The organism is Gammaproteobacteria bacterium (genome assembly GCA_041395445.1).
Lineage (GTDB): Bacteria > Pseudomonadota > Gammaproteobacteria > Xanthomonadales > Marinicellaceae > NORP309.
The window spans coordinates 1-115,343 of sequence record JAWLAO010000004.1 but is presented as its reverse complement, the minus strand read 5'-3'; the positions used below and the strand labels follow the sequence as shown (position 1 = coordinate 115,343).

99 protein-coding genes and 1 pseudogene (1 of these 100 running past the window's edge) are annotated in these 115,343 nt (G+C 38.2%); 55 read left to right on the top strand and 45 right to left on the bottom strand.

The genetic code is table 11. From position 1 onward, the window contains the following. Positions 1-834, top strand: partial view of a cytochrome-c peroxidase gene (locus tag R3F25_08510; protein MEZ5496859.1) — the 3' portion only. 147 nt of this gene lie to the left of the window's left edge; 834 of the gene's 981 nt are visible here — the last part of the coding sequence; its start codon lies beyond the left edge, outside the window; it ends in the stop codon at positions 832-834. Between the two features lie 48 nt (positions 835-882). Here the strand turns inward: R3F25_08510 and R3F25_08505 are convergent, their stop codons facing one another. Next, positions 883-1,575 carry an aspartate/glutamate racemase family protein gene (locus tag R3F25_08505; protein ID MEZ5496858.1) on the bottom strand — a complete coding sequence of 231 codons (693 nt, stop codon included), beginning with the start codon at positions 1,573-1,575 and terminating at the stop codon, positions 883-885. A gap of 8 nt (positions 1,576-1,583) precedes the next feature. Continuing rightward, the gene (locus tag R3F25_08500) at positions 1,584-2,843 is read right to left on the bottom strand and encodes a 6-phosphofructokinase (protein ID MEZ5496857.1); all 1,260 of its coding nucleotides are present in this window, start codon (positions 2,841-2,843) and stop codon (positions 1,584-1,586) included. Positions 2,844-2,978: 135 nt separating this feature from the next. Between R3F25_08500 and R3F25_08495 the strand changes: the two genes are divergently transcribed. Next, complete coding sequence (locus tag R3F25_08495) at positions 2,979-3,542, top strand: adenylate kinase (protein ID MEZ5496856.1); 564 nt, start codon at positions 2,979-2,981, stop codon at positions 3,540-3,542. An 18-nt stretch (positions 3,543-3,560) separates the two neighbouring features. On the opposite strand, the gene R3F25_08490 is transcribed toward R3F25_08495, so the two are convergent. Next, positions 3,561-5,855, bottom strand: coding sequence for a winged helix-turn-helix domain-containing protein (locus R3F25_08490; protein MEZ5496855.1), 2,295 nt, complete (start codon positions 5,853-5,855; stop codon positions 3,561-3,563). A gap of 162 nt (positions 5,856-6,017) precedes the next feature. On the opposite strand from R3F25_08490, the gene R3F25_08485 reads away from it, so the two are divergent. Next, positions 6,018-7,439: a hypothetical protein gene (locus R3F25_08485; protein MEZ5496854.1), complete on the top strand. Its 1,422-nt coding sequence runs from the start codon at positions 6,018-6,020 to the stop codon at positions 7,437-7,439. A gap of 128 nt (positions 7,440-7,567) precedes the next feature. Here R3F25_08485 and clpB read toward each other — a convergent pair whose 3' ends face one another. Next, positions 7,568-10,141, bottom strand: a complete 2,574-nt coding sequence (clpB, locus tag R3F25_08480) for an ATP-dependent chaperone ClpB (GenBank protein MEZ5496853.1) — start codon at positions 10,139-10,141, stop codon at positions 7,568-7,570. Positions 10,142-10,233: 92 nt separating this feature from the next. Further along, on the bottom strand, positions 10,234-10,920 hold the full coding sequence (gene pgeF, locus R3F25_08475; protein MEZ5496852.1) for a peptidoglycan editing factor PgeF: 687 nt from the start codon (positions 10,918-10,920) through the stop codon (positions 10,234-10,236). A gap of 146 nt (positions 10,921-11,066) precedes the next feature. On the opposite strand from pgeF, the gene R3F25_08470 reads away from it, so the two are divergent. Then, on the top strand, positions 11,067-12,152 hold the full coding sequence (locus R3F25_08470) for a hypothetical protein (GenBank protein MEZ5496851.1): 1,086 nt from the start codon (positions 11,067-11,069) through the stop codon (positions 12,150-12,152). 18 nt (positions 12,153-12,170) lie between these two features. On the opposite strand, the gene rluD is transcribed toward R3F25_08470, so the two are convergent. Next, entirely contained in the window at positions 12,171-13,181 is a 1,011-nt protein-coding gene (gene rluD / locus R3F25_08465) for a 23S rRNA pseudouridine(1911/1915/1917) synthase RluD (GenBank protein ID MEZ5496850.1), read from the bottom strand. A gap of 52 nt (positions 13,182-13,233) precedes the next feature. Between rluD and R3F25_08460 the strand changes: the two genes are divergently transcribed. Both R3F25_08460 and R3F25_08455 read left to right on the top strand, forming a co-directional pair. Next, positions 13,234-14,061 (top strand): outer membrane protein assembly factor BamD, encoded by an 828-nt coding sequence (locus R3F25_08460; protein ID MEZ5496849.1) that lies wholly within the window; start codon positions 13,234-13,236, stop codon positions 14,059-14,061. Between the two features lie 15 nt (positions 14,062-14,076). Further along, a complete protein-coding gene (locus tag R3F25_08455; GenBank protein MEZ5496848.1) occupies positions 14,077-14,667 on the top strand; it encodes a YhgN family NAAT transporter in 591 nt (196 codons plus the stop codon). On the opposite strand, the gene R3F25_08450 is transcribed toward R3F25_08455, so the two are convergent. Both R3F25_08450 and R3F25_08445 read right to left on the bottom strand, forming a co-directional pair. Next, positions 14,660-15,355, bottom strand: coding sequence for an HAD hydrolase-like protein (locus R3F25_08450; protein ID MEZ5496847.1), 696 nt, complete (start codon positions 15,353-15,355; stop codon positions 14,660-14,662). The genes R3F25_08455 and R3F25_08450 overlap by 8 nt on opposite strands. Positions 15,356-15,359: 4 nt before the next feature. Beyond that, positions 15,360-16,019, bottom strand: coding sequence for an SDR family oxidoreductase (locus R3F25_08445; protein MEZ5496846.1), 660 nt, complete (start codon positions 16,017-16,019; stop codon positions 15,360-15,362). Between the two features lie 79 nt (positions 16,020-16,098). Here R3F25_08445 and R3F25_08440 point away from each other — a divergent pair, with 79 nt between their 5' ends. From R3F25_08440 to R3F25_08430, 3 genes are read left to right on the top strand one after another with little or no spacing between them, the layout of a single operon-like run. Beyond that, a complete protein-coding gene (locus R3F25_08440; GenBank protein MEZ5496845.1) occupies positions 16,099-16,851 on the top strand; it encodes an SDR family oxidoreductase in 753 nt (250 codons plus the stop codon). Further along, positions 16,848-17,213: a cupin domain-containing protein gene (locus R3F25_08435; protein MEZ5496844.1), complete on the top strand. Its 366-nt coding sequence runs from the start codon at positions 16,848-16,850 to the stop codon at positions 17,211-17,213. The genes R3F25_08440 and R3F25_08435 overlap by 4 nt, the downstream gene beginning before the upstream one ends. Before the next feature lie 4 nt (positions 17,214-17,217). Beyond that, entirely contained in the window at positions 17,218-17,874 is a 657-nt protein-coding gene (locus R3F25_08430; protein ID MEZ5496843.1) for a CAP domain-containing protein, read from the top strand. Here R3F25_08430 and R3F25_08425 read toward each other — a convergent pair. Next, positions 17,862-18,638: a TatD family hydrolase gene (locus R3F25_08425; protein MEZ5496842.1), complete on the bottom strand. Its 777-nt coding sequence runs from the start codon at positions 18,636-18,638 to the stop codon at positions 17,862-17,864. The genes R3F25_08430 and R3F25_08425 overlap by 13 nt on opposite strands. Positions 18,639-18,703: 65 nt before the next feature. Between R3F25_08425 and R3F25_08420 the strand changes: the two genes are divergently transcribed. After that, entirely contained in the window at positions 18,704-19,690 is a 987-nt protein-coding gene (locus tag R3F25_08420; GenBank protein MEZ5496841.1) for a hypothetical protein, read from the top strand. Positions 19,691-19,722: 32 nt separating this feature from the next. Here the strand turns inward: R3F25_08420 and R3F25_08415 are convergent, their stop codons facing one another. Both R3F25_08415 and hemF read right to left on the bottom strand, forming a co-directional pair. Next, complete coding sequence (locus R3F25_08415; protein MEZ5496840.1) at positions 19,723-20,598, bottom strand: cation diffusion facilitator family transporter; 876 nt, start codon at positions 20,596-20,598, stop codon at positions 19,723-19,725. Next, the gene (hemF, locus tag R3F25_08410; GenBank protein MEZ5496839.1) at positions 20,591-21,496 is read right to left on the bottom strand and encodes an oxygen-dependent coproporphyrinogen oxidase; all 906 of its coding nucleotides are present in this window, start codon (positions 21,494-21,496) and stop codon (positions 20,591-20,593) included. The genes R3F25_08415 and hemF overlap by 8 nt, the downstream gene beginning before the upstream one ends. Positions 21,497-21,665: 169 nt before the next feature. On the opposite strand from hemF, the gene R3F25_08405 reads away from it, so the two are divergent. The 3 genes from R3F25_08405 (at position 21,666) to R3F25_08395 (ending at position 27,294) form a co-directional block, all read left to right on the top strand. Further along, positions 21,666-22,499 (top strand): S1-like domain-containing RNA-binding protein, encoded by an 834-nt coding sequence (locus R3F25_08405; GenBank protein ID MEZ5496838.1) that lies wholly within the window; start codon positions 21,666-21,668, stop codon positions 22,497-22,499. A gap of 52 nt (positions 22,500-22,551) precedes the next feature. Continuing rightward, the gene (locus R3F25_08400; protein MEZ5496837.1) at positions 22,552-24,687 is read left to right on the top strand and encodes a pilin; all 2,136 of its coding nucleotides are present in this window, start codon (positions 22,552-22,554) and stop codon (positions 24,685-24,687) included. A gap of 315 nt (positions 24,688-25,002) precedes the next feature. Beyond that, positions 25,003-27,294 (top strand): Tex family protein, encoded by a 2,292-nt coding sequence (locus tag R3F25_08395; protein MEZ5496836.1) that lies wholly within the window; start codon positions 25,003-25,005, stop codon positions 27,292-27,294. 133 nt (positions 27,295-27,427) lie between these two features. Here the strand turns inward: R3F25_08395 and R3F25_08390 are convergent, their stop codons facing one another. Next, positions 27,428-28,042 (bottom strand): energy transducer TonB, encoded by a 615-nt coding sequence (locus R3F25_08390; protein ID MEZ5496835.1) that lies wholly within the window; start codon positions 28,040-28,042, stop codon positions 27,428-27,430. Positions 28,043-28,470: 428 nt separating this feature from the next. On the opposite strand from R3F25_08390, the gene hemL reads away from it, so the two are divergent. The 3 genes from hemL to R3F25_08375 are packed head-to-tail and all read left to right on the top strand — an operon-like array spanning position 28,471 to position 32,787. Further along, positions 28,471-29,751, top strand: a complete 1,281-nt coding sequence (hemL, locus tag R3F25_08385; protein ID MEZ5496834.1) for a glutamate-1-semialdehyde 2,1-aminomutase — start codon at positions 28,471-28,473, stop codon at positions 29,749-29,751. Between the two features lie 6 nt (positions 29,752-29,757). Beyond that, on the top strand, positions 29,758-31,680 hold the full coding sequence (locus tag R3F25_08380; GenBank protein MEZ5496833.1) for a DedA family protein: 1,923 nt from the start codon (positions 29,758-29,760) through the stop codon (positions 31,678-31,680). A gap of 6 nt (positions 31,681-31,686) precedes the next feature. Next, a complete protein-coding gene (locus R3F25_08375; GenBank protein MEZ5496832.1) occupies positions 31,687-32,787 on the top strand; it encodes a mechanosensitive ion channel in 1,101 nt (366 codons plus the stop codon). Positions 32,788-32,805: 18 nt separating this feature from the next. Here R3F25_08375 and R3F25_08370 read toward each other — a convergent pair whose 3' ends face one another. From R3F25_08370 to R3F25_08320, 11 genes are all read right to left on the bottom strand, one after another. Beyond that, entirely contained in the window at positions 32,806-33,552 is a 747-nt protein-coding gene (locus tag R3F25_08370) for a glutamine amidotransferase (protein MEZ5496831.1), read from the bottom strand. A gap of 5 nt (positions 33,553-33,557) precedes the next feature. Continuing rightward, positions 33,558-35,327 (bottom strand): GspE/PulE family protein, encoded by a 1,770-nt coding sequence (locus R3F25_08365; GenBank protein ID MEZ5496830.1) that lies wholly within the window; start codon positions 35,325-35,327, stop codon positions 33,558-33,560. Further along, the gene (locus R3F25_08360) at positions 35,324-36,058 is read right to left on the bottom strand and encodes an ABC transporter ATP-binding protein (GenBank protein ID MEZ5496829.1); all 735 of its coding nucleotides are present in this window, start codon (positions 36,056-36,058) and stop codon (positions 35,324-35,326) included. Before R3F25_08360 ends, R3F25_08365 begins: the two co-directional genes overlap by 4 nt. Further along, positions 36,055-36,993: an iron ABC transporter permease gene (locus R3F25_08355; GenBank protein ID MEZ5496828.1), complete on the bottom strand. Its 939-nt coding sequence runs from the start codon at positions 36,991-36,993 to the stop codon at positions 36,055-36,057. The genes R3F25_08360 and R3F25_08355 overlap by 4 nt, the downstream gene beginning before the upstream one ends. A gap of 31 nt (positions 36,994-37,024) precedes the next feature. Next, complete coding sequence (locus R3F25_08350; protein ID MEZ5496827.1) at positions 37,025-38,353, bottom strand: hypothetical protein; 1,329 nt, start codon at positions 38,351-38,353, stop codon at positions 37,025-37,027. Between the two features lie 30 nt (positions 38,354-38,383). Further along, on the bottom strand, positions 38,384-40,123 hold the full coding sequence (locus tag R3F25_08345; protein ID MEZ5496826.1) for a phospholipase D family protein: 1,740 nt from the start codon (positions 40,121-40,123) through the stop codon (positions 38,384-38,386). Beyond that, positions 40,116-40,664 (bottom strand): 4'-phosphopantetheinyl transferase superfamily protein, encoded by a 549-nt coding sequence (locus R3F25_08340; GenBank protein MEZ5496825.1) that lies wholly within the window; start codon positions 40,662-40,664, stop codon positions 40,116-40,118. Before R3F25_08340 ends, R3F25_08345 begins: the two co-directional genes overlap by 8 nt. Next, on the bottom strand, positions 40,661-41,221 hold the full coding sequence (locus tag R3F25_08335; GenBank protein ID MEZ5496824.1) for a 1-acyl-sn-glycerol-3-phosphate acyltransferase: 561 nt from the start codon (positions 41,219-41,221) through the stop codon (positions 40,661-40,663). Before R3F25_08335 ends, R3F25_08340 begins: the two co-directional genes overlap by 4 nt. Beyond that, entirely contained in the window at positions 41,214-43,265 is a 2,052-nt protein-coding gene (paaZ, locus tag R3F25_08330; GenBank protein ID MEZ5496823.1) for a phenylacetic acid degradation bifunctional protein PaaZ, read from the bottom strand. Before paaZ ends, R3F25_08335 begins: the two co-directional genes overlap by 8 nt. 85 nt (positions 43,266-43,350) lie before the next feature. After that, positions 43,351-43,821: an AAA family ATPase gene (locus R3F25_08325; protein MEZ5496822.1), complete on the bottom strand. Its 471-nt coding sequence runs from the start codon at positions 43,819-43,821 to the stop codon at positions 43,351-43,353. A gap of 33 nt (positions 43,822-43,854) precedes the next feature. Beyond that, on the bottom strand, positions 43,855-44,769 hold the full coding sequence (locus R3F25_08320; protein ID MEZ5496821.1) for a glutaminase: 915 nt from the start codon (positions 44,767-44,769) through the stop codon (positions 43,855-43,857). Positions 44,770-44,898: 129 nt separating this feature from the next. Here R3F25_08320 and gloA point away from each other — a divergent pair, with 129 nt between their 5' ends. Continuing rightward, positions 44,899-45,333 (top strand): lactoylglutathione lyase, encoded by a 435-nt coding sequence (gene gloA / locus R3F25_08315; protein ID MEZ5496820.1) that lies wholly within the window; start codon positions 44,899-44,901, stop codon positions 45,331-45,333. 500 nt (positions 45,334-45,833) lie between these two features. Here the strand turns inward: gloA and rhlP are convergent, their stop codons facing one another. Both rhlP and R3F25_08305 read right to left on the bottom strand, forming a co-directional pair. Continuing rightward, on the bottom strand, positions 45,834-46,664 hold the full coding sequence (rhlP, locus tag R3F25_08310; GenBank protein MEZ5496819.1) for a rhombotarget lipoprotein: 831 nt from the start codon (positions 46,662-46,664) through the stop codon (positions 45,834-45,836). Positions 46,665-46,776: 112 nt separating this feature from the next. Further along, a complete protein-coding gene (locus tag R3F25_08305; protein ID MEZ5496818.1) occupies positions 46,777-47,382 on the bottom strand; it encodes a DJ-1/PfpI family protein in 606 nt (201 codons plus the stop codon). Positions 47,383-47,508: 126 nt separating this feature from the next. Here R3F25_08305 and R3F25_08300 point away from each other — a divergent pair, with 126 nt between their 5' ends. Continuing rightward, entirely contained in the window at positions 47,509-49,779 is a 2,271-nt protein-coding gene (locus R3F25_08300; GenBank protein MEZ5496817.1) for a winged helix-turn-helix domain-containing protein, read from the top strand. Here the strand turns inward: R3F25_08300 and R3F25_08295 are convergent. The 5 genes from R3F25_08295 to R3F25_08275 form a co-directional block, all read right to left on the bottom strand. Beyond that, positions 49,761-50,282 (bottom strand): DUF3592 domain-containing protein, encoded by a 522-nt coding sequence (locus tag R3F25_08295; protein ID MEZ5496816.1) that lies wholly within the window; start codon positions 50,280-50,282, stop codon positions 49,761-49,763. The genes R3F25_08300 and R3F25_08295 overlap by 19 nt on opposite strands. A gap of 87 nt (positions 50,283-50,369) precedes the next feature. Continuing rightward, positions 50,370-52,046, bottom strand: coding sequence for a glycosyltransferase family 39 protein (locus R3F25_08290; GenBank protein MEZ5496815.1), 1,677 nt, complete (start codon positions 52,044-52,046; stop codon positions 50,370-50,372). Between the two features lie 33 nt (positions 52,047-52,079). Further along, positions 52,080-53,285, bottom strand: coding sequence for an HlyD family efflux transporter periplasmic adaptor subunit (locus R3F25_08285; GenBank protein MEZ5496814.1), 1,206 nt, complete (start codon positions 53,283-53,285; stop codon positions 52,080-52,082). Continuing rightward, a complete protein-coding gene (locus R3F25_08280; protein MEZ5496813.1) occupies positions 53,285-55,642 on the bottom strand; it encodes an FtsX-like permease family protein in 2,358 nt (785 codons plus the stop codon). The genes R3F25_08285 and R3F25_08280 overlap by 1 nt, the downstream gene beginning before the upstream one ends. Then, positions 55,643-56,359, bottom strand: a complete 717-nt coding sequence (locus R3F25_08275) for an ABC transporter ATP-binding protein (protein MEZ5496812.1) — start codon at positions 56,357-56,359, stop codon at positions 55,643-55,645. It lies immediately after the preceding gene. A gap of 211 nt (positions 56,360-56,570) precedes the next feature. Here R3F25_08275 and R3F25_08270 point away from each other — a divergent pair, with 211 nt between their 5' ends. The 7 genes from R3F25_08270 (at position 56,571) to R3F25_08240 (ending at position 65,883) form a co-directional block, all read left to right on the top strand. Continuing rightward, positions 56,571-57,701, top strand: coding sequence for a DUF1611 domain-containing protein (locus R3F25_08270; GenBank protein MEZ5496811.1), 1,131 nt, complete (start codon positions 56,571-56,573; stop codon positions 57,699-57,701). 7 nt (positions 57,702-57,708) lie between these two features. Then, positions 57,709-59,358: an ABC transporter ATP-binding protein gene (locus tag R3F25_08265; protein ID MEZ5496810.1), complete on the top strand. Its 1,650-nt coding sequence runs from the start codon at positions 57,709-57,711 to the stop codon at positions 59,356-59,358. Beyond that, the gene (locus R3F25_08260) at positions 59,355-60,152 is read left to right on the top strand and encodes an alpha/beta hydrolase (protein ID MEZ5496809.1); all 798 of its coding nucleotides are present in this window, start codon (positions 59,355-59,357) and stop codon (positions 60,150-60,152) included. Before R3F25_08265 ends, R3F25_08260 begins: the two co-directional genes overlap by 4 nt. A 1-nt stretch (position 60,153) precedes the next feature. Next, a complete protein-coding gene (locus tag R3F25_08255; protein MEZ5496808.1) occupies positions 60,154-61,254 on the top strand; it encodes a porin in 1,101 nt (366 codons plus the stop codon). A gap of 9 nt (positions 61,255-61,263) precedes the next feature. Then, positions 61,264-63,486 carry a hypothetical protein gene (locus tag R3F25_08250; protein ID MEZ5496807.1) on the top strand — a complete coding sequence of 741 codons (2,223 nt, stop codon included), beginning with the start codon at positions 61,264-61,266 and terminating at the stop codon, positions 63,484-63,486. A 77-nt stretch (positions 63,487-63,563) separates the two neighbouring features. Further along, positions 63,564-64,373, top strand: a complete 810-nt coding sequence (locus tag R3F25_08245; protein MEZ5496806.1) for a DUF6502 family protein — start codon at positions 63,564-63,566, stop codon at positions 64,371-64,373. Between the two features lies 1 nt (position 64,374). Then, positions 64,375-65,883: a DUF5666 domain-containing protein gene (locus R3F25_08240; protein MEZ5496805.1), complete on the top strand. Its 1,509-nt coding sequence runs from the start codon at positions 64,375-64,377 to the stop codon at positions 65,881-65,883. A gap of 84 nt (positions 65,884-65,967) precedes the next feature. On the opposite strand, the gene R3F25_08235 is transcribed toward R3F25_08240, so the two are convergent. Next, a complete protein-coding gene (locus R3F25_08235) occupies positions 65,968-66,564 on the bottom strand; it encodes a hypothetical protein (GenBank protein ID MEZ5496804.1) in 597 nt (198 codons plus the stop codon). Between the two features lie 18 nt (positions 66,565-66,582). Then, positions 66,583-67,164 carry a hypothetical protein gene (locus R3F25_08230; GenBank protein ID MEZ5496803.1) on the bottom strand — a complete coding sequence of 194 codons (582 nt, stop codon included), beginning with the start codon at positions 67,162-67,164 and terminating at the stop codon, positions 66,583-66,585. A gap of 357 nt (positions 67,165-67,521) precedes the next feature. On the opposite strand from R3F25_08230, the gene upp reads away from it, so the two are divergent. After that, positions 67,522-68,148, top strand: coding sequence for a uracil phosphoribosyltransferase (gene upp / locus R3F25_08225; GenBank protein MEZ5496802.1), 627 nt, complete (start codon positions 67,522-67,524; stop codon positions 68,146-68,148). 155 nt (positions 68,149-68,303) lie between these two features. On the opposite strand, the gene R3F25_08220 is transcribed toward upp, so the two are convergent. From R3F25_08220 to cdd, 3 genes are all read right to left on the bottom strand, one after another. Next, entirely contained in the window at positions 68,304-70,496 is a 2,193-nt protein-coding gene (locus R3F25_08220) for a primosomal protein N' (protein MEZ5496801.1), read from the bottom strand. Between the two features lie 402 nt (positions 70,497-70,898). Then, positions 70,899-71,603 carry an SURF1 family protein gene (locus R3F25_08215; GenBank protein ID MEZ5496800.1) on the bottom strand — a complete coding sequence of 235 codons (705 nt, stop codon included), beginning with the start codon at positions 71,601-71,603 and terminating at the stop codon, positions 70,899-70,901. Beyond that, entirely contained in the window at positions 71,600-72,010 is a 411-nt protein-coding gene (gene cdd / locus R3F25_08210; protein MEZ5496799.1) for a cytidine deaminase, read from the bottom strand. The genes R3F25_08215 and cdd overlap by 4 nt, the downstream gene beginning before the upstream one ends. A gap of 228 nt (positions 72,011-72,238) precedes the next feature. Between cdd and rpsO the strand changes: the two genes are divergently transcribed. After that, positions 72,239-72,505 carry a 30S ribosomal protein S15 gene (gene rpsO, locus R3F25_08205; protein MEZ5496798.1) on the top strand — a complete coding sequence of 89 codons (267 nt, stop codon included), beginning with the start codon at positions 72,239-72,241 and terminating at the stop codon, positions 72,503-72,505. A 72-nt stretch (positions 72,506-72,577) separates the two neighbouring features. Next, positions 72,578-74,692: a polyribonucleotide nucleotidyltransferase gene (gene pnp / locus R3F25_08200; protein MEZ5496797.1), complete on the top strand. Its 2,115-nt coding sequence runs from the start codon at positions 72,578-72,580 to the stop codon at positions 74,690-74,692. A 74-nt stretch (positions 74,693-74,766) separates the two neighbouring features. On the opposite strand, the gene R3F25_08195 is transcribed toward pnp, so the two are convergent. Continuing rightward, positions 74,767-75,498 (bottom strand): glutathione peroxidase, encoded by a 732-nt coding sequence (locus tag R3F25_08195; GenBank protein ID MEZ5496796.1) that lies wholly within the window; start codon positions 75,496-75,498, stop codon positions 74,767-74,769. A 162-nt stretch (positions 75,499-75,660) separates the two neighbouring features. On the opposite strand from R3F25_08195, the pseudogene R3F25_08190 reads away from it, so the two are divergent. The 4 genes and pseudogenes from R3F25_08190 (at position 75,661) to rdgB (ending at position 81,528) form a co-directional block, all read left to right on the top strand. Next, positions 75,661-78,260 (top strand): annotated as a pseudogene (locus R3F25_08190) (phosphoenolpyruvate carboxylase). A gap of 12 nt (positions 78,261-78,272) precedes the next feature. Next, a complete protein-coding gene (locus R3F25_08185; protein MEZ5496795.1) occupies positions 78,273-80,108 on the top strand; it encodes a hypothetical protein in 1,836 nt (611 codons plus the stop codon). A gap of 77 nt (positions 80,109-80,185) precedes the next feature. Further along, positions 80,186-80,908 (top strand): ribonuclease PH, encoded by a 723-nt coding sequence (gene rph, locus R3F25_08180; GenBank protein ID MEZ5496794.1) that lies wholly within the window; start codon positions 80,186-80,188, stop codon positions 80,906-80,908. Next, on the top strand, positions 80,902-81,528 hold the full coding sequence (rdgB, locus tag R3F25_08175; protein MEZ5496793.1) for an RdgB/HAM1 family non-canonical purine NTP pyrophosphatase: 627 nt from the start codon (positions 80,902-80,904) through the stop codon (positions 81,526-81,528). The genes rph and rdgB overlap by 7 nt, the downstream gene beginning before the upstream one ends. Positions 81,529-82,070: 542 nt before the next feature. Here the strand turns inward: rdgB and R3F25_08170 are convergent. The 5 genes from R3F25_08170 to R3F25_08150 all read right to left on the bottom strand — a co-directional run bounded on the left by R3F25_08170 (position 82,071) and on the right by R3F25_08150 (position 84,659). Next, the gene (locus R3F25_08170; GenBank protein ID MEZ5496792.1) at positions 82,071-82,361 is read right to left on the bottom strand and encodes a type II toxin-antitoxin system RelE/ParE family toxin; all 291 of its coding nucleotides are present in this window, start codon (positions 82,359-82,361) and stop codon (positions 82,071-82,073) included. After that, positions 82,345-82,605 (bottom strand): type II toxin-antitoxin system prevent-host-death family antitoxin, encoded by a 261-nt coding sequence (locus R3F25_08165; protein MEZ5496791.1) that lies wholly within the window; start codon positions 82,603-82,605, stop codon positions 82,345-82,347. The genes R3F25_08170 and R3F25_08165 overlap by 17 nt, the downstream gene beginning before the upstream one ends. A gap of 124 nt (positions 82,606-82,729) precedes the next feature. Continuing rightward, entirely contained in the window at positions 82,730-83,938 is a 1,209-nt protein-coding gene (locus R3F25_08160; protein MEZ5496790.1) for an META domain-containing protein, read from the bottom strand. Between the two features lie 171 nt (positions 83,939-84,109). After that, positions 84,110-84,412, bottom strand: a complete 303-nt coding sequence (locus R3F25_08155) for a type II toxin-antitoxin system RelE/ParE family toxin (GenBank protein MEZ5496789.1) — start codon at positions 84,410-84,412, stop codon at positions 84,110-84,112. After that, entirely contained in the window at positions 84,396-84,659 is a 264-nt protein-coding gene (locus tag R3F25_08150) for a type II toxin-antitoxin system ParD family antitoxin (protein MEZ5496788.1), read from the bottom strand. The genes R3F25_08155 and R3F25_08150 overlap by 17 nt, the downstream gene beginning before the upstream one ends. Positions 84,660-84,791: 132 nt before the next feature. On the opposite strand from R3F25_08150, the gene hemW reads away from it, so the two are divergent. From hemW to R3F25_08100, 10 genes are all read left to right on the top strand, one after another. Next, the gene (gene hemW / locus R3F25_08145) at positions 84,792-85,940 is read left to right on the top strand and encodes a radical SAM family heme chaperone HemW (protein ID MEZ5496787.1); all 1,149 of its coding nucleotides are present in this window, start codon (positions 84,792-84,794) and stop codon (positions 85,938-85,940) included. A 294-nt stretch (positions 85,941-86,234) separates the two neighbouring features. After that, complete coding sequence (locus R3F25_08140; protein MEZ5496786.1) at positions 86,235-87,296, top strand: pilus assembly protein PilM; 1,062 nt, start codon at positions 86,235-86,237, stop codon at positions 87,294-87,296. Further along, entirely contained in the window at positions 87,296-87,877 is a 582-nt protein-coding gene (locus R3F25_08135; protein MEZ5496785.1) for a PilN domain-containing protein, read from the top strand. The genes R3F25_08140 and R3F25_08135 overlap by 1 nt, the downstream gene beginning before the upstream one ends. Further along, entirely contained in the window at positions 87,874-88,521 is a 648-nt protein-coding gene (pilO, locus tag R3F25_08130; protein ID MEZ5496784.1) for a type 4a pilus biogenesis protein PilO, read from the top strand. Before R3F25_08135 ends, pilO begins: the two co-directional genes overlap by 4 nt. A 5-nt stretch (positions 88,522-88,526) precedes the next feature. Next, positions 88,527-89,054 (top strand): pilus assembly protein PilP, encoded by a 528-nt coding sequence (locus R3F25_08125; protein MEZ5496783.1) that lies wholly within the window; start codon positions 88,527-88,529, stop codon positions 89,052-89,054. Continuing rightward, positions 89,051-91,273 carry a type IV pilus secretin PilQ gene (pilQ, locus tag R3F25_08120; GenBank protein MEZ5496782.1) on the top strand — a complete coding sequence of 741 codons (2,223 nt, stop codon included), beginning with the start codon at positions 89,051-89,053 and terminating at the stop codon, positions 91,271-91,273. Before R3F25_08125 ends, pilQ begins: the two co-directional genes overlap by 4 nt. Before the next feature lie 36 nt (positions 91,274-91,309). Next, complete coding sequence (locus R3F25_08115; protein MEZ5496781.1) at positions 91,310-94,279, top strand: hypothetical protein; 2,970 nt, start codon at positions 91,310-91,312, stop codon at positions 94,277-94,279. 126 nt (positions 94,280-94,405) lie between these two features. Then, positions 94,406-95,284, top strand: coding sequence for a hydrogen peroxide-inducible genes activator (locus R3F25_08110; GenBank protein ID MEZ5496780.1), 879 nt, complete (start codon positions 94,406-94,408; stop codon positions 95,282-95,284). A gap of 3 nt (positions 95,285-95,287) precedes the next feature. Then, positions 95,288-96,169 (top strand): DMT family transporter, encoded by an 882-nt coding sequence (locus R3F25_08105; protein MEZ5496779.1) that lies wholly within the window; start codon positions 95,288-95,290, stop codon positions 96,167-96,169. A 129-nt stretch (positions 96,170-96,298) separates the two neighbouring features. Beyond that, on the top strand, positions 96,299-96,970 hold the full coding sequence (locus R3F25_08100; protein ID MEZ5496778.1) for an OmpW family outer membrane protein: 672 nt from the start codon (positions 96,299-96,301) through the stop codon (positions 96,968-96,970). Between the two features lie 70 nt (positions 96,971-97,040). Here R3F25_08100 and R3F25_08095 read toward each other — a convergent pair whose 3' ends face one another. After that, a complete protein-coding gene (locus R3F25_08095; GenBank protein MEZ5496777.1) occupies positions 97,041-97,778 on the bottom strand; it encodes a helix-turn-helix domain-containing protein in 738 nt (245 codons plus the stop codon). Between the two features lie 166 nt (positions 97,779-97,944). Here R3F25_08095 and ccoN point away from each other — a divergent pair, with 166 nt between their 5' ends. The 10 genes from ccoN (at position 97,945) to groL (ending at position 107,482) form a co-directional block, all read left to right on the top strand. Continuing rightward, a complete protein-coding gene (ccoN, locus tag R3F25_08090) occupies positions 97,945-99,342 on the top strand; it encodes a cytochrome-c oxidase, cbb3-type subunit I (protein ID MEZ5496776.1) in 1,398 nt (465 codons plus the stop codon). Next, on the top strand, positions 99,339-99,953 hold the full coding sequence (gene ccoO, locus R3F25_08085) for a cytochrome-c oxidase, cbb3-type subunit II (GenBank protein ID MEZ5496775.1): 615 nt from the start codon (positions 99,339-99,341) through the stop codon (positions 99,951-99,953). Before ccoN ends, ccoO begins: the two co-directional genes overlap by 4 nt. Continuing rightward, positions 99,950-100,114: a cbb3-type cytochrome c oxidase subunit 3 gene (locus tag R3F25_08080; protein ID MEZ5496774.1), complete on the top strand. Its 165-nt coding sequence runs from the start codon at positions 99,950-99,952 to the stop codon at positions 100,112-100,114. Before ccoO ends, R3F25_08080 begins: the two co-directional genes overlap by 4 nt. Continuing rightward, a complete protein-coding gene (gene ccoP / locus R3F25_08075) occupies positions 100,107-100,997 on the top strand; it encodes a cytochrome-c oxidase, cbb3-type subunit III (GenBank protein MEZ5496773.1) in 891 nt (296 codons plus the stop codon). Before R3F25_08080 ends, ccoP begins: the two co-directional genes overlap by 8 nt. Continuing rightward, entirely contained in the window at positions 100,990-101,307 is a 318-nt protein-coding gene (locus tag R3F25_08070) for a hypothetical protein (GenBank protein ID MEZ5496772.1), read from the top strand. The genes ccoP and R3F25_08070 overlap by 8 nt, the downstream gene beginning before the upstream one ends. A gap of 100 nt (positions 101,308-101,407) precedes the next feature. Next, on the top strand, positions 101,408-102,799 hold the full coding sequence (gene ccoG, locus R3F25_08065; GenBank protein ID MEZ5496771.1) for a cytochrome c oxidase accessory protein CcoG: 1,392 nt from the start codon (positions 101,408-101,410) through the stop codon (positions 102,797-102,799). Continuing rightward, the gene (locus R3F25_08060) at positions 102,783-103,004 is read left to right on the top strand and encodes a hypothetical protein (protein ID MEZ5496770.1); all 222 of its coding nucleotides are present in this window, start codon (positions 102,783-102,785) and stop codon (positions 103,002-103,004) included. The genes ccoG and R3F25_08060 overlap by 17 nt, the downstream gene beginning before the upstream one ends. Positions 103,005-103,006: 2 nt before the next feature. Continuing rightward, positions 103,007-105,400 carry a heavy metal translocating P-type ATPase gene (locus R3F25_08055; GenBank protein MEZ5496769.1) on the top strand — a complete coding sequence of 798 codons (2,394 nt, stop codon included), beginning with the start codon at positions 103,007-103,009 and terminating at the stop codon, positions 105,398-105,400. A 118-nt stretch (positions 105,401-105,518) separates the two neighbouring features. Continuing rightward, positions 105,519-105,806, top strand: coding sequence for a co-chaperone GroES (gene groES, locus R3F25_08050; GenBank protein MEZ5496768.1), 288 nt, complete (start codon positions 105,519-105,521; stop codon positions 105,804-105,806). 23 nt (positions 105,807-105,829) lie between these two features. Continuing rightward, on the top strand, positions 105,830-107,482 hold the full coding sequence (gene groL, locus R3F25_08045) for a chaperonin GroEL (GenBank protein MEZ5496767.1): 1,653 nt from the start codon (positions 105,830-105,832) through the stop codon (positions 107,480-107,482). Positions 107,483-107,706: 224 nt separating this feature from the next. Here groL and R3F25_08040 read toward each other — a convergent pair whose 3' ends face one another. Both R3F25_08040 and R3F25_08035 read right to left on the bottom strand, forming a co-directional pair. After that, the gene (locus tag R3F25_08040; GenBank protein ID MEZ5496766.1) at positions 107,707-108,021 is read right to left on the bottom strand and encodes a hypothetical protein; all 315 of its coding nucleotides are present in this window, start codon (positions 108,019-108,021) and stop codon (positions 107,707-107,709) included. Between the two features lie 87 nt (positions 108,022-108,108). Next, positions 108,109-109,839 (bottom strand): M14 family metallopeptidase, encoded by a 1,731-nt coding sequence (locus R3F25_08035; GenBank protein MEZ5496765.1) that lies wholly within the window; start codon positions 109,837-109,839, stop codon positions 108,109-108,111. A gap of 142 nt (positions 109,840-109,981) precedes the next feature. Here R3F25_08035 and R3F25_08030 point away from each other — a divergent pair, with 142 nt between their 5' ends. Then, entirely contained in the window at positions 109,982-111,790 is a 1,809-nt protein-coding gene (locus tag R3F25_08030) for a DUF885 domain-containing protein (GenBank protein MEZ5496764.1), read from the top strand. Between the two features lie 1,401 nt (positions 111,791-113,191). Here R3F25_08030 and R3F25_08025 read toward each other — a convergent pair. Next, a complete protein-coding gene (locus R3F25_08025) occupies positions 113,192-113,416 on the bottom strand; it encodes a hypothetical protein (GenBank protein ID MEZ5496763.1) in 225 nt (74 codons plus the stop codon). 243 nt (positions 113,417-113,659) lie between these two features. On the opposite strand from R3F25_08025, the gene R3F25_08020 reads away from it, so the two are divergent. Then, a complete protein-coding gene (locus R3F25_08020) occupies positions 113,660-113,800 on the top strand; it encodes a hypothetical protein (GenBank protein MEZ5496762.1) in 141 nt (46 codons plus the stop codon). A 265-nt stretch (positions 113,801-114,065) separates the two neighbouring features. Next, on the top strand, positions 114,066-115,343 hold a 1,278-nt coding region (locus R3F25_08015; GenBank protein ID MEZ5496761.1), incomplete at its 3' end, for a hypothetical protein.

The window sequence follows — 115,343 nt, the reverse complement described above, 5'->3', positions numbered from 1 at the left end:
TCTAAATCTGGATTTATATCTTGTAACTCTTGTCACAACCTAAGTATGGGCGGAACAGATAATCTGCCGACTTCAATCGGTCATGCGTGGCATAAAGGTCCAATTAATGCACCAACGGTTTTAAATTCCAGTTTTAACATTGCTCAATTCTGGGATGGCAGAGCTAAAGATTTGAAAGAGCAAGCCGGAGGACCGATTGCAAATCCGGGTGAAATGGCATCAACTCATGAGCTGGCTATCAATGTTATCAGCAGTATTCCGGGCTATGTGAGTGAATTTAAGTTAGTTTTTGATAATGGTAACATCAACACAGAAAATATCACATCCGCTATTGCTGAATTTGAAAAAACACTTGTAACCCCTGGTTCTCGTTTTGATCAATGGTTGCTTGGTGATAAAAATGCAATTTCTGAAAAAGAATTGGCAGGTTATCAGCTTTTCAAAAACAGCGGATGCGTCGGTTGTCATAACGGAGAGGCCTTGGGTGGAACTTCATTCCAAAAAATGGGCTTGATTAAAAAATACCAAACATCGAATCCTGCCATTGGTCGGGCGGCTGTTTCCAATAATGACTCTGAAGAGTATTTTTTCAAAGTTCCGACATTGAGAAATATCGAACTAACCTATCCGTATTTCCATGATGGTGCTGTTGATTCCTTGGAAAAAGCGGTCAATGTCATGGGTGAAATCCAGCTCGGAAGAGAATTTAGTCAGGAACAAACTGAACAAATCGTTGCATTCCTTAAAACTCTGACTGGTGAGCAACCATCGTTTGATTTGCCACAGCTTCCTCCATCTGTGCCCTCAACGCCAAAACCGGAACCTTATAAATAGAATCTATGGATTGAATTGCCCGAATTGAATAATTCGGGCAATTTCTACTTAACTGATAGCCATCTCAACGGCTTTTTGGGCATGAATTGCTGTGGTATCAAGCAACTTAATTTCTGTATCAGATTGTTTCACTAATATGCCGATTTCAGTACAACCCAAAATCACAGCTTGTGCTCCTTGTTCTGATAAATCCTTGATGATTCTGAGATATTCGTTGCGAGAATCTGTTTGAACATTTCCAAGACACAATTCTTGATAAATCACTTTATGGACAATTTCTCGGTCAGCTTTTTCAGGAATAACCACATTCAGTCCGAATTTATCCTGTAAACGACCTTTATAAAAATCCTGTTCCATAGTGAAAACTGTCCCTAAAAGACCAACAGACTGCATATTGTTTTTTATTAACTCTTCCGCGGTTGCATCTGCAATGTGGATGAGCGGAATCTGAATAGCTGCTTCAATCTGCTGAGCAACTTTATGCATGGTGTTTGTGCAGATTAGCAGAAAATCAGCTCCTGCAGATTCAATTTTCTTTGCAGCATCCGCTAAAATTTCACCAGAGGATTCCCATTCACCGGACTTTTGTAGCTGTTCGATTGGTTCAAAATCAACACTATACATCGCAATTTGTGCTGAATGCAGGCCACCCAATTTACTCTTGATTCCTTCATTAATCAGGCGATAGTATTCTACTGTGCTCTCCCAACTCATTCCACCTAGTAATCCGATTGTTTTCATTACAGAGGTTAAATATCAAATTTCGGAAGTTTTTTATCAAGCATATTTTTCTGTAAACGGATGTATTTTGGCAAACCATTTTCATAAGGAGGGTAGGCTTCTCCTTCTATTAAAGGTTGTATGTAGGTTCTGCATTTTTCCGTAATCCCGAATCCGTCTTCGGTAATAAAATCTCTTGGCAACATTTTCTCAACATTTGCCATATCTGCCAGTCGTGCTGTAGCGATTTCCCACTGATAGGGTTTATCAGCAAGACGTTTTATAACTGGAGCAACGCCGTTTTGCCCTTCAATTGCTAATTTTACCGCAGCGGCACCCACGGCATAGGCTTGTTCAAAATCAGTTTGAGATGCTAAGTGTCTGGCGGACCTTTGCAGATAATCGGAAACCGCCCAATGGTATTTATAACCCAGATTTTCTCTCACCATATTGGCAATCACAGGCGCAACTCCACCCAATTGCGAATGTCCGAAAGCATCGACGGTTCCGGCATCAGCCAGAAACTTACCGTCAGCGTCCTGCACACCTTCAGAAACAACAATTGAACAATAACCATAGCTTTCAACCGAATATTTGACTCTCGCCAGAAAGGCTTCTTTATCGAATGGAATCTCAGGGAACAAAATGATTTGCGGTGGTTCATCGTGAGTTTTACCTGCCAGTCCTCCGGCTGCCGCAATCCAGCCGGCATGACGACCCATCACTTCCATGATGAATACCTTGGTGGAGCTTTCAGCCATCGATTCCACATCCAGCGACGCTTCCATGATTGATGTCGCGATGTATTTTGCTGTGGTTCCAAAGCCGGGACAGGTGTCGGTGATTGGTAAATCGTTATCGATGGTTTTGGGAACGCCGATACAATTGACTGGAAACCCCATTTCATCCGCCATTTTAGAAATTTTAAAAGCTGTGTCAGATGAATCGCCTCCACCATTATAAAAAAGATAACCAATATTATGGGCTCTCAAAACTTCAATCAGACGCTCGTATTCTGCTCTTTGTTCCTGCATATCCTTGAGTTTAAAACGACACGAACCAAAGGCTCCACCAGGAGTGTGTTTTAATGCTGCAATGTCTGCATCAGACTCAAATGAAGTGTCTATTAATTCTTCACGCAGAGCTCCGATGATACCGTTTTTGGCTCCGTAAACCGTGCCGATTTTGTCGCTGTATTTTCTTGCTGTCTCAATAACTCCGCAGGCAGTTGCATTGATAACAGCAGTCACTCCGCCGGACTGGCAGTAAAGGGCATTCTTTTTTGTCATTGTGTTTACTCATTTTTAGTTGTTAAAAACCTGGCAATTGTGGCTAAAAGGTTGACTTACTGAACCTCAGGCGTTACTTTATCACACCCGAATCGCTTTTATAAGCACTATCTAATATAACACAGGATTCTATAAATGAGATTGGTTTTATTGGGCGCGCCTGGCTCAGGAAAAGGCACACAAGCTAAAATATTAAAAGAAGAATTCAATATTCCGCATATATCTACCGGTGATTTATTAAGAGCAGCAGTTGCTGCAGGGACCGAATTGGGTAAAGCTGCAAAAGTTGTAATGGACAAAGGTCAGCTGGTTTCAGATGATATTGTACTTGGAATGTTGAAAGAAAGATTAGAAGAAGATGATGCCAAAAGCGGATTTATTCTGGATGGTTTCCCTAGAAATCTGGTACAGGCTGATATGCTGGACAATTTATTGCATGAAATCAACATGCCTGCTGAACACGCGATTTTAATTGAGGTCGACCCTGAGGAAGTAGTCGCCAGAATTGCCAAACGCGCTGAACTGGAAGGGCGTTCGGATGATACAGAAGAAGTGGTTCGTGACCGTATCAAGGTTTATGAAAACCAAACAGCTCCTGTGGTTAATCACTATAAAGAGCACGGAATTTTAAGTGAAATCCTCGGCCAAGGTGGGATTGAGCAGGTTCAACAAAGAATTCTTGCAGTATTAAGATTTTAGAAAAATTAAATGGGGTGATTATTGTTTTTTCACCTCATTCAAATAAGATTCCAGCAACAGTTGGTCTTCGATATTCCACCATTCATTAGAAGTGTTTCTTAGTTCCTGCATCAAACTGGCAGCTTGGAAATAATCTTCTTTGTGAGCTGCTAATTGAGCGTTAAATTTTGGGAATGGGTAGATCATTGGCTTGATGGGAGAAATCTGATTCAAAACTTTTTCAACCTCGGTGAAATCACTATTTTTCACTGCCAGCTCTAAAAGTTTTTCTGAATATTTAAGAGCATTTAAATGATGCTTTTTTCGTAAACAATCACTTAAAAGTGTTTGCAGAAGATTTTGGACTTCTTCGATGTTTTCTCTTTCCAGAAAAAATATTGCTTGTAAATATTGAGTTTCTTCTAACCAATTTGTCTGTTCCTCAGAAATGGTTTTTAATTCAGAAAAATAGCGATCTGTTAATTCCTTATCATCTGTCAACAAAGTTGAATCAATCAATTTGAAGAGCATTTGTGTTTGGATAATTGGTTGAGTGGTTTTTATTTTTTCTGCAAACTCATCAACAACCGGAATGAGCAGTTTTATTTTTTCAATATCAGACTTTCTTGTCGCCAACTCCAACTTAACTCCGTGTGCAAGTATTTGGGGCTCATCTGTTTTCAGTTCCAAGGAAAGTTTCTCTATTTCTGAAATCGTCTCTGACAGTTCTGTGTGTTTACCCATTTCGATTTGTAAATAGGCTTTGGTTTCAAAGAATGCCAGAGTTAATCTTTTGTTTTCTACGAGATCCAATAACCCCTCAGCTTTATTGATATAGAATTCTTCTTGTTCAAATTTGGCTTGTTGATACAGGGTTCCGGCTAATGTAATGTAACTGCTGAACATGCCGGAAATATGATTGTCTTTTTCAAAATCTGTTAAAGCTAAGCGGATGTACTTTTCAGCATTGATATAATCTTTTGCATAGTTGTAAAGATAGCCCAGATTATTGTCAACTCGCGAAATACGGCTCTTGTCATTGTTGTTTTTCTCAAGAAGTTTTCGTTGTTTCAATGTGCTGTCTATCGCTTTGTCAAACTCACTTTTTTGTAAGAAAATAGTTGCTTGCAGATACAACAGTTTTTCAGTGATTTTGGTGTTTTTCAATTTGTCAGCCAATATTAGAGCTGATTCAATCAGTGCTTCAGCTTCAGAAGATTGCTCGGAATAAACCAATACATTGGCTTTAAGGGATTGTATCCAAAGATTTAGTTCTTCATCCTGGACATTTTTAACTGAAAGAACATCTAAAATTGCTGATGCGGAGTTGTAATCAGAGGATAAAATCTGTGCTTCTGCCATGCGAATCCAGGCCAAATCAAAGGCTGAATCTTGGTTAATGGCCGTTTGAAAATAATCGATGGCTTTGCTGTAGTTTCTGTTTGTACTTTCTTTTAATCCCCGCAAAAAACTTTCCAAAGCAAAACTGTCATCAGATAAATTTCTATTGAAATCAGAGTTAGTGTCCTGCTTGTTTATTTTGAGTTGTTCTCTGACCCAGTTGTTAGTTTGAGAAAAAAGAGCCTTGTAATCACTGGTTGTTATTTCTTTCTTAATATCAATGTCTTTGTAATTTTTAAGTTGCAACTGGGTAATTTTTTTATCGTCTATTTCCGTCAAATCAACCAATAAAATATAGTCCAGTTGTTTGCTATCTTGTAATTCAATGGCCACCTTTTGCTTATCCGTTTGAGTGAACCATGTTGATTGAGGTGAGAGTGATAGAATCTGCGGGTTTTTATCCAGTAAATTTGATAAATAGGAAATACCCCCGATTTTGATAAATTCATCCCCCTGAGCTGATGGAATGACCGCCAAATTGAAAGGTTTACTTTGAATGCTGTGTTCCGGTTGTTGATTGGAACCAAAAGGGTAAAAATACAATAATACAATCAAAGGAATCAAACTGACTGAGGCAATGGTTTTTTTCCACTTTTTTAGTTCGTTTCGCCGGTCTTTAATTTCTGTGACTTTGGGGATGAATTTATAACCAATTCCTCGAACAGTTTCAATAAACACTTCATCCGGGTGATGATCGGATAATGCCTGCCTGATTCGTTCAATTTGTTTACTGAGAGTGCCGTCGGTGACAATTTGATTGTCCCAAGCTGATGCAATCAAATCATCTTTGGGTACTAATTTGTTATGGTTCTCAACTAAAGTTACAAGCAGTTTGTAGCCTTTTAAGCCGAGTTCTAAGCGATTATTTCTATGATACAAGCTTAATTCTTCCGGTTTCAGAATGAAATCAAAAAAAGTATAAGAATGTGTCATTGGCTTCTTCTCTCCCATCAAAAACTGAATCGTTTTGCAGTATATCACAGGTTTTTATCGCTTGTCGTTAAGTTGTCGAGATGAAATCGAGTAAATGTCGAGCAAGAATTTTTCATATTTTTCATAATTGAAAACAGTTTTTAAACTGATTGGAGAATAAACATGAAACATTTAATTTTTAGTTTGTCATTACTAAGTGCAACAATATCTTATGCTCAGCAAGGTGCAGGAACCATGGATCAAACTTTTGATAGTGATGGCAGGGTTCTGATAGAACAAAATCTTGGAACTATTCCACCCATGGGTGAAGGCAATGAGTTTGGTACAGCCATTTATTCCTATTCGGGGAGTGGCGACCCTGCTATGCTCGTTGGCGGTCATGCTTATCATACAAATGAAGACACTACCGATATATTCATTACTAAAATATTGCATAATGGAAACATTGATACCAGTTTTGGTTTTAGCGGAACAGAAATCATCGCTTTTAACAGAGGGACGGAAACACATAAAGACTTTCTTCATGATATTTCAGTCGATGATTCCGGCAATATATATGCAATTGGATATGCTCATTTCAACAATGATGATACTGATTTTGCTGTTGCTAAGCTGGATTCATCTGGTAATCCAGTTCTAAGTTTTGGCACAAATGGTCAAAAAACAATTGCTTTCGATAACGGAGGAACCGATGAGGATGTTGCTTTCTCAGCGATTTATACGGGTGGTTCTATCTATATTGCCGGTTATGCAGCCAACAGTTCCAGTGGTACCGACATTTCAGTAACAAAGATTCTTGCAAGTGATGGTTCATTAGATACAGGATTTGGCACTAACGGCAAGTTAATTATTGACATGGGGAATAGTTCCAGAGCTTATAAAATACTTCATGGGTTCTGGATATTAGGAAGTGTTGATGAGAACGATCATTCCGAATCACCTGTTATTATAAAAATGAACTTTAACGGAAGTCTAGATACCAGTTTTTCAAGTGATGGAAAATATGTTTACAATGACAGTAGGGATTCATTTGTTAATAATGCAATAAAAAAACCAGGCTCCGATGAGTTCATATTTGTAGGGTATGACAATCATATGGGGAGCCAAGATGATGACTGCGCAATTACCTATATCAATACAGAAGATACCAATGCCGGTGAACCGGTGGGGGATATTTTTAATTTTAATCTTAATCCAAACTTGAGCAAAAACTCTTCGTGTAGGGATGCAGTATTTACCGACCCTGATTTCAAACTTGTATTAACAGGTAATATTTATCCTGATGATGTGTCTTACATCAACATGGGAGTGATGCAGTTGAACTCGATTAGTGTAACAAACGGAACAAGCAGTTACTCCATAGACAACAACTTTGGTGTCTATGGAAATGGCAGATCAGATATTACCTTTAATGGAGTAGGAGCTCAGATTGTTAATTCTGCGTATGCTGTAACAATAGACCCAAATGATAATGTGCTATTGACAGGTACTGCTACTAACAATAACGCAGTCGAAAAAATTGCAGTAGCAAGACTCAAGGGTACAGGCAACAACGATATTATCTTCAAAAATAGTTTTGATTAACATCAAAGGCAACTCAACTCATATTGCAAAACTGTTTATTCTCCAAAATAACCAACAATATGAGTTGATTTTATGTTTATAACAAGGGACACAATAAGTGCCCCTTGTCATTTTAGTTTTGTAATTGACTATTCTTTAATAAAAATTATCTGACCATTTTCGAGAATAGCTTCGATGGAGTCACCGTTGTTAAATTGCCCGGATAACAGAGCTTTTGATAATGGATTCTCCAAAGCATCCTGGATGGCGCGTTTCAGTGGTCTGGCTCCGTAAACCGGGTCGTAACCGAGTTCGCCGATGTAATCTAACGCCTCTTTTGTGACATTAAGTTTAATGTCACGGGTGAACAGACGTTTTGCCAGAGATTTGATTTGTAAAGCGGCAATTTTACGAATATTATCTTTGCTTAATGGATGGAATACGACTATGTCATCCACACGGTTGATAAATTCGGGTCTGAAATGTCTGCCGACCACTTCCATCACCGAAGATTTTATATCCGCATAAGCGTGATTGATTTTTTCCTGAATGATATCCGAACCCAAATTGGAGGTCATGATAATCACAGTATTTTTAAAGTCAACAGTACGACCTTGTCCATCGGTTAATCGTCCGTCGTCCAATACTTGCAGCAAAATATTAAACACATCGTGATGAGCTTTTTCGACTTCATCCAGCAGAATCACAGAATAGGGTCTGCGACGAACTGCTTCTGTCAGATAACCGCCCTGCTCATAACCGACATAACCCGGAGGAGCTCCAATCAGGCGAGCCACAGAGTGTTTTTCCATAAATTCGGACATGTCGATTCGCACCATCGCATCGGTGGAATCAAACATGAAATCTGCCAGAGATTTACAAAGTTCGGTTTTACCGACACCGGTTGGACCAAGGAACAAGAACGAGCCAATCGGACGTTTGGGATCTGAAAGTCCGGCACGCGAACGTCGAATCGCATCCGAAACAGCAACCACCGCTTCATCCTGACCAATCAGACGTTTGTGAATATGTTTTTCCATATTCAATAACTTATCCTTATCACCTTGCATCATTTTATTGACCGGAATTCCTGTCCACTTGGCAACGACTTCAGCAATTTCAGCTTCTGTGACACGGAATCTGAGTAAGGTAAACTCCTTTTCTTCCGCTTTGCTTGCAGCTTCGATTTGTTTTTCCAGTTCAGGAATATCACCATACTGGATTTTTGAAATCTTGGCATAATCATTGCTACGCATGGCTGTTTCCAGTTCCGCTTTGGCATTTTCCAGAGCTTCTTTTAAGTGTGTTGTACCGGCAACGGCTGCTTTTTCGGCTTTCCAGACTTCACTTAAATCCGCGAATTCTTTTTCCATCACGTCAATTCGGTCGTTCAACTCTTGCAAACGCTTTTTGGTGGCATCATCTGTTTCTTTTCTGAGAGATTCACGCTCAATTTTAAGCTGAATCATTTTACGTTCTAAATGATCCAGTTTTTCAGGTTTGGAATCGATTTCCATGCGGATGCGACTGGCGGCTTCGTCCATCAAATCAATCGCTTTGTCCGGCAAATTTCTGTCGGTTATATAGCGATGAGATAATGTTGCAGCAGCAACAATTGCCGGATCGGTGATTTCAACTCCATGATGAACTTCATAACGCTCGTTGAGTCCGCGAAGAATCGCAATCGTGTCTTCAACCGATGGCTCATCGACTAGAATTTTTTGAAATCTACGGTCGATAGCCTTGTCTTTTTCGACATGTTCCCGATATTCATCCAGAGTGGTTGCACCAATACAATGCAATTCCCCACGAGCCAAAGCCGGTTTTAACATATTTCCGGCATCCATTGAGCCTTCAGCTTTTCCTGCACCAATTAATGTGTGCATTTCGTCAATAAACAAAATCACATTCCCTTCTTGTTTGGATAAATCTTTCAGTAATGCTTTTAAGCGCTCTTCAAACTCTCCGCGGTATTTTGCACCGGCAATCAACGAACCTAAATCCAGAGCCAAAACACGTTTGTTTCGCATTCCTTCGGGGACTTCGTTATTGACGATTCGTTGAGCCAAACCTTCAACAATCGCGGTCTTCCCGACACCGGGCGCTCCAATGAGAACCGGGTTGTTTTTGGTTCTTCGTGATAATATTTGAATCATTCGACGGATTTCCTGATCCCGACCTATCACCGGATCGAGATTGGTTTTCTCGGCTTTTGCCGTTAAATCTATGGTGTATTTATCCAACGCACCACGATTTTCTTCAGCATTTTGGTCGTTCACGGATTCACCTCCTCTGAGAGTGTCAATGGCTCGGCCAATTTCACCTTGAATCGCTCCGGCATCGTTCAATGCTTTGGCAGTTCGGTCTTTAGCTTGCAACACAGCAAGCACAAATAATTCACTTGAAATATAAGTGTCATTGCGTTGTTGTGCAAGTTTGTCACAGATATTTAACGTGCGAACCAAGTCGTTTGATAAGTTGACTTGACCTTCGTTACCGCTTACTTTTGGCAATTCATCAATGATTTTTTCCAAATCATTCTCTAACGCAGCGACATTGACGTTGGCTTTTGTGAGTAATGAGCGGGTACTCGAATTTTTTTGGTTCAATAGGGCAAAAAGCAGATGTGATGTTTCCACCATATTGTTGCCTTTTCCCACCGCTATGGACTGCGCTTCACTAATGGCTTGCTGAAAGTTGCTGGTAAATTTATCGATTTGCATTTCTTTCACCTAAAATTTTATAACTGAAAGAAATATGTGGATTTTCTGTTAAAAATCAACCGGCTGGAGTGTTGGTACGGTGAAATATTTTCCTAACTCAACCAAATCATACTCGCCATCCGACCGGTTTCACCATCACGACGATAAGAGTAGAATAGGCCTTTATTATCATAAGTGCAATATGGCGATTGAACAATCTCTTTTACACCGAGTTGCTGTAATTGATAAACAGCAATTTTTTTCAAATCCGCATGCCACTTGTTTTTGGCATCCAGATAGAAACAATGGGCGTATTCTTTATCTTTCGTGGTAAAATTTTGGCGAAAACCATCACTGACTTCATAAGGTTTATATGAAATACAAGGCCCAAGCCAACATTGTAATTGAGCGGGATTGACCTTCATTTTTGAAATTGTTTTTGGCAAAATTTCGGAAAATAGCCCTTTCCAACCACAATGAACTGCAGCAACAACAGTTGCGTTTTTGTCGGCAATCAAGACAGGTAAACAATCGGCTGTAAGAACTGCACAAATGATATTTTTCTGGCGAGTGAAGCAGGCGTCAGCTTGAAATTGACCGTGTTTTTGTGGGATGCTAGTGTATTCAACAATATTGTCTGTGTGAACTTGCTGCATAAAAACCGGAGAGTGAGGTAGTGAATTCTTATGTGTTAAAAACTCAATATTTTCTATCACTTTCGGGTCTTTACCAAAAACACCCAGATTCAAACTGTCATAAGGCTTGTCACTATAACCACCAACTCTTGTGGTTTGTAACATTTGTATGAGGTTTGCCTTGAAAATATCTGTTTTTATTAGCATAATTTGAAATTATAGAAGAAATTGCAATTTAACACTACCTTTATTCATTTTGCTCTATTATAATTTCATCAACTGTCTCTCAGATTTGTAATACCTTATTTAAAATGATTAAACTCAAACACAATATTGCTCTATTTGCCACAATGATGGCTTTTGGCGTGTGTTCGGTGTCTGCGGAAAAATCAGGTGTTCAAATTGAAACTGTATTATCAAAGTCTAGTGGCACAGAGGGGACAAACTCTACTCAATCGGTCAATAGTCAGCCTAACTCTTTTGTAACCTTTGATTTCTCGCAATATCATGTAGAGTCATGGGATGGCAAAGATAGTGCAAATAATGTCCAGGCACATTGCTTCAGTGGATCAATGATTACTGGCGTTGAATACAACAATGTCACTATTCAAACAGTTTCAGGAAGCTACCTCTCTGAGGCTGTGATTTATTTCAGCGACTCCAATGCCGGAGATGATGGTCTGAGATTGGTTTTAGGTGCCGGTAATGAATTTTCAGGAACAGAATCATTCAGTTCCAATGGAATTCTCGATATTACCGATAATGGTCTATCTGATGTAGCTTCTTTAGCTGATGGTGTGTTTTTGACACAGTTCTATGAAAAAATTGATGATTTGAATAACTCTGTTGATGCCAGATACACGTCTGGAACATTAAAAGTTCATGGAATAGATTTGGTAGCAAATAATAATTGCATGTTTGTTCAAGGTGCTGAAGCAGGTTCGGACTTGTCTGTTGACTTTTCGGTTGAGGACTATGGAGATGAGCTTAAGTTGCACGATGATTTGCAGTTCAATATCGTTGTGACAAATTTAGGTTCCGGAAATGCAACCAATGTAGTTTTGAATACTCAAATTGGTAGTAATTTGAAGCTACAAGAGTTTTCTTGTGATGATGGAACAAACACTTTGGAAAGGGATGCTATCAGTTCTCTGAGCGTACAGGACATAGCCTCAAGTGATTCTTTAAATTGTGTATTATCGACTAAAATTACTTCAGGCGGAAATATTAAACCTGAGATAACCGTAACCGCTGATAATGATATTGACAATTCAAATAACTACGGTATTCAAAGTATTGCCGGTGTATTGGTAGTTGTTCCGGTTAATAACTTGTTAGCATTAGCAGTACTACTCTTTGGTATTGTATTGGTTACCGGAAGAAAAAATCAGGTTTAGTAAAACCACTTCTTTATTTTATTCAGGATAAAAAACCTCCCAGTCTCCATCATCTTCATTTGTATTGAAACTGTCAAAGTCTCTTAATTCATCCAATAAATCCAAAATATCATTTGGTAGTTTGCTTTTAAAAGTTACTTGTTTGCCTGTTTTCGGATGAATAAAAGATAGTAATTTGGCGTGTAAAGCCTGTCTTGGAAAGCTCCTAACAACATCTTTAAGTCCTTCTTCCAAATCAGGAGCCACTCGTAAAGGGTTCCCATAAACCGGATCTCCTAAAAGAGGATAATCAACATAATGCATGTGAACGCGGATTTGATGTGTTCTGCCAGTTTCCAGGTTGATTTTAAGCGAAGTATAGTGCTTGAAGTTTTCAACAATATTAAAATGTGTGACTGCTTTTTTGCCATTGACTGTGACAGCCATTTTGGTTCGTTGGGTTTTATGTCTGCCAATGGGTAAGTCAATAACATTTGGTTTATTTAAGACACCTTTAACAATAGCGAAGTATTCTCTTGCAACAGTATGAGTTTTCAGTTGCCCAACAAGTGAATTATAGGCTTGAGTGGTTTTTGCAACAACCATCAAACCACTGGTCATTTTATCTAAACGATGAACAATTCCGGCTCGTGGTAAAAGTGACTGGCTATTGTTGTGTGCAAGTAGGCCATTTAACAATGTTCCGTCAGGATTTCCGGCTCCGGGGTGAACCAACATTCCTGCGGGTTTGTTAATAACCAGCAAAGAGTCATCTTCGAAAATGATGTTTAAGTCAATTTCCTGAGGTAAGTTCTCCACATTGGACTTTAGTTCTACATCTATATCAACCATCTCAAAGCCTTTGAGTTTGGTTTTCGCTTTTGAAATCTCAGAGTTGACTCGAACCTGACCATCAGATATCCACTTTTGAATGGCGGAGCGTGAATACTCAGGAAAGATTTCAACTAAAAAATGATCCAGTCTTGTCCCTGATTTCTCAATAGCCACCTGAATGTTTTGTCTGATAAATTGTATATTTTGTTGGTTCATTGCTGTATTTTACAGTATTATGTCGGAGTTTATATTTGTCGATAATGTATTAATGAAAAAAATTTATTCTTTATTAATTATTTTTGTTCTAATCGCTTCAGTTACCGGTTGTAAGAAAAATAAAAAAGACTCCACCTCTGTTGAGGTGACAAAATACAGTGCAGAAACCTTGTATAACAAAGCCAAAAAATATATGGACCTGGGTATGTGGGATGCTGCGATTTTTCAATATAAGCACTTAAGAAACCAATATCCTTTTGGTCGCCATGCCGAGCAAGGAACATTGGAGTTGGCTTACTCGTATTATAAAAATTATGATACTGAGCTAGCTATTTCGACATTGGATCGTTTTATTAAAAACTATCCTGCGCACGAACACATTGATTATGCTTATTATTTAAAAGGTTTGGTATATTTTGAAAGTGAAAAGTCACTTATGCAAAGAGTGAATCCTGATCCGAGCATGGATCGTAATATTGAAAATGGTCGGCAGGCATTTGTCGCATTGAAGACCTTTATCGAAAGATACCCCAAAAGCCGATATGCAGAAGATGCAGAGCAACGCTTAATCTATCTAAGAAATCACATGGCAGCCTATGAATTGCAAGTTGCTAAATATTATTTACGTCGTCAGGCTTATGTTGCAGCCATCAACAGGTGTAAGTTTGTGATTGAATCCTTCCAGGAATCTAACTCTGTTGCTGATGCTTTAGCGGTTTCTGCAGAAGCATATAAACAACTGGGTCAATCGGAATTGGCTGATGCAAATGTCGCTGTACTTGAAAAGAATTTTCCTAATCACAGTTATCTTCAAGGTGGAGAACTGGATTTAGAAACGAAGATTTTTTCGTTTAAAGATTTGTGGATTTTTGGCAAATAGAAACAGTCTGAAACCATTATGGATATCCTTTCAGCAACAATACTGCTGTTTCTGATTTTAGATCCGTTGGGAAATATCCCGATATTCCTCAGCTATTTAGAGAAAAGCAATAAACGCTACAGGACACTGGCTCGAGAATTGATAATTGCTCTGGTGATTCTCTATTTGTTTTTGTTTTTTGGACAAAAGATATTAGCAGCATTAAACCTCAAACAGGAGTCGGTCTCGATTTCCGGCGCAATTATTTTGTTTATTATTGCTTTACGGATGATTTTTCCAGCAAGCAAACAGTATGGTGATGAAGAAATCGAAGGTGATCCGCTCGTTGTACCACTCGCCATTCCTTTGGTTGCCGGACCCTCGATATTAGCAACATTGATATTACTGGTGAGTCAATATCCTGATAAACTGATGGATTTATCAATTGCTTTGTTCATTGCCTGGTTTTTATCGGCAATCATTCTTTTCTCTGCAACAGCCATGCAGAATTATCTGGGAAAACGCGGGATGATTGCCATCGAAAGATTGATGGGAATGGTTCTGATTGCGATTGCAGTGCAAATGTTTTTAGATGGAATCAAAACATTCTTACACAGTATTATTTGATAAATTTCAATATCTCTAAAATACCATTAACAGTCTGATAATTTTTTCCTTTAATCGTACTTGGACAAACTTGCTCATGTTGCCAGGTTGTATGAAAAGGAACATGAATCGCATGAGCTCCAATCTCAACGAGTGGAAGAATATCTGATTTCAACGAGTTTCCAACCATAAGAAACTGCTGTGGCTCAATGTCCAAGTGATTTAATAGTTTCTGATAATCACAAGACCTTTTATCGCTCATGACTTCGATATGATGAAAGTATTTTATCAGCCCGGATTTTTCCAACTTGCGTTCTTGATCCAGTAAGTCACCTTTTGTTGCCAGAATGAGACGGTGTGTTTTTGATAGTTGATTGAGGACTTCTTCCACACCATCCAATAATTCAACCGGTTTGTTTAACATTTCTTTGCCAATGTCCACAATGGATTGCATGGTTTGTGGAGTGACTTGATAGTTTGATAACTCCAGAGCTGCCTCCATCATTGACAAAATAAAGCCTTTAATTCCATAACCATAAATCGGTAAATTAGCTATCTCAATCTTAAACAATTCCTGATCGACTTGATTGATGGTTTCAAAACCTTGCATCAATTGTCCGAACTTTAATTCTGCTTCACGGAAAAAGGTTTCATTCACCCAAAGGGTGTCATCTGCATCAAAACCAATGACTTTTATATTTTTGTACATAGACTCACCATGGCAATTCAGTTCCATCCATATGCCAGAATGAACCTGAGTTTTTCAGATTTAGCTCTTCGATTCGAGCAATCAAGCCTCTGGCAGATTCATCGGCGTTAATAAACCCGCTTCCACCGGTCATTTCTGTTTTGACATATCCGGGATGGAGTAATCCGACAGCAATCCCTTTTCCTTTTAAATCGTGAGCTAAACAACTGCCAACCATATTTACAGCAGTTTTACTGATTCGGTAGCCATATTGTCCACCGGAACCATCAGTAATCGAGCCCATGCGGCTGGTTATAATGACTAGTTTTGAGTTATTTGCCATCAATGGAATAAAATTTTCTGCCACTCTTAAAGGCCCGAGTGTATTCACTTCAAATTGTTTTCTGATAGAGTCATAGTTCAAATCTTCCAGAGACATGCCTTGTAAGAGGCCGGCATTGTTGATGAGTAAGTCAATCTTTTGATTCGATAATTTATCTGCTAAATTCTTTATACTCGCTGCATTTGTGACGTCAAAGTTTTCTTCAATTTGGCATTTGAGTTGTTGTAACTGCTGTGATGTTTTTCTACAAGCGGCTATGATATGATAGCCTTTTTGTTGTAGTTGTTTTGCTAACTCAAAACCAATTCCGCGGTTGGCTCCTGTGATTAAAGCTGTTTTCATTTTTATTCCTGAGTTTATATTGAAGTCAATTTAACCATAATGTTATACAATATCGTGTATTCAAAATAAAGAGGACAAGATGTTTTCACTAAAAAATAAAGTGGCATTGGTGACGGGTTCATCGAGGGGAATCGGTGAAGAAGTGGCGAAACTATATGCGAAAGCGGGTGCGAATGTGATAGTTTCCAGCCGCAGGCAAGAGGGAATTGACCGCGTAGCTGAAGAAATAAATAGTCAGGGTGGAAATGCGATTGCGGTGGAATGCCATATTGGTGACCGAAGCTCGATTCAAAGCTTGTTTGAAACTATTGAAAGCAAATTTGGCAAGTTAGATATTCTGGTCAATAATGCAGCAGCCAATCCCTATTTCGGACACATTCTGGATACGCCCTATTCAGCAATGGAAAAGACTGTTGAAGTCAATATCGAAGGATACTTTTTAATGAGTCAGCTCGCCGGACAATCCATGCGTAAAAATGGCGGAGGTTGTATTATTAATACAGCATCAGTTAATGGAGTATCTCCCGCTCCTATGCAAGGGATTTACTCGATTTCTAAGGCTGCGATTATTTCCATGACGAAAGCCTTTGCGCGTGAATGTGCTCCTCAAAACATTCGTGTTAATGCTGTATTACCAGGATTAACTGATACGAAATTTGCATCCGCTTTAACTCAGAATGAGACAATGCTTAAACAAATTCTTCCACTAATTCCAATGCACAGGATGGCTCAACCCGAAGAAATTGCTCCAATTTTTCTATTCCTCGCTTCCGATGAAGCGGGATATATCACAGGTACGAATATTCCAGTTGACGGAGGATTGTTGATTTGATAAAAATATTAGTGCTGTTATTATGTCTTTTTAGACCTGACAGTTTATTTGCTGAAAGCCTAAAAGGTCCATTGGAAGCAGGTTGGAAAGGTAAGGATGTTTGTGAGATGTTATCAGAAGATGAGCAACAACAAATTCTTCGATGCACATTTCCTCCTGGCGTCGGCCATGAAAAGCATAAACACAACTCCAATTTTGGATATGCCATATCCGGTGGTCGGATGCAGATAGAAGACAGCAAAGGAACACGAATAGTAAATCTTGAAACCAATAGTTATTTTAACAGCTCGGGAACGGACTGGCATAAAGTGCTGAATGTTGGTGATACCACTGTTGTTTATCTCATAATTGAGTCCAAATGAGTTTATGAAATTAATTGTATTTTTCTATTTTCTTTTTTCTATAAGTATTGTTCAGGCAAACAAAGATTTTTCCGGCTGTGGAACAGATGAAAAGTCGAGAGAGCTTGCAAAACTAATCATTGAATACTTCGAACAGAGAAGAGAGTTTTTGGTATGTAATGAAAAACTAAGTGTTGTCGCTATGAAAAAAGCTGAACTTATGGCGGATGCGAATTTAGTTGCTCATACATTGAATAATATAACCCCCAACGAACTCCTTACAAAAGAAGGAATCAAACTTCCATACAGTTATAGTATTTTGGGGAATCAGGTTGAATCGTTACAAGGCGGTGCTGAGACAGCACAGAAAGCATTTGAGAATTTTTTAGCAAGTCTTCCTCATAAAAATCATCTGTTGGGAGAGAATCAATTTTTCCTGAATCAGGATCAAATTGGCGTGGGATATTTTTTTAATCAATCGACTTATCACGAAGATTATTGGGTGGTTTATATCACTTCACTGCAAGATGACAATGATAAGAAAAAAATCGGCTTTAGAATTGTTCCTAGAAATACACCTCTACCGGATGCGGAAGATATGAGAAAAATAAGAATACAGAAAAATATGGATGCTCATATCAATAAAGACTCAAAAATCAAACCAAAACATCAAGATAAATGAAAAAACTCCTTAGTGGTTTTTTCACACCTCTGGATAAAAACACTTAAGTCGTCACCTCGTAATGTGGCAACCACTTTAGCAATATGAGGTAAGTGCTGTGGTTCATTCCTTCGAGTTTTTAATTTTAAATCTCTGGGAATTAGATATGGAGAGTCGGTTTCAATCATCAGGCGGCTTGAAGGAATGTTTTTCACTAGTTCTCTTAAGTGTAATCCTCGTCTTTCATCACAAATCCAACCTGTGATGCCAATATGACAGTCTAAATCCAGATAATCAAAAAGAGCGTGTTTATTATCGGTAAAACAATGAACAACGACATTTTCGAGATTGTCTCTATGTTCTTTGAGTATAGGGTAAAAGTCTGGATGAGAATCTCTTTGATGCAAAAACATGGGTGATTGAGTTTCTATTGCCAGTTTGATATGTTGTTCAAAAGAGAAAATTTGTGCCGGACGTGGTGAAATATCTCGAAAATAATCCAAGCCGGTTTCACCGATGGCAACCACTTTTTTGTGTTTAATTAATTCTAGAATTAGATCTTCCGTTTCACCGGTATATTCATCGGCATGATGAGGATGGATGCCAACTGTTGAATATAAATAATCCGGAAATTCCTGAGTTAAAGCAAACGCATCTCTGGAGCATTGTTCATTCGAGCCAGTCACAATCATCGCTGTTACTCCGGCATCGACTGCGCTTTTTATGACATCTTCAATATCTTTTTTGAAACTTTCGTGTGTTAAATTCGCTCCAATGTCTATCATCTGTTCATTCTTGATTCAGAAAGTTTGGCATAATATACCAATATTGATACATACAGGAGCAAATAATGCGGATTTTTTATAAAACGTTATTAATCACAATGATGCTTTTATCACTTAATGCGAAGAGTTTCACTCCGGAATCGGGGTTTTGGATTAGCCCCGGAGTGCCAGGAACGGGTTATTCAATAGAAATACAGGATAACTTTATGTTCGTTGCATTGTATGTTTATGATGAGTTTGGAGTCCCTACTTGGTACACAGCCGGCAAGACGTTGGATGGTAACGCTTTATTTGATACAGAATTGAATTACACATATAACGGACCTTGCATTGACTGCGATTATTCCGAACCAATTACATTAATTGGTGAGGGTGGACCGATAACAATAGAATTTTTAACGGAAACAACCGGAAAAATCCAATTTCGTGGTGAGCAACGATTTATTAAGCGATTTAATTTTATTCTAGGGGATGAAGTGACAAAAATGCTGGGTGAATGGCAAGCTGTTATTGATTTCTCAAGTACGGGTGTGGATTTTCCTTTCAATGGTGATGTGCTGATATTTGATAATACCTTCTTTGAAGACGGAGACAAATATGTAGAAGGTTGTCGCCCGGATAATACCGTTGATGGATTTTGTTCAAGTTTTTCTTATAACTATCATGAAATGGCAGCATTGTTTGATACTGAAAGCAAGCAATTGTTAATAGTAGTTGATGATAGTGATAACTATTGGTTAGCCTATTATCTGGATGTAGGTCTCAATCAATTTGATGGAGTCGCAGAACTTTATCCCAAAAATGGCGGGCATAATAACATATTCTATCCGGTTAGAGGTTTCAGAACAGCCAGCCGCTCTTTTATTGAAACCGGAGTTGGTCCAAGCAGTTCAAATTTAAAAACATCGAAGGAAGCGAATCAAGGTTTGGCAGATAAAATTACAGTACCAACAAACACAAAATCTTTATCAGAGTTTAGCAAGTCAGAACAAGAAAAAATCATGCGTCGTCAGACAATTGTTCAGTCACTCATCAGCCAATTGAATAAATAGATAGAAATAACCGAGTTTGCGTGTATTCTCGGTTATTTTTTTACTGCATGGATTGGATCCTCATGAATGATAACTTCGGCATCGGGAATTAAAGCAGAGATTTTTTTTTCCAACACATCAGCAATAGCGTGGGCTTGTAGAAGACTTAACGAGTTATCAAGTTCCAGGTGAAACTGAATAAACTTATTTTTTCCCGATTGTCTGGTGCGAAAATCATGGTAGCCTAATGCGTCTTTGGTTTCTTCGATGGCTTTTATTATCAATGCCTCGGTTTCATCATCCAATTTTTTATCCATAAGTTGATGAAAAGCATCATTACCAATTTCATAAGCACTTTTAAAAATATAGACAGCAATTGCTAATGCAAACACAGCATCAGCCCATAAATAACCTTTCAGTGTGAGGAAAATTGCCAATAATATGCTGAGATTAGTTAATAAATCGCTCACATAATGTAATGAGTCCGCTTTAATTGCCAAATTATTGGTGATTTTTACAACGTGTCTTTGGTATAAAACCAATAACAAAGTAAGAACAATGGAGAAGACCATCACAATCATACTGATATTTCCATGAACAAGAGGTTGAGGGTTTTGTAATCTTCCAATAGCATTAAATATCAAAAAGAATGCTGAACCGGCAATAAAACTGGCTTGTGCCAGACCTGCAAGTGGCTCCGCCTTCCCATGACCAAAGTGATGATCATCATCTGCCGGTTGTAATGCATAGCGAACAGCAAATAAGTTAATCAATGAGGCAAACGAGTCCATTAATGAATCAATAAGTGAAGCCATAATTCCGACAGACCCTGACAAATACCATGCAATCGCTTTTGCAACAATAAGAATTAAAGCAACCGCAACGGATGCAGATGTGACTCTTCTAAGTAACTTGGCGTGTTCAGTCATATACTAACCAATCTTTTGGTGATAAATACTCATATAATTTGCCCTCTTCACTACCCTCATCAGGTTGGTAATTATATCTGAAAGAGACTTCGGGTGGCATTGACATCAGGATGGATTCTGTTCGACCACCGGATTGTAAACCAAATAAAGTACCTCGATCATATACGAGATTAAATTCCACATACCGACCACGACGATATTTTTGGAAGTTTTTATGCTTTTCTGAAAAGCTAGTGTTTTTCCTTTTTTCAACAATCGGCATATAAGCCTTTAAATAGGCATTACCAACAGCTTGCATAAATTCAAAGCATTTTTCAAAACCCCATTCATTCAAATCATCAAAAAACAGACCACCAACACCCCGAGTTTCCTTGCGGTGTTTCAAATAGAAATACTCATCACACCACTTTTTATATTTGCTATAAACATCTTTGCCGAATGGTTCACACGCCTGTTTAGCAACTTTATGCCAATGAATAATGTCTTCATCAAAAGGGTAAAAAGGTGTTAAATCAAAGCCACCACCAAACCACCATTTGCTTTCTTCGCTGCCTGTAGTACGAAAAACCCGAACATTGGCGTGGGAAGTCGGAATGAAAGGATTATCAGGATGAATTACCAGAGAGACACCGGATGCCTCAAAACCACAACCGGCTAATTCGGGTCTTTTTGCAGTTGCCGAAGCCGGTAATTTATCACCTTTAACGTGAGAAAAGTTCACACCGGCGGATTCAAAAATGTCACCACGGAGAACACGAGTGCGACCACCGCCACCATTGGCATGTTGCCATTGGTCTTGTTTAAAAGCACTCGTATCAATTTCTTCAAAAGCACTACAAATTTGATCTTGTAATTTCTTTAAATATTCAAGAACTTGTTGAAACTGTTGGTCGTTCATAAAATATTGCGTGTTCAAAAGGGCAATTATAACTTAAGGACAACATAGATTTTGTAAATGAAGGTGAATATCAAAGAAAACCAACCTAAATTCAGAATGAAAATAATATTTCAGCGATTTTTCGAGTAATCGCTATATAATTGAGGCTTCAAGTCATAACAAACTCATAATGATCACCCCAGGGAAATTAAACGCTTTAGAAATACTCGATGTTTCTGATAAAGAAATAATATTTGATGGAAAAGAGCACGGCCCACTTTCGTGTTTTGGAAAAAATTTGACTGAAAAATATAATGTGGGTGAGAAACTAAAAGTCTTTGTTTATCTGGATAATAACCATGCAGTTGCCACTTTGGCTAGTCCCAAGATTGAATTGCATCAATGTGCTTATTTAAAATGTGCCGATGTGAATAAATTTGGGGCTTTTTTTGACTGGGGAATGCCCAAAGAGTTACTTGTTCCTTATGCCGAGCAACCCTATAAAGTTTTTCCGGGATTGTATTATTCAATTTATTTATACAGTGATAAAGCATCCAAACGATTGGTCGGTTCTTTGCGATTGAGTAAATTCCTATCTGAAAAAAATACCGATTTCAAAGTCAATCAGGAAGTTGATTTGCTAATTTGTGGAAAGTCCAAACTTGGTTTTAAAGCAGTAATCAACCAAACACATTTGGGACTTATTCATCACTCTGAAGTTTTCAAACCAATCAAATTGGGGCAACAACTGAAAGGATTTATCAAACAAATTCGAGATGACGGTAAAATTAATATTGGATTTGTATTGCCGGACTCACAAAAACTGGATGATTTGGCACAAAGAATCCTTGATGATTTAAAAGAAAATCAAGGTGTTTCCCACATGACCGACAAAACTCCACCTCAAGAAATTTATAACAAGTGGAATGTATCTAAAGCCAGTTATAAGCGTGCCCTCGGCACTTTATACAAGAAAAAACTCATCGAGATAAGCAAAGAAACAATTCGTTTAGCTATAACTTGAACCAAAGTTTGGTTCAATTCATAATAAACTATCTACGAATGGTTGAACAATTATGAAAAGAACAATTTTGGCATCCTTTTTTGCACTAATGGTTTTTCTAACTGCGTGCGATAATTCAACGAGTTCTCAATCTGTTGAGAGTGCCGTTCCACCTAAAGGAATACAAAATGTTTCATGGCTGAGAAATAAATTGCCGGCAGAAACTTTTGCTTATTTGCGAATACCTACAATCTGGCAGATGTTTTTTGAAGAAAAAGCGGATGTTTTATACCCTGTACAATCAAATCAAAATCATGTGCAACAAATTGATAGTTTTAAAAAAGGATTGCAGGATTCTTATTTAAAACTCTTGCCAAGCGATATGCGTCCACTTGTTGAAACGATTATTCAAAATATGGTTTCTCCACTTGAAGTCGCGTTTGTTAAATCAGCTGATGGAAGGCCGGTTCCGAACACTTTGATTGCAACGACTCTTCGGAACACTTCTTTGTCACAACTCGATATTTTACTCAAGTTATGGAAAAACAAATCCGGTGGACAAATTCAAATTATTGATGATTTTGATAATGAAGGATTTGGCAAATTAGCCATTTCTATGACACCAACGTATATCTATTTTAATGAAAAAGATGGAAGACTTTTACTGTTCGCCGGTTTGTCTAGCAGCAAGGATGAACTGAAATCCATACTGTCACAACAGAAACATGCAGATGATTTAAAACCCATTTTTGAATTTGAAAATAGTGTTGATGCAGCCGGTAAAAATCTGGAACTATGGGTTAATTTCAAATCATTGATACATAACAATAAAAACTTTATACCTCCTCATGTGAAACCAATCGTTTCCAAATTTGCTTTGGAGCAGATGGAATATCTTTGGGTAGGAACTTCAGCGATTGGAGGCAAAAGTCGTTTTATTGTGAGATTGCAAATGCCAGATGAAGGCTTCAGACAGTTTCTTCCCAGGGTGGATTCCGAACTTGACATACACACAGCCGGAACACCAAGAAGTGTATGGCAAATTGCTGTCCCGAATGAAGAACAGCTCAAGCAAATTTATGAATTGATATTATCAATGAATGAAGCAGAAAGTGTTGAAATCCGAAAAGTTGTCGATGAAAAAATCCAGCAAGTGAATGAGTATCTGGGTGTCAGTTTGTCAGAAATCATGAATACTTATGGGCAGAAGTTACTTGTTATTACAGATGAATCGGGAACTTGGTTTGCCAGCAAAATCAACGATATGAATGCTCATAAGTTAATTGTTGAAAAGGTTTCAAAGGCATTCAAAACCGAGTCTGCTACCAAAGAACTGGCAGGAGTTCCAATCAATCAAACTCGATTCTCGATTGATGAATTCATCAATCATATCTTTCCTTCTGAAAAAGATAAAAGCGAAATTGAAAAACTATTGAACGTGAAACAATACGGTTATTATTTAACCGAAGGAGACTATTTCATTCAAGCATATAATCCTCAGGTTTTGGCAGATAGAGCCAACTATAGCAATCAATTAAAACTACAAGATTGGTTAAAAAATAAACAGCATACTGATTTTACAAACTCAATCATTGCATACAGCAAAGAAGTGAACGATGCTCCCCGGGATATTTATTATGGATATTTAAATGTTCTTCAATACCTTGCCAGTTACAGCCATACTGAGCTGGATTTGTTTGCTTTGCCAACGGCTCATCAACTGAATTTGCCCAAAAGCGGACGCTTTGGTTTTGCTTTGGACTCATCCAAAGAAGCATTGATGTTCAGTTTGAATTACGAATATAGTCCAATTGAGCAGCTTTCTTCCAATGGAGGTATGCTTATGATTGCCGGTGTAGGAATTTTGGCAGCCTATACTATACCATCCTATCGGGACTACACAGTTCGTGCTAAGGTTACTGATAAAATTTATTCCGTTAATGAAGAAAAATACCTGATTGAAGACAGCTATATTGAAAATGGAACATTCCCAAATACGGAATCCATATCCGACCGCTTCGATCAATCCGATGAACTGGTTTACAACCCCAAAAATGGTGAAATTACCATCTACATAGGCGACGATATTCCTGCTCTGTCTGGAAAATACATCAAAATAACTCCTCATGCGAGTGATGACGGATATATATACTGGGATTGTGACGGTTCAACTGTGGACAAGAGGTTTTACGAATACAGTTGTTTTTAGCTAAAACTCATATATTTCCTCTCTTTGAGAGACGAGTTCTTATCAATAATGAACAATGTGTAATTGATAATTAAGATGGTGATTTTCAGGGTGATTCTTGTTAGTAAAGTGATGTTTTTGTGCATATACAAGTGCTATCGTTCAGTATGAAATTGTTTTACTAGATTCCAGCCTATGTGGAAATGACGAATATTGCATATCGAAGCAATAGTCCCCAAAGAGCATCAGATTTATTTAAAAATATATTTTTATAAAACATTCTTAAATTTATTTCTTTATAATTCCCACTCTTTTGAAAATTACAAAACAAACGTTATGACACACGCAGAAATTATCGCAAACCTCATCAATGCTAAACCTAGTCAGGTTGAACATGCTGTCCAATTACTGGATTCTGGAGACACCGTTCCTTTTATTGCTCGTTATCGCAAAGAAGTGACCGGGGGGCTTGATGATACACAGTTGCGACAGTTAGAGGAGAAACTAATTTATTTGCGTGAGCTGGATGAAAGACGCTCATCAATTTTGGAGTTGATAAAAGAGCAAGGCAAACTGACGAGTGAACTGGAAAAGGAAATCCTTGCTGCTGATACCAAAACACGACTGGAAGATTTGTATTTGCCGTACAAAAAGAAACGCGAAACCAAGGCTCAGATTGCCCGAAAAGCCGGACTGGAACCATTACTCAAAGATCTCATAAATAATCCGAAATCTAATATTGAGAACCTAGCAGAAAAATATATTAATGCAGAAAAAGGCATTGAAACAGTTGAGCAAGCATTAGATGGTGCCAGACAAATTGCTTTGGAGGATATTGGCGAGAATGCCAATTTGATTCAGGAACTGCGTGACTGGATGTGGGAAAATGCTATCATTTCATCTTCGGTGGTTACTTCAAAAGAACAAGAAGCGATTAAATTTAAAGATTATTTCGACTTCAATGAAAAGCTGAATAAAATCCCATCACATCGCACTTTGGCATTATTGCGTGGCAGAAATGAAGGCTTTTTGAGTTTAAAGATTGATGCATTGGTAGCAGATAACCAGCAACATCCGGCAATCACAAAAATCATACAGCATTTAGGTTGGGATGTTCAAAGTTCCGAATGGCTGATGCGAACAGTCGAGTTGTCATGGGTTGCAAAACTTCATGTGAGACTTTCATTGCAATTGACCAATCAAATACGGGAGCTGGCAGACACTGAAGCGATTAAAGTTTTCAGTCGCAACATGAAAGATATTTTATTAGCAGCTCCGGCTGGAAGCAAAGCGACAATGGGTCTTGATCCAGGCTATCGAACCGGAGTTAAAGTGGTCATTGTTGATAAAACCGGAAAGTTACTGGATAAAGATGTCATATTTCCGCACCCACCACAGAAACAATGGGAACAAGCTAAAGTCAAAATCGTATCACTCATCAAAAAATACAATATTGAACTTGTTAGTATCGGCAATGGCACGGCTTCCAGAGAAACTGATCAAATGATGGCTGAAATATTGAAGCAGAATAAAGATCTTAAAGCCCAAAAAATCATGATTTCAGAAGCCGGAGCTTCTGTTTATTCCGCATCAGAAACAGCAGCTAAAGAATTTCCTGATTTGGACGTGAGTTATCGTGGCTCAGTTTCAATTGCACGTCGTTTGCAAGATCCGTTGGCAGAACTGGTGAAAATTGAGCCAAAAGCCATAGGAGTTGGACAATATCAACATGATGTGAACCAATCCCAACTGAGCAAAGCTCTGGGAGATACCGTTGAAGATTGCGTGAACTCAGTAGGTGTTGATGTCAATACCGCTTCAACTGAATTATTAAAGTATGTGGCAGGAATCAGTGATTCTGTTGCTCAGGAAATCGTCAATTATCGCGATGAAAATGGGCGCTTTGTCAATAGACAGCAACTTCTTAATGTTAAACGCTTGGGCGATAAAATGTTCACTCAATGTGCCGGATTTTTACGCATCAGAAACGGCGAGCAACCTTTGGATCAGTCAGCAGTTCATCCTGAATCCTACCCTCTAGTAGAGAAAATTGTAAATTCGCTCAACTGTAAAATAGAAGACGTTATCGGTAAATCGGATAAACTCAATAAACTGAATCCTCGTGATTTCATTAATGATGATTATGGTTTGGAAACAATTAAGGACGTCATTGCTGAGTTGAAGAAGCCTGGGCGAGACCCTCGTGGAGAGTTTAAAACAGCTGTTTTTGATGATGAGGTGCAGACGATTTCAGATTTAAAAGAGGGTATGAAACTTGAAGGTGTGGTTACCAATGTCACCGCATTTGGAGCTTTTGTAGATATTGGTGTGCATCAAGATGGTTTAGTTCATATTTCACAACTATCTGATAACTTTGTAAAAGATCCTTCAGAAGTTGTTAAAGCCGGCGAGATCCTTAAAGTGACAGTTCTAGAAGTGGATGTTCCACGCAAACGTATCTCTTTATCTGCTAAAAGTGGAGTGACTCCTCAAGCATCAGTGAAACCTAAGAACCATCCGGATAAAAAACGAGACAATCAATCATCAAACAAACGAAGTCATTTTTCTCAGCAAAATAATTCCTTGGGTAGTCTGGCTCAAGCGTTTTCCAAAGCTAAGAAAAAATAAGCATGAGAAGGAACGTTTGAAAATATTAGAAAGCGAAGAATTCATATAGTAACATTAGAGTTCTTCGCTTTAACGGAACAAACTATACTTTCAAACAAGATAAAAGATACTCTATGAGTTGAAAGTAAAAAGATTAGTTTTTGTCTTTTAAATTAAAAACAATTCTTACTTGAGTTGTTAATGGTTCTTCTATCCCATAGGATTTTGGGGGTTCATATTTCCACTTTTTGACAGCATTCAAAGCCGATCGGTTAAATAAACCTTGATTGTTGTAACTGGCAACTGCTTCAGTATTAATAACTTCTCCTTCTATGTTTATTGTCAGCCGAACATCGACCCAACCTTCTTTCTTACTCTTAAATGCACGTTGTGGGTAGAGTGGGGGCTCGTCTTTTATTTTTGTCCAACTATAATTATTCTGAGAATTATGAATAGCTGATGGCTCTGATACTTTCTCAATGGTTTTGTTCTCCAAAATCTCCGGTTTGTCAGATAATTCTAAATTTTCATCAATAGTTTCAACACTTTCAACTATTTCTTCATTTCTAACACTTTCTTCAGGAAATTGATCTTGTTCGGATCTTTCGATAAGATCTCCTTCCTGCATAGGTTTGTCTTCTATCAAAATGTTTGAGTTTTGTTCCGTATCTCCTGCATCAATCATTTCGCTCCTTTCAAAACCAAAATCAATGTTAGAATCAATATTGCTCTCAATTTTTAATTCCGGAGTGTCTAATTTTTCCGGCATTGGTTGAGACCAGGATGGTTTGTCTTGTTGTTGAGCTATTGTGTTGCTACAAAAGGAAATGAATATTATTAATGTTAGGACTCTCATAACTTTTGATATTGTTTGAATTTACTTACAATGAAAAATGTGCTCCTATTAAAAACGACCAGTTTAAACTTGCCACTGAATATTTTTATTGAATGCTGGGTTGATTTTATCAAGATTGATTTCTCAACTTAATGATACCTTTGATATATTATTCAAATATTTCTGGTTGAGACTCAATTGTCATACAAACGAAATTTTTTATTCGGTACTATCAAACACGGAACGGAAGTTTCAATACAGTGAAACAGATAATCAAAAAATAAAAAAGTTATTTTTCAGAAGTATGTTTTCCCAAAATAAAATTCAAACATTTATAATAGCGGTATTACAAAATCTATCACATTATGAAAAATCACGATTTATTCAATAAAGCACAACGTGTTATTCCCGGTGGAGTGAATTCACCTGTCAGAGCCTTCAAAGGGGTCGGTGGCGAACCGTTATTTATCAAAAAAGCCGATGGTCCTTATATTTACGATGTTGAGGATAATGAATACATTGACTATATCGGATCATGGGGACCCATGATTGCCGGGCATTGCAATAAAAAAGTTTTAAAAGCAGTGCACAAAGCAGTGGATAGAGGCATGAGCTTTGGAACTCCTGTGGAACAAGAGGTCACAGTCGCTGAAAAAATGTGCTCGTTGATTCCATCTTTGGATATGGTTCGCATGGTGAATTCGGGAACGGAAGCGACCATGAGTGCGATTCGTCTTGCCAGAGGTTATACCGGAAGAAATAAAATTATCAAATTTGAAGGTTGCTATCATGGCCACGCAGATTCATTTTTAGTAAAAGCAGGAAGCGGAGTGTTGACTTTGGGAATTCCGGGTTCACCGGGAGTTCCTGCTGCGGTTGCCGACTTGACTTTAACTGCTGCTTATAATGATTTGGATGCTTTGGAACAAATTATGAAAGCTCACGGCGATGATGTGGCTGCAATTATTATTGAGCCAATTGCGGGTAATATGAACATGATTTTGCCAAAAGATGGTTATTTGCAAGGTGTTCGTGACTTGTGTGATAAATATGGAACAGTGTTAATTTTTGACGAAGTAATGACCGGATTCAGAGTGGCTCTGGGTGGCGCTCAGGAAGTTTATGGAATCACTCCTGATTTATCGACTTTCGGGAAAGTCATTGGTGGCGGGCTTCCTGTTGGAGCTTTTGGCGGTAAAAAAGAAATTATGTCGCATATTGCTCCTTTAGGTCCGGTTTATCAAGCGGGAACCTTATCTGGAAACCCAGTGGCAATGACGGCGGGTTCAGTAATGTTGGATATTATTTCAAAACCCGGATTTTACGAAGATTTGAGCCATAAAACGCAAAAACTGGTCGATGGTTTGGAAAAAATTGCCAAGCAAAATAATATTCCTTTCCATACAGTTAATTTGGGCGGAATGTTTGGATTGTTCTTCACCGAGAAATCTGAAATTAATAATTTTGCCGACTTATCCAATTGCAATGAACAAAGTTTTAAAGACTTTTTCCATAAGATGCTTCAGAACGGTGTTTATTTAGGTCCATCTGCTTATGAAGCTGGTTTTGTCTCGTCAACACATGATGAAGTGACTTTGAGCAAAACTTTAAAAGCAGCAACAATTGCATTTTCAGAGCTGTAATAAACGATGGAATCATCCTCCTGGCTGCAAGCAACATTAGAATGGGTACAAGCTCATCCGCATGCAACCGGTTGGATGATTTTTATTGTCGCGTTAGGAGAATCCTTGTTATTGGTTGGGATTTTACTTCCAGGAGCTGCATTGCTTGTTGGTTTGGGAACGCTGATTGGACTGGGAGTTGTTGATTTTAAGCTGGCTTGGATTACTGCTTCATTAGGTGCTTTTGCAGGAGATGGAATCAGTTTCTGGATAGGTAGACATTATAAAAAAGGCTTGCTGAAAATGTGGCCGATTTATAAATTTCCCAAACTGATTGAGCAAGGGCAGTCGTTCTTTTCTAAGTGGGGAACACTTAGTGTTTTCATTGGACGATTTGTAGGTTTAGTTCGCCCAATCATTCCTGCTATTGCCGGTGTAATGGAAATGCCGCTAAAAAAATACCTGATAATCAGTACCGTTGCGGCTATATTATGGTCGCCATTTTATTTATTGCCCGGAATGTTGTTTGGAAACGCAATGGGAGCAATGTCAAAAGTTGCTGGTGCATTATCGCTACTGGTACTGGCTTTCGCAGTTGTTGTTTTTGTTGTTTACTGGGTGATTCATGCGGTTTACGGGTTCTTACTTCCCAGAGCTCATACAATCCTAAGTAAAACTCTTGTCTGGTCGCAAAAACATCCCCATTTCGGAAAAGTGACATCCGGTTTGATTGACCCGAGAAAACCGGAGACAGGTTCTTTGGCATTAATGGCTTCATTTATACTGGCATTGACGGTTACTTCGTTATTTGTGATTCTCAATAGCGATGCTATTCAAAATTGGTCACAACAAGTCAGTGCTTTCATGCAAGCCTTTCATACGGACTGGACGCAACCGGTATTGGCATTTTTTCTTGCAATAACCCATGATCTGACAGTTTTTGTTTCTTCACTGTTTGTATTACTTTGGCTGTTGCGTCGTCGTCGAATAACAGCATCCAAACATTGGGGTTTTATCGTTGTCAGCGGATATTTATTATCGGTACTGATTAACTACTTTTCAGCTGGTCATTCCAGTTGGTTTGGAATTTACCATCTGACATGGTTCGTCTGTGTCATATCGTTCTGGGCAGCATTAATATCCGGTGCATTGCCTCATAAAATGCGTGCCTGGCCCTATACTTTGGCAACATTATTGATTGCTTTAACTGCATTTACACAGCTATTTTTTATGCAAATGGGTTTAGGTGTGGTATTGATTTCAGTATTCAGTGCCGTATTTTGGGCAGCTATTGTTGCAATTGCTTACCGTATGCGTAACCGAAAACAGTTTTTGGGTTGGCCGGTTTCTGCAATTTACTTTAGCTTTCAAGGTGTCGTCACGGTTTTGGTTCTTATTTTTTTTAGTTTTCCAACTGCAAATTACCAAAAAGCAATTCCAAAACTAACAACTCAACAATGGTTAGAATCTAAGCAAGAAGAGCGACTCGATTGGTTAAGTCGTTCCAAGCAACCTTTTCAAATCCGCTATCTTGGTGATATTGATATATTCACTGAAAAATTTGAGTCCGAAGGCTGGCAATCCAAGCAGCCTCAAGCATGGAAAGATGTTTGGACGGCGTTGAGTTCTGATATTGAAGAAAGTGAAGAATTTGTAGTCATTCCATCAACAAATAATGGCAAAATCGAGACAGTAATTTTATCTAAGAAAGATAATGATAAACTGACCACCATGCATTTGTGGAAACAGCCTGCCGAGATTATTGATTCCTCTTATGATGTCTATAATGGATATGTAAGAATCAATAAAGTGTCAGAAGAGTGGGGTTTAACTTTCTGGAAAAGCATTGACCAACCTGTGGATTTGAAATTTCTGGTTGAAACCATTGAAAATTCTGATAATCTGTCCTATAAGTTTAGTAACAATCAATATTTCATTCGTGGCAATTAATTTTTAATGAAAGAATTTTTCGACTTTATCGTTTCTTATATCGACCATCTTTCCAGTTTTGGACAGATTGTGATTGCCCTGAATTTGTTATTTTTCATTCTCTCGGGAGTTATTTTCAGGTATATCATAAAACCCACTCATGATGAGGAAAGGAACAAGAAACGAATCCGCTGGATGCGATTTTTAAACTTCTTACTCTTGATGATTTATGTAATCGACGCCTTGGTTAATGGTAACAGTAAAGAAAATGAATGGTTGCTAAAGGTTTCTCAAACAGGGCTTGTTTTACTGGTTTCCTATCTTTTTATTCAATTCTCTCACGCATGGGCATTGCAACACTATGGTAAGATAAAAAATATCGAAGGTGAAGATGTAACCACAGGTACTTACAAATCAGAAATGATGTACATTTTGATTATCTTCATCACCTTAATTGCCACGGTTTTATTATTGGTGAATATTTGGAATGTCACCAATTGGTTGCAGGCAACAGGTGCGTTGGGTGGCTTGCTGGTTATATTGTTCGCAACCAAAGATGCCTGGGCGGTTGATAGTGCTCAGGGTTTGATACTGCTTTATAATCATGACTTGGAACCGGGTGTAGTTTGTCGGATTCCTGAATTTAATATTCTTGGAATTACACATAAAATTTCTTTGACACAAACAACATTCAGAGATTTGGTTCAAAAGCATAAAGTCGTCATTCCCAATTCAAAATTGCGACAAACAAAAATAGAAATTCTCAATCGAGCCGGACACTCTTCCTGGAATGATTTTATTGAATACAAAATTGGCTATTCAACTCCGGCAGAAGTTGTGGAAGATTATTTTGCAAAGGTTTGGGAAGAAGCATGCGAAAAGAACAACGCTCTTAAAGTTGATAAAAAGCCTAAAATTTCATTGATAGAAGCCGGGGATCATGCCATTTTATGGCGAATTCACTATCAACTGGAAAACATCTATCAACTAAAAGCCGCTCGCTATGCGATTAATCGTGCAGCATTTGACTTGCAGAAAGAATTTAATTTATCTCTGGCAACCCCAATTACTCATCAGGCAGTTTCATCAACTCCTGAATCCGAAATTATTTCTCACGAACAAGTTTAATTTTATGCTATTTTTTAATTAATAGCCCAGGCACAATTTTCTAAAGTTTTGTAAAATAATTGAGCCATTGTCGTTCTCAATAATATCTTCGATTAACTTTTCTGTATTTATGCCTTCGTTTTCAATATCCTCAGCTCTTGCCAGAATATAATCAATAATGATTTCTGAAGTGAATTCAGGGTGAAATTGCAATCCCCATACATTTTCTTTATAACGAAAACAATGATGCGGATCACGGTCTGTTGCTCCTAATAGTGTCACTTCGTCAGGTAATTGCACCACCGATTGCATATGTGTTGCCATTAGATGAACCTCGTTGTCAATTCGATTGCTTAATGATGCCAGTAATGGATCATCATAAATGTGCTCAGTGTGTTTGAGTTTTACACTGCCAATTTGTCGTCCATTGGGGTTCCAATCAACTTTTCCTCCCAAGGCGGTTGCCAGCAATTGGTGGCCATAACAAATCCCAATCACCGGAATATCAGTTCTTAAAAATTGTTTCAGCCACTCAACTGTTGCTTCAGACCAAGGGTGTTTTTCGGTAACCATCGCCGGTGATCCGGTAATAATTAATCCGGCAATTTTGTCAACATCCGGGAAAATTACATTGTCATCTTTGCTCTGATACACTCTGTATGTTTCGACTAATGCAGGTTCCACTTTCATTGCTCTGATGAAAAGTTCATCAAAATCACCATACTTCTCAAGTGCAGAAGCTATAGGTTCTCCGGTTTGAACAATGATAATTTTTTTATTGGACATGGTGTTTAGCTATATTCCGGTGGTGCCAGTTTAATGGCTTCCTCAACGGAGGTTTGCCCGGATTTAATTAATGCAGAGAGAGAAACTCTTAGTGGTTTCATGCCACTTTTATAGGCTTGTTCAGCTACCGCTTCCGAAGGAATGTTGTTTTTAATCATACCTCGTAAATCTGCATGAATTGGCATAATTTCAAAAACACCAATTCGTCCGTGATATCCGGTATTTCTGCATTCCAGGCAGCCATTCGTATCATAAATCGTTTCGGGCTTTGCAATATTCCAAGGGTGAGTCAAAGAAGTCCAGACTTCATCGGAAATGGTGGTTTCTTCTTTACAATGTTCACAGAGCAACTTGACTAACCGTTGTGCAATCACGCCGGTCAGTGTTGAACGTAATAAATAATCAGGCACTCCCAAATCCAGTAAACGGTTGATTGCAGAAGGCGCATCATTAGTATGCAGTGTGGATAAAACCAAATGTCCGGTTAATGATGCTTGCACAGCCATTTGAGCGGTTTCTAAATCCCTAATCTCACCAACCATGATAATATCGGGATCTTGTCTCATTAATGTACGAATACCACTGGAAAAATTCACGCCGATTTTGGAATTCACTTGCATTTGATTGAGAGCCGGAAACACCATCTCAATCGGATCTTCGACTGAAGAAACATTGACATCTTCTGTTGCAAGGTTCTTTAATGTTGAATAAAGAGTTGTGGTTTTACCGGAACCGGTCGGGCCGGTAACCAAAACAATGCCATTGGGACGAGAAATCATCTGTAACCATTGATCGATTTCAGATTCACTCATTCCCAAGTCCTGATATTTTTCAACTACGGCATCCGGATCAAAAATACGCATTACACATTTTTCGCCAAATGTCGTTGGCATGGTTGATACACGAAGTTCAACTTCTTTGCTTTCAGAGGTCAGTGTTTTAATTCGGCCATCTTGTGGTTTACGTTTTTCAGCGACATCCATGCGAGAAAGAATTTTGATACGGCTGACCACAGCAGCCATCACCATCGTCGGCAAAACATAGACATTATGCAAACGTCCGTCAATACGAAAACGCATGATGGAGTTTTCTCTTTTAGGTTCCAGATGAATATCACTGGCGCGTTGCTCAAATGCATAGTGCAACAACCAATCCACAATATTGATAATGTGTTGGTCATCGGCACTTAAATCATTTTTAGAGCCTAATTTAACCAGTTGTTCAAGATTGAGAATCGAGTCAATCGTTCGATTTTTATGCTGTTTATGTGCGTGTTTTATAGACTTATTGACACCATAGAACTCAAATAATAACCGTTGAATATCCAGTGGATTGGAGTGAACTCTTACGACTTTAAGACGTAAGATTCTTTGTAACTCTTCCACCCAGGAATCATCATAAGGATTAGCAACTGCAAATGTAACTGTTGTATCGGAAATATCAACCGGAAGAATCTTGTGTTTGGTGGCATAAGCCTGTGAAACCGCAGAGGTCACACTGCTGACATTCACTTTTGTCGGATCAATTTTCAAATAACCAAGGTTGTTTATCTTGGCTACAAAATGTGTAATAAACTCAATGGAAATCGGTTTGCCGGTTTTCAGACTTTTTAATTTATAGTCAGAAATATTAATGTAAGGATGTACGGAACTGACCTTAATCAATTTTGAATTTCTGATAATTTTATCCGCAGATTTTTTATCAATAATCCCCTCGTGAAAGAGGTGTTTGATGATGGGAATGACAATCTCGCTGAACGACAATTTGCTATTCATAATGATTCAAATATTTCACCAACAGGCTCAATCTCCAGTATGTTTTTAACATTTTCAGCAGTCATAATCTCAGAAACTTTGCCGGAAATCCCCTTTCCTTTGTTTGAAATCATAAGAACATGACTGCAATACTCTTTCACATATTGTATATCATGAGTCACCATTATGATTAATTTTTTTTGTGACAGATTTTTCAGCAGTTTCATTAAGTGATAACGAAAGGCAACATCCAGGTGATTGAGTGGTTCATCCAGAATCATAATCTCACTGTTCTGTGCCAAAATGGTCGCAATATCGACTTTTCTCAATTCACCACCGGAAAGTTTTTTTAGACTTCTATTCTGTAAATCTTGTAAATCCATGTCCATCAATGCCTTTTTAATCAGCTTTGTTTCGTCAGAGTTATCGAGTTTGAATTTATGCCAAGGATATCGTCCATAAGAAACAGCTTGTTTAACGGTGCAATCCAAACCTTCATCTTGTAATTGTGATAGATAAGAAATATTTTGAGCTCGTTCCAAAACAGAATATTCTGTGATATTTCTTCCTTTAATCTTTACACGCCAAGGCTCTGATGGAGTAAAGCCTGCAATTGTTTTCAGCAAGGTGGTTTTACCAATCCCATTGCGTGCAATAATTGCCCAAAACTCACCTTTATTCAATTGAAGGTTTAGGTTCTTAATCAGAGTTTTATTTTCAACTTTGAGGCTGAGTTGGTTTATTTTTATCATGAGTTTTTCCTTAGCAAATAAAGAAAAACAGGAACACCAAATAATGCCGTAAATATGCCAACAGGAAGTTGTGTAGGAGCAAAAAGCCAACGAGATAAGGTGTCGGCTAATAAAACCAATGTTGCTCCCAAAATTATGGATGCAGGAATCAGCTTTGCATGTTTATTGCCAAAAATCAATCGACTGATGTGCGGAATAACCAATCCAACAAAACCAATTGTTCCTGCTAAACTAACAGCTACTGCAGTAAAAAGCGAAGCGGAAACCAGTAAAACTAAATTGGTTTTCCTTACATTAACGCCGCATTTCAGAGCAAAAAATTCACCTCTTGCAAGCAAATCCAACTCTTTGTGATATCGAAAGATCCAAAGTGAACCAATGATTAGAGCAATAATCGGAAACATACTGAATGAACTGTAACCCAAATCACCCATCAACCAAAACAATATAGGCTTAGTTGTTGCCGTAGGGCTGAGAGTGAGAACTAAGCTGATAATTGCTGAATAAGCAAAAGCTAAAACTACACCGCTTAATAATAAATTGGTTGAGTTTAAACTTTTTTTGGATGAAATGAGCAATAACAAAAGTAATGCTAATAACGTAGCCATAAAACCTGTAAGCATGAAAAGGCTGAAAGGCAATACAATTCCAAAGGCAATGAGCAATAATTGAACCATTGCAGAAGCGCCTGAAACACCCAAAATATATGGGTCAGCCAGAGGATTTTTTACTAAGTTCTGAATCATTAAACCCGAAACAGAAAGTAAAGCTCCGACAGTTATTGCATTGGCCATTCGGGGAATTCTGATTTCAAATATGATGGTGTGATACTTTTCTGAAAATATCTCTGCAGGAGGAATAGAGATACTTCCTGTAGTCAATGAAAAAACAATTGTCACTAACAGCAACAAAAGTAGTGCAATATATTGTTTCATTTCGGATTAAGATTAAGTTAGTTTCTTTACGCTATGGGACAATTTCGACCGAAGAAACCTTGTCCAGAGGCACAGAGATTCTTGCTCGACCGGTTCGGAAAATTGATTCCAGCTCAACCAGATTGTTCTCAACCGATAACAAATAACCGATAACTGGTCTTCCTCTCCAAGTTTTAATACGAACTCTTTTACCAATCGCAGAGGAAATATTGTTCAGAGGAACTTTTGTTGATTTGGCTCCGCCGATTGTATGTACAACCGGTTTCATTTTGTTTTCCTCTTCAGCGAGTCTTTTCAACTCTTCTTGTCTTTTTTGTTCTTCTCTTTGTTCAAGTTCTTGTTTGAGTCTTTCTGTATCCACTTTGGTATAGTCAACCTCAGCTAACTCGACAAGCATATAGTCATTTTCTGTCGTTCCGATTTCAGTTTTAACCTGAGATAAAAAATCCACTTGTGTCATATCAAAAAATTTATTGAGATACTGACGCTCTGCAAATTCAAAAATAGCGTTGTACTCAACATCCGACTGAAGAGATTTGTGGAACCACAGCATAAATTCTTTTGGAAGCTCTTTGAGATAGCTGGTTCTCAAATACTCTTGAATGTTGTTTTCCGCCTTGGAACGGTAGGCTGCGTAAGAACCTTTATAGTTCGCTGCGCAAGCATCGTTCTTGACTTTGTTAAACCCATAATCAAGATAATAATAGTAGAGTTTATCAACCAGTAAATCCCGAATCACAATTTGTTTATCATTGAAACCGGATTTCAAGTTTCCGGACCAGGTTGAAGTGAACATATTTTCAGCATCAAGAGTGATGTCGGTATCAATACTTCCGTTATTCTGGCGTGAGTAATATAAATCAAAATTGTAAACCTGATTTGTGCTAATAATTTGATTCCAGCTCTTTTCATCAAATTCTGTGGTCGAGTCTTTGGAACAGCCAAAACTACCTGCAAAACCGACCTGAAGTTTCCATAATGCCGACTGTCTGAGTGAATGAAATAAATCATCGGAATTATCATTGAGTTGTATGCCGTTAATCGCAACGGTTAGGTTTTCAGGAAGCATATCTTGTAAATCGGATTTGCTGTTTTTGAGTAAAAACATAGGTTGAGCTGTGATAACCATACTCTCTGCCTGCATTCCCTGAGAGTATTCATTAGGAGTGAAGACGGGATTTCTGATAGTAATTTTGCCGTTTAAACTCGTACTAATACCACTGTTTGTCCATTGTCCAAGATTAGAAGCGTAATTGAGAACAGTATTAGCAAAGATTTTTGCATTCGAAAAATATCTCCATATCGGATAAATCGACAATAGAATAACTACGGCTATAAATATCAGTATGTATTTCTTCATTTTTGCTTATTTCTCATATCTTTATGACAATTACATTACCGGCTCAGCAAAACCTGCAAATGCACTTATAATTATCGTTTGGATTTGCTTGGATGACAAATTTACATCAGGAAAACTGCCAACATTTTCATAATTATTGTAAAAATCCGGATGATTGATGCCAACCGGGGGCATTCCTTCTTTCAATTCAAAACTGCTGGAATAACGGAAAGGCCAAATATCAAGCACCGGAAGCGAACGTGAAACAGTAGCAATAATTCCACTGAAAAAGCTGAGAACCGGTATTTTTTTATTCGGAGCAATCACCCAGGCATTCTCAGGCTTCATATCTTCTTCGATATATTTTCTGAGTTCTATAACCAATTCTTTTGAGTGAATAATGAGTCCGGATTCGGTATTTAAAACATCAGAGCGATGATCGAAATTATGCGTACCAATCATAGACACGTCATCGTCAATGATGATGGTCTTTGCATGCATTCCAAAACGAGTTTGAGGGTTTTCGGCAATATTCCCAAACATTTCAAGTTTATGTTTAGGATTTTGTTTATATTCAAAAATATTCAATCCTAGTTTTTTCAGATATTTCTTCTTGTGTTTAAAGGAAATCGCATAGACGTAAAAAGCATCCGTTGAAGAGAGGCTGTTTGTTGAAACTGTGATATTAATATCAGGATTCTTTTTTCTCAATGACTTCAATGAACGATAGGCTTTTTTACTTAGAACCAAATAGGGTGTTTGAAATAAAATCTTATCTTTGGCTGAAAGTATCAAATCCTTGATTTTATAACTCATCAACTTATAGTTTTCCCTTTTTGACTTATTCCTTGTGAACAAACTTTCCGGTGAATCACTAAAGTATTCAATACTATCGACTACAATTGCGCTATCGACAAAGAGGTTTTTAATAGTTGTATAATCAAAAGATTTGAGCACCATTTTTCTTGATTTTTTGCTCTCACCAATAACCCAATCAGTTTCATTTTTTTGATCATTCAAAATGCGATAGGCTACATCATCAAGATTTTCTATCGGTACTACCCAAGGTGACTCCCAGAATTCGTCAAAAGATGCCTGCATTTCTTGAGCAACATTTCCTATGGCTATGACATCGCGGTCTCGATAATTAAATGTTGCGTCCCAATCAAAGTAACGATCGTTATAATTTCTTCCGCCGGTAATGCCATATTTTCCGTCAACGAGGAATAATTTATTGTGCATTCTGCGATTGAGATTGTACATACAACAGGCAATGGCACTAAAAAAATCAAAGGGTGATAGGTGACCTTCATTAAATAAAGGATTGAACAATTTCATATTGAAGTTCATGTGCATCGTTGCAAGCTCTGATAGTAACCAAGTGTTTCCCATAGAAAACAGTTGGTCTGCAATAATATTGACTTCCACACCTCTTTTGGCGGCTTCAAGCAATTCAGCCAGCATTAAATGCCCGGATTCATCATTCACCCAAATAAATGTTTGAATATCAATTCGTTTTTGAGCGGACTTAATCATGTGCAAACGAAGAAGCAATGACTCATCGCCTTTTTCCAGTAAGGCCACATAGTCTTTATCTTGCTTGATTGCTGAATCAAATAATTCTGCAAGTGGAGTATCTATTGCACAGGTGACCGGATTTTCTTGTGGACAGGTTAAAGTTTTATCCTTTTGTTTATAGGTGATTTCATTGACTTTCCGTATCACTTCAGGACTTGGGTGGCATGCTGTGAACAGACCGAAAAGGCAAAAAATATAAATCAATTTACTCATCTTTGACAAAGACTATATCCTTAATTTGTGTTTCTGATGCTAAGGTCAAACAATAGTTTTCTTCGATAAAACTTTTTATGTGATAACCATAAATAGAATTTACCAGTAAATTTTTATTAGTCAAATATTTGTCCGCCAAAAAATACCATAATCGACCGCCTTTGGCTTTACAGACAGCTTCTTTGCATGTCCAAAGTTGAAAGAACAAATTTGCAGACTCCTCATGATTCAAACTTTTCAAGTGTTTATACTCGTCTTGATGAAAATATCTTTTTGCCAGTTGCAGATATTTTCTCTGTGAATTTATTTGTTCCAAATCAACACCAATTTCAGCTTCTTGAGAGAATACCTGAACCAGTTGACTTTGGCTGTGAGACTGCGAAAAATATAAACCATCTGTATATGGTTTGCCATTTTCGTTAAACTCAATTTTTATTTCATTGATGTCTCGATTCAGATATTTCGATAAATTCAGTTTAAGAATTTCTTTGGAATGAGATTTTATATGATCTGAAAACTGATATTTGTGAACAAAAATCATTGGGGTTTGATTTTAACCGGACTTTGTTTCTCCGGATATTTACCTTTAATGTCTTTGTAAAAGTTTTGGATGATTTTCATGTCAGCGTTGATATCTCCGGTTGGTATGAATGATTCCATAATCCCCAGTTCTCTTTTTCCATAATTTAAAGCTGCCATTGCAATTGGCACATTAGCTTCTAAAGCGATATAGTAAAAGCCGGTACGCCAATATTCGAGCTTGGAACGAGTACCCTCTGGAGCTAAAGCTAACGCAATTTTATCTTGTGAGTTAATAAAATTCGCCATGCGAGTAGTGAGCTTGGTTTTGTTATTACGATCGACAGGAAAGCCTCCAAACCATTTAAACAGATACTTTTGTGGCCATTTGAACAGCGAATCCTTGCCCATATACCGAAATGGAATTCCTGCTCCCAAAATATAGCAAAGACCTAAAGGAAAATCCCAATTACTGGTATGAGGAGCAGCAATAACCACATAGCGTTTCGCATCCGGCAAATTAATTACCACTTTCCAGCGGAAAATCTTTAAAACCCAAAGTAAGAATCTTCTAATCATCGTTAAACTCTTCGTATTTTGAAGCAACCATAGTCAAAATATCATATTGTGCAACAATCACATCGTCCTGATTGGTTATGGCAATATCCCAACGAACCTCGCCATAACCTTTACCACGACGATAGGATTTTTGTTTGCAAGTCAAACGAACAGTCAAATCATCTCCGGGATATACCGGCTCAGTAAATCGCAATTCATCAATTCCGTAATTAGCAAGAACAGGACCCGGTGCCGGTTCGACGAATAATCCGGCAGCCATGGAAACAATAAAATAACCATGAGCCACTCGTCCATCAAAAAACGGATTAGCAGCAGCTGACTCCTCATCCATGTGCGCATAGAACTTATCTCCGCTCAAATCGGCAAAATTCTCGATGTCTTCCAAAGTAATGGTGCGAGTTTCTGAAATCAAAGTATGACCGATTTCCAACTCTTCAAAATACAGTCGAAACGGGTGATTGGGTGGTTGGGTTTGTTTGGCATTGCCAATGTATTTGTTACAAATTTTGCTAATTGTTGACGGTGTGCCTTGCAAAGCCGTGCGTTGCATGTAATGCATAACACCCCGTTTACCGCCCATTTCTTCACCACCGCCGGCTCGTCCCGGACCACCATGAACCAAGTGTGGAAGAGGTGAACCATGTCCGGTTGATGCTTTGCCATTATCACGATTGATAAGCACCATGCGACCATGATAGCAAGCTGTTTGCATGACCAATTGACTGACATTATCGTCATCATTACCAAAAATAGACCCAACGAGTGAACCTTGACCTAAATTTGCAAGTTTTGCTGCGTCTTGGAGTGAGTCATAAGGCATTAGCGTACTCACAGGACCAAAAGCCTCAATGTCATGAACCTGAGTGTTTTCAAATGGATTTTCACAAGCTAATAAAATTGGAGAAATAAACGCACCATTTTCAGAGTCTGCATCAATGGTGTTGATTTGGTCAGGATTGCCATAAATCATCTGAGCATATTTTGATAACTCTGCGACTCTTTCACGAACTTCTTTTCGTTGGCTCTCGCTGGCAAGTGAACCCATACGCACATCTTCCGACTGAGGATTTCCGATAGCAATCTTTTGCAGTCGGGCTGAGACGGCATCAGCAACAGGAGCCATGAGTTCACGCGGAACAATAGCGCGACGAATCGCCGTACATTTTTGACCGCATTTGACGGTCATTTCCTTAACGATTTCTTTCACGTAGAACTCAAATTCAGGAGTGTCCGGTGTGGCATCAGGAGTCAGAATTGAACAGTTCAGCGAATCCGCTTCCATAGTGAATCGCACCGAATTTTGCATGATATTTTGGTTGGATTTTAAATATTGTCCGGTGCTGGCTGAACCTGTGAAAGCGACAGAGTCTTGACAGTCCAATAAATCCAGTAAATTTCCGGTCGAACCACAAACCAGTTGAATCGCTCCTTCGGGCAGAATTCCTGACTCAATTATGGCATGGAACATTTTTTCGGTTAGAAATGCGGTATTGGAAGCCGGCTTAACAATCGCCGGAACACCGGCTAGCAAAGTCGGAGCCAGTTTTTCCAACATTCCCCAACAAGGAAAGTTAAACGCATTGATATGAACGGCGACACCTTGCAAAGAAGTGCAAATGTGTTGCCCGATAAATTGGTCACTTGGCGATAAAACTTCATGATTCCCATCAACAAATACATTATGATCAGGAAACTCTCTGCGACCTTTTCCCGAATAAACAAATAACGTCCCAATTCCGCCTTCAATATCAATCCACGAGTCCAGTTTGGTCGCTCCGGTAAGATATGATAGCTGATAAAACTCCTTTTTACGGTTCAGAAGATAGAGTGCCAACTCTTTCAACATCAAGGCTCTTTCATGAAAAGTCATGTTTCGTAACGTTTTTCCACCTTTCTCTTTGGCGAAATCCAGCATTCCTGAGAAATCCAAACCTTGAGATGAAATTTGTGAAATTTCTTCGCCTGTGACCGCGTTGAAGCAAGAACCAAAACCATCAGATGCTGTATGCCATTGACCTTTGGCGTATGATTGAAGTTTGTACATAGTGTCCCGAATAAATACAAAGGCGATTATTGTATCATCAAAAAGTTATTTTGCTCCATGTTCTATTTTAATAAAACACCCATACCTAACTTCGAATGGTTTTCTTCCTTTTAAATTCATCAAACAATTTTTGGTGTGCCAATAATGAGAACTCATCTGTTCTAACCGGATATTTGCGAATCCAATCTATCAGCATTTCGAGATTCTTATCTTGTTCCTGTTTTGATTTATATTTGTGTGGTTCCCACGGTCTATATCGGCAATGCTCAATACACTTTTCAACGCTGAGATTGAGAAATATCATTTCATTCGCGAAAGGAGAAGCCAGCTTCAGCAAATCGCTGTAACAACCCTCGATTACCCATTTATCATTTTCTTGCACAAATTGCACAATTTTTCCTTTAGAAACGGACAGTGATTCTCGTTCTGGTGGGATGCTTGGTAACCAAGCTATTGTATCCAAATCCAAATGAGCCAATCCCTCATCAGTTGATAATTGTTTTGCAAGAGTCGATTTGCCAGAACCTGAGTTTCCAAAAATTAATATTTTTCTCATCTATCCCTCGGTGATGTTAGTTTTTGATACTATTTAAAAAATCGACAACTCGGTTTCAGTCGTAAACTCTTCCAGAAACCTCATGCCTTTGTACGAGTTGCCTTTGGGATTGAGTTTCGGACTCCAGACGGCGATTGCATATTGCTTTGGATGAACCGCGACGATGCCCCCGCCAACACCACTTTTGCCGGGAAGTCCGACTTTGAAAGCAAACTCACCGGATTCATCATAAAATCCGCAAGTTTGCATCAGTGCATTGATTCTTTTAGTTTGACTTCTGGTGAGTATTTGTGTGTTTTCTTTAAAAGTAAAACCATCATTGGCAAGAAACAAAAACAGATTGGAAAGCTCTTCACAGCTCATTTCCAACGAGCAAAGGTTAAAATAGAAATCCAAAACATCAGCCGGATCGTTTTCAATGTTTCCAAAGGATTTTATCAAATTACATAATGCGGCATTGCGATATCCGGCTTTTTTTTCCGATTCGGCAATATGGCTTGAGTAGCTTATTTCTCTGCTGTGAGAAAGGTTTTTAACAAAATCCAAAAAGTCTTTTTCGGGATTATCTAAGTGAGTAAGCAGAATATCAGCAATCACCAAAGCACCGGCATTGATAAAAGGGTTTCTGGGAATGCCATTTTCAACTTCCAGCTGAACCAACGAATTAAATGCTGTTCCTGACGGTTCTACTTTGACTCTTTTCCATAAATCTTCACCCAAAATTCGATACGCCATAATAAGAGAAAGCACTTTGACAATACTTTGAATTGAAAACTGATCAAAACAATTTCCAACACCGTAATTCAGTCCTTCAACTGTAGAAATATGAATTCCAAAACTTTCGGAATTGACTCTGGTTAGTTCCGGTATGTAATTGGCTAACTGACCATTGTCCTCAATGATCTTAATTTTATCGTAGAGATTTTCTATGATTACTTTGATATTCATATTTTCAAGTTTTCAGTTTTTGTTGAGTATTTTAACGGCTTTCAATTGAAACAGACATTTGTTTTTTTCATCTTTAGCAAACACAAGATTAAAACTGCTAAAATAGACTGATTTACAATTTGATAAGTTATGAAATATTTGCATACAATGGTTCGGGTAAAGGATTTGGAAAAGTCTTTAGATTTTTATTGCAAACATCTAGGTTTGGTTGAAATCAGTCGTAAAGACAGTGAGGTCGGTCGTTTTACATTGGTTTTTCTATCAGCTCCTGAAGATGTGGTTGAAAATCAAAACTCACCTTTGATTGAGTTGACTTATAACTGGGATACGGAAGATTATGGTGGAGGCAGAAATTTCGGGCATTTGGCATTTCAGGTCGAAAATATTTATGCAACATGTGAAAAACTGCAAAATGCCGGAGTTATCATCAATCGACCTCCCCGAGATGGTCGGATGGCTTTTGTTCGTTCGCCGGATGGAATCTCTGTTGAATTGCTACAAAAAGGTGAGGCTCTTGAGATAGTTGAACCGTGGAAATCAATGCCGAATACCGGGACGTGGTAAAAAAATGTGTCAATAAACCACTTAAAAAACCAATCAGATGAGCTGGCTTGTTGGGTTGCCAAGTGATATTTCCGGCGTGTGTTTGTGGTGAAATCAGAAAAATGTAAGTGAACAAAATTACTAACATTATGATGCTTTGCTGATATCTTTTTTGTTGTAGAAACCTGCCAAATGTAATTCCGGGAATGGTATAAACCAAGCCTGAAAAACCGGCATAGACTATGACATTTGAAAATATTAAATATCCGTTTATAGCTATCATTGCAAATGTAAGAGCTAAAATTTGTTGTTTAATTGTTGCCGGGAACAAGTAGATCATCAACCCATAGGCAAGCATATTTGATAGCATGTGAACGGAATCAAAATGCACAAAGTGAGATGTTATCAACCTCCACACTTGTAATGGGTGGTTCTTGTCATAGTAAAAACGATCCAACTGTTCAAATAGCATCAATGTCGTGATGAAGCTAATCACCACGACACCATAGAATAATCTGAAGTCAGTTGTTTTTTCTTGCATAAGATTTAACCAGTGAAAGCAATACAAGCAACAACAATAAACTTAAAGGAGTTGATCCGCCACTATAATCTTGGCGATGTTTGACTTGTATTTTTTCATCGGGTTTTCTTTCTCGGAGTCTTTGTTCAAATTTGCCAAGTTCCACTTGCAAATTATCCTGCATTTGTTGCATAGCCTGTTCAAATCCGCCGCTCTGCTTTTTACGAAAAGCTCGGTTTTTACCGACCAAGGTGGTTGCTCCTTTGCCGCCACTGGTTCCTGCTGCTCGAAATAATATACTATGTGATTCAATGTCAATGACTGCCAAATCAATCAGCGTATTGACCTCATAACTGGTTCCCGGGAAGATATAAGCACCGACAACGGTTAAATAACTCAGCGATAAAACATTATCATCCCGATGAGTGGTTTGGTCGTAGGAAACCAAAGCAATAACATCAAGAGTATAAAGTCTTTTTATCTGTTCCAAAGCGTTAAAACCGTTTTCTTTTCTGAGATAAATTTCCGGTATGATTGTAATTTCATCAATGTACCCTCTGGATTCAAATGCGGATTTAACATCTTCAAGCATTTGTGTTTTGTATGATTGAGAAAAAACCAAATCCCGTGAAGCCGGAACGAAAGCCAATCCCACTTTTAGAGGTAAATTTAATACGGGATTTGGTAAATCCTGCATCGGTAAGTCTCCATCAGGGTAGAGAAATTGCACCAAACTCGTTGAGCGAGAATGTTTACCCGTATAGCCACCAAAAATAGCACAGCTGCTGAGAAAAATAATTAGAAATGTTAATAGAGCTAATTTGAAACGCATAAAAAAACCTCTGTTGCAAATGCGATTAGATTATGTGTCTATTGAATGATTGTGGTAACTAAATTTTCAAGGTGAGCGTTATAGTGACTTTCAGTATTAATTTTTAATGCTTTCAGGAGGTTTTTATCCAATCATATTCCATTTGTTTTGCGGTTTTTTCTGCAATGTTGATTCCATAAATCTGACCTACTATGTACAAACTCATATCTATTCCTGCTGAAATCCCTGCGGAAGTGATGAATTTTTCTTGGTCAATCCATCTCTGATTCTCTAAAACGGTTAAATCTGGATAGTTTTCCCTAAGCTCGGGAATATCTTCCCAGTGTGTGGTGACTTTTTGGTTGGTTAAAACTTTTGCTTCTGCCAAAAGAAAGGCTCCGGTGCAAACAGAAGCTACTAAGCTCGCTTGTTCGGATTGTTCTTTTATCCAATCCAAAACATTTTGTTTTTTTATTTCCTCATTATGGATTCCGCCCGGAATGATAAGCACATCGACATCAGGGTGTTTTGATATACAGTAATTGGGATTAATTCCCAATCCACCGCGAGCGGAAACTGCAGTTTGTTGTTCAGCTACCAAGAATACACTCGGTTTCTTTTCAGTTTCGATGAATCGGCCGGCAGTGCTAAAGACTTCAAAGGGAGCGGCAAAATCGAGGACTTCTACATTTTCATAAATGTATATCGCAAAATTTAATTTCGTATTCGGATGTTCCATTTTTTAAATTTTTAAAGTGCATTCCCTGACTATAAAGGCATTCTCTATCAAGTTTAAAAGGAATGATGCTTTTGATTTGTAAAAATATAAGCTAAGATAATATTTAGCTTCTTAGAATTAAATTTTGTGTTTTATAAATTCTCAGGTTTTACTTTAAATGACGAACAAAAGACTCTGTCTTTTGAAAATAAGCTGGTCGCTTTAACTAAAAAAAGTTATCAGCTGTTGTTGTATTTGTTGGAAAATCCGAACAAACTGGTTTCCAGAGAGGATTTGGTTGAGTTTGTTTGGGAAGGAAGAGTAGTTACTGAAAACACCATTGATCAATGCATCTCAAAACTACGGAAATCGCTGAACAGCGTTCAAGAAGAGGAATATATCAAGTCGATTTACGGACACGGAATACAATTTGTGCCGGAGGTCAAGAAACTCAGTCTTCAGAATAGCGGTAATTCTAATAAAGCAGTGATATTAATTATTCTGGCAGTTATTGCCGTAATAGTTTTCATTGTGAGTCAATACAAAGCGATTGATAAAAATGATGACGAGACGGTAGTCTCTCAACCGCAAGCCAAAGTAAAAGTGGGAATTCTGTCAAGTAACAGAAGTAGCAATTCCAATGATGCCAATGTTTGGTTTTTTGATGGATCATCACTTTATTTGGCTGAACTTTTACAAAATAACATGAGAAATGCTGTAGTTGATTCCAAACCAGAGTGGTTAGAAAGTGAGGACAGACAGTTACTGGCAATAGACATTTTGAACAAGAAACAGGCTGACATTGTTGTACTCAATGATTTTTGGTTTGATGGTAAAAATTATCATGCAGATATTGTATTAAGAAATAATGATGGTGAAATAGCCAGCAACCACTTTCAATCAACCAAAATATATCCACTAATGAATTCGGTAATGAAGTGGTTTGAAAGTCAAGTTGAGGTGGATAACCATACAATCAAACAAACTGATTTATCTCGTGATTTAAGTACGGATGAGTATGCACTTGAAAGTTACTTGCGAGCCATGTCGGCTCAAGCTGTTGGTGACACCAAAAAAGCGATTACATATTTGCAGGTTGCTGTTGAGCAAGATCAAAATTTTAATCTGGCATGGTATGAACTGGCTGTTTCCTATCGAAAACAAGGTGATTACAAAAAATCATTAGCAATTTTAAGCAGTATTAAATCTCCTTCAGAATCCCTCTCTTTTAAAATAGCGCTCGTCAGAGGTCATACCTTTGATGCAATGAGGCAATTTGATGAAGCAATGCGAAATTATGACAAGGCATCTTCGCTGGCAGTTCAATTAAATGATGAGAAGAAAATTGCCAGCGTTCTGGTCAGCCAAGCTATTTCTGCTATCAATGTCGAGAAATTTGATATTGGACAATCAGCTCTGGACAAAGCTGTTCAATCTATTAATATTGAATCAGAACCACATTTGTATGGCGTGATTATGAACACCTATGCAAAGTTGGAAAAAGCCAGAAATCAAACTACAAAAGCGATAGATTATTCGCAAAAAAGCATCGATGCTTTTGCCCTTTCCGGAAATAAAAGAGCTGAAATGCAGGCAAAAACCCGGCTTGCCAGTTTATTGTTACGAGAGGGTGATTTTTCAAATGCTGAAGAGCTCTCTTTGGAGGCATTGAATTATTCCAAACAACAAAATCAGTTGCGATCTATCAGTAGCAATCATTTTAAGTTAGCTTTTATTTATCAGCAAACAGGGCGTTTCCAGCTTGCCAAACAGCAATGGAAAGAAGCATTGGAACTGAATGCGGTTTTAGGTATAGTCGACGAAAAGGCGGCGATTTATGAGTATTTAATTGACTTGCACATTGAGTTCAATGATTTGAAGACAGCGGAAAATTATTTGCAACGGTTACTTGAATTTGCTAAAAACAATTCATCGGAAACGATTAAAAATATAAGTGCCAGAGCTGAATTAAGATACGCTTTAGCCATGAAGAATATCGAAAAAGCAGAGCAATTGATTGCTGAATATGTGAATGTGGAGACAAACGGTTTGTTTGAAATGTTTAAGGGAGATTTGGCTTTGATGAAAAATAATTTATCTGAAGCTATTGTTAACTATGAGCAAGCATTGAATACTCTGGAAAATTCGGGTGAGAACATACAAATTTGCAAAATTATGAACAGACTCACCTCAATTTATCTGCAAACAGATATCAACAAGGCCGAATTTAACATTAATCGAACCGAACAATTTAAACCATTCGGTTATCCTTTTTTAAAATACAAAGCCATACTTTCATATAAACAAGGCAGGACGGTTCAGGCGCTGACCATGCTTGAGGAGCTCAAGTTGAAAGCCAATGACTACTGGCAACCTCAGGACCAGCTATTATTGGAAAGCTATAGGGAAGAAACCTGATTCTGCTTTTGTGGAAGTTTTACCAACTTTTTCCAAAGTAGAACCAATCCTATCATCAACGAACCCAAAATCATAGGCACAAAAGTTCCCCAGTTGAGTCCTGAACTGATAACTGTTTCTTCAGGTTGTCCTGGTTTAACATATACCGTGATTGCCTTGCCAATTTTGTATTCTGAGTTTTTGAGCCAATCTCTGGCTTGTTGCTTTTCATTGAAGCCACCTTCGATAGTACTTCCACTACCCAGAGAAAACCGGCTGTTTTGGTATTTGATGCCATTAACCTGATATTCATAGGTCATAGTAACATCATATTGATGCCGATAATTGGTTGAATTGCCCGAACGTGTGGAACGCATGGCAATTCGGGTATTGGTAATTTTTCCCTCAACCTGATTCCAGCTAGTGCTGGCTACTGCCTCGTAGATAAAATAAATCCCAAAACTGAGTAAAAATAATCCAAGCGCCATAAAAACTCCGATCGACCATTTAGCAGCTGTACTCATAATCCTCCCCAAATATGTAATGTATTCATTTTAACCAGAAAATTCATTTGAATCCTGTTCGGAATCTGACTTATCTCTGAATTCTGATTATTTGTTCACTTTTGCTGTAAAACTATCATAGTTTTTTCCATCGGTTAAACAATTTTTTGCTGATAAGCTCTCAACTGAGAACAATAACCATTTCTCACTATGGAAAGATTTATAAGGCAAACTGCTCTCTTTAGTGAAGCAGGAATTGAGAAACTGATAGTTTAATAATAAATATCTTTCAGGGTTTTGCATCATCCAATTCGTTGCCGCTTGCTGTTGATCGGCTTTTGGATGATGATGTCCGAAGTGAGTGGTTTGCCACTGAGAATGCAGCAGCAGTTTTTCTCTGAAACCGACAATTCCCAATTCAGCATCTTTGGGAACCACTTTGGCAATGGCATTCATCATTGGTTCGGTGCTCATGGCTTTATCAGCCAATGGCATCGCCCAAAAACTGTAACTCAGCCACAATCCGGCAATAAAAATGCTATAGACTTTTATCGCTGACTTTTTAAAAATGAATGCGGCAACTAAACCAAAAAATCCCAATGCTGACATCCAGTACCACGGATTGACATGAAATTTTTCAGTGAGGCGAGCAATCTTATCAACTTCAAAAATTCCGGCTAAACCAAGTATGGTAAATAATGCGGAAACAATCACCACCAGAGTGATTAACAGTTTTTTGAAAGCCGAATGTGCCACAATTTTTTCAAAATAAGGAGCAACCACAAGGACAAACATAGGAAGCATTGGCAACATGTATTCCGCTCTTTTCCCTTTGGAAAGACTGAAAAAGAATACTGCAAAGACCACCATTGTCAATGGGTATATGATTCGCAGTTCTTTTTCAGCAAATGCCTTTCTGATTGGTTTTATCAACCACGGAATGAATATAGTGAGTGGCAACCAAAATAATGGAATCACTTCCAGAATATAGTAGTAAAATGGTTGATGGTGCGCCCAGGAATCGGCATAACGATCAACAGTCTGCTTGAGTAAGATATTATCGCGGTAGGCGAGGACTTCGGGAGTTGGATTGTTGACAACTTGTATCAACATTGGAACCAACCAAACAGAAACTCCAAGCAAAAGAAACAGCACTCCGAAAAGTGATTTGCCCAGAGATTTGTTGGTTTTGTTTTTCCACTTCGGAGGAAATTTTATGAGTGCAATAAGCATTAAAACCGGTAAAAAACCAACACCTTTGGTGATAATTCCCATGCCCATTGCAAAAAAAGCCAGATAGTACCATTTCCATGCAGGGCCTAAAATCAAGTGTCGTAGCAAACCATAACAACCCAACATCACCCAGAAAGCAACCGGAGCATCCAGTTGTCCGCTTTTGGCTTGCAGGACAAAATGCAATGTAACTAACAGTAATAATCCGGCATAAAGCCCGATCTGTGGATTCCATAATCTTTTAGCAATATCGAAAGTCATCCACAATGTAGCCACTGATAATAAAGCAGAAGGTAACAGAAAAGCGACTTTCAAATTGCCAATAAGCGCATAAAAGAACAAAATCATCCACATCACCATTGGGGGTTTGTCCGGATAAATTTGCCCTCCGCGATGCGGAAAAAACCAGTTTCCGGTATCCCACATTTCTTTCGCCATCAGAGCAAAACGAGGTTCATCCGGTGGCCAAGGGTCACGCAATCCAATACCTGCGAAAATAATGACAAATGCAGAGAAAAATAATAAAAACAGATGCTTTGAATTAATGTTCATGAATTCTGAATTCTAATAAAGTCTTGATAAGGTTTATTTTCGGCTGATTTTGATATTATCGGAAATTTTATTTCCGGGATAAAGTACGATTTCATCATTTTCCTGCAAACCATTTTTGATTTCAGCATAACGATCATTTCTTTTTCCGATTTCAACTTTTTGAAGTTGTGTGACATCATCCACAATTTTATAAACCGACCATTGCTGGTTTTGGCGGAATAATGCCGAAAGCGGAACCACTAAAACATTTTCAGCACTATCAATAATGATTTCTGCTTCGATCCGGAAAGCATCACCCAATTGTTTCCACTTTTCAATCGGATCGGTTAGGTTTAGAATGATGTTGACTCTTTGTTGCTCAATTCCTAATGCCGATATTTTGGTAAAACCGGATGGCTCAATGGTACGGACAACGGCATTGATGTCATGGTCTCCGCCCCAGTTTTTCAGCAAAGCTTTATCGCCAACTTTTACTTTGACCGCATTGGTGGAAAGCATTTCAATTTTGGCTTCCAAGTCCTCTGGGTCGCCAATTTCAACCAATGGAGTGCCAACAGGAACAATGCTTTCGCTTTTATGCAAAATACGCAGAACCATTCCATCGACCGGAGATTTGATGCATATCTGGCAATCAGAGTTTTCAGAATCAATGGCTAAATCAGCATTATCGGGTTGCAATAAATTGGTTTTGGCTGCTTCTAAACGCGATTGCATCAACTTTTCGTTGGAAACCACCGTCTCCAGTTCAGCTTGTAATGTTTTGATATGTAAATCCGACTTTTCCATGTCAGTTTCTGAAATGAGTTTCTTTGCAAACAATTGCTTGATGCGTTTGTTATCAGCTAAATTGTATTCCAGTTCAGTATTCGCTTGTTTGACTCTTGCCGTTGCCAAGGCTAAAGCGGCTTTTGCTCCTTCGACATCAGCTTGTGCCTGAATTTCGGTTCTTCGATCCAAAAAAGCAGGATTGCTCGGATACATATTTGCGATGACCGATTCAGCTGCAAAGACGTAATCACCGGCTTCGATTTCAACTCGGGTCACTCGCCCATCAATTGGTGTTGAAACAGTATAAATATCATGAATTCGGGTTTGTCCTTCTCCTTCAACGGTAACAATAATATCACTTTTTTTGACAGAGTAACTGTCAATGGCAAGCGGTTGAGGAAGCATTGAATAGACAAAAAATGCTATCAATCCCAGAACAATTATCAGTTTTACGAGGTTTTTTATATTCATCAATCAATTGCTTTTTGAGCTTTTGCCAAATCGATGGTTTTTAATTTTTTCCATACCAGATACAGTGAAAAAACTGTACTCAGCATTACAATCAGCACCGAAAAAGCAAAAGTGCTACTGTTAACGTAATATGGAATTCGAAATAGCTCTGTTTCCAGAGATTCTACCATAGAGCGGGATAGAAAATCACCCAACACAATCCCCAAAGGAAAAGATATCAACGCAATCAGGCCGAGCTCACCAAATAAAACATAAGCAGTTTCTTTTTTGGTAAATCCCAAAATTCGCAATGTTGATAATTCTTTTCCACGTTCCGAAAGAGTGATTCTGGCGGTATTATAAATAACTCCAAAGCTAATAAAGCAAGAAAACAGAATGATAATGGTAACTGTTTGTAAAAGGTTTTCTGCCATTAATTCTTCAAATATTTCGCGCACAACCGAAATAATGTTCAATCCGGCAATCACCGGAATCTCTTTAATTTTTTCATACAAAATTGCTGAATGGTTCTCATCCACGCGCAAAGATGCTCCGGAAATCAACGGTGGGTCATCCAACATCTTATTCAGCGAATCGATATTCATAAAAGCACTCAGTCCTATAAATTCACTGGTGGTAGCAACAACGGGAATCGTTTTCACCTGTCTTTTATCTTGTAAGACATCCACAGTAATCAAATCGCCGGGTTTTATATGGAGAATTTTTGCAAGTTTTTCATTCATCACCAGACCGGTTTCCGGTGGAGAAACAGCTTGAATTTCGGCGTTGATGATTCGTCTCAATTCGGGATTCGGAACCAAGCCGGTAATACTTCCGGTTTTTTTATAATTTTGGTTTTTAAATTCAACCGATACATTTCTGAGAGGTTCAACCGATAACACTCCGGGTAATAATTTGAGTTCTTCAAGTGCATTTTCTGAACGCGAATCAACAAAGGCAATATTGACATCTTCTCTCTGAGATTCACCGTATTGGACATCCAGCATATATTGCATGGTGTCATACATAAAGAACCCGAAAATTAGCAAGGCTGTTGCTAATGACAACCCGAATGAAGATAAAAATGCCCGAATTGGTCGTCTTTCAATTTGTCGCAGGATTATTTTTTCGGGTAAACTCAGAAAACGATAAATGCCCAGTTTTTCCAACCAACCTTGTTTATAAACCGCAGGACTTTCGGGACGCATGGCTTCTGCCGGAGGAAGTTTGACAGATTTGCGAATTGCAAAAACAGCTCCGGAAACTGCTGCCAAAGTGCAGATGAGAATAGCTGAGGAAATAATTGTTGGAGAAAAAGAGTACTTTAGAATAGGAAACTGAAAAAACTCTGCATACATCTTTATGGCACCTCGTCCCATCCAGAATCCGAGCAATAATCCAATCAATGTGCCGGCTGATGCAATCACCAGAACCAATTTGAGAAAATGACCGGTGATTTCAAAATTGTTATATCCGAGAGCTTTGAGCATACCAATTTGTGTTCGTTGTGTAGAAATGAGCCGCGATAGAACGATATTAATCAGAAAAGCAGCAACAGTCAGAAAAACAAACGGAGCAGTAAACGCCATTGAACGCAATTGGGTAATTTCATTCTCAATAAAAAAGTTAGACAACTGCTGGTCTCTGCCATAAGAAATTAATCCGCCATAAGGTTTCAAAACTAAATCAATCTCGCTTTTAATACTATCAATGTTGGCACTTTTATCAACTTTGACGGATAGGTCATTAAAAGCACCTCGCATGTTTATTGCTGCTTCCAAAGGACGGCTGTTCATCCAGAATATTCCAAACCGTTTGGAATCGGGCATCAGCGAACCCGGTGCGATAGCATAAACATACTCAGGAGATAAAACCACTCCGACAATTTTCAATTGCCGTTGATGAGCATTCATTATGACCAAGACCGAATCTCCCAAATTGAGGTTGTGTGATTCAAAAAACTTCTTATCAACCAAAACAGCATCTTCTTCATCGGGAAACAGCCATCGTCCGGCATGAAGATAAAGATTATTTAGAAGTTGGTTTTCATCATAGGAAATGACTTTGCCGCTGGCGGGTTCATTCATGTTCGGCATTTGTAATGTCACTCCAAAGACCACACGAGTTTCAACTGCCGAAACTCCTTCAATCGTTTCGATTCTGTTACGAACAGAGTTCGGAGCTCGTTTCAATGAAGCAAATACATTGGCAAATTGGTAACGTTCATAATAGGTGCTTTTCGTCAGGTGCAAGCTGTCAATGACACCAAAAAGAATAATAAAAAAAGAAATCCCCGCTGCCATGACCAAAACAATCGCAAGGAGCTGAACTTTCAGTTCATGAATGTTTCGCAGGAGTTTTTTATTAAGTGGACTCATTTACCAATTGATATCCGCTGTTGTTTTTTTGTTTTTGTTAATAATGACATCAACAACACTCCCGTCAGCAAAATGAATCACACGGTCTGCCAAATCTGCAATCGAAGCATTGTGTGTGATTATGACGCAAGTGGTTTGGTATTTTTTATTCACATTGATGATTGCATCAAGGACTAAAATTCCTGTTTTACTATCCAAAGCGCCAGTTGGCTCATCGCAGAGCAGGACTTCGGGATTTTTTGCCAATGCTCTGGCAATAGCCACTCTTTGTTGTTCTCCTCCTGATATTTGTGAAGGAAAATGATTGGCACGATGACCCATGCTTACAGCTTCAAGTGCGTCCGATGGTGATAATGGATTTGATGATATCTCTGTTGCTAGTGAAACATTTTCCAAGCAGGTTAAGCTGGGAACCAGATTATAAGCCTGAAAAATAAAACCGACATTTTCACGTCTAAATAAAGTGAGTTCCGAATCGGAATAACTGGACAAATCTCGGGTTTTAAAGAAAACTTGCCCTGAACTGGGATGATCCAGACCACCGATAATATTTAAGAAAGTCGATTTTCCACTACCCGAAGGCCCTAACAGCACTACGATTTCACCAAATGGAATCTCAATATCAACTCCTCGCAAAGCCTCAACCGTCGTCTCGCCGGTGAGATAAGTTTTTCTCAGCTTTTCAGTTTTGAAACAGAAATGACCTTTGTTGTTCATAAATCAACCAGTAAAAATCTAACTATACTCTAATTCCTTCAACACTTCCAATATCAATTATTGAGTTTTTATTAAAGACAGTTTTGAGTGGTTTTTGCTGAAAAAGTGTAAAACATATGCGAATTCGTTAAAAAATTTGTAAAAATATTTACAAAAAAATTGATTTTTCCAACTATAAACAATATATTTTCACCATCACAGGAGAAAAATCATGAAAGAAATAATGAAACCAAACAATATCAAACTTCTGAAAAATGATGTGAATAAGAGCTCTGAACCGTTGCCTTTTCCATTTGATATTCAAGAATGTAAAAAATCATTTGTAACTCGAAATGTGAATCTGGACGACATTAAAACTCTGCTGACTGAAAATATTAAACCTCAAGCTGGTGACTTAGTGATTGCTGAAGTGACAAGGCTCAGGCAACATTGTCGGATTGAGTTTCCGAATGGTCGCAGAAGCAGAATGTTTGTTAAAGATAAAATTTTAGTGAGTTATGGTAACCGATATGCTCCTGATCAGTTTGAGGCAATAGTACCTGATGATTTGTCTCCTTGTCATTTAGTTGCAGGAGGTGGAATTGCTGCCAAAATGCGGTACAAAAGCCCAAGTGTGAGGCCGGCTACAGAAATTAAACCTTTAGGACTAGTCGGTGATAAAGATGGAAAAGTGATCAATCTTTCCAGATACAATCAACTTAAGAAATCTCAACATAGCGATGTAGGAATTCCTGTAATCGTTGTTGCGGGTTCATCAATGAACGCCGGAAAAACAACCACAGTAGCCAGTCTTGTCAAGGGTTTGAGTTCAGATGGTTATAAAGTCGCAGCTGCAAAAATTACAGGAACAGGTTCCGGTTGTGATTTATGGCATTTTCTTGACGCCGGTGCGAATGTTGCCATTGATTTTACTGATGCCGGTTATGCGACTACCTATAAAGTTCAGTCAGATGAAATTTGCAAAATATTTGAACAAACATTGCATCATCTTCAAACCAACAATCCGGACATGATTGTGATTGAAGTTGCTGATGGAATTTTACAAGAAGAAACTGCCGATTTTTTGAAATCTGAAACTGCAAAATCCATGACAACAGCAATGGTGTTCACAGCCGGTGACAGCTGCTCAGCTATTTATGGTTTGAAATGGTTGGAAGAACTTGAATATAACGTCATCGGAATTTCAGGTGTGGTATCTGGGAATCCACTAGGTTCACAAGAAGTTTCAAAATTAACCGATGTTCCTGTTATCACAAAGAAAGAAATGATTTCAGCCGGATTCGGACACAAGATTTATGAATCTATTTTAAATAGAGAATTGAAACAACTAACTGCTGAGTGATACTAACATGAATACTCCATACACCCCATTTTCACCACCGGCTCATTTTTGGAAGCAATCCGGCTGGTCATTGTTCCAACTAGTGATGAATGGTCTGATTAAATCGGCTTTAGTGATAGCAAGCTACTTTCTGATTAGGTCGGCTTCAGCCGGAATCAGAAGTGATAGTTTGGTTTATTCTGAGTCAGTATGGATATTGTCTTTAGTTGCATTCTCCTTCATTATTCTTCGTGTTCATGAGAGATATACTTCTGAAAAAATGTCACAAAAGTATATCAATCGTGTTCGCTCAGTTTTACTAAAAAGATTAATGAGAGCTTCAGTCAGATCGGTTCAGACAATGTCGGTTGGAGCGATGTCATCTCGACTTGGTGGTGATTTATCGGCGGTGAAAAAATGGTTGTCACTTGGAATTGCAAGATTGATTTCTCATGGGTTGCTTTTAAGTATTATTTCGCTATTGATAATCAATATTAACTTGTATTTGGGTTTAGTCATGCTGTTCTCCATGGCTTTACTGGTTGCAGTATCAATGATTATTGGCAAGCAGTTAAAAACTTCAATAAAAAGTGTTCGGAAAAATCGCATCAAAATACATAGTATGTTGGTCGAGCGGCTATCCTCCATAATAACAATCCGGGCAATGGGACAAGAACTCTCAGAAATAAAAAAAATAAACAGAAACGCTGACAAATTAAAACAAAGTGTATCAGAGAACGGTTTTTGGCTTGGACTGCTTAGAGGTTTGGGAGATGCATCTTCACTCATTCTGATTTGTATGGTTTTTGCTTTTCAAGCCACAGGAGGTCATCCTCTGAATGTGGATGAGATGATGGCATTGATCAGTATTATTCTTTTTATCAACTCTCCGATTCGCGAGCTTGCAAGAGTCCATGAATACTATCAAGGTGCAGAGGTTTCTTTGAAAAAACTAAAAGAAATATTTTCAATTCCAAGAATTGTTCGGGGAAGCAGTAAAACTCGTGAAGTTAAAGAAAACTTCGGTGAAGTGACATTGAGAAACGTCAAATTTTCAAAAGTTTTCAAAGGATTGTCTCTTCGAGCGAAGGCAGGGGAACATGTTGCAATAACCGGGAAGAATGGTTCAGGTAAAAGCACGCTTCTTCATTTGATTACAGGATTAGTTAAACAAGAAAGCGGTACTATCAAAGTGAACGGAGTTAATCCGAGATTAACTAACACAAGTGCAAAGTCAGCTCATATAGGTTTTTGTGGAGCTGATACAAACCTCATCAAATCAACATTATTTAGAAATTTGACATATAGAGGAGTGAATTATTCAAAGAATGAGTTCAATGAGTTGCTGACATTTTGTCAAATTGATGAAATTTCCTCTCAATTACCAAAAGGTTTAAACACTGTTGTCAGGGAAGGCGGAAGAAATTTTTCATCGGGAGAAAAGTGCAAAATTTCCCTGTTCCGAGCCTTGCTCGGAAGACCGGAAATACTGATATTGGATGAGCCTGAAAATTACTTGGATAACAGAGGTTTTGAAATTGTTAAGAAAATACTAAGAGACTATCAAGGCACTGTTCTCATTGCGACCCATAATAAAGAACTTATTTCCCTTTGCAACAAGAAATGGCAATTGGACAGAGAAAGACAGTCCAATATAAAAGTGATGAAAAGATTATGAGAAATACAGAAACAAAAACGATGAAACAATTGAATTTCAGATTGATTCCTGAAAATAGCAAAGTTGGTTATTACTGTTATCAACCAAAGAAAGTAGAGCATGTTTTAGTTGCTGTTCATGGCATATCACGGAATGCGGAAGAGATTATTCGATCATTTAAGGATTTAGCAGAACAACATAACGTATTGGTTATTGCACCTGTGTTTAGAAAAGACTTTGCCAAAGACTATCAACGATTGGGAAGAAAAGACAAAGGACCTCGATCGGACTATCAATTACTGGCTATGTTAAAAGATGCTAAGAAACACTTCTCGCTGCAATTTGATAAATTTCACATGTTTGGGTTTTCTGCCGGAGCTCAGTTTGTTCATCGATTTGCGTTTGCACATCCGAATTTGGTTAAGAAGTCTGTGTTGGTCGCAGCAGGTTGGTACACGTTTCCACGTGTTAAAGACGACTATCCATACGGATTAAAACTGAACGATGAATTTACAGATATTTCATTTTCACTTCAAAGAATTTTAAGGCTTCAATTTAAAGTTTTTGTCGGTGACAAAGATTTACAGCGAGACTCATCATTAAACACTGATGAAATCCTCGATAAAAAACAGGGTAAAACAAGAGTTGAAAGAGCTCAAAAATGGAGACAAGCCATGAATAATAAGATGAAAAAACATGGTATTGAAAATACGGTAGAAATTGAGAAGCTGGAAGGAATAAAGCATCAATTTATTGATGGAGTCGAAAATTCTGAGCTCCATACAAAGGTTTTTGATTGGATTTTAGAGAAGTAGGATGAAGCTCTTTTTATTAGTCTTTTTACTTCAAATTGGTTTTGTAGTTAGTGCAAAAACTGAGTTCGATTTTAGCTTTCGTATGGAGGTGGACTATAGTCATTATCATGATGATTTCACCTATTATAAAGAAGATGGTATTAATTTGAGACGATTTCGTGGAGATGTTTTTGCAAAGTTTAATGACAAGTTTTCACTGTATTATCAAACAGATATCTCCGATTATGAATCTCGCCCGATTGCTGCTACACAGGCAGCTTGGTTACGTTACAGAGTCAATAGACAAAATGAAATTTATCTTGGAAAAATGGAAATGCCTTTCAGTCTCGAAAGTGTCAGTAACTCTAAATATCACTTTTTTATGGAACGCTCGTTGGCAAGTGCATTAACAGACAGGTTTGGTATTGGAATTAACTATATTCACTATGGTGAAACCTGGAATTTACGTTTTGGTGTGTTTGGTAATGACCATTATCATCTAGGAAGTTCAAAAAATTATGGCCAGTCATTAACGACAAAAATAGGTAAAGAGCTTAATTTTGAAGGATCAAAACTTTATTTGGGAGCTTCTTATCAGTATCGCAAACCTGAAGACTTTATCAGAGTCAGAACCAAACCGGAATCACAAACTTATGGGACTCGGCTATTGGATACCGACGAGCTCTATTTTGTTTCAAAAATGCAAACTTTCGGAATAGAGGGGTTATGGCAAAAAAACAATTGGACACTGCAAACGGAATACATAGGAAACCAGGTTCAACGTGAGTTTGGTGGCAATTTAAGTTATCAGGGAGGGTATTTTATTGTCAGTAAAATTTTTAATGGAAAGCGCCGATTCAACTATAGAAAAGGAGAATGGCGCTCGACAAGAACAGAGAAATACAAAACTTGGGAAGTGAGTGCTCGGTACAGCTTTCTGGATTTAAACTCAGCTGATTTGAGTGCCGGTAAGGAAAAGAATTACTCACTGGGACTGAATTATTACATCAATAATAAAAGCAGAGTGATGTTTAATGCAATCCGAGCTAAAGCCACACCAAACAGTTCCGGAGTTTATGAAGACTTAGACATTTATCAACTCAGATTTCAATTTGAGTTATAGGAGAAAATTATGAAAAAAATAATATTAGGTTTAGTATTTGTAACTAGTTTGGGGCAATCAGGTGAGTGGGCGCAACCCAATCGTTTGACTTACGTTGGACTTGAAAAGAATCGAAATTATGATGCTACCGAGCCGGCTGTTGCCTTTAATACTAATCAAAATAAATATTTAATTGTCTGGGAAGGAAATGATCAGGCAGCAAACCTTGCTCCCGACGAAGTCGAAATATTTGGTAAGCTATTGAATGCAGAAAATGATGAAGTTGTCACCGATACATTTAGAGTCAGTTTTAATGGTGCAACTTTATCAAATAAATATCATGCCAGACAACCGGAAGTTGTTTATAACGCGGATGCCAATGAATTTGTTGTAGTTTGGTTCGGTGATGATAACAAAAATGGCATGGTTGAAGGTGAGTTTGAGATTTTTGCACAAAGAATCAATGCGGTCGATGGATCTTTGATTGGTAGCGCCAAGAGAGTGAGCGACATGGGGCCAACAGCCAATCGCTCTTATGACGCTTTAAATCCTCATGTTTCATATAATTCGCAAGACAATTTATATCTGGTGGTTTGGCATGGGGAGGAAGGCAGTGCAGCAAGTCCGTTGGGAAGTTTTGAAATTTACGGTCAGCTTTTGGATACCAACTTGAATGAAAAAGGCAATAAAGACTTTGTTATTTCAAACATGGGACCTGCTAATAGTGCTGAATATAATGCCTTTTCCCCGGTTGCATCCTATAACTCGAGGGATAATGAGTTCCTGGTTGTTTGGTATGGAGAAGATGACAGAGACGGAAGGGTTCCTGATGAGTATGAAATCTATGCCAGACGCATCAATGCTCAAACCGGTCAACTCTTGGGGAGTGATTCAACTTCTGTTTCGTATGTCGGGCTGAATGGAGATATCGCGCGAGCGGCAAAATATCCGGATGTGACATACAACAGCTTACTGAATGAGTACTTGGTTGTTTGGTCAGCAGATGACTCAAAAAATGGTCATGTTGGAAATGAATTTGAAATTTATGGCCAAGTATTGGATTCAAATGCCATAGAGAAAGGAAAGAATGATTTTTTAATCTCAGAAATGGGTCCGATTGGCTCGAACTCTTTTGATGCATTTCGTCCTAAAGTTGAGTATTCACCTCTTTCAAATCAATATGTTGTTGTTTGGAGGGGAGATGATGCGGTTGATGGCGAGTTCGAAATATTTACACAGAGACTAGATGCAGAGTCATATGTCAGATTAGGGAAAACCAGTGAGAGGCTCTCATTTGCCGGTGTCGAAGGAAGTTTATTATATGATGCACGCAGAGCTGATATTGCTTTTAATACTGAAAGTGGTCAATTCATAGCTGTTTGGGAGCAAGAGGATAGCACAGAAAACCAACTCGAAGGAGAGTTTGAGATATTTAGTTCGCAATGGTCAGATTCTGAATTTGTATTGAATAGCACAATGACGGGTTCTTGGTATGACTCCGGTAGAAGTGGTGAAGGTTACATTCTACAAATGCTGCCAAATGATAATGTTCTCATCGTTTGGTTTACTTATCTTCCTGATATTGCCGATCAAGCCTGGATTCTAGGAGTTGGAAAAAAATATCAAAATAGAGTTGTCTTTGATAATCTGAACATCACACATGGAGGGATTTTTGGTGAAGCATTTAACCCGGATGATGTTGAAGTTATCACTTGGGGTGATATTTCGGTTGAATTTGATGGGTGTAATAACGGAATAATTAATTATGAGTCGGAAATGTTTGATTATGGTTATGGTCATCATAGTTTCAATCGATTAACCTCAGTTAATGGTTTTGAGTGTGGGGTGACTCAGCAGTCTGATGACACTTACAATTGGTTGACGGGTTCATGGTATGATCCGAGTCACAGTGGCGAAGGCTGGATGATGGAATATCTTGGAAATAACCGCGTTTTAATGTATTGGTTTTCCTATGATGATGTGGGTAATCAGAAATGGTTTTTATCAGTTGGAAATATTGATGAGTTCGGACTTATTCAATTCAATGAGGTGTCAATCACAGATGGAACCTATTTCGGAGATGAGTTTAGTTCTGAGTCTGTAAACGTTTTACCTTGGGGGTCTGTCCAAATGCAGATTAATCATTGTAACTCAATTTCTGTTGCCTACAGTTCAGGGATATCAATCTTTGGTCAGGGCGAGCTTTTAGCAAAGAAATTGTCTGTAATTGACGGACAACAATGTAACTTGTGATTTAAATGTAAATATATTTACAAATATAATAATTTGTGTATAATCATATTTGCTAGAGAGAGTGAGGATAGAATTTAATGAGTATGGGAGAGTTAAACAGGTTGTTGAGTTATATGGCATTTAGGGTTTTTAAACCTCTTGTCGTACTATTTTTAAGAAATTCAATCCCCTATCAGACTGCTTCGGATTGGTTAAAGCGGATTTATGTGGATACTGCTTTTGATAAAAAAGAATTCAGAATCAACCCTGATAAAAAGCAAACTAAAACCCGTGTTGCAGTATTAACAGGATTGTCGAGAATGGAAATTGACAGAATTTTAAAAATTGAAAAGCCACTGGAAGTGACCGAACAAAAATGGAATCGTGCAACAAAAGTATTATCCGGATGGTGTAGTGATAAAGATTATTTAAATGGCGGAAATCCCAAAAAATTACCTGTTTATGGAGAAAAGTCTTTTAGTAGCTTGACGGAAAAATACAGCGGTGGTGCAACAATGCGGTCGATTCTTGATGAGCTAATTAATGTCGGATCGGTTATGCTAAAAGATGATGAGGTCACACTGGTCAGGCAAGATTATGCACAAACACCGGATAAACAAAAACTCATCAATCTGGAAGTTTCAGGTTTATCGACCGGAGCACTATTAAACACTTTGGTTTTCAATGAATCAGAAGAAGAAATGACAAGGAAAAGATATCAAAAAATTGTATTGAATAGAAAAATCCCACTTGACAAAAAAGAAGAAGCAATCCGGTTTATTTATTCTGAGACTGATAAGTTATTGGTTGCTATTGACAATAAATTGTCTGCTTTAACCGAAAATATTGATGAAAAGCAGGAAACACAAACGCTAGGCTTGGGGGCTTACTATTTTGAAGAGAAGTAAAATGAAAAAAATAAACATCCTTTTTATATTGGTATTATTTTTATTTAGCAGCATTCTTGTTGCTCAAACAATTAATGTCAATGGAATCCGAGACTTTACCATTACAGAAAGTACTGTGGTGACTGTCAATGGCAACTCAGGGGTTCAGTTTCCATTTGAAATTATTGGCACCGGTGGTTTTAAGGCGCGATTTATTGTTGATAGTGATGTTAATGCAACAATTTCGCAAGGAACAATCACTGAAATTATCATCCTTAGCGACATTAGCGGTCCTGTGACTTCATTATCACCTTTAAAAATTATGGACCAGAGTGTTTATGTAACCGGTGATACTGTTCTAGCTGGTATAGCATCAATGGATGATTTAAATCTGGGTGACTTAGTGACGGTTGCCGGTTCGATTAACGAAGCCGATAATTCCATGCAATTGAGTCGATTAGAACTGATGCCAACCTTGGATGAATGGTCATTACGAGGGTTTGCAAGAAACATTACAGCAACTGACTTCACTATCGGGGGACTCGCTCTGAATATTAATGCGGTTGTGCCTTTGAATTGTACAGATGGTTTCGTGGAAAACACTTTTGTATCAATTGATGCCGATCCGGATGCGGCATATATCAGCAATAATAATGGTTTGCTTTCTACTCTGACAGGAATAGAGTGTGAACCGCCGGATATAGAAATCATTCCCGGGAATGATTCGATTCCGATTGTTGTTGAAGGGTTCGTTTCTGAAATTATTGATTTATCGACGATTCGAATTAATGATTTTATCGTTTCATTTGATAGCAATACAGAATTTGATAACGGTGAGTTTGAACATCTGGATGTAGGTACAAAGGTTGAAATTCAAGGGTTGATTAATACGGACACTCAGTTGATCACTGCAACAACCATTCGCTTTTTACATATCAGAGTGAGAGCAGAACTACCACTCAATCCTGTTGACGTAACAATAAATCAAAGTTTATCTTTATTTGACCAAGAATTTTTGATTACACCTCAGACTAGAGATGAAGATGATATTCTTTCGTCGGGTATCATATCTCCTATACAAGTGGAGGTTAGAGGTTTCATTGATTCGCAAGGACAGATATTTTTACAACGTGTCAGAGAAAGAGGAAGTGCCGATTACAATGATGTGTCATTAAGAGGTGAACTGACAGCTGTAAGTATGCCACAATTGGCAATTAATAATGTGAATATTGATTCAACGAGTTCACAATTTATTATTGATGAAAATCCGGTCGATATGGCTACATTCTTTGCTCAACTTGAAGTTGGAATGCAAGTTGAAATTTCTGAGGCTACCTATGACGATATGTCCAATGAATTATCTGTAGGAATTATAGAATTAATTGAGGCAGAAATAGAGGACGACCCAGATGCTGCCGGTATCCTCGAGAAGTCAGGTCAACCTCATTTAAAAGAGATTATTGGTACAGGTGGAGTTGGTATTGGCACGATTTTTGGAACAGAAATAATTTTCAACAACGGATTTGAATAAATTCTGATACCACAAATGACGTCTCAGATAATGATGGTATTATCTGAGACGTTATCGTTTTTAAAAAACTAATATATTTATTAATTAACGAAAATACCACTTACCAAGGCTTGATGAATAAACAAGTTTCAAATTATTGGGTACAACGAATGAGTTGTAGTCAATCCCTCCAGCTCTGAATGGATGACCATTGCCATCAATGGTGTACTGGGCAGGACCATCTTCCAGTAAAATGATTTCTAACAATTGGCCATCAGCCGGAGTTGCAGGAAGAGTAATAGTGACATCTGCAGTAACTATAATAAATTGATTATCTGTACTTAAAGTTGTTGTAGCTCCGATAAAGGTTGCTGATAATCCCTCTCCGGCAGGCCCTTGTGGTCCAACAGGACCTTGAATGCCTTGCGGTCCCTGCGGCCCCGGATCGCCTTGGGGTCCTTGCGGACCAATAAAAGTATTTGCATCACAAACGCCAAGAACACCGGTTGCGCCATCAGTACAAATTGGATCTGTTTGTAAAGGAGCTGTTGGAACCGATCTGAAATATACACTTCCATCTTCATTGACACGCATATCTTCTTGTGTACCAGCTTGATTGGTAATGACCATACCATCTCCGGAATCGGGAGTAATGGTGACATCATCCGCCTGGATTTGAGCATAAGCACTCAATAGTGCCATAACTAATATTTTTTATTTTTATTCATGATTGAACCCCTTTATTTTATTTTTTGAAGCCAGAAGAATGAGTACAGTGGACAATATTAGTAAGCCAATTAGACTTAAAGATGGAATAGGAAATGCCAAAGGAGTACCGAACCAACCTCTGACGTTACTTCCCTGAATTGAATTGAAAGATTCAGGAGAACCCGGAGCAATGACTTGTGCCGTACCATAATTATCGGTAACATCAACATAGTCGATTAATTGAGAAGCACTTAGTGCAAGCGCAAGCATTGCTTCATCTCCTGGAGAATCACTAATTATTGTTAGTAAATTTCCATCAACTCCAGTCAATTGCAAGTGTTGCATAACAATTTGCTGGCTGGACGCTTGGAACTCTAATAATTTGTCAACTGTAGATGCTACAGTCAGAATGTTAAAACGAGTTTCTCCCGAAATTTTGCTTGTGTTAGAACCTCCATCAATAAAATTGACAGTCGAGTTTCCTGCATTAAATGTGCCGTTATTATCCCAATCTTCAACTATGCTTATGGTCGCTCCATTAGCTGATGACTGAGCATTATTGCTATTTGAAAAACTAAGCAGACTGGTCTGCAAAAATAGCCGTGCCCGAATTGGTTAAACTATGACTTGGGTTATTTACAATGGAATTCCCAAAGTTAACAGTACTGCCCTGACCGATGTCAATGGAAGAAGCTATGCTGAAATTACTCAACAAACATGCAAAAATAAAAATTGAGACTTGAAAAGGTTTATTATTCTTCATTATTCCCCCTTGATTTATTTGAATTATCCTCATGATACTAGCATATAAATTACCAACTTAAATCTTTAAAACAAGCTATTTCAGTAAATTTCTGACATTGAATAAAAAACCTGTATGATAAAATGCCAGCAGATGTTCAATATAAGAATATCTGCTAGAATATGGGCTTTCAATCAAGGGAAACATTTATGGCTGTTCATGAAATTAAACATCCGCTCATTCAACACAAACTCGGTTTGCTGAGAAAAAAAGACATCAGCATTAAAAGTTTTCGAGAAATTATTTCAGAAATCGGAGCGATGTTGACCTATGAGGCCTGTCGTAACCTTGAAATGGTTTCCAAAACCGTTGAAACATGGAATGGCACCACTGAAATTGAAGAAATTGCCGGCAAGAAAATGACCGTTGTTCCGATACTCAGAGCCGGAATGGGAATGCTGGACGGAGTTCTGCAAATTGTACCCAATGCCAGGGTTTCAGTTGTCGGTTTTGAACGTGATGAACAAACTCTGGAAGCCAGTTGCTATTACAAAAAACTGGTCAAAGACATCGAAAACCGCAAAGTGATTGTTATTGATCCCATGCTGGCTACCGGCGGTACACTCATTGCCACACTGGACGCATTAAAACAAGCCGGCTGTAAAGATGTTGTTGGTATATTTCTGGTAGCTGCACCCGAAGGAATTAAAAAAGTGCAGGAAAAACACCCCGATGTCGAAATCTATGTCGCAGCTATTGACAGTCATCTCAATGAGCAAGGATACATCATCCCGGGATTAGGAGATGCCGGTGATAAGATATTTGGAACGAGATAATTTTCGGACAAATAGATTTATGAAGGTTTTTTTAAGGAACGCAGAGAACGTAAGGGTTAAAATATAACTGCTTTATCCTTTGATTAATTTCAACCCACTTCATGCTCTTAAATTCCTTCATGGTAAACCTGTTATTTGTGTTTTTGAATGCAAAATTAGCTCAAATTCACCGGGTCAATATCCAGATTCCAGATAATTCCATTGTCAATTTTATCTTTGCGAATCATTATCAATGCATTTTTTAATGATTGATGCAGCGATTTGCGGTTATTGGCGTTAAATATCAGTTGCATTTGATATTGCCCCATTTTTTTGTAAATTGGCGCGGGAATTGGTCCTAACACGCTGACATTGGGGTCTTGAGGGGTGTTGTTGTTTACCGTTTCCAAAAAAAACTCTAGCTTTTTTTCATCTTTACAACGGGCTCTAATGATGGACATAAAACTCGCCGGTGGAAAACCGACTTGTTGACGAAGTTTGAGTTCATGAGTGGCGTATTCTTGATAATTTTTGCCAAGAAGCAACTCAAAAAATTCATTTTGCGGACATTGAGTCTGAATAATCACTTGACCTTTCTTGTGTTTTCTTCCGGCACGTCCGGAGACCTGAATCATCAGTTGAGAAAGATGTTCGGTAGCGCGAAAATCCAGCGAATAAAAGCTATTGTCAACATTAACAATGACAACCAAGGTCAGATTCGGAAAATCATGACCCTTGGAGAGCATCTGCGTGCCTACCAAAACACAAGGTTTGCCGGTTTTGATTTCATCAACAGTTTTTTGCCATTGATTGGATGTTTTAACAGTATCTCGGTCAACACGGATGATTTCGGCATTTGGTAAGTTTTCAGCTAATCCTTTGTGTAGTTTTTCAGTTCCGACTCCCATGGTTTCGATTTTTTGTGAACCACATTGTGGACAAAACTCAGGAATACCGTAAATTCTTTCACAATGATGACAACGCAGTCGATCCATGTATTTGTGATAAGTCAGATATGTGTCGCAATGATCACATTCTGCCACCCAACCACAGTCCTGACAGGTGATTTTGGGTGACCAGCCACGGCGATTGAGAAAAACCAATGCCTGATTGCCTTGTTGCAATTCTTGGTCAATTTGACCTAAAACGGCTTTCGAAAGACCCTTGAGCATCTTATGTTTTCTGACATCAAGAATTTTTATAGCCGGCAGGTTTTGTTTGTTGGTTCGCTCACGCAATTTCAACCAGTGATATTTGCCATTTTGTGCATTGTTAAAGGTTTCCAACGATGGAGTAGCAGAGCCTAAAATAACCGGTAAGTTTTCAAATTGTGCTCGCATCACCGCTAAGTCACGAGCAGAATAACGAAAACCGTCTTGCTGTTTAAAACTCAAATCGTGCTCTTCATCGACGATGATAATGGCAAGATTTGCAAACGGTGTAAAGATTCCCGAACGGGTGGCAACAATCACATCAATTTCACCGGATTTGGCTTTTTGCCACGCTCTGGCACGAGCGGCATCGGTTAAACCGGAGTGCAAAACAGCCACACAGCCATGAATACGTTTGGCAAACTCATGAAAAAGCTGAGGTGTCAGTCCGATTTCAGGGACTAAAACCAAGGCTTGTTGCTTGTTATTGACGAACTGTTTAACCAATCGAATATAAACTTCGGTTTTACCGGAACCGGTGATTCCATCCAGCAAGAAAGTTTGAAATCCTGAACTCTTGTTTATTGAATCAAATGCTTTTTGCTGGTCTGATGTTAATATGAAATCCGGGTCAGCAGGCGGATGGGCATCGACAAAGCACAGTTCCGATTGCACTAATAAGCCTTTTTTGAGTAGCGATTGGCATTGAGAAGACGGGCTGGAATCAACATGGGTCATGGAACGACTTTGTAACGGACCATTATCACGCAAGTAATAGAAGATATTTTTTTGCTTTTCGGACTTCAGTAATGTTTCGATTTCCTTATCAGAAATATTTTCTTTCACTTGCCACCAGATTTCTTTGGGAAGTTTAGGGTTGTTTTTATTCTTAAACCACTTGGGAATGCCGCTGAAAATCACTTCTCCAAAAGGTTGCAGATAATACTGATGAACTTTCTTCATGTACTCAATATTTTTCTGGGGAAGAAAAATATCTTTATCCAGTATTTCAATAATGTGTTTTAAATTTTTTGTATAATCTCCGGGTGAAAGACTGACAATAACTGCAACCAATTGTTTGTTTCTGAACGGCACGACCACCCGCATTCCAACCTCAATTGGTTTGCCACAAAGATGGTCAGGAACTAAATAACTCAGAGTGTCAGCAAAAGGAATCGGTAAAGCAACACGGATGATTTTTTGATCAGAAACAGGCATGGATATATGTTAGTTTTTTGCGAAAGGAAAACAAGGTTTTTTTTAAAAATTACAATTTTGTAATTTATGTCAAATTCCTTACCTAAATTCTTCAAACACCTTATAAGTTGTTGTTTTAGAAACACTAACAATGTTTGTTCACAATGCCTGTGGATAACTTTGTGGATAACTTCAAAATAGGTCGATGGAAAGCTGATAAATACAGGATGTTTATCAAACTGGTTAAAAATTAACCAGTATAAATTTATTTAATAAAAACAAAAGGTTATGATAATTGTTTAGCTAAGTTGTGGAAAATTGCAAGAAAAATAGTTAAAAAATATCTTGACACGAATAAGGTGTGTAAAAATCAACAGGTTATAAGGAATTTTAAATAAATTGTTAAAGAATTTGTCGAGTAATCTATAGCTTTCGAACCCAGAAAATAAAAACAATGATCAGGACAAAACTCATGCCGAACCATTGCAAGGCATAGGCTTTGTGTTTTGCCGGAGGCATAATGACGGGATGCCATACACGTTTAAACCCGTCGGACACGCTTTCATCAAGTAATAAAATATTCTTGCTGATTTCACAAGGAGATTCGGAGCATAGTTTTTTCTGTAGGAGATTGTTGATTTTATCCTCTTCGTAATAAGTTACTTTTTGGATATCGAGGTCTTTCAGGTTGATTTCACCCAGACGCAAGCCAACTTGCGGTGATGAATTGAGTTTGCCTTTGATGAGTTTCGGCTCGGATTGGATTTTGGTGAGGTTGTTGTTGAATTTGTTGTTGCTAATCCAGCCACGATTCACCATGATAATGGTTTCAATTCCTGAAATTTTGAAAGGAGTAAAAACATGAACTCCGACTTCCTTGTTATGGATTTGATTTTCCAGAGTCAATTGAGGTGACGGTAAAAATTCTCCGTGAATTTCAACATTTGCATATCGCGGAAGTTCTTCAAGCTGCGAACTGACATGAACTCTAGTGATATTTTCATCGGCGAGCAATGTTAAGAGTTCCTGTTTTTCGGCAGCTCGTCGCAACTGCCAGAAGCCCAGATTGATCATCAAAATAACCATTGCTGTTGCAATGATTAAAGGAATTAACGGAATTTTTTTCATTCTTGTAAGTTTTGTTTTCCGAAGGAAAAAGGCAATAAATCCGAAATTGTGAAGGATTTGATTTGCTGGTCGTGATAAACCAATATTTCAGTATCATCATCGGCAAACTCATTGATTTTCTGCCGGCATCCGCCGCAAGGTGTTGTCAGCAAATGCCCTGAACTAACCAACAGTATTTTTTTAATTTTTTTGCCACCTGAAAGTACCATGCTTGAGATGGCAGACGCTTCGGCACATACGCCTAAAGGATAAGCCGAATTTTCGACATTACAGCCACTGTGAATTTGGTTGTTTTCATCAATAATTGCAGCTCCGACAGAAAAGTTGGAATAAGGAGCATAAGCCTTTTGCATGGCTGATTGAGCAGATTTCAATAATTTTTGTTCCAACGAGCTGGTTGCTGACATAAATTCGATTCCTTAAAACGATTGCAAACAATATCGGATAATTGGGAGCTTTTCAATAAATTTGGGAGTTTTCATTGGCATTGCTAGGGGTTATAACATAAAATACGCACCCTCGCTATCAAGGCGAATTAATCTGGTTGGAACGATTGTTCAACGTCCAATCGGTACTATTAACGAGGGATTGGCTCATTCTTTTATAAATGCTATCCCATATTCAGGAGAAATGTCATGTTGACAAATGAACAAACTCAACAAATTATCAACGATTACAAAACCAGCGAAAACGACACCGGATCAGCAGATGTGCAAATTGCATTGTTGACAGCTCGTATCGAATACTTAACTGAGCATTTTAAAACTCACAAAAAAGATCTTCACTCCAGAAGAGGTCTGATTAAGTTGGTTAATCAACGTCGTAAGCTACAGAAATATCTGAAAGCAAAAGACGAAAATCGTTATCAGGAACTCATCAAGCGTTTGGGCTTGCGTAGGTAAGAAATCAAAAAGGTACTGTAAAAAGTACCTTTTTTATATGTCGGAAAGAAAAAATTATAGGTGAAAATAGCAGTGGCTAAATATACAAAAAAATTTCAGTATGGCAAACATACTGTAGAGTTAGAAACAGGTGAGATCGCAAGACAGGCAAGTGCGACAGTAATAGCAAGAATGGGAGATACCGTTGTGATGGTTGCGGCGGTAGCAAAAAAGGAAGCGGTTCCGGGACAAAACTTCTTTCCGTTAACAGTTAATTATCAAGAAAAATTCTATGCCGCCGGTAAAATTCCCGGCGGTTTTTTTAAGCGCGAAGGCAGACCAACTGAAAAAGAAACTTTGGTGAGTCGTTTGATTGATCGTCCAATCAGACCTTTATTTCCAAAAGGATTCAATAATGAAATTCAGGTAACAGCAACTGTGATTTCATATTGTAAAGAAGTGGATGCAGATATTCCGGCGTTGATTGGCGCATCAGCTGCAATCAGTTTAACAGGAGCACCTTTCCAGGGTCCTATCGGAGCCGCAAAAGTCGGTTATAAAGATGGTGAATACATTCTCAACCCATCAAAGGAAGAGCTCAAAGGCTCTCAACTGGAATTGGTTGTAGCAGGTACAGAATCTGCGGTTCTTATGGTTGAGTCGGAAGCCGCTTTGTTATCGGAAGAGGTGATGCTGGGCGCAGTTAGTTTTGGACATCAACAACAACAAGTCGTTATCAACGCAATCAATGAAATGGTTGAAGAAACCGGTGTTCAGCAATGGGAGTGGCAAGCTCCTGAGATGAAACAAGATGTTGTTAACAGCGTAAAAGAAGTGATTGCCAATCAATTGATTGAAGCTTACAACACCAGTGACAAAGCCAGCAGATACGAAAAATTATCTGCAATGAGAAACGAAGCCTTGGAGAAATTAGTTTCCGATGCCGAAGATTCTCCTAGCGCTGAAGAAGTGAATGAAATCATTGCCTTGATTGAAAAAGCTCATGTTCGTAAGAAAATTCTCACCGGCCAACCAAGAATTGACGGTCGTGGATTGTCAGATGTTCGTCAAATCACGGTGAAAACAGGAATTCTGCCGAGAACTCATGGTTCCGCTTTGTTCACCCGTGGTGAAACTCAAGCGGTTGTAGTAACCACTTTGGGAACAGGTAGAGATGCTCAGTTAATTGATGCACTGGACGGCGAAGAAAAAGATCGTTTCATGTTGCATTACAACTTCCCTCCATATTGTGTGGGTGAAACCGGATTTGCAGGTGGACCGAAACGTCGTGAAATCGGACATGGCAAACTGGCAAAACGCGGTTTGATGGCAGTAATGCCGAATGAAGAAGAATTTCCTTATGTGATTCGTGTGGTTTCAGAAATCACAGAATCGAACGGTTCAAGCTCAATGGCTTCAGTTTGCGGTTCATCACTTTCAATGATGGACGCCGGAGTTCCTTTAAAAGCTCCGGTCGCCGGAATTGCGATGGGATTGATTAAAGAAGGTGACGGATTTGCGGTTCTTTCCGATATTTTAGGTGATGAAGATCATCTTGGCGATATGGATTTTAAAGTAGCAGGAACTTCCGAAGGTATCACAGCTCTGCAAATGGACATCAAGATTGAAGGAATCACTGAAGAAATCATGCAAAAAGCCTTATCACAAGCGAAAGGCGGACGCGAATATATCCTTGGCGAAATGAATAAAGTTCTGGGTGCCGGTCGTGAAGAAATGTCTGATTATGCTCCAAAACTTCTGACTTTGACTGTTCACCCGGATAAAATCCGTGAAGTGATTGGTAAAGGTGGTGCAACCATCCGCGCATTGACCGAAGAAACCAATACAACAATTGAAATCACTGATGATGGCGTGGTGACAATTGCTGCGGTTAATGGTGAAGATGCTCGTGAAGCGGTGAGACGCATTGAAATGATTACTGCTGATGTTGAAGTCGGTGCGGTTTATGAAGGCAAAGTTGTTAAAATCATGGACTTTGGAGCATTCGTCAATGTTCTTCCGGGTAAAGACGGAATGGTTCACATTTCAGAAATTTCACATAGTCGTGTTGCAAATGTTTCAGATGTTCTGAAAGAAGGCGATACCGTAAAAGTGAAAGTTCTGGAAATCGACAAACAAAACCGTGTAAGGCTTTCTATTAAAGCTCTGCTTGATAAGCCGGAAAAAAAAGAAGATAAAAAGGACTAACTTTTTAAAGTCAGTTTAACGAAAAAAGCCAAACTTTAATGTTTGGCTTTTTTGTTTGTATTTTGAAAAGGATTTTATGACTTCAAATACTCTTCCAAATCGGTGCTTCCACCAATCAATTGACCATCAATAAACACTTTAGGTACAACGCCATCGCCGGAAAGTGCACGAGTTGTTATATGCGTGGCATCCTTACCGATAACAATTTCTTCATAAGTTAAATGATGTGCATCCAGCATTTCTTTGGCTTTTTTGCAAAATGGGCAAGTGTCTTTAGTTAAAATAGTGATTGATGCCGGTGGTTTTGCATCGGAATTCAGATGTTTTAACATGGTATCGGCATCAGATACGTCAAACGGATCACCCGGTTTTTCCTGTTCGATAAACATTTTTTCAATCACGCCGTTTTTAACTAACATCGAATAACGCCACGAGCGTTTACCGAAACCCACTTGTTGTTTGTCAACCAATAAACCCATACCTTCAGTGAACTGTCCGTTGCCGTCAGGAAGCATTTTAACGTTCTTGACTTTTAAATCTTTCGCCCAGGCATTCATGACAAAGGTATCATTAACGCTGATACAATAGATTTCGTCAACGCCATTTTCTTTCAGCACCGGTGCCAGTTGATCATAGCGCGGCAGGTGTGATGCTGAACAGGTCGGAGTGTAGGCACCCGGAAGCGAGAATACAACGACGGTTTTGTTAGCAAACAAATCTTCGCTGCTCCAGCTTTGCCATTCAAAATTATGCCTAACTGGGAATGTAACTTGTGGGACGTTTTGTCCGGTTTTATCTTCAAACATATTATTTTATAGTTGTATTTAAAAGTTTTATTATCCATAGTTTTGATAATATGTAAATTAGAACATTCGTCTAAAAAAGTGGTAAAAGTGATATTTCCCAATAAGACAAAAGTCTCGATAAAACAATCTGTATTTTTAAGTATTTAGTGATAAACTTTGAGAATGGATACACAAAAGTCATTTCAAAATAATATCGCTACCAAATTTCAGATTTATAACAGTCTGTTTTTGACCTTGCCGTTTGATCAGATTTCCAATGTGGGGCTGTTATTACCATTGCTGGCAAAATCTTGTCATGCCGGTTTTCTGGAAAATAAAAACCCACAACAAATCATTGATGATTTTTTTGAAAAGCACACCGAAATTAATGATGAGAAATCGAAAATTTCGCTGTTTTTTAAGTTTATACAATACATTGAAAGACAAGTGGTTTTGTTTGATGCTATAGAGGATGCAGCGTACGAAACCATCCATGATTTTAATGGCAATGGTACGATTCCTTATGTTTTTAACCGGGCTGTGGGTTCACATAAATCTTCACGATTGATAAAAAAACTTAAAGACTTCAAAGCGAAAATTGTTCTGACAGCTCATCCGACGCAATTTTATCAAGGGATGGTTTTATCCATTGTTAAGGAATTAGAGAACGCCATTAGAAAAGATGATTTGGAAAACATCAATGTTTTATTGCAGCAATTAGGCCGAACTGCATTTGTAAATAAATCCAAGCCAACACCTTATGATGAAGCCACAAGATTGATGTGGTACTTGGAAAATGTGTTTTATCACTCGGTGGCAACGGTTCATTCCAGACTCCGTGAGGAACTCGCTCGCTTAGGAGTTAAGGGATTTGACAAAGATGTCATTCAGGTGGGTTTCTGGCCAGGTGGTGATCGCGATGGTAATCCTTTTGTGACTTCTGAAATCACATTAAAAACAGCTAAGGAGCTTAAACGCCGGATTTTGCTTTGTTATTTCCGTGATGCCAAAAAACTCAGACAGCGCATTACTTTCTCAGGTGTCAGTGAGTTAGTAGAAGCTGTTTACAACAAATTATCAGCATCCACCTATAACACTCTTGGAGACAAATACCGAAACAAAACAGAGTTGATTGAGGACTTGTCAGAAATCGAGGAAATCATTCGTAAACAACATAATGGTTTGTTCGTAGAGGTTGTGGAAGACTTTATCGTTAAAGTGAAATTGTTCGGTTTTTATTTCACTTCTTTGGATATTCGTCAGGATTCCAGAGTCCACGGAAAGGTTTTGGATGATATCTTTTCAGCATTTCATCAAGGAAGACTTGTAGGTTTAATTGAGAGTGATGTTCCGCAAAATTATGATAATTTGTCTGAGAAACAACAAATCGAAGTTTTACAAAATTTAAAAGGAAAAGTCCCGCCGGATATTTTTGAAGATGAGCTGACCAGAGAAACACTCCAATCAATTTATGCCATTCAGGAAATTCAACATCAAAACGGTGTCGAAGCTTGTCATCGTTATATCATTTAAAACACACAAATTACAAAAAACATCATTGAAGTTTATGCGTTAGCACGGCTTTGTGGTTGGAACGAAGCCGAATTGGCATTGGATGTCACGCCGTTATTGGAAACCATAGATGATTTGTCAAATGGCAAAGAAATTCTTACCAATCTTTACAACAATCCTGTTTATCAAAAGCATTTACAACGGAGAATGCAAAGACAGTTTGTTATGCTTGGTTATTCTGATGGAACCAAAGATGGCGGATATTTGCGAGCCAACTGGAGTATTTTCAAAGCCAAACTGGAGCTCAGCGAATTGTCAAAAAAACATGGAGTTGATATTGTTTCTTTGACGGTCGGGGCGGACCTCCGGCTCGTGGTGGTGGAAATACCAATAAGTTTTATTCGTCGCTGGGAGATAAAATTGCCAATCATGAGATTGAATTAACCATTCAGGGACAAACGATTTCATCAAACTATGGCACATTAAACTCATCTCGTTATAACCTTGAACAATTGTTGTGTTCGGGATTGGAGAACTCGGTGTTCAAAGGTGATGTGGCTCAGTTGAATGGCAAGCAAATGGAGACTATCAGTCATTTGGCGGATTTGGGATATGATGCCTACAGAAATTTCAAAAGCGACCCCTTATTTATTGATTATCTGGAAAATGTTTCAGTATTGAAATATTACGGCTTGACCAATGTTGGCTCTCGCCCGGTTAAAAGAAAATCGGCTGGAAAGCTCACTCTTTCAGACTTGCGGGCGATTCCTTTTGTCGGTGCATGGACACAAATGAAGCAAAATGTTCCGGGTTTTTATGGTGTGGGAACGGCTCTCAAACATTATGAAGATGGGGGCAAACTCGATGAAATTAAAAAACTCTATAAAAAATCGCTGTTTTTCCGAACGCTGATTGATAACTCCATGCAATCGCTTTGCAAAAGTTATTTTCCGCTGACTTCCTATCTGCAAAATGATAATAAGTTTTCACAATTCTGGCAAAATATTCATGATGAATTTCAACTCACCAAACGTCTGGTTTTGGAAATTTCAGGACAAACACAGCTTCTGGAAAATGCACCAAACACCAGAGCTTCCATCGAAATTCGTGAAAACATCATATTGCCGTTAATCACCATTCAGCAATATGCCCTGATGCAGGTTAAGGCGATGGAGCGAGGCGAACGAAACGATGAACTCAAATCGGTCTATGAAAAAATCATTATCCGAGCCTTTTTTGGCAGTATTAATGCTTCAAGGAATGCGGCTTAGAGAGTGTTTCCTATGAAAAATAAAGCGATTATAGTAACAATTTTCATTCTCTTGTTATCGGTGTCTGCGGTTTCAAATTGTTTCGAGTTTGATATTTTGGAAGGTGTACAAGTGACAATTGATGAAGAGTCTGGGATGAAAATACATTGGAAGTCTTATACTGGTGAAACCATGTATTATTCCCGAAAATTGACAAGATATGGGGATGGTGAAAATATGCAGGAATTTTCAGACCCTGTGTATGAAAAGATTGAAGATTCAACTGTACTAATAAAGTGGAACGATACCATTGCAGAAAAGTGGAGGGTTTCAGGAACCTATATTGATCAGGAAATCATTGTTGAAAAAAGGGATAGAATTAATAGTGATAAATTTGTTATAGAAGCATTGTTTACAACAAATTTAGGTGGTATTTCAGTCGGGATGAGTAATTCTATCACCTATGAAGATTTTTATGAAAGCGATTATAATTATTATGAAAATCCACCACCTGAAGATGAGAATCCAACATATATTTATGATAATTTAGATGCTTCATTTGCATTGGATGATAGCTGTAATTTTATAGCTATAGAAGAGCAATCAACTCGAAGCAAAAGGGGTTATGTTTTTACTAATTATCGTAACTACTCATTCAATCCCGAAAAAGTACAATTTCCGGTTATTATTAGAAAACGGATTGGAGCCAGTCAAAAAAATATACCAAGAAAATACCCAGTTGATAATGTAGTTGTAGAAAAAGACACTGCACTGGTGAAATACAGAAACGATTTGGTAGAAATTTATCAAAAGCATGGGAGTTCTTGGAGGTTATCTAAAAATTTGGAAGACTTTTCTAATGGATATGGCAACCATTCAATTGCTGTTTCTGATAATTGGATTGCAATTGGAGGAGATGAAGACGGCAACGTAAAAATTGATCTTTACAGAAAAAAAGGAAGCGATTGGAAATTGCAGCAAACACTAAATAGTAATTTTGATAATTATGCATCATCATTGGTGTTTGATGGGAATTATTTATATGTTGGAGGTGACTCATACTACGACAGCATATCGAAATCTTATGGAGCAGTTGATATTTATAAAAATATAAATGATAGTTGGGGAAAAATTACAACAATTTATCCCCCTGAAGGTTCTCAGGATGAAAATTTTGGAAGCCATCTTGCTGTTGATGGGAATACGCTGGTGATTTCAGGTGAGTATAATATGAATAATAATCAGTTCTACAATACGGGCGAATTATCTGAAGATATTGGCAGGGTATATATTTACAATCGAAAGAAAGGCGAATGGAAGTTGGAGAAGGTTATTGATGCCGGCAAGATAAACGATTTGTCAACGAGTGTTGATATTTCATTCGGGAGGTCTCTTGCAATTGAGAGTAACACATTGGTAATAGGGGCTCCGGTTAGTTTTCGCTATAATTTGGAAAATCATAATAATGACAATAAAGGAGATAAAAATTATCGATACAGCGGTAGCGTATATATCTTTAACAAAAAATTTGGCAAATGGAGATTGAAAGAAGAGATCAAGTCCAGGCATCCTAAATCTCTGGATCATTTTGGTGAAAAATTACAAATTGCTGAGGGTAAGATATTTGTTGGTGCTTTTGGTGAAAGCAATTGCATATCTCGTTCATCAGGAGCAGTCTTTGTCTACAAAAAACAAAAGGACAAATGGAAGCTGTCAAATTATCTGAAAGACCAAGAGCCACAACCGTTTGGAATGTTTGGGCGGACTCTGGCAACGGATGGAAAGACTTTAATCGTCAATTCTTCAGACGGTGTTGATTTTTATTCTCTTGATGGAAGTGATTTCAAAAGAGAGAATGTGAAAAATTAATCCAAGAGTTTGATACTAATTCCCTGAAATATACAAAACATTTACGATAAAATACAACTTTCAAAAAATCAAATACAATGCAAAGACCGAGCGGAAGAGAAAATAACCAACTGAGAAAAGTCAAAATCACAAGAAATTACACCATCCATGCCGAAGGTTCCGTTCTCATTGAATGCGGAAACACAAAGGTTTTGTGTAATGCTTCAGTGGAAGATAAAGTTCCTGTCTGGTTGAAAGGTAAAGGTCAGGGTTGGGTGAGTGCCGAGTATGGAATGTTGCCACGCTCAACAGGTTCTCGTATGCGCCGTGAAGCTGCCAATGGTAAGCAAGGTGGTCGAACTATGGAAATCCAGCGATTGATTGCCCGTTCTCTGCGTGCTGTTGTGGACTTGGAAGCATTGGGAGAACGCATCATTACTGTCGATTGTGATGTGATTCAGGCGGATGGAGGAACCCGTACTGCTTCAATCACAGGTGCTTATGTTGCATTGGTAGATGCGGTCAATAAATTGCTATCGGATAAAGTGATTAAAAAGAATCCGATTTATGGAGCGGTGGCTGCCGTTTCGGTTGGAGTTTATGACGGTGAGCCAGTACTTGATTTGGATTATCCGGAAGATTCATCTGCCGAAACCGACATGAATGTGATTATGAATGATAGCGGACATTTCATCGAAATTCAGGGAACAGCCGAAGGCCATGCATTTAATCGTGATGAAATGAACAAAATGCTGGATTTGGCTGAATTTGGTATTTTTCAATTGCTGGATGCACAAAAACAGGCATTGGCAGAATCATGAAAAAAGTCATTCTGGCAAGTGGAAATAAAGGTAAGTTGTCAGAATTGCAATCCTATTTGACTCGATTAAATATCGATCTGATTCCACAACCAAAAACATCGGAATATGAAGTAGAAGAAACCGGAACCACATTTGTGGAAAATGCCATCATCAAGGCTCGCCATGCAGCTAAACTCAGCGGACTGCCGGCAATAGCTGATGATTCCGGTTTAATGATTGATGCGCTGGACTTTCAACCCGGAGTTTATACCGCCCGTTATGCAGGAGTTGGTTGCAGCTCGCAGGATAACATTGATTTAATTCTGAAAAATTTAAAATCTTACCCGGATTTAGAACAACGCAAAGCCACATTTATCTGTGTGCTGGTTTATATGGAATCAGCCATCGATCCTCTACCTGTTATTTCCCTTGGAACCTGGCGCGGAGCGATTTATCCAAAGATGATGGGAGAAAGTGGCTTCGGTTATGACCCTATTTTTTGGGATTTTAAAAATCAAATGACTGCGGCACAAATGTCAAAAGAGCTCAAGTCTTCTTTGTCACATCGTGGGCAGGCGTGTCGGAAATTATTAAAGAAATTAACAATGAAAAATAAGTTAGTTGTTTTTAAAAATCAATGAATCTTACTACGATATTTGGTTGGTCAGTTCCTATTAGTTTTAGTTTGTATATTACAGAGGCAAAAAGATTGAAAAACTCAGCAGTAAATTATCTGATAAAGAAAATAGCATCCTGAAAAATGAACTGAAATCAAACAAAGATTACAAGTCTTGGATGGCTACAATAAAATTGCCAAAGACTGTTGGAATGGTTGGGAACATTCTGGCTTTTATCATCATATTGTTTATTATATCTATTATTGTTGCATTGTTCATTCATAAATATAATGTATGATGAATCATTGGGACTAAGCGCGTCATAAGCCTGGTGTTTAACTCAAAAGCACATTGGAAAAATGTAGAGACTCGATTTATCGCGTCTATGTTTGGTTTGTCATCCGTGGTGAAAAAGACGCGATAAATCGGCGTCTCTACAATCTTGACATGCATCGGGGTTGTGAGTGCAGAAACCAGGAAAGGAAACTGTCTAATCTCTGGTCGTCATTCTGAATCGATAGCGAAGAATCTGCTAAACCAGTTGAGTTATTAAAATACATAACGGCTTATAGATGTTGGATATAATCCATATCATTTCCCAGAACCCGAAGAACTTGGATGCTAGAGTCATTGTATTTGTAAAAAATGATATGCTCTTTGGCTTGGTATTTAAAATATCCATTTCTGATATAATCGATTTTCACTCCAATTTCAGGATTCATAGCTATAATTTTGAAAGATTCATCAAGTTGATCGAGATAATAATCAGCCTGATTCACTCCCCAGTTTTGGCAAGAGTAAAGCCAGATATCTATTAGATCCTGTTCTGCTTTATGCTGTTTATGGATTTTGTGCATCGATAAATTGCTTCCTTGCTTTGTTTTTGATGTCCTGAATATTTAGCTCTCCTGCGTCTCCGCTTTGTTCTCCCTCAATCAGGGCAGCACGCAGGCTTTGTAGTTTCAGTGCCTGGTACTCTTTTTCAGAAAGAATAACAACAACCGGCTTTCCATTTTTTGTAACACTGATGGGTGAACTTTGAGAACGCAGAATGACATCGCCGAATTCTTGTTTTGCTTGTGTAGATGTGATTTTATGCATTTGTTTAAGTTGTAATCATTTTGTTCATTTTAGATAAAATGGATGAAATATTCAATATTTAATTTGATCGGAAAATATCACAATGAAGTTCATGGAGAGCATGAATTAATATTTTGTATGCTATTTAGAATTGAAAAATAAGCTTATCAGCTGAATCAGTTATTAATGTGAGTTCACCATCATTGATTTCATAAGTTATGACTTTTCCAAGAAGTTGAGACACTTCATGTTTTTTGTATTTAGTGGTTTCTGGTGATTTGTTTTCTATTTTTATACTCTCTGATGAGTTTTTTTTGGTCTTGTCTATTTTTAAGGGTGGTTTTAGTGGTTCATGTGATGCTAATATTGGCGTTGAAGGGTTTCTTTCAGCTAATCTTTTTAGCCATTGTTCAGCACTTTTTGATGTTAAGCAACCTTTAGCAGTTGAAATGCCAAGCTTGAGTTTCAACTGATATCCTTCCAAAGAAAAACTGCCACCCGTGCTATTACAATCAACGGTTCCGCTCATGCTGAGTGTATCTTTGTTCATGTAAATATGATACTTTCTATTTTCAGGGACAGGAATTAATTCATGTTCATAAAATTGATAAGATTTCAGTTTCCAGGTTTTATTCAGCAACTCCAGATTGCTTTCGGTAAATCCGGGATTGGCAACTCTGTCAATTAACTCCTGTTTTTGTTCTTGTGAGAAAGAATTTTCGAACCAATCAAGAAAAGTGACATTATCGGGAATGAACCGAAATGTATAATAATCTTGAGCGCTTATATGTTTATAATAGTCAGGAAAATCAGTTTTCCAGGTCTCGGGTCTTTTTTCCCTTACAAATTTCCACATTCGATTTTTGCTACCATATTTTTTGCTCAGTTCAGTCGCAATCTTGTTATTATGTTTATAAGTTTCCAAAGCTTTTTGCTTGTATTCTTCATTATTCAGTCCTCTTTCTGTAAACCTGAAGTCATTGGATGCGCTCAGTAATATTCGAGCATCGTTTACAGACAAGATGTGTTCGGAGGTTTCTGTGCTTGTTGAATAAACTAAGTTTGAAATTTTCCTGACAACACAAAATTTGTTATCTGGATTTAAATACTTATCCCAACTGTAATAGGTTCCTAAGATTGTATTAGACCTGCTGTAATACAAGTGATAAGCCTTCTTTAAATCTTCAACAGAGTCAGGACAGTTTAAGTCCAGAGACAAATCTTCAGCGCTTTGCAAATAATCTTTTTGCAGAACTTTCAATTCTTCCCAGGTCACATTATCATATTTTAGAAATAGTTCTTGGGATTTGGCATTTGAAAATACAAGGGTAAATAACAGCAGGAATCTTTTCATTATCTTAAACAATCATTAACAATAGAATAGGCATAATAATTGTTAAAAAGTTCAGGAACTTTTAAAATTCAACAATTACTCTGATTCATTAGCTCATCAGTTGGTGCAGAGATGATACGCTTGATATAAGTTGGTATTATATAGCTTTATAGTGCACTACTCATGTGGATGCTAAAGATGCAATTTAAAATCCATACTCTGGTGTAAAATACCAAGAACATCAATCCAATCATCGTTTTTACGATAAAATATAATGTGCTTTCCTTCAGGATAGCACAAGTAACCTGTTTTAATATCGTCACGAGGTAAACCTAAATCCGGATTTTGTGCCAGCCAGTTGAATCTTTCATCCAAAGCTCTCAAGTAAACACTTCGTTTGTTCTTACCCCACTTATTTTGTGTATAACGTGCAATCTCCCTTAGATCATTCAATGCAGCAGCTGTTAATTTAAATCCGTCATTTCTTATTGGCATCGTACTCGGCATCCATTTCAGCAATTAACGAAGCCAGGCTGTAATCAGCATATTCTCCGGTATCAGCTTGCGCTTCACTAATTTTTAAATGATTGCGTAAAATCTCCAGTTGATTCTCACTGTTTTCCAATAAACGCAAACCTGCACGAATAACCTCACTTGCAGAGTTAAAGCGACCCGATTCCAGTTGAGAGCCAATAAAACTCTCAAAATGTTCACCCAATAAAATGCTCGTATTTTTAGCCATGGTAATATCAAAGTTCTAGAAAGAATTAAATTATACCAATAATTGGTATACAATCAACATCAAGCTAAAATTATTACTACATAAAACTTGTCTTAGGCTTTAAAATACATTTTTCTTTTTTTTTGAAACATTGTGCCTCAACTCATTCCTCCGACTCTCAGTCTCTATATCCACTTTCCCTGGTGTGTGAAGAAGTGCCCTTATTGTGATTTTAATTCGCACACATTAAAGAAGGAGCTGGAAGAGGACAAATACATTGATGCTTTGATTGAAGATTTGCAACACGATGTTCCTTTGGTTTGGGGAAGGCCGGTGCATTCGGTGTTTATGGGTGGTGGAACTCCGAGTTTATTTTCGGCTAAGTCTATTGAACGGTTATTAAACGCGGTGCGGGCTTTATTGCAATGCAAGCCGGATATGGAAGTCACCATGGAAGTGAACCCAGGAACCGGTGAATATGATAATTTTGTGGGTTATAAGCAGGCTGGTGTGAATCGTTTGTCGATGGGTGTACAAAGTTTGGAGGACACTTACCTGAAGAGTTTGGGTCGAATTCATTCATCAGAACAGGCGATAGAAGTTTATCAAAAAGCCAGAGATGCCGGCTTTGATAATATCAATCTGGATATGATGTTTGCCTTACCGGGACAAAATTTAAAAGAGGCAAAAGAAGACTTGCAAAAACTAATCGATTTACAACCCAATCATATTTCCTATTATCAATTGACGATTGAAGCCAATACGCTGTTTGCTGTTCATACGCCTAAAAACTTACCAAAAGACTCCGAATTAGAAGCCATGTATCTTCAGGGAAGAGAACTGTTGCATGAGAGTGGATATACTCAATATGAGGTTTCAGCATATTCCAAAGACAATCAGCAATGCCAACATAATTTAAATTACTGGAAATTCGGCGATTATCTGGGTATTGGTGCCGGAGCTCATGCCAAAATTTCATTTGGCTCATCAGGTGAGGTTAAACGATATATAAAACACAAGCATCCACAAAAATATTTGCAACAAAACTCCGGCTTCATTCAGGAAGAGAAGTTACTGAATAAGAATGACTTGCTTTTTGAGTTTATGCTCAATGCGGTGAGGCTTCGTCAACCAATAAGGTTTTGCGATTTTGAAAATAGAACTGGTCTGGGTAGTGATATTTTGATGAGCACACTTCAACCGGCTCTAGAACAAGGTTGGATTGGGGTATTGCCGGATGGTTTGATGTTATCCGAAGAGTCGTATTTATTGAGTGATGAGATATTAAAGTTATTGCTTTAAATGTTTTTGTATTTATATAAATTGAATAAAACAGGACATCTTGGTTTTATTCTTGCATCTCCACTGAGTTTCTTTGAACTGTATCAATATATTCGGTAAAAGCCAAAAAATTCAAAAATAATTCTTGCTTTTTCAATGCTTTAAGAGTTATTCTTACGATTAATTCTCAAAAGAGTTGGGGAAAAATGTAAAACTGTGAAGTGACACGCAAAAAATAGTTGCTTTATTTGTTCTTATAGAAACCTAAGAAAATTGAGAAAAAATAGCAAATTATTAATTATTCAATGAGAGAAAATTGTGGGTTTGTTTTCAAATAAGAAGGTGCAGATATTTGGCGTGGATGTGAGTTCATCAGCCGTAAAAGTTTTGCAATTGGGAAAATCAGGTCAAACTTATAAAGTTGAATATTATGGTATTGATTCACTTCCTGCAAATGCGGTTGTAGAGAAAAACATCACTGAAGTTGACAGAGTGTCAGCTGCAATCTCCAATGCAGTTAAGAAAGCAGGAATTAAAAGAAAAAATGCTGCAATTGCTGTTTCAGGGTCAGCCGTAATTACTAAAACCATCAATATGTCTAGCGATTTATCTGAAGATGAGATGGAAGAGAGGCTTTCTTTGGATGCCAATCAATATATTCCTTACCCAATCGAAGAGGTGAGTCTGGATTTTAATGTTCTTGGACCTATGGAAGATAATCCTGCAATGTCACATGTTTTAATTGCTTGTTCCCGTTCTGAAAATGTAGAGGTTTGTACTGAAGCGTTGGAAGGTGCCGGATTAATTCCAACGATTGTAGATGTGGAATCATTTGCCATTGAGGCTTCATTTAATGAAATGGCAAAAAGTCTTAATTTAGGTGAAGATGAAATTGTTGCACTATTCGACATTGGAGCAACGACGACGACATTGCATGTCATGTATAAAGGCAGAAGTATTTATACCAGAGATCAAGCTTTCGGTGGAAAACAATTGACCGATGAAATTATGCAAAGATACGGTCTCTCGATGGAAGAAGCCAGTCTTGCCAAGCGTCAGGGAGGATTGCCTGAAAGTTATGAGACTGAAGTGCTTCAAAGTTTTAAAGACTCTTTGGTTCAGCAAATTAGCAGAGCATTGCAATTTTTCTTTTCCGGTACGGAGTTTAATAATGTTGACAGGATTGTATTAGCAGGCGGAACAGCCTCGATTCATGATTTGGATGAAATGACATCACAGCAAATAGGAGTCCCGACACAGATTGCTAATCCTGTTGAAGGATTTGAACTGGCATCTCGTGTTGATGAAATGGCAATGAAGGAAGACGCACCGGCACTAATGACTGTGATTGGTTTGGCAATGAGGACTTTCGACTGATGGCTAAAATTAATTTATTACCTTGGCGCGAAGAAAGACGCCAACAGCTAACAAAAGAATATTACGTTATGCTTGGTGTTGCTGCTGCAATTGCTTTAGCAATCGTAGGAGCTGTTTATTGGATTTATTCTCAAAATATTGACTTTCAAATTAAAAGGAACAACCGGATTAAGAATGAAATCGTGAAAGTTGAGGCTCAAATTAAGGAAATTGAAGGTCTTGAGAAAAAACGCGATGATTTGCTGGCCAGAAAAAAAGTGATTGAAGAGCTTCAAGCAAACAGAACTCAAATGGTTCATTTGTTTGATGAGTTGGTGAAAACAATTCCTAATGGCGTGTTTCTGGAAAATATTAAGCAAAACTCCAACACGATTTACTTGGAAGGTTATGCCCAGTCACATTCGAGAGTTTCTGCTTATATGCGCCAGATTGAAGCCTCAGAGTGGTTCAAAACTCCTGTAAATGTTGAGTACATTAAAGCAGATGATTCGTATGATACACACGAACAAAAATTTAAATTAATTGTTACATTGATTAATCCTCTGACCAAAAATAACGAGGAAGGAGAGTTGTCAGAATGAGTTTTATTGATGAGTTAAACAGTTTAGATACTTCTAATCCCGGAGGTTGGCCTGCTTGGGTTAAGTTAGGAAGTATTGTTCTTCTTATGGTTGTGATATGTGCCGGTGGGTACTTTTTACAAATCAAAAGTCAGATGGAAGATTTAGCAAAACATCAAGCAACCGAAAGGTCAGAGAAAGATGTTTATAAAATCAAGCAGCAAAGAGCGGCGCAGCTTCCTGCATATAAAGCTCAACTCGCTGAAATGGAAGTGATTTTACAGTCTATGTTGCGACAGTTGCCAAGTAAAAATGAAATGTCAGATTTGATTGTTGATGTTTCACAAACGGCATTAGCAAGTGGAATTGATAATGAATTATTTGAACCGGGTGCTGAGATTCTAAAAGATTTTTATGCAGAAAAACCGATTTCCTTGAGAATGGTTGGTAAATATCATCAGTTTGGAAGTTTTGTGAGCGGTGTTGCTTCATTACCTCGAGTTGTGATTCTTACCATGCATGATATTTCTTTAAAGCCACTGGCGAATGGAGAAAGCGGGTTGTTATTGCTTGAGGGAACAGCAAGAACATACAGATACCTGGACTCAGAAGAACAAGCTGCAATGGATGCAGTGAAAGCAACTGTCAAAGGAGCTAAGAGATGAAGAGCATGGTAAAAATTTCATTGATAATGTTCTTGGTTTCCATTTTGGCATCTTGTAACAACAGTATGAATGATTTGGATAAGTATTTTGAAGAAGCTAAAAAAGCCCCGCCAAGACCAATTGATCCGCTTCCCGAAATTAATTCCCCTGAGATTTTTGTCTATGAAGCACAAGAATTAAGAGATCCTTTTTCTAATGACTTGGAGATTCTGGAAGAACACAATACAGAAGAAAATAAATTCGTTGAAGGCGAAGGTCCTGATTTGTCCAGAAGAAAAGAATTGCTGGAAAACTTCCCTCTCGACAGCTTATATATGGTAGGTACCTATAGCCAAGAAGGCAGTTACTGGGGATTGATAGAAGATCCCGAAGGAGTGATTCATCGAGTTTCCATGGGACAGTATATGGGACAAAATTACGGTGAAATCGTTATGATTAATGAAGACCAAATTGATGTATCGGAATGGATACCTGACGGCTTGGGAGGCTGGATTAAGAGAGAAGCCAGCATAGCTCTGCGAGAAGAAGAATGAAAACTTTAATATTAAAAAACAAAGAAACTGAAATTGAGATTGTAAAAAAAGGGTTTGTGAATATGAAGTCAAATGCTTGTAAACACCAAAAGCGATTCAATGCAATATTTGCATTGATGCTTATGATTGTATCATTTTCAGGGTTTGCCCAATCAAATCTTGAATCGGTTGAACACAGCAGCAACCTTGATGGGTCTGTTGAATTTCGATTGAGGTTCGACGGTGAAATAGCTAAACCGGAAGTGTTTATGACGGCTCGTCCGGCTCGTTTAGCTTTTGATATGGAAGGAGTTTACAATAATTCAGGTGTGAAATTGCTTCCGGTATCAAAAGGAAATACCAAAAGTTTGCGTATTGTTTCAGCGAGTACCAAAACCAGAGCAGTTATTGACTTGTATAGCCCTGCACATCATGAGTTAGAGGTCAATGGGAATGAGTTGGTTGTTAAAATAGCAAGTGGTGCTAACATTGCAAAAACAATGAATGAGATGGAATCTAAGTATGCCATTGAAAATGTTGATTTCAGACGTGGGAAGGAAGGACAGGGTAAGGTTGTTATAACATTTAACAAACCGGGTGCGTTGGTAAATTTGAGGGAAACCGCAGAACAAATTAAACTTGAAATTAAATCAACGGAGCTTCCAGAAGCCAATGATCACAAATTAGATGTAATGGATTTTGCAACACCGGTTTCTTTTGTAGATGTTCGTTCGAGCGCAGGTGATGTGAAAGTTGATATCATCGCCTCCGGTAACTACAGACATATGGCATACCAAACTGGTAACCAATATGTTGTTGAGGTGATGGAAAATAAAGATGATATTGAAACTGCCGCACAAGGGTTGGATAAAGAAAAAGAATATACAGGGCATAAAGTGAACTTTAATTTCCAAGATGTGCCTGTGCGTTCTGTGCTGAGTATGATTGCTGATGCTTCACAGTTTAATATTGTGGTTTCTGATGCCGTTGATGGTAACGTGACATTAAGGCTTAACGAAGTTCCCTGGGATCAGGCTCTGGATGTAGTGTTAAATATCAAGAAATTGGATAAACGTCAGGATGGCAATGTGGTTTGGGTGGCTCCTGCAAAAGATATTGCTGACAGAGAACAAGAAGCGCTCAATGCATTGAAAGAAAAAGAGGAGTCAGAACCTCTAAAAACCATTATGATACAGATAAACTATGCTAGAGCAGAAGAGTTTGCAACTTTATTAATGGGTAATAGCAAAAATATTAACACAGGTGGCGGGTCAGCTAATTCTGCGAACGGTACTAGAGGTATGTTGTCATCAAGAGGTTCGGTTTCATTTGATGAAAGGACAAATACACTATTGATTACCGATGTTCCATCTAAATTGGTGGTAATTGAAGAGTTGATCCAATCATTGGATGTGGCAGTGAGACAGGTTCAGATTGAATCGAGAATTGTGATTGCATCTGATAAATTTGGTGATGAACTGGGTGTTAAATTCGGAGTTACCGGCTCTAAGCAAGATAGACATGGAAATATTCTCAGTACTGGAGGTTCGCTTGAAGCACTTGATGATTTAAACTCTGTTGCAATAGCGAATAGATTGAATAACCCAAGTGGCTCAGGACTTCCTAATTTCACGCCGACAACACCTGGTTTGGGTGATCGCTTGAATGTCAATTTACCGGCTGTTGCAGGAAATGCATCTAAATGGGCGTTTAGTATCTTGGCAGCTGATTATTTATTAGACTTGGAGTTATCTGCATTACAAACGGAAGGTCGAGGTGAGGTGATTTCGACACCAAGAGTCGTCACAACAAACCAAAAAGAAGCATTCATTAAGCAAGGTGTTCAGATTCCTTATGAAGAAACTGCGGCATCTCCTACAGGCGTTCCGACGATTAGCTTCAAAGAAGCAGTGATGGAGTTGAGTGTAACTCCATTAATTACACCGGATGACAGAGTGGATTTGAGTTTGAGAATTACTAAAAACACAATTGGTGAATTGTTCAATGGTGTTCCGTCAATTGATACCAGAGAGATGGAAACCAGAGTTTTGGTTGGCAGTGGTCAAACCATTGTTCTGGGTGGTGTTTATGAGCACGTAAAAAGAACAGACAAATCAAAAGTTCCGGTTCTGGGAAATATTCCGGGATTGGGAGCGTTATTTAGAAATAAATCAGTAACTAACGATAAAGCCGAGTTGTTGGTATTTATCACACCAACAATTATTAAAGAGAGTTTATAACAAGTGTTAAATAATAATTTTACAGGTATTCATACGATGAAAAGAACAATATATACATTTTTGCTGATTGCAATTGTAACAACATTAACATCTTGTGGCGGAGGTGGTGATGGAGCTGTTGGCCCAACACCTACCACTAATCCTCCTAATGGTTTTGCAATTACACTGACGCCTGTTGAGACTAGTTTGCCGGCAAATACCCTTAATTATCCTGCATTTATTGGTTCCCCATTTGTGACTCAATTAAATGTGAGAGTTGCATTTAACAATGGAGGAGTTGCTCCTGATGGGACAACTGTAAATTTAACAACCAGCAACGTGAATGTGGCTTATATTTCAGTACCAAACGATTTTGGGACTGTTAACTCATCACACAATACAACAACATCTGGTGGAATGGCTACTTTTTATATCCACAGTGGCGGGGCTTCAGGAAATGTGACATTAACAGCTTCAGCAACAACCTCAAACAGAGCTTATCCTGGCTCAATAAATTATTCGATTACAGAAGGTCCAGCGCCATTTGATCAACTGAGCGCTGTTATGCCGAGAACAGAGTTGCCTGTTAATAGTCAAAATATTGCTTATTTTAGTGGCACTCCATTTGTCATGGAAGTTGACATTCAATTTAAAGACCCATTAGGAAACTTCACAAATCCTTTGGGTGATCCTTCAACTGTCAATGTTTCAGTTAACCCTGTGAGTTCATTAGCTTTCTCGACTTTAGATGATCCTGAAACTGAAGATGTGAATGAGTTCTTCGTTTTGATGGGACAAGGTCCGGTGAATATGAATGCCGGCCATGGTAATTTATTCTTGTGGGCAGGAGATATTCCGGGTTCTGCATTAGTCACGATAACAGCTGTCGAAGCTGGAACAGAGATTGAACACTCTACTTCTTTTACAATTGATGTGGTTGGTGGTCCAGTTGGTCGCCCTACAGATTTAACATTAAACAGTGGAGGTCCATTGTACGTGAATGGTTCTGGGGGAAACACGAGCCAGGATGTTATTGCATTAGTTACCAGTAGTGGCGTTCCTGTTCCTGATCCACAGGTTAATAATGTGAGACTGTCAATAGTAACAGATGCTCCAAACAGTGGAGAAAAACTATCTGGCACAAATGTTAATGGCAATGTTGTCGAAGGAACAACTATAAGAGTTCCTACGGTCAATGGTGTTGTGAATACTCTTATCCTTAGTGGAACAGACTCTAACACTGTTACCTTAACAGCAACGGTCGATAAAGCAGATAATAATGTCGATAACGGCATCCAAGATCCTTTAAGTGCAAATACAACTTACACTATTAGTGATGGTGTGCTCTGGGCGTTAGAACTAACAAGTCCTGCGATTGATGCAATAACCGTTAATGGTGATACTACAGGGTCAGGCGCAGATTTAGAGTACAATTTTCAAGATGGTACATACAGTTACGTTGTGAGTGCGATCGGTACAGATAAAGCAGGTAACCCTGCACTGCCACAAACTCTTGAATTTAACATGATAAATAGCCCGATTGTAGGATATCCTGAAGGTGGTGCTGGTACATTCGTACATTCTGCAGGAGATGGTAATCCTCAGGAAGGTGGTACGACTTTCACGTCATTAAGTGCTGCGTTTATAACAGCTGCAGGTGGTGTCCAACCGAATGATACTTTGATGGTATTTGGTGAAGAATCACTTGGAAATGAAGATTTAGAAAGTGCTTTGAGAGTAGCGACAGTTAACTCCGAAACCAGTTTAACTACGGTCGAAAAATTCAATAGAAATGATGAAACCGGAACGATAAATAACGACTTTGGAATTCTACCTTATGCAGTTGGTAGAGCTGTGGATGGAAATATTACAGCAACAGCTGTTATGAATGAAATGGGAGTAGCAACGACTCGCTTGAATTATCCTGTATCACAATTAGGTAGAATAGCAATTGTTTCTGTCAAAGGACAGGGGAGACAAAACACAACAAATGGAGTTTTCAAATCTGTCACTGATGTTGAGGTAATGGCATTCCCTGGTGTTGAAGGGTTTAATGGTCAATCGAGTACAATGGTCGTTTCACCAAGTGTTATTCCTGCAAATACAAGTGTTGCATTTAATGTTTGTCTTATGGACTCAGCAAGAAACCCATTGCCAGGTAGGTTTGTGGCATTTAATTATGTTGGCTCAAATGGGCAGGGTTCAATTGATGGTATTTCAACAGCTGGGATTATGGATAGTGCAACAGGAATGGATGGCTGTGCTTATGGTATTGCTACTACTACCGGTGTCGTACCTGGCTCGGGCTCTCCAGGATTCAACTTCAATGCTGCAGGAATCACCTGCGATACCGAAACATCAAATACTGAAAATTGTATGGATGTTCTTGCACCTGAAAATGGTGTACTCAATGCGAATCCTTCTTCTTTCTTGGGAAGAGGAATAATAACAATAACACTTTCTTTGTATGATGGTTCCGGTAATCCGATACAAGGCGCGCCGATTTCAGGAAGTTGTGACTCTGTAGATGGAGGGAGTTTGTCTATCAATTCAGGACCTTCTCTGACTAATAGTAATGGTAACAGTTTTGTTGATGTGTTTGTTGCTCTTGATGCACCAGGTGGTGGTCTTAGCGGAACTTGTACATTTGCGACGGCATCAGGTAATCCATCAGTAGATGTTCACTTCTCTGGTGGAGACTCTTGCTTCCTTGGAAGTACAGCTAGTCCGCAACCACCTCCAGGCGAATGTGATGGAGTGGGGACATCTGATCAATATCAAGTAAGTGGACTTGTTACAGGATTGACTGCTCCGGGTCCTTTGGTTCTTCAAAACAACAATGCTGATGATGTTACAATGACAGCAAATGGTTCATTCCAATTTTCACTTCAGGATGATGGATCAATTTATGCTGTTACTGTAAAAACACAACCTCCTGGACAAACATGTGCAGTTACAGCTTCTCAAACAGGAGTAATTTCTGGAAGCCATGTGACCGGAGTTGTTGTTGAGTGTACAACTCCATAAGAAAAGTTATTTTCTAGTAAAAAATGCAAATCTTCGGATTTGCATTTTTTTTGGGATAAAGCTATCAGCTAATTTATCTTTAAGTTAGAATCCAAATCGTTATAGATAAATCAATTTATTAATTCGATGAATTTCCCAACAGTAAAACAATTGCGATACTACATTGCTTTAGTAGAAAATAACCACTTTGGTAAAGCGGCGGAAAGCTGTTTTGTTTCTCAGTCGGCATTTTCTGTAGCTATAAAAGAGCTTGAGAGTGTAATCAATGGACAACTTGTTGATCGGACAAACAAGTCTGTCACAATCACCTCTTTGGGAAAAGAAGTATATACTCAGGCAAAATTAATTATTCGTGAATTATCACACCTACTAGATATTTCTCAGGGGAATGACAAGCCTCTGTCAGGAAAGCTATCACTTGGAATTATTCCTACAATTGCGCCATTTTTGTTGCCGAAGTTCATGTTTGAACTACAAAAAAAATACCTGGACTTAGAGTTATACTTGTATGAAGGTATGACTTTAAAACTCTATGACAAGTTAATGAAAGGAGAGTTGGATGTGATCTTAATTGCATTGCCTTACTCATTAAAAAATACCGAAACATTAACTTTATTTAAAGAGTCATTTTATTTAGCCCATAGACAAGGAAGTAAGTGGGTTAAAAAAAACATGTCAGAACCATCAGATGAAAGTGTTATTCTATTGGAAGATGGACACTGTTTAAGAGAACATACTTTGAGTGCGTGTAAATTAAAGAACTCTGAGCAAATCAGTAAATACTCAGCAAGTAGCATGCTGACTTTAATTGAGATGGTTAAAAGTGATGTTGGAATCACATTCTTACCTGAAATGTCTTTAGATTCGAACTTAATAAAACAACAACCATTAGAGCTAAAGAAATATACAAATAGTTACAGAGAAATCGGTTTGGTTTGGAGAAAAGGGAGTTCTCAGACGAAAGAGTTTGAACTGTTAGGGAACTTTATTAAAGGACATAAATAATCGATGGGAATAGGTGAAACTCTATCGCTTCTGTGCGCCTTCATTTGGGCAATTGCTGTAATCTTATATAAAAAAGCAGGTGATCATTTTAACGCTTATGAAATGAATCTGTTTAAGTCGGTATTTGTCTTCATGCTTATGATTCCAACAGTGTTAATTTTTGACAGTTGGGAAGTTCCACAAATGTCATCATATCAGTTTGGAGTGATACTAATAAGCGGAATCATTGGCATTATGCTGGCAGATTTATTTTATCTGAGAGCATTGCAGTTAATTGGTGCAAGCTTAACCGGAATTACAGGGAGTTTGTATAGTCCGTTTGTCGTCAGCTTATCAATGCTCTTGTTGGCAGAAAGTCTGAATAACTGGCAGTATTTTGGAATGTTACTGGTGTTGGCAGGAGTTGTTTTAGTAGGATACAGGAAAAAATCTCTAACAATTGAGCATCCTCCAATTCGTGGGTTTGTATTTGCAACACTTGCTGTCTTTTTTACAGCGCTTGGTATAGTAATAATTAAACCGGTTAGTACAGAATTGCCATTTTTTTGGATTATACTAATTCGATCCTTCGGGGGAATGATTGCTATGGTGTTGTATGGATTGGCATTAAGACAACCATTGACAGTTTCACATATTCTAAAGGCCAAAGGAGGTATGTGGCTCATACTGGGAACGTTTTTAGGACAATATGTTTCAATGATGATTTGGGTGGCAGGATACAAATACACCAGTGCTTCAGTTGCCTCAATTCTAAATGAAACAGCGTCAGTATTTATATTGCTTCTTTCTTGGATATTTCTAAAAGAACATCTCAATTTCAGAAAAGTGATTGGGGTTGTGATTACAATTACTGGAGTGCTTTTTGTGCTTCAAATATCAATGTAACATAATCTTTTTCAGTCTGAGGAAATCTATAATCTGAATAAAATCTTGATAGTTATCAATAATAATTAAATTGCAAATCAGTATAATTCTCGCATCAATAACTTAACTTGAGTGAGAATAATTATGAAAATGTCAAAAACAATTTTAGCAGCTGCATTGGCAGTTGTATCCGGTGCATCAATGGCAGCCGATAAAGGCGATTGGTTTATGCATGCAAGAGTTATCAACATTAATCCAAACGATGACAGTAGTGTTTTGAACCTTGCAGGTAGTGACGTTGCAGGTACTGGCGTTGAAGTGAACGATGCAACAACTTTGGGTGTTTCAATTGGTTATATGTTAACTGATAATTTTGCATTAGATTTGTTGCTTGATCCAAGTACTCAACATGATGTTAGTGCTTTTGGTTTGAGTGGACTAGGTGTTCCAGATGGTACAGAAGTTGTAAATACAAATGTATTACCACCTACATTGTTCGCACAATATCATTTCAACCCACAAGGTAAAGTAAGACCTTATGCCGGTGTTGGTTTAAACTATACGTTGTTCTTTAATGATGATTTAACTGATGCGGCTCAAACTGTATTGGGTGCGTCAAATCTAGATATTGATTCATCATTTGGTCTTGCGGGTCAATTTGGTATTGACTTCGAAATGAAAAATGGCTGGTATTTCAACGTTGATGTTAAATATATCAAAATTGACACTACAGCAACGTTCGATACAGCTTTAGGGGCAGTATCAGTTGACGTTGATATTGATCCAACTGTCGTTGGAATCGGGTTTGGAAAAACTTTCTAAATCAATATTACAACTAATAAAAAAAGGTTGTACATTTTTGGTGTACAGCCTTTTTTTTATGGCTCAAAATTTAAGATTCTGCGAGTTCGTTTAAAAGGTCTCTATCTAAAATAGTTAGTATATGCTTTTTATAACTCACAACTTCCATTTTTTGGAGTTTCTTAAAAATACGGCTCAATGTTTCTTCAGCCATTCCAAGATAACTGGCAATATCTCTTTGAGAAATCGGCAGGAAGAATTCGTCTTCCGAATATCCGCGAATCTTGAATCTTTGAGAGATTGTTTTAATAAATAAAGCTAATTTTGATTTACTACCAATATCAATATGATTTTTCTTACAGCTGTAGAGCTCACGACTCATCACTTTTAAAAGATTTGCCTGCAGAACCGGGTAATCTTCTGATATTTCAAGGAAATTGTTAAATGAAATTTTACAATATGAACTCATGGTTAAAGCGGAAGCTGTTGACTGAAAGGTCTCATCATAAATTCCATCCAATCCCATAATTTCTCCGGGAAGATGAAAATTGAGGATTCTTTCCTTACCATTTTCATCAAGCGATGTGGTTTTAAACATTCCTGAGTGCACGATGTATAAAGCGTTGAATTTTTCTCCGATAGAAAAAAGCTGGCTGTTTTTATCAACAATTTGAGAGGCGGAAATCATTGACTCTAAATCAATTAGTTCTGATCTTGATAAACCGCTTGGCAAACATAAAGAACTGACAGTACACTTCTCACAACGTGATAATTTACCAACAACTTTATTTTGAAATTGCTCTAATTTATGATTTTGATAGCTTGGCAATTTTATATACCTGAATGACAATGAGTTAATTATGGCATAAGTCGAAAAATTATTAAAAAATAATGGTTAAAAATATCCATAAATCCAAAAATTGACTAAAGTCAATATACAAGGGTTGCTTATTTCATATAATGGGCGACTAAGATTATTAATGCGAGGGTAATAAATGAAAACTAACTTTACTGATGAAATTGTCAAAAAGTTTGCCATTGTCACCATTTTATGGGGCATTGTTGGCATGCTTGTTGGCGTCTTTATCGCGGCACAATTGGCTTGGCCGGCGTTAAATTTTGATATTCCATTTTTAACATACAGCCGTTTGAGACCACTACATACCAATGCCGTGATTTTTGCTTTTGGTGGAAATGCTTTAATAGGTACTTCGTTCTATGTGGCACATAAAACATGTAAAGCAGAGTTGTTTGCTCCCAAATTGGCATCTTTTGTTTTTTGGGCGTTCCAATTAATCATTGTTGCAGCGGCCTTGACGCTTCCATTTGGTTACACACAAAGTAGAGAGTATGCTGAGTTAATTTGGCCGATTGATGTCTTTTTGACAATCGTCTGGGTTGCTTATGCCATTGTGTTCTTTGGAACAATTGTTAAAAGGCAGGAGAAACACATCTATGTTGCGAACTGGTTCTATGCAGCGTTTATTATTACCATTGCATTGCTCCACATCGTAAACAATTTACAGATTCCGGTAAACTGGCATTTGTCATACTCAGTGTATCCTGGTGCTGTTGATGCGCTTGTTCAATGGTGGTATGGTCACAATGCAGTTGGGTTCTTCCTGACAGCCGGTTTCTTGGGAATGATGTATTACTTCGTACCTAAGCAAGCTGAAAGACCGGTTTATTCATACAGACTTTCAATCGTTCACTTTTGGGCATTGATTTCTTCTTATATGTGGGCAGGTCCACACCATTTGCAATACACTTCATTACCTGATTGGGCACAATCTTTGGGTATGGTTTTCTCATTGATTCTATTAGCACCTTCCTGGGGTGGTATGATTAACGGTATCATGACTTTATCAGGTGCTTGGCATAAATTGCGTGATGATCCAATAATCAAGATTTTGATTGTTTCATTGTCATTCTATGGTATGTCAACTTTTGAAGGTCCTATGATGTCTGTGAAAACAGTTAATGCGTTATCACATTATACTGATTGGACAGTTGGTCACGTTCACTCTGGTGCTCTGGGCTGGGTTGCGTTAATGACAATTGGTTCGTTGTATGTATTGATTCCAAAACTTTGGGGTAGAAAATCAATGTACTCAACAAAACTAATCAATGTTCACTTCTGGATTGCCACACTTGGTATCGTTTTATACATCGCTTCAATGTGGATTGCCGGAGTGATGCAAGGTTTGATGTGGAGAGATATTAATGCTGATGGTAGTGTTGTTTATTCCTTCATTGAAAGTATTAAAGCAACATATCCGTATTACATTGCCCGTTTCTTGGGTGGAACAATGTTCCTCAGCGGCATGTTTATCATGTTGTACAATGTAATTAAAACTATTAAATCAGACAAAGTTTCAGGAGAAGCAGCATGAAACATCAAAAACTAGAGAAAAATATTGGGTTGATGGGTGTGTTGATTGCAATTGTCGTCAGTTTTGCGGGTCTTGTTGAGATTGTGCCACTGATGTTCCAAGCAAGCGTTGTTGAGCCTCATCCAAATCTAAAACCATACACTGCTCTTCAATTAGCAGGCCGTGATATTTATATTTCAGAAGGTTGCTACAACTGTCACTCTCAACAAATTCGTCCGTTCGTTGATGAAACTATGAGATATGGACACTACTCAATGGCAAGTGAGTTTGTTTATGACAGACCATTCCAATGGGGTTCAAAAAGAACCGGTCCTGATTTACACAGGGTTGGTGGCAAATACTCTGATGAATGGCATGAATATCACCTAATGGATCCTCGCTCAGTGGTTCCTGAGTCAAATATGCCGGGTTATCCTTGGTTGGCAGAACAAACTGTTGATGCTGAGCAAGTGGCTGCCGGTATGAAAACCTTGAAAGAGTGGTTTGGACATCCTTATACAGATGCACAACTTGCAAGCGCAAAAGCTGATGTTGAAGGAAAAACCAAACTTGAAGCCGTGATTGCTTATTTACAAGTTCTGGGAACTTCTATCCCAAGGAGCTACAAGTGATTAATGGCATATTTATAATTGTCATGATGATACTGTTCTTTGCAATTGTTGCATGGGCGTGGAGTGACAAAAGAAAGGTTGAATTTGAACATTTATCAAATCTTCCATTGGAAGATGATTTTGAAACATTAGAGAAAGGTGAGCAAAATGGACATGAGTAGTGGTTGGAGTATATATATTATCGTATTGGTAGCAGCCCATATTGTTGGCTATTTGTGGTTGCTATTCACTTCATCTAGAATGCAGTCTGACGAACACAAAGATGGCGATACAACAGGTCATGTTTGGGATGATGATTTAAAAGAGTATAACAATCCGCTTCCAAAGTGGTGGCTGTACCTTTTTATCTTAACAATCGTGTTTTCTATCGTGTATTTAACATTGTATCCGGGCATGGGTAACTATAAAGGAACATTAAACTGGACTAGTTTTAGCTCATGGGAAGATGAAAATAAGGATGTGATGGCAAAAAGAGCTGAGTTATTCAGTACTTTTATCAATAAACCTGTAACAGAAATGGTTAAAGACACTAAAGCGATGGAAATTGGTGAAAGGTTATTTGCTAACCATTGTAGTACTTGTCATGGTTCTGATGCTCAGGGTGCGGTTGGTTTTCCAAACCTGACAGATAATGACTGGTTATACGGTGGTGATCCTGACACAATTATTCAGTCAATTACAGCGGGTCGTAATGGCATCATGCCACCTTGGGGCGCAGCTCTAGGTGATGAAGGTGTTAAACAAGTTGCGGCTTATGTTAAGAGCTTTACTGATAAATCTCAGAATGCAGAATTAGCAGCAGAAGGTCAAAAGAAATTCGCCATGTTCTGTTCATCATGTCACGGTGCGGATGCGAAAGGTAATTATATGTTTGGTGCTCCTAACCTGACAGATAACACTTGGTTGCACTCTTATGATTCCGGAATTGTTGAAACAGCGATTATGCAAGGTTTATCAGGTAAAATGCCGGCACACGGTGAATTACTTGATAAAGATAGTATAAAAGTTCTTGGCGCCTATGTATATTCACTAAGCAATGACTAATAACGATAAAGATATCAGTTTTAATGAAAGACAGCTTAAGCGTATCTTTTACAGACGCTTGGCTGTCGTTCTTTGGACTTCATTTTTAGTAGCAGCTGCACAAACAATGGTTTTCTTTGCCATTTTTGATCCGCAACTTTTGCTGCAACTTTCAACGTGGAGTATCGAGGTTTCTGCGACACAAGGTTATACCTTTGGTTTTGTGTTTTTCTGGATATTTTCTTTCATAGCAACATTTCTTGTTGGTATAGTGATGGTGTTACCCAGAACCAAACTCGCACAAAGAACTCGACCCAAAGAGGACGATTAAAACTAAAGCGAAAGGCTTTAACAAAGAGTAAACTGCCAAATCAAACTTATATAGGTTTGGCAGTTTTGTGATTTTTAATCCAAATATATTATCAAAAACTATGAGTCAAGATAAACAACCACTTGGAATTGAACTATATCAATCCAGAAAGAAAATTCACCCTCGTGAGATAAATGGTTTTTTCTCAAGATTAAGAAAACTATCTCTTTTCACTCTACTTGGTATTTTTTATTTCTTGCCATGGTTGAATTATGATGGACATCAGGCAGTATTGTTTGATTTGCCAGCTAGGAAATTCTATATTTTTGGAATAACATTTTGGCCTCAGGATTTTATTTTCCTTTCCTGGCTGTTGATTATAGCTGCATTTTCCCTTTTCTTTTTTACCGCATTGGCAGGAAGGCTATGGTGTGGATATGCTTGCCCCCAAACTGTTTGGACGGAATTGTTTGTACAAATAGAGCATTGGGTTGAAGGTGATCGCAATAAACGATTGAAGTTAGATAAACAGCCCTGGAATTTTAATAAAATTCGCCGCCGGGGATTAAAAATTCTGCTTTGGATTATTCTGGCTTTGTGGACAGGCTTTACTTTTGTCGGTTTTTTTACCCCGATTAGAGAACTATGGTATCTGGTACTTGAGTGGAATTTGGGTTCTTGGGAGACATTCTGGATTTTCTTTTATAGTTTAGCGACCTATGGGAATGCCGGTTTCTTGCGTGAACAAGTGTGCACACACATGTGTCCTTATGCACGATTCCAAAGTGCGATGTTTGATAAAGATACATTAATAGTATCATATGATGTTGCCAGAGGAGAACCTCGTGCCGCAGGGAAAAAACGTAGAGAAGAGATCGAAAATGTCGGAGATTGTATTGAATGTACCATGTGTGTACAGGTTTGCCCGACAGGGATAGATATTCGAGACGGATTACAATACGAATGTATTGCTTGTGCGGCATGTATTGATGCTTGTGATGAAGTCATGATAAGCATTGGTAAAGAGCCAGGTTTGGTTCGATACACAACTGAACACGAGCTTCAAGGTAAGAAAACACGGATTTTCAGACCAAGAATGGTTCTGTACATGGTTGCCTTAAGTATAATGATTGGATTGTTCTCTTATACATTGTTAAATCGTAAAAGCATAGCGGTTGACGTGTTAAGAGATCGAAATACATTTTTCAGGGTTGTGGACTCTCAGACAATTGAGAATGTTTATAAACTGAAAATAATGAATAAAGGCGATCAGCCGCAACAATATATTGTCACAGCAGAAGGAATCGAAGGGGGATTAGAGGTTGTTGTTGATGATAATTATAAAGACAGACAGTTACCTCCGGGTGAAGTTTTAAGTCTGCCGGTTAAAGTCAGAGCAAAAACTGCAAATGTGACAAGACATATTCAAAATATTGAATTGAAAATTCACGTTGTAGGTGATGAAAGCACAGTTGTTACAGAGGAGACAAAATACTTTGGACCAAAGAAATAACACACAAAATGAATCCAGACCTTGGTACAAAATACCAATGGTCTGGTTTATTATGGCACTACCGTTAACAGCGGTTGTAGCATCAATAATCACTCTGGTGATTGCAGCCAAACATTCTCCCGATGTCATTCAACATAACCGACATTCATCAAAAATTATCACTCCGGTTGATTCTGAAAAAACAGAACTTGGAAACAGCAATTAGGAATGTCTGAAAAGGCTTGTTTTCACTGTCACGAAACGATTCCTGACAATGTTAAAATCCTGGCAAAAATTGGTGGTGAGAGCAAAGCTGTCTGTTGCCACGGTTGTAAAGCTGTTGCGGAATTTCTTGATGAACAAGGTTATTGTGACTTTTACGAATACCGCGGCGATTCGCTTCCGGCATCAAAAGCTGAAGTTGCGGAAAAAAAGTGGCAAGTTTATGATGAACCGGTCAATTTCGATTCTTTTGTTACTCAGCTAAAAGACAATCATTATAAAGTTTCCATCAACCTCGAAGGCATGTATTGTAGTGCTTGTGGCTGGTTGATTGATAAACATCTAAGAGGATTGATTGGCATATCGGATGTGCGACTAAACACCATCACAAAAGTTCTTCAGGCTGAATTTGATGTTGAGAAAATTAAGCTCAGCGAAATTTTATCGGCAATCAATCGTTTGGGTTATAAACCGGCACTCAGCAAGGATAAAAACAGTGATAGTCAAAGCATTGCCGAACGCAGAAGTGCATTAAAGCGTTTAATCGTTGCAGGTTTGGGTATGATGTTTATCATGACATTATCTGTACCGATTTACGGCGGTGAATATCACGGAATTGATGAAAAAATCTATCGCTTTTTCGTGCTTGTCAGCCTTTTGGTAGCAACGTTGGTTTATTTCTATTCGGGGAAAACTTTCCTGCAAAATGCTTTTCGTGATTTGAGCAACAAACATCTCGGCATGGATGTGCCGGTGGCTTTGTCAATGTCATTGGCCTATTTCGCCAGTACATGGAATGTTCTAACCAATAACGGCGAAACCATTTATTACGACTCTATGGTGATGTTCATCTTTTTCTTGTTAGCAGGGCGGTTTGTTGAGATGACCGTTCGGCATCAGGGAATGAATGCTAATGAAGCCTTGGGCAATATGATTCCTGCGAGTGTGATGCGGGTTAGTGGAAATGCTGATGAGTTAATGCCCCTTGAGCAAATTAAAAAAGGCGATGTTTTAAAAGTTAAAGCTGGTGAAATTGTCGCTATTGATGGGCAAATCATTTCAGGGCATGGAAAAGTGGATGAGTCCATGATTACCGGTGAATCAAAGTCAATTGCTAAGCAAATCGACGATGAAGTGATGGCAGGAAGCCTGTTAACAGACGGAGAAATTCTGATTAAATCAACTGCCATCGGTGATGACACCATTCTGGCAGGATTGAGTCAGTTGCTTGAAAATGCACAATTACAAAAGCCCAAAACATTACTGCTGGTGGATAAAATTGCAGCCTGGTTTGTGGCAATTGTCCTTATTATCGCAACTTTGACCGCAATTTATTACAGTATTTATGCACCGGACAAAACCATGTTGATTGTTTTATCGGTTCTTGTGGCAACCTGCCCTTGCGCATTGTCTTTGGCGACTCCGGTGGCTTTGACGGCAGCGAGTGTGAAACTGATGAAACAAGGAATACTCAGTCGAAATCTGGATGCAATTACAAAAATTTCAAAAATTAAGAATTGGTTCTTCGATAAAACAGGAACGCTCACAGAACCAACAATGTCATTGGTTAAAGTCCATAATTTCAGTGATAAATCGGACACTGAAATTTTAGAATTGACAGCAGCTCTGGAGCATGAAAGTTCACATCCGATTGCTTCAGCATTTAATGATTATTACAATCCTAAAATCCAAGTTGCTGATTTTGAAAACAAATCAGGACAAGGTGTAATAGCGAAAATTGATGGAATTCAATATAAAGCCGGTAATAAAGAGTGGTGTGGTAAAAACAATCATCAAATCCTCACACAGAACACCCTTGTTTATTTGTATGAAAATGATCAACCAATAGCTGCTTTTGAATTAGATAATCAGCTACGTCATGATAGCAAAAATCAAATCAAATATCTGCAAAGCAGAGGTTATCAACTGGCAATTGTCAGCGGTGATAAGCAAGAATCAGTTGCAAAAACAGCGTCTAATTTAGATATTTCTCAGTTTTATGCAGAGCAAACACCGGAACAAAAAATAAATCTCATTCACGCCTGTCAACAGCAATCTCAATCCACAGTTATGGTTGGCGATGGTATCAATGATGCCCCTGTTCTGGCGAAAGCGGATGTTTCGATTAGTTTTAATCAGGGAACTCAGCTCGCCAGAGCAGCATCAGATATGATTATTATGGGAAGCTCTTTATCAAGCATCAAATCGCTGATTTTGACAGGAAATAAAACTAATAAAATTATTCACCAAAATATTATTTGGGCTTTATTTTATAATCTCAGTGTCACACCTCTGGCAATTATGGGTTATCTCGCACCATGGATGGCAGCGATAGGTATGTCAATCAGTTCCTTGGTTGTGGCTCTAAATGCCAAAAGACTCTTGCTTGGATCAAAATAGGTTTGTATTAAAACAGGCAATATTTTTTTCGCTTCGCCTTGAAAAGCCTGTAAAAAACCATATATGACTGACGTTCTATAATTTATTTTAAAATAAAACCTTAGTTTAGGAGAAAAAAATGAAAATTCGTCCTTTACACGACCGTGTAATTGTTAAACGTATGGCTGAAGAAACCAAATCAGCCGGTGGAATTATCATTCCTGATGCTGCTAAAGAAAAACCTTCAAGAGGTGAAATCGTAGCCGTTGGTAATGGTAAGGTTCTTGAAAATGGTGATGTTCGTGCTTTGCAAGTTAAAGTTGGCGATCATGTATTATTTGGAAAATATTCCGGTACCGAATTCAAAGCAGACGGTGAGGAATTTTTATACATGAACGAAAGCGACATCATTGGTGTAATTGAATAAATCCACAAAAGATAAAGAGAAGTATAATGGCAAAAGAAGTATTATTTTCAGAAGACGCCCGTGCGAAAATGGCTCGTGGCGTGAATGTATTAGCAAACGCAGTTAAAGTTACATTAGGACCTAAAGGCAGAAACGTTGTTTTGGATAAAAGTTTTGGTGCTCCAACAATCACCAAAGACGGTGTATCTGTTGCAAAAGAAATCGAATTGGAAGATAAATTCGAAAACATGGGTGCACAAATGGTCAAGGAAGTGGCATCACAAACTAATGATGCTGCCGGTGACGGTACAACGACTGCAACAATTTTAGCTCAAGCATTTGTACGTGAAGGCTTAAAAGCCGTTGCAGCAGGTATGAACCCAATGGATTTGAAACGTGGGATTGACAAAGCCGTTGCTACTGCTGTTTCAGCACTTAAAGATTTGTCAGTTCCTTGTACTGACAGCAATGCTATTGCACAGGTTGGTACCATTTCAGCAAACTCTGATGAAAGCGTTGGAAAAATCATTGCCGAAGCTATGGATAAAGTGGGCAAAGAAGGCGTGATTACTGTTGAAGAAGGTTCAGGACTTTCCAATGAACTGGACGTCGTTGAAGGTATGCAATTTGACAGAGGTTATTTGTCTCCGTATTTTGTGACTAACCAAGACACAATGACAGCCGAACTGGATGCACCTTATATTTTGTTGCATGACAAGAAAATTTCTAACATTCGTGAATTGTTACCAACATTGGAAGCAGTTGCTAAAGCCAGCAAACCATTGTTGATTGTTGCTGAAGACATCGACGGTGAAGCATTGGCAACTTTGGTTGTAAATAATTTGCGTGGAATCGTTAAAGTTTCAGCGGTTAAAGCTCCTGGTTTTGGTGACAGACGTAAAGCGATGTTGGAAGATATTGCTGTTTTAACTGGTGGTACAGTTATTTCTGAAGAAGTTGGTTTATCTTTGGATAAAGTGACAATCGAAGATTTGGGAACAGCAAAACGAGTTCAAATCAGCAAAGAAAACACAACAATCATTGACGGTGCCGGTGATGTTTCATCCATCGAAGCCAGAGTGAATCAAATTCGTAAACAAATTGATGAAGCGACTTCCGATTACGATAAAGAAAAATTGCAAGAACGTGTTGCTAAACTAGCAGGTGGTGTTGCAGTGATTAAAGTCGGTGCAGCTTCTGAAATTGAAATGAAAGAGAAGAAAGACCGTGTTGAAGATGCTTTACACTCAACTCGTGCTGCTGTAGAAGAAGGTGTTGTTCCCGGTGGTGGAGTGGCATTGATTCGTGCATTATCAGCAATTGCTGACCTTAAAGGTGATAATGAAGACCAAAATGTTGGTATTGCGATTGCCAAACGTACAATGGAAGAGCCATTACGCCAAATCGTCAACAACTGTGGTGAAGAAGCCTCAGTGGTAGTGAATAATGTTAAAAATGGTGAAGGTAACTACGGTTACAATGCAGCAAAAGGCGAATACGTAGACATGATTAAAGCAGGTATCCTCGACCCTGCTAAAGTGACACGTACAGCATTACAAAATGCCGCATCCGTTGCTGGTTTGATGATTACCACAGAATGTATGGTTGCTGATGCTCCTGCCAAAGATTCCGGTGCTCCAGATATGGGCGGAATGGGTGGTATGGGAGGTATGGGCGGAATGCCAGGCATGATGTAAATCTTTGATTTATCATCTTCATTAATTCATTATCTCTGCGTTTGGAAGTGGTCATTTATAGATTATAAACTCCCACTTCCAGCCTTGATCTAAAGAATTACTGAAGCGATAAATGCAAAGATTGGGAATGTACTCCAATTACAAACTCGTCACGAAGGCGGGAATCTCATAAGAGAAAGTTAAAAGCCCTAATTGAATATTGGGGCTTTTTGTTATTTGCTTTATTATTTACAACTTTCCTTAGCCTGGTTATAAGACGCATTCAGTCGGGAGGAGTTTTTTGACATTTCATCGTCAGCTAAACGCATTTGATTGATTTCTCCGACGCCAACTTCTCCGCTATCTGTCATAGTTTTTACAACACAATTTGCTTGTACTCTGTCCATTTTGGAGTTGTGTTTCATTATTTTTGTTGCGGCGGCATCAAAAAATTTATTGCCTGTTAATTCGTTGTTCTCAGTTTTTGCAGTATCTTGCAGGTTGTTAGAGGATCTATCTTCCGAACATGATGCTGTGATAAAAATTAACGCAAGAAGCATAGCTATAGATTTGATTTTTAATATTATAAATTCTCCATTTATTGTGTGTAATCGATATTACAGTAGAGTTAGAGAATTGTCAGTTGTTTATTTCAAAATCCGATAAACGGGATATAGCATATGGGTTTTTTCGTAGTGTTTGCTGTGTTTGTGCAGCCAGTCGAGTTGAGCGTACCAGTTTTCAGCAAATTCTTTGTCGGTATCTTGCTTTTCCCTGAATTCTTTGGCAATTTCGGGATTGTCTTTAAGCATTTGTTCGGCAATATCTTCAAACACATAAGGTGAGAAGTGCTCTTTCTGTTGCAGGATGGTGTCGAAGAAGTTCCATTTGAAGAATGAATCAGGTGCTTGTGGCTCGAGAGTTTCGAGAATATAGCGAATCGAAGGCTGGTTGACTTCGATAATGTAATCACCTTTCTTGAATGTTTTTTGTTCTATGGTTTTAGAAATTTGTGTGTTTGAATGCGGATAATGACCTTCATAAGGTGTCTTGGAGGTCTCGTAATCGGTGATTCGGTAAGATTCAACTTGATAATCGGAATCAATATCTAATGTATTCATTGCAACATTGTTTAGTTTCAATAAGTCAATCACATTATGCCATCCTTGCGGAATGATATAGGCTTTGGGCATCGTAATCTGCAATGCCGGTTTAAAATAATTCTGAAATTTCACCGCTTTGTTGAACGGCTTGGTTCTGTCATATTTTAATCTTTTCTGATTGGTAACTTTGCTGTCAATCATTTCACCCTCAAATCCTTTGAAGTTGAGCATTGAGGACTTTTCTCCATCAATTTGCCAGTTGAGAGTATATAAATCTTGGTTATAAATTTCTTTATGAAAATCCTGGCGAAGAGTAATTATCTTGTCAGATTCTTTTTGCATAATTTCAATCATGGAAAGCATCAACTGATAAGTTCCTTCAACTCTTTGTTTGTATGGTTTAAGCATGTGGGTTTCGACCATCATTCCCAGCGTATTAAACAAGGTTGTATAGCCGGTGGAGTAACGTGGATAGTCCATAAACTGATTGAAACCTTTTTCCGGCACATCATTAAAAACATTCACATAAGGTGTTATATCCCAATTTTTTAGTTTCAATTTTTTTTCTAATTCCGGCATCAGAAATTCTTGCAGATATTCTCCACTTTTGCCTCTAAGTTTATTGTGTTGAGTGAATAAATGTGTGAGCGTGTATTGATAATCTGCGCCGTTGCTGACATGGTTATCAATAAAAACATCCGGCTTTAATTGATGAAGAAGCTCTGTGAAAGCCTTGCAGTTCTTCGTATCACATTTAATAAAGTCACGGTTTAAATCATAATTACGGGCATTACCGCGGAAACCATACTCTCTTGGTCCATTCTGATTCGTTCGGCTGGTTGAGTTACGATTGAGGCTTCCACCGATGTTGTAAATAGGAATAGTTGCAATAATTACATTTTCAGGAGCAGGAATTTTGCCGCTTGCCAAGTCCCGAAACAACATCATTGTTGCGTCAATACCATCGCTTTCTCCGGGATGAATGCCGTTATTAATCAGCAACACACTTTTTCGAATCAGTCTGGGCTTGATTTTCTTTAACCCATCTTTGTTAAATATTACAAGATGTAATGGCTTGCCGGAATCCGTTTCTCCGAAAGTTTGAATTTGAATAGTATCAAATTCATGACTCAGTTTCTGATAATAATGAATCACTTGCTGGTAGGTGGCTGTTTCTGCTCCGTTGGTTTGCTCAAAAAAAGTTTCAAACTGACTGCTTGAAATTGCAGACTGTGTTGCAGTTAAGAATGTAAAACAAAATAGTGCTTTTTTCATTTCAATAATACGTATGGCTTTTCTGTATCTTAATATTTTCACTATGAAATTGACACGAGATATTTTGTTATCAGACTTATTTCTCTGTCAGAGACAATAAAAATACTTATAATGGTACGTTCAAATTATGAGGAAAAAACGGATGAAAACAAATACAGCTTTGATTTTGATAACATTCATGATGTTAAATGCCTGTCAAAGAAATGTTAAACAGGAAAGCACCGATTTATCAAACTTCTATTCAGAAAGCACCAAAGCCTTATTTAGTGCCAGACCATCAAATTCGACTCAATATGGTTTGTCGGAAGAAATGTCAGGTGGTGAATATCAAAACAGATTGGATAATTATTCTCCGGCAGCTGAGAAAAAGCTGAGAGACTCATTGAGAGCTATCAATCAGCAACTTTCTGCAGAAAGTTATAATGATGAAAACAAGTCCGTGATGCAAAACATCATTCGTTATTTTTCCGGACATGAGGATTTCGATATTGGTTACATTGATGTTTGGATGGGACTTTCGCCGTTTATCGTTAATCAAATCAATGGCCCGTTGATTGATATTCCAAACATCATGGTTGCCAACCATCAGGTAAACCATTCCAAACAAGCTCAGGATTATCTGCAACGATTGGATCACTTTGATATTTTTGTTCAGCAGGTTCTGGAAAAACTGGAATATGACACCGACAAAAACTGGATTCCACCAAAAGCGATTGTCAATAAAACAATCTCAGCGATGCAAAGTTTTATTGAGACAGATGCTTCCAATCATCCTTTAGTCACATCACTTGCTCAAAAACTACAAGGTGTGAGTGATATGAGCGATGAGGAAAAAGCTCAAGCGGTAAAAAAAGCAGAAATGCTGGTTGCAACCAAAGTTTATCCGGCTTTCAATTCAGTCGTTACAAAACTGAATGACTTGAAATTAATGGCAAAAGAAGAGTCAGGAATTTGGGCTCAACCCAATGGTGGCAAGTATTATCTTGATGCAATAAAAATGCTGGGAGACAGTGATTTAACACCACAACAAATTCACGATTTGGGATTGTCGGAGGTAGATAGAATCACCTCGGAGATGGATAAAATTCTTAATGCACAAGGAATGACAGAGGGAACAGTTGGTGAAAGAATGATGGCATTATTAGACGATAGCCGCTTTATTTATGAAGACTCAGAGGCAGGAAGAGCAGAACTGTTAAACGATTTGAATAAATACATTCTGGAGATTTCCACAATGATGGACGAACAGTTTGCAACACGTCCTAAATACGATGTTGAGGTTCGTAAATTTCCTAAAGCCAGAGAAGAATCGGCTCCCGGTGGGCAATACACGAATCCACCATTAGATGGAAGCCAGCCGGGAATTTACTGGATTAATCTGCGTGATATAAAGGCCAACCCACGATTTGAGATGAAAACTTTAACATACCATGAAGCCATTCCGGGACATCACTGGCAGGTTGCATTGAACCTGGAACAAGGAGACTTGCCAATGCTGAGAAGAATTGCTCCTTACAACGCTTATGTCGAAGGCTGGGCTTTGTATTCGGAATTGGTCGGCAAAGAAATGGGGCTGTATAAAAACGATCCATTCAGTGATTTAGGCCGCTTAAAAGCTGAACTTTTCCGAGCCGTTCGTCTGGTTGTCGATACCGGTTTACATTACAAGAAATGGAGCAGAGAACAAGCCATTAAGTATATGATGGAAATTGGCGGAGTGGTTGAGTCTGATGCAATCGCTGAAGTTGAACGTTATATGGTTTGGCCGGGACAAGCCCTTGGTTATAAACTGGGAATGATTCAAATTGTCAAACTCCGAAATGATGCCATGCAGAAATTAGGTGATAAATTCGACATTAAGGAATTTCATGATGTTGTCCTGCTTGGTGGAGCTGTACCCATGAGTGTTTTGGAGAATAAAATTTCAGATTGGGTCGCAAGCAAGGAGTGATTTTTTAAATCATTCAACAAATGGGTATGTTACTTTTCTTTACTCGTGTAAAGCAAAGTAACCAAAAGAAAGCACGCCCCGACATTTCGGCCTTCGGTTTCCTTCGATGCTCGAAATATTCGGCGCTTCATAAACTCGCTTCGCTCAGACAGTATGAAGCTTGATTCCGAATATTTCTGTGCTTCTCAGCGAAATGTAAGGGGGATATTTGTTATTCTCGACATTGAACCTGGTGAAAGAAGAGAAATTAAAAAATACAAATAATAAAAAATCACACTAACTTTATATCTGAATTCATAATCAAGTTGATATAACATTGTAAACAAATAGCATTAATTCCCCCCTTATACATCGCTGAGGAACGAGTAAATTTGATATTAGCGAAACAAGTATGTCTGAGCGCAGCGAGTTTTTGTTGAGCATCAAATTTTATGAGTACCAAAGAAACCGCAGGTCGATACTGGGTGCTCTTTGAGATAGCTTTGAGCATGCTTCCTCAACTGGTCATTGCAACAGTTCATTCATTTTAACTGCTGGTGAAAGAAAACGCAGCGTTTCTCTGGGTCTGTTGTTTAAACGAGAAGCAACATCGTTTAATTGCTTTTGTGTATAACCTCCCAAGTCAGTTTTGAAAGTCTCTCAGCAATCTGTTTGTATTTTCATTTGAACCTCTTTGCCAAGGGCTGTGAGGATCACAAAAATACATCCATGTCGGTTGCCATACTAAACTTCTTGTGTGCTTTCAGTTCTGAACCCTGTCCCAAGTTAGACTTTTCCTTAATAACCTTGGAAACTTCATCATTTGCTTCGATATCGCTTTAACAACCGTTTCCGTTTTCCTTTACCTGTGACCTTGGCAAGAACTACAAATCGGGTTTGTCTTTCAACGATTGTTGCAATAAAACCAGCATAGCGCTGCTACCTTGAATCAAATCTCCTCCTATGTCCCGGTATCGCTCTGTCTTCAACTTCAGTAGGTCTTTGGAAATTGAGTACCATATCCAATTTGTCCTTCTAAACCACCTTTGTGATTTTTTGCCCTGCGAGTTTTTCGCTCGCTTCTGAGATAGACTGATTCTTGCGGAAACAGCCCTCTGCTTTGAATATAAAGACTTTTGTATATTGTTTCATGTGATACTTGCATCTTTGGGTTATCAGGGTATGTCAATTTTAACCATGTTGATATTTGTTGTGGTGACCAGTAGTCTTTCAGCTTTGTTTTTATCAGCTCCTGAAGCTCATTATACTTGAGAAATAAATATTCTTTGGGTGTCTTGCTCTCCTGTAAGCCATTTTATCAGCTTTAACAGTTTGCATTCTAAGCCGTACCACCATTACGTTTGATCTCTCTGCAAATGGTTGATGGCGAACGATTCAGATTTCTTGCAAGTTCACGAATACCTAGTCCGTTGACGAGCCCTCGTGATATTTCTTCACGTTCAGAAATGGATAAATGATTAGTATTTCTCTTCTGTTGTATGGCTTGATTCCACCATGATAAAACAAAAGTATCGATACTGAAGTTCGGATGTTTAGTATCCTGCTTATATCAATCATTGCTATTCCTTGTTTCCAATAGTTCCAGATGATTTCTTTTTGATTTGTTGTTAATACTTTACCTGCCATTATCTTGCTCCAAAATATATAGTTGACAAGCATAATGTTTGGGTAAATGACCAGTTGAGGAAGCACACGCAAAAAGTATCAAACCAAACCTTGTAGGAAAACCACTTAAAACTTTAAATATTTTCCTAAAACCAAAAAGCATTTTGCCGATATTTTAATTTTTCCAAATCTCTAAAATGAGCACCATGTTTCGCAATGTTGTGAACTGGTAAAAATACAATTTAAACATTTTGGAGAAAAGTTATGAAAAAATTATTAACAGCAATCACTTCTTTAGTCCTTTTTAGTCAATCTTTGTTTGCAGTAAACATTAATACCGCAGATGCTAAATCTTTAGCAGAAGAATTAAACGGAATTGGTGCGAAAAAAGTCAAGGATTGTTGATATCGTACTGAACAGGCGATTTCAAACCATCGAAAGCCTGACTGAAGTTAAAGGAATCGACTGAAAACCGTTGAGAAAAACCGCAATGCAATTGAATTGACAGATAAATAATCATCTCAATCACAATATCAGAAAGCCGCTCAGAGCGGCTTTTTTGGTTTTTCCAATCTTTTTTATGAAAGATTAACAGTTGTTTTGATAATATCCCTATCAAGAGCGTCTAAAGTTTGAATATTTTGACTATTAACCCATACGCGAGGGCGTTGTGAAAAAAACAGTTTTAACAATATTGTTACTATTTATTGGCTTAAATACTCAGGCAGTTCATTTGAGTAATGATGGTTCCGGTGAAGTGTTGATATTTCCCTATTATACAGTCAACAATAACTATAACACCTTAATTACCATTATCAATACAACCGAAAACTCCAAGGCGTTGCGGGTTCGATTTCGAGAAGCTGCCAATGGAAGAGAGGTCTATGCCTATAATCTTTATCTGGGACCTTATGATGTTTGGGTTGGCGGTCTTTATAAAAGTGGTGAAGAGGATGGTTTTGTCACTAAGATGATTAATGCGGATGATTCTTGTACAGTTCCGCAGTTGGCTGGTGATAATCTTCATTTTTATGATGATAATTTTGATGAGGACTATGGATATGACTTGTTCCGTATGTATGAAGGATTTATGGAAGTCATTGAAATGGGTGAACTTACCGGTGACAGTGCTTTGGCAACGGTATTTAATGATGAACAACCTCAGGGGAATTGCAATCTCCTGCAACAAGCCTGGGAGTCCGGTGGCTACTGGGATAATGATTCACAGACTGACTTATTACCACCATCAGGTGGAATTACCGGAAGCATGGAGTTAATCAATGTTCTCAATGGGGTGGCCATTTCAGAACCGGTTACTGCATTGAAGGATTTTTCTGATGTCATCCTGCACTTTTCAGCGGACAATGATTCTCCTGCATTGAGTGACAGCAAGTTATCATCAATTATTACTACCGAACAAGGTAACAGCCTGGAGTTACAGTGGGACACCGGATATGAGTCTGTCAGCTCTGTTTTGATGAAGTCAGAGATAATGACCGAGTTTGTGTTAACTGATAGTATCAATGCAGAAACAGAGTGGTTAATTGCATTCCCAACAAGGCAGTATTTTGTTGATGAGCTGTATATAGGTCAAAGTCCTTTTCCTATTCCTCCATTTGCAGGCACTGGTGACAATGTATATACTTATGAACAAAATAACAACACTATTTTTCCTGAATGTGAGGTGATAACAACAGCACTATTTGACAGAGAGGAACAGGTGCCTGATCCACAATTAATTACCAGACCACCGAGACCACGAAGGGCAGAATACTTACTGTGTTTCTCTGTCAATTCTATCCCATTAATTGATAACGAATCCTATTATTCTGGTTTTTTTGGGAGCCAATATCCGGTTCTTGAGAGTTGGACTTTTAATACAGACTATAGACCAGCTACTGATATTTTAGTATCGATACCAGCTTACCCTGCTACACCTCAAACTCCA

What these genes read in the sequence shown, in the direction of transcription:
- paaZ (MEZ5496823.1), bottom strand. Translation starts at nt 43,265, where the DNA reads ATGTACAAACTTCAATCATACGCCAAAGGTCAATGGCATACAGCATCT.
- R3F25_08115 (MEZ5496781.1), top strand. Translation starts at nt 91,310, where the DNA reads ATGAAAAGAACAATATATACATTTTTGCTGATTGCAATTGTAACAACA.
- pilQ (MEZ5496782.1), top strand. Translation starts at nt 89,051, where the DNA reads ATGAAAACTTTAATATTAAAAAACAAAGAAACTGAAATTGAGATTGTA.
- pgeF (MEZ5496852.1), bottom strand. Translation starts at nt 10,920, where the DNA reads ATGTTACAAACCACAAGAGTTGGTGGTTATAGTGACAAGCCTTATGAC.
- R3F25_08240 (MEZ5496805.1), top strand. Translation starts at nt 64,375, where the DNA reads ATGAAAAAAATAAACATCCTTTTTATATTGGTATTATTTTTATTTAGC.
- R3F25_08030 (MEZ5496764.1), top strand. Translation starts at nt 109,982, where the DNA reads ATGAAAACAAATACAGCTTTGATTTTGATAACATTCATGATGTTAAAT.
- R3F25_08460 (MEZ5496849.1), top strand. Translation starts at nt 13,234, where the DNA reads ATGAAAAAAATTTATTCTTTATTAATTATTTTTGTTCTAATCGCTTCA.
- R3F25_08020 (MEZ5496762.1), top strand. Translation starts at nt 113,660, where the DNA reads ATGAAAAAATTATTAACAGCAATCACTTCTTTAGTCCTTTTTAGTCAA.
- R3F25_08195 (MEZ5496796.1), bottom strand. Translation starts at nt 75,498, where the DNA reads ATGTTTGAAGATAAAACCGGACAAAACGTCCCACAAGTTACATTCCCA.
- R3F25_08125 (MEZ5496783.1), top strand. Translation starts at nt 88,527, where the DNA reads ATGGTAAAAATTTCATTGATAATGTTCTTGGTTTCCATTTTGGCATCT.
- R3F25_08495 (MEZ5496856.1), top strand. Translation starts at nt 2,979, where the DNA reads ATGAGATTGGTTTTATTGGGCGCGCCTGGCTCAGGAAAAGGCACACAA.
- R3F25_08185 (MEZ5496795.1), top strand. Translation starts at nt 78,273, where the DNA reads ATGAAAAATAAAGCGATTATAGTAACAATTTTCATTCTCTTGTTATCG.
- R3F25_08370 (MEZ5496831.1), bottom strand. Translation starts at nt 33,552, where the DNA reads ATGTCCAATAAAAAAATTATCATTGTTCAAACCGGAGAACCTATAGCT.
- R3F25_08155 (MEZ5496789.1), bottom strand. Translation starts at nt 84,412, where the DNA reads ATGCCAATAAGAAATGACGGATTTAAATTAACAGCTGCTGCATTGAAT.
- R3F25_08375 (MEZ5496832.1), top strand. Translation starts at nt 31,687, where the DNA reads ATGAAAGAATTTTTCGACTTTATCGTTTCTTATATCGACCATCTTTCC.
- R3F25_08025 (MEZ5496763.1), bottom strand. Translation starts at nt 113,416, where the DNA reads ATGGCAGGTAAAGTATTAACAACAAATCAAAAAGAAATCATCTGGAAC.
- R3F25_08215 (MEZ5496800.1), bottom strand. Translation starts at nt 71,603, where the DNA reads ATGAAAAAAATTCCGTTAATTCCTTTAATCATTGCAACAGCAATGGTT.
- R3F25_08255 (MEZ5496808.1), top strand. Translation starts at nt 60,154, where the DNA reads ATGAAGCTCTTTTTATTAGTCTTTTTACTTCAAATTGGTTTTGTAGTT.
- R3F25_08415 (MEZ5496840.1), bottom strand. Translation starts at nt 20,598, where the DNA reads ATGACTGAACACGCCAAGTTACTTAGAAGAGTCACATCTGCATCCGTT.
- R3F25_08040 (MEZ5496766.1), bottom strand. Translation starts at nt 108,021, where the DNA reads ATGCTTCTTGCGTTAATTTTTATCACAGCATCATGTTCGGAAGATAGA.
- R3F25_08440 (MEZ5496845.1), top strand. Translation starts at nt 16,099, where the DNA reads ATGTTTTCACTAAAAAATAAAGTGGCATTGGTGACGGGTTCATCGAGG.
- gloA (MEZ5496820.1), top strand. Translation starts at nt 44,899, where the DNA reads ATGAAATATTTGCATACAATGGTTCGGGTAAAGGATTTGGAAAAGTCT.
- R3F25_08260 (MEZ5496809.1), top strand. Translation starts at nt 59,355, where the DNA reads ATGAGAAATACAGAAACAAAAACGATGAAACAATTGAATTTCAGATTG.
- R3F25_08070 (MEZ5496772.1), top strand. Translation starts at nt 100,990, where the DNA reads ATGACTAATAACGATAAAGATATCAGTTTTAATGAAAGACAGCTTAAG.
- R3F25_08425 (MEZ5496842.1), bottom strand. Translation starts at nt 18,638, where the DNA reads ATGATAGACATTGGAGCGAATTTAACACACGAAAGTTTCAAAAAAGAT.
- R3F25_08165 (MEZ5496791.1), bottom strand. Translation starts at nt 82,605, where the DNA reads ATGCATAAAATCACATCTACACAAGCAAAACAAGAATTCGGCGATGTC.
- pilO (MEZ5496784.1), top strand. Translation starts at nt 87,874, where the DNA reads ATGAGTTTTATTGATGAGTTAAACAGTTTAGATACTTCTAATCCCGGA.
- R3F25_08290 (MEZ5496815.1), bottom strand. Translation starts at nt 52,046, where the DNA reads ATGAACATTAATTCAAAGCATCTGTTTTTATTATTTTTCTCTGCATTT.
- R3F25_08390 (MEZ5496835.1), bottom strand. Translation starts at nt 28,042, where the DNA reads ATGCCGGAAAAATTAGACACTCCGGAATTAAAAATTGAGAGCAATATT.
- R3F25_08445 (MEZ5496846.1), bottom strand. Translation starts at nt 16,019, where the DNA reads ATGAAAACAGCTTTAATCACAGGAGCCAACCGCGGAATTGGTTTTGAG.
- rhlP (MEZ5496819.1), bottom strand. Translation starts at nt 46,664, where the DNA reads ATGCGTTTCAAATTAGCTCTATTAACATTTCTAATTATTTTTCTCAGC.
- R3F25_08345 (MEZ5496826.1), bottom strand. Translation starts at nt 40,123, where the DNA reads ATGAGTAAATTGATTTATATTTTTTGCCTTTTCGGTCTGTTCACAGCA.
- groES (MEZ5496768.1), top strand. Translation starts at nt 105,519, where the DNA reads ATGAAAATTCGTCCTTTACACGACCGTGTAATTGTTAAACGTATGGCT.
- R3F25_08360 (MEZ5496829.1), bottom strand. Translation starts at nt 36,058, where the DNA reads ATGATAAAAATAAACCAACTCAGCCTCAAAGTTGAAAATAAAACTCTG.
- rpsO (MEZ5496798.1), top strand. Translation starts at nt 72,239, where the DNA reads ATGTTGACAAATGAACAAACTCAACAAATTATCAACGATTACAAAACC.
- R3F25_08245 (MEZ5496806.1), top strand. Translation starts at nt 63,564, where the DNA reads ATGAGTATGGGAGAGTTAAACAGGTTGTTGAGTTATATGGCATTTAGG.
- R3F25_08380 (MEZ5496833.1), top strand. Translation starts at nt 29,758, where the DNA reads ATGGAATCATCCTCCTGGCTGCAAGCAACATTAGAATGGGTACAAGCT.
- R3F25_08035 (MEZ5496765.1), bottom strand. Translation starts at nt 109,839, where the DNA reads ATGAAAAAAGCACTATTTTGTTTTACATTCTTAACTGCAACACAGTCT.
- ccoP (MEZ5496773.1), top strand. Translation starts at nt 100,107, where the DNA reads ATGAGTAGTGGTTGGAGTATATATATTATCGTATTGGTAGCAGCCCAT.
- R3F25_08365 (MEZ5496830.1), bottom strand. Translation starts at nt 35,327, where the DNA reads ATGAATAGCAAATTGTCGTTCAGCGAGATTGTCATTCCCATCATCAAA.
- R3F25_08430 (MEZ5496843.1), top strand. Translation starts at nt 17,218, where the DNA reads ATGAAATTAATTGTATTTTTCTATTTTCTTTTTTCTATAAGTATTGTT.
- R3F25_08335 (MEZ5496824.1), bottom strand. Translation starts at nt 41,221, where the DNA reads ATGATTAGAAGATTCTTACTTTGGGTTTTAAAGATTTTCCGCTGGAAA.
- R3F25_08235 (MEZ5496804.1), bottom strand. Translation starts at nt 66,564, where the DNA reads ATGGCACTATTGAGTGCTTATGCTCAAATCCAGGCGGATGATGTCACC.
- R3F25_08295 (MEZ5496816.1), bottom strand. Translation starts at nt 50,282, where the DNA reads ATGAGTACAGCTGCTAAATGGTCGATCGGAGTTTTTATGGCGCTTGGA.
- R3F25_08420 (MEZ5496841.1), top strand. Translation starts at nt 18,704, where the DNA reads ATGCGGATTTTTTATAAAACGTTATTAATCACAATGATGCTTTTATCA.
- R3F25_08355 (MEZ5496828.1), bottom strand. Translation starts at nt 36,993, where the DNA reads ATGAAACAATATATTGCACTACTTTTGTTGCTGTTAGTGACAATTGTT.
- clpB (MEZ5496853.1), bottom strand. Translation starts at nt 10,141, where the DNA reads ATGCAAATCGATAAATTTACCAGCAACTTTCAGCAAGCCATTAGTGAA.
- R3F25_08135 (MEZ5496785.1), top strand. Translation starts at nt 87,296, where the DNA reads ATGGCTAAAATTAATTTATTACCTTGGCGCGAAGAAAGACGCCAACAG.
- R3F25_08340 (MEZ5496825.1), bottom strand. Translation starts at nt 40,664, where the DNA reads ATGATTTTTGTTCACAAATATCAGTTTTCAGATCATATAAAATCTCAT.
- rph (MEZ5496794.1), top strand. Translation starts at nt 80,186, where the DNA reads ATGCAAAGACCGAGCGGAAGAGAAAATAACCAACTGAGAAAAGTCAAA.
- R3F25_08490 (MEZ5496855.1), bottom strand. Translation starts at nt 5,855, where the DNA reads ATGACACATTCTTATACTTTTTTTGATTTCATTCTGAAACCGGAAGAA.
- R3F25_08220 (MEZ5496801.1), bottom strand. Translation starts at nt 70,496, where the DNA reads ATGCCTGTTTCTGATCAAAAAATCATCCGTGTTGCTTTACCGATTCCT.
- R3F25_08505 (MEZ5496858.1), bottom strand. Translation starts at nt 1,575, where the DNA reads ATGAAAACAATCGGATTACTAGGTGGAATGAGTTGGGAGAGCACAGTA.
- R3F25_08405 (MEZ5496838.1), top strand. Translation starts at nt 21,666, where the DNA reads ATGATCACCCCAGGGAAATTAAACGCTTTAGAAATACTCGATGTTTCT.
- hemF (MEZ5496839.1), bottom strand. Translation starts at nt 21,496, where the DNA reads ATGAACGACCAACAGTTTCAACAAGTTCTTGAATATTTAAAGAAATTA.
- ccoN (MEZ5496776.1), top strand. Translation starts at nt 97,945, where the DNA reads ATGAAAACTAACTTTACTGATGAAATTGTCAAAAAGTTTGCCATTGTC.
- R3F25_08055 (MEZ5496769.1), top strand. Translation starts at nt 103,007, where the DNA reads ATGTCTGAAAAGGCTTGTTTTCACTGTCACGAAACGATTCCTGACAAT.
- R3F25_08485 (MEZ5496854.1), top strand. Translation starts at nt 6,018, where the DNA reads ATGAAACATTTAATTTTTAGTTTGTCATTACTAAGTGCAACAATATCT.
- R3F25_08265 (MEZ5496810.1), top strand. Translation starts at nt 57,709, where the DNA reads ATGAATACTCCATACACCCCATTTTCACCACCGGCTCATTTTTGGAAG.
- R3F25_08320 (MEZ5496821.1), bottom strand. Translation starts at nt 44,769, where the DNA reads ATGAATATCAAAGTAATCATAGAAAATCTCTACGATAAAATTAAGATC.
- R3F25_08500 (MEZ5496857.1), bottom strand. Translation starts at nt 2,843, where the DNA reads ATGACAAAAAAGAATGCCCTTTACTGCCAGTCCGGCGGAGTGACTGCT.
- upp (MEZ5496802.1), top strand. Translation starts at nt 67,522, where the DNA reads ATGGCTGTTCATGAAATTAAACATCCGCTCATTCAACACAAACTCGGT.
- R3F25_08470 (MEZ5496851.1), top strand. Translation starts at nt 11,067, where the DNA reads ATGATTAAACTCAAACACAATATTGCTCTATTTGCCACAATGATGGCT.
- R3F25_08400 (MEZ5496837.1), top strand. Translation starts at nt 22,552, where the DNA reads ATGAAAAGAACAATTTTGGCATCCTTTTTTGCACTAATGGTTTTTCTA.
- R3F25_08305 (MEZ5496818.1), bottom strand. Translation starts at nt 47,382, where the DNA reads ATGGAACATCCGAATACGAAATTAAATTTTGCGATATACATTTATGAA.
- R3F25_08105 (MEZ5496779.1), top strand. Translation starts at nt 95,288, where the DNA reads ATGGGAATAGGTGAAACTCTATCGCTTCTGTGCGCCTTCATTTGGGCA.
- R3F25_08150 (MEZ5496788.1), bottom strand. Translation starts at nt 84,659, where the DNA reads ATGGCTAAAAATACGAGCATTTTATTGGGTGAACATTTTGAGAGTTTT.
- R3F25_08110 (MEZ5496780.1), top strand. Translation starts at nt 94,406, where the DNA reads ATGAATTTCCCAACAGTAAAACAATTGCGATACTACATTGCTTTAGTA.
- R3F25_08170 (MEZ5496792.1), bottom strand. Translation starts at nt 82,361, where the DNA reads ATGCACAAAATCCATAAACAGCATAAAGCAGAACAGGATCTAATAGAT.
- R3F25_08275 (MEZ5496812.1), bottom strand. Translation starts at nt 56,359, where the DNA reads ATGAACAACAAAGGTCATTTCTGTTTCAAAACTGAAAAGCTGAGAAAA.
- cdd (MEZ5496799.1), bottom strand. Translation starts at nt 72,010, where the DNA reads ATGTCAGCAACCAGCTCGTTGGAACAAAAATTATTGAAATCTGCTCAA.
- R3F25_08280 (MEZ5496813.1), bottom strand. Translation starts at nt 55,642, where the DNA reads ATGAGTCCACTTAATAAAAAACTCCTGCGAAACATTCATGAACTGAAA.
- R3F25_08250 (MEZ5496807.1), top strand. Translation starts at nt 61,264, where the DNA reads ATGAAAAAAATAATATTAGGTTTAGTATTTGTAACTAGTTTGGGGCAA.
- R3F25_08270 (MEZ5496811.1), top strand. Translation starts at nt 56,571, where the DNA reads ATGAAAGAAATAATGAAACCAAACAATATCAAACTTCTGAAAAATGAT.
- R3F25_08100 (MEZ5496778.1), top strand. Translation starts at nt 96,299, where the DNA reads ATGTCAAAAACAATTTTAGCAGCTGCATTGGCAGTTGTATCCGGTGCA.
- R3F25_08325 (MEZ5496822.1), bottom strand. Translation starts at nt 43,821, where the DNA reads ATGAGAAAAATATTAATTTTTGGAAACTCAGGTTCTGGCAAATCGACT.
- R3F25_08395 (MEZ5496836.1), top strand. Translation starts at nt 25,003, where the DNA reads ATGACACACGCAGAAATTATCGCAAACCTCATCAATGCTAAACCTAGT.
- R3F25_08450 (MEZ5496847.1), bottom strand. Translation starts at nt 15,355, where the DNA reads ATGTACAAAAATATAAAAGTCATTGGTTTTGATGCAGATGACACCCTT.
- ccoG (MEZ5496771.1), top strand. Translation starts at nt 101,408, where the DNA reads ATGAGTCAAGATAAACAACCACTTGGAATTGAACTATATCAATCCAGA.
- R3F25_08350 (MEZ5496827.1), bottom strand. Translation starts at nt 38,353, where the DNA reads ATGAAGAAATACATACTGATATTTATAGCCGTAGTTATTCTATTGTCG.
- R3F25_08160 (MEZ5496790.1), bottom strand. Translation starts at nt 83,938, where the DNA reads ATGAAAAGATTCCTGCTGTTATTTACCCTTGTATTTTCAAATGCCAAA.
- rluD (MEZ5496850.1), bottom strand. Translation starts at nt 13,181, where the DNA reads ATGAACCAACAAAATATACAATTTATCAGACAAAACATTCAGGTGGCT.
- ccoO (MEZ5496775.1), top strand. Translation starts at nt 99,339, where the DNA reads ATGAAACATCAAAAACTAGAGAAAAATATTGGGTTGATGGGTGTGTTG.
- R3F25_08285 (MEZ5496814.1), bottom strand. Translation starts at nt 53,285, where the DNA reads ATGAATATAAAAAACCTCGTAAAACTGATAATTGTTCTGGGATTGATA.